The following is a 115,343-nucleotide window of genomic DNA, read 5'->3' on the forward strand; positions in this document are numbered from 1 at the left end:
GCTAATTGGAGGAGATATATTAATGGCAAGACATCGTTTTTCGGGATTTATTTCTTTTATTGTATGTTTTATTCTGACTTTTCCAGGATACAGTTTAAGTGTAAACTCGCTACTTCCAGATGAGCAAAACACAGTAACTGTTTTCCATGAGGCATCGCCAAAAGTAGTTTATGTTCACAGGTTAGCAACTGTAACCAATAAATCTTTAAAAAAAATGCAAATACCCGCTGGTGCAGGTTCTGGTATTATCTGGAATAACGGTGGTTATATAGTAACAAATTATCATGTGATAAAAGGAGCTGATAAGTTAGCAGTTACTTTAGGTAAGCTGACTGTACCTGCAAAAGTGGTTGGTGCTGAACCACGCAAGGATATTGCAGTTTTAAAGATTGAATCGCCACAAGCATTGGCTTTACTAAAGCAGTTTAAGCCCTTTGAAATAGTTCATCTTAGTGATCTCATGGTGGGACAAAAAGCAATTGCAATAGGTAATCCTTTTGGTCTCGATCATAGTTTATCAAAAGGGGTTATTTCTGCATTAGGCAGGAAAGTTCCAGGAATAGGTGGTGTTACCATTCGCAATATGATTCAAACAGATACACCAATCAACCCAGGTAATTCGGGTGGCCCATTATTAAATAGTGCAGGTCAATTAATTGGTATGAACACTATGATTTATTCTAATTCAGGCTCGTCTGCTGGAATTGGTTTTGCTGTTCCTGCTGATGATATTGAGCGTATTGTAACGCAAATTATTAGAAATGGTCGTGTTGTTTTATCTGGGATCGGTATCCAAAGTGTTCCATCTAATATTGCTCATCGATTAGGAATACATAAAGGGATATTAATTGCAGATGTTTTACCAAATACACCTGCAAGCAAAGCGCATTTGCATGGTACTCACAAAGACGCTTGGGGACGTATTGAATTAGGTGATATTATTGTAGCATTGAATGGCCATGCGGTCCGTAACTATGATGTTTTGTATAACATGCTTACTGAAATCAAAGTGGGTGAACAAGTGACTGTATCTATTCAACGTGGTAATAAGCAAATGGATGTAAAAATGAAAACAATTGATATAGCTGGAATTTAGAGTCCTGAGTGCAGTGAGGATGATTCAAGTTTTTCTCACTGCACAAGGACGATATACTCGGGAGAATAAGGATGTTATTGAATAAAGATGATTCACTTTTATTATTGATTGATGTACAAGAAAAATTAACGCCAGCCGTACTTAATTATGTAGCATTGATCGCACGCTGTGAATGGTTACTTAAATTAGCACAAAGACTTGAGATTCCTATTCTGGTTAGCGAACAATATCCACAAGGTCTTGGTTCAACTCTGAAGCAATTCCAACCTTATTTTAATCAACAAGAATGTATCGACAAGGTCTGCTTTTCTTGCATGAGCGAGCCCAAATATATAGAACGTCTAAAAAAATTCCAAAAAAAACAACTCATTCTTATAGGGATTGAAACTCATGTTTGTGTGTTGCAAACTGCATTAGAAATGAAAAAAGAGGGATATGATGTTTTTGTAGTTGTTGATGCAGTAAGTTGTCGTGGTGAACAAAATATGAAATATGGATTAAAAAGAATGAAACAAGAAGGAGTTTATCTAGTCACTTCGGAAATGGTATTTTTTGAATGGCTAAAGAAAGCCGGCACTGCCGAGTTCAAAATGTTAAGTAAAGAATTTTTCTAGGATAATTCATGGAGAGTAGATAGTGAATTTTTTAAATCAAATTGCTTTAATTACTGGTGGCGCTTCAGGTATGGGAAAAGCTTGTGTTCAATACTTACAGCAACGTGGAATGCGTGTTGTTGTTTGGGATAAGCAAGTTGATGAGCAAAGTGCAGCAGATTTATTTATTAGTTGTGATGTGACCTTTGATGAATCTGCCGAAAAAGCAATGCAGCAGACGATAGAGCAATTAGGAGTACCTCGAGTTTGTGTTAATTGTGCTGGAATTGCCCCTGCAAAGCGCATTGTTGGACGAGAGGGACCTATGCCTTTAGCTGCTTTTAAACAAGTAATTGATATAAATCTTATTGGTACTTTTAATGTAATGAGGGTAGCTGCTCATGCGATGAGCAATCTGGAATTGGAGAGTAATTCCCATGAGCGAGGTGTGATTATTAATACTGCTTCGATTGCTGCATTTGAAGGTCAAATTGGTCAGGCTGCTTACAGCGCCTCCAAAGGCGGAGTTGTTGCTATGACTCTTCCCGCAGCTCGCGAGCTAGCTCAGTTTGCGATTCGTGTAAATACTATCGCTCCTGGTTTGATTGCCACGCCGATGCTGTTGAATATGCCTCAAGAGGTGCAAGATAACTTAGTGGCGACAATGACTTTTCCAAAACGCTTTGGAAAGCCTAGTGAATTTGCTGCATTGGTTGCTCATGTTATTGAAAATGAGATGATAAATGGAGAAGTGATACGTCTCGATGGGGCTCTTCGCATGCAGTAGACTTCGTTCCAAACTCTACTGTACACTCCGGTTCTGCGCTTCGGTCCTTCTCGCACTTCCCTCACTACAGCGAGTTTGGAACGAAGTCCAGCGAATATAGTTTTCTCCTTCGGAATAATTGAGCGCGCTATTGCGCGCAAATTACTGTTTAATCAACAGTGGTAGGTTCCTTTAACATTCTCATGGCAATTCTGTCACTATCAATCTGATAATTGCCTAGTGCAATTTCGGCTTTAAAATATAAAACACGAGCCTCATTAATTTCTGACATTTCTTTCAGAGAGTTTTTTATTGCTTCTAATTGTTTAGAAGTTTCATGTATGTTGATAGGTGATAAAGGGGTATCAACTAATTGTTTCATTTCTTGAGGTATTATTTTTAAATGATTGTCCCTATCTATTGTCTTTACAACTGTTGCATCACTGATTTGATTCGACATAATTTATCCTCAAGTACATTCGACTTTTAGGGTTATCGGCACTTTTTAAAAAAACTTTAGTAATTTATATTTTTAATTGCTTTACCTATAGAACTCTTTCTTACTTGCAAAAAATAGTAAAATACTTAGTATGTTTTTTTGATGAAATCAGATGCCAATTTTAGGAGTGTATAAATAGTGATTCGTTTCAGTTTTTATATAGTAACTTTATTAATTTTCCAGATATCAGCCTATGCTGAAAGTCATCACCCTCAGGAATTTTTACAATCAATTAGTGGTACCAAAAACGAAGGCAAACAAATTTATGATCATTTCTGTGTGAATTGTCATGCGATTAAACCTTTAATTCCTATTGGTGCTCCAAGAGTTGGTGATAAAGACGATTGGGAAACACGTTTAAAGCAAGGAATGAGCGTTCTTTTTAAGCATACAAATGAGGGATTAAATGCAATGCCCTCCAGAGGTGGATGTTTTGAATGCTCCGATAAACAACTCATGTTGGCTATCCAATACATGTTACCCAACCAATCTGAAAAATAGCCAGAAAAATCAGTGCAATGAGCACTCGTTGTGGATTCAACTGCCGATTTTAGGATAATCATCAGACCTCTTCGGAAACTCTACTCCAGTGGAGAATTGCTTCGTCGATACGGTGCTCGAATTCTCATGCACTTACATGTACACTCCGGTTCTGCGCTCCGTGTCTCCTCGCATTTCTCTCACTGTAGCGAGTTTTCGAAGAAGTCTTCATATCCCTTTGAGAGGTCATAAAAAATACAGAAAATAAAAAAAAATTACAAAAAAGCCTAAACCTATTTTTAAAACTCCCGATAAAGAATATAAATAAAGAGGGAGAAATAACGTGAAAAAATATCTCGTGTTAGTTCCAGTATGTGCATTAGCAACATCTTGTGCCTCTATGGATCGATCAGTGCCTATTGTGGATGACGCAGGTTATACTCACTATACAATGAGCATGTCGGCTGACCATAAAGGCTCTAATTATTTTCCATTGAAAAGAGAAGCCACAGGAAAAAAAGTTATTATATTTGATCCTAAAGCAACGGCATGGGCTGCTTATGATAAAGAGGGAAACAGGGTAAACACAGGAAGTGCTTCTGGAGGTCAGGATTTTTGTGAAGATGAAGGAAAACCCTGCCATACTGTGACCGGAACCTATAGTATTTACTCTAAAAAAGGCGAGGATTGTACCTCTAGCCTTTATCCTCTTGAAACGCATGGGGGAGCTAGAATGCCCTATTGTATGCATTTTCACGGAGCATATTCCATCCATGCAGCATATGAAGTTCCTAATTACAACGCAAGCCATGGGTGTATTCGCGTTTTACCGAGTGCCGCAAAATGGTTAAATGAGGATTTCGCCGATATTGGAACAACAGTAATTGTAAAGCCTTACTAAAAACCAGGCAGTATCTCCTCTTGCCCTGCAAATGCAGGGCTTTTTTTATTTTATTGATAATAAAACAAACCATCCTACAGGGGATAATTCTATATACTGCTTCGATTCTAGTTTGGCTGTATGCATCTACTGTTTTTTTACACGAACAACTTGCTAATAACCTGATCGACATTTACTATCGTATATTTTAAATCGGATCTGATTAGTTATGATTCTTTGTATTGATGTTGGAAACTCTCATATTTATGGCGGTGTTTTTGATGGTGATGAGATAAAGTTGCGTTTTCGCCACACATCTAAAATAAGTACCTCAGACGAATTAGGTATCTTTTTAAAAAGTGTTTTGCGTGAAAATAATTGTTTACCAGAATCCATTAAACAAATTGGCATTTGTTCCGTTGTTCCTCAAATTGACTATTCTTTGCGTGCAGCGTGTGTTAAGTATTTTTCTATAGAACCCTTTTTATTACAGGCAGGAGTTAAAACGGGATTAAATATTAAGTACCGTAACCCTGTGGAAGTTGGCGCAGATAGAATTGCCAATGCAATTGCAACAACTCACCTTTATCCTAATCAAAATTCGATCGTTATTGATTTTGGTACTGCAACTACTATTTGTGTTATCAGTGCGCAAAAAGCCTATATGGGCGGGGCAATTTTACCAGGAGTTAGGCTCTCAGTAGATGCTTTGTCCAAAAATACTGCAAAATTACCAGCAGTAGAAATAATAAAAATAGAAAACCCAATAGGACGTTCAACTATAGAGAGCATACAATCAGGGGTTTATTATGGTGTTCTTGGTGCTTGCCGTGAGTTGATTCAACGTATGATTCAAGAGGTTTTTGGTGCAGAAAAGACGTTAATCTTAGCTACCGGAGGATTTGCGTCATTATTTGAGAAACAAGGTTTGTATGATCATTTGGTTCCTGATTTAGTGCTGCAAGGAATACGTTTGGCTGCTTTGATGAATAATTGATTCTGGTGAATCATTTTTACTCATATAAGATAATGATTCAGTTGCAACTCAACAAGCCCAGAATTCGCTTTTTCAGACTACATTGTCCATTTTATTTTATGGGTTTCACCGCTTATCAATTGACTGGCAGGTTTATCAATTTTCTTTGAAAGTTGTTGGTGATGAATTAAATCTTTCAAGTTATCTGCGGGGTGTCTACTCAATGCCTCTTTGAGCTTAATATCATAAAGTTCTTTTAATCCAGATAATACTTTTTTATGGGCTTTTGAATCACTTGATTTACCTTTAAATAAACTAAATCCTTCAGGCATAAAATTTTTGGGGGTACGGATAGTATTTTTCTTGATTTCCATATATAAATCATTAAGTTGCCCCATTGCAACTAATGGATTTTTACTTAGTTTTTTATTTAAGAGCTGTTTAAATTCTTCATATTGTTCTAAAATCAACTCAGATTCACATTTTTTAAGAAATTTCGTAGGTTGGACAATATTTGTATGGACGCCATTTTTCATTAAGAGAACAGATAGATGACAAAAATTCTTTGATAAGGCACAATCCAATGTTGTTGCGTTGTTTCCATCTGCCGTTTTTAAATTTACCTTTTCTTTTATAGATAACATAGTTAACTCAATAAATTTTTCTTCTGAAAATGAACTGTAGGAATTGAGTGCCTCATGCAATGGATTTCTGCCGTTAGAATTTCTCTCATGGAGCAAAGCTCTCTTGGTATTTACCAGCTCTTGTATTATCGGTAACTCACATCGCCCCATTGCATGATGCAAAATATTATTCTCAAATTTATCTTTATGGTCGAGACTCGCCCCTCTATCCATTAATATTTTTGTTATATTATAATCTCTGATTGCACTAAAAATAGGAGTTTTATTCGAACCATCTTCACGATTAATGAGAAGTGGATTTTCGTCTGTTATTATTTTTATCAAATTTACCCAATGAGCTGGATTTGAATAAAAAACAAAATGTAATATTGAGCTATTATCATTACTCGTTAAGTTAGAATTAGCATGGTGTTTTAGCAAATATTTAGTTATTTTTTCATTTCCATTTTGGACAGCTAACATTAATGCTGTCTCATTTCTTTCTGTTAATGGAGCATTTATATCGAATCCGGCGTCCAAAAATTTTTTAATAATAGTCCTACTTCCTAGATGAATCGCTACAAAAAAAGCTTCTGGATTTTTTAAAATTTGTTGATTTTTAGCAATGATTTTTTGGAATGTGCCGATATCATTCCGATTCATTATCATTTGCAAAAGTTCATGGCTAATATGTACATCAGGATTCAATAGCTTTTCTACAGTAGTGAAATGCTTATTTTGATAAGCTAAAGTTATTGCAGAAGCGCCTCTGTTATCTAATGTATTTATTTCAATATTGTCGGTATCCGTTAAGGTATCTATGATTCCGTAGCTGCCAAATTCAGCAGCATAATGAAACGCAGTTTTTCCCTGTTTGTCTTTCATGTTCAATATTTGCATGGAGTTCTCTTGAGTCAACAAAGCAGACATTATTTTTCCCATTACTTTCATATTTCCAAATTCCGCAGCGTAATGGAGAACAGTCTTGCCGTCTAAATCCTGAATTGATAAGTCTGCTTTTTGAGCAAGAAGTTCCTCGAGCATAGCACTATTGTGCATCAAAATAGCTAGTTGAATAGGAGTTCTACCGACATAGAGTGGAGGAGCTCCTTGATCGATACATTGATTAATTTTAGATTGATGCATTGATACAAGTGCTTTTATATCATTCGGATCACTAAAATAAGCTGCTCCCCTATGAAGTGGATATTCATTAGATAATGAGGCAGTACAACTTTCTGCCTGCTCGACGACCAAACTTTCTTGTGATGGTAAAAACTCAAGGCTTTGAATCATAGAGAAAGAAGGACTATCAAGCATTTCCTTAAACTTAGTTCCGTTTTCTTTAGTTGAGTTATATCCGTATAATGAGATACCTGTTTCATTATTTTTAATAATTTGCATTGTATTGAAAATTGCTTCTTTTATAATAACTGCTAATTCATTAGTACTATATAAGTCAAAAACATTCGGTTCATAAAAAGTTGCTGGTGGTAAGCCTTGTTGCATTAATAGGATATTCAATAAATTATTTACAAAAGTTCTGCCATTCGCATCTCTAAAAGGATGCAATACCTCATATTGACGAATATGTTTGGCAATAACTTGTAGTTTTTCGTCAACTGTTTTGGCTTGCTTAATTTCGTTATTATAAGATTGAGTAATTGCTTCAAGGAAGAACTCCACATTTTCTCTTACTGCAAGATAGAAGTGACTCGTAACACTATGACCATGGTTACACATATCTGCATAAATGCTTTTAGCGAGCTCGGGAATTTGTTCTTGTTGTAAATCTTCAAAATAGTCTTTATCAAACTTTGGCGCAAACATTCCTCCCTGTCCTGGGCCAAAACTTGCTTTACTTTTCCTAAGAAAAAATAATTGCAAGAACTCCTCAATTCCTTTGATTGATGCACGATTAGCAGGAATTCCAAATGACACCGGTTCAGTGGTTCTAGGTTCACCTGGATTTTTATCCGCTAATTCTTCTACTTTTCGACCGCATTTTTTATGAATGCTCTTTATTAAGTCAACGCTCAGCTCAAAATCTTTATCTGATTCCTCAATTTCTAACGCAGTAGAGCATAAGCTTTCTAAGGCAGCGCTAAGGCTACCAGGCTCTCTCGATTCATAACCTTGCCAACCATTTTCTTTGACCCAAAAACGTCCATCAACAAATAACCGCCATACCTCTTCAGATGGATAGGATTTTAGAAAAAATAGACCAGGTAGCTTAGCCATGATGTACTCCCCCAAGAAAAATATGCTTTTTTTTAAACCCAATTGATTTAATTATAGCTTATAGGAGTAAGGTGAATGGCAGGGTATATGAGAATGAATATGGAACGACATTATCTTAAGAGCAGCATATAGACTTGAAGAAGCATAATTGTGTATTTATGAAACATATTGCGCTCTATTTGTTTTGTTTGGCAATGATTCTTTGTGATATACTATTAATTTGATTCCGAATAAATTAGGTAACTTTGGTGAAAATTGTTTAAGGTAGCTATCATCTTTTAAAGCCGCTTTTTATCATGGAAAATAGTTTTGATTTGAGAGAGTAATAATATGAGAGATAAAGTTATCACAAGTAAAAATTCTATTTTTGCTCCCTCAATTTCTAAAGACAACTCTATAGATTTAGTAACTTTCTTATCAAAAAGATTTTATTCTGTAAATCATAGCCACAACAGTGCAATTATAACCGGTTCGAGCCTTGCTTATGGGGGGGAGGATTTGGAACATGATACTATACTTGATAGCGCTGGGGTTTCAATAACCAAGAATAAGCTTGGCGTTATTAATGGTGCAAGAGTTGCAGTCACTGATGGTTTGGGTGGAGGGGTTGGTGATCAAGAAGAGGATAATAATATTCATAAAGTAGCTTATTCTACTTGTGAAGCATTTTTAGATAGTAAGAAAAATATAGATGCGACACTCAATTTGATTAATCTACCAACTTCTTCTTCCAGAAAGCTTATTAAATTAAGACCAGAAGATGCGCATGCTTCTATGGCTGCTTTTATCTATAACTATGATTCAAACAAAGGCTATTCAGGTGAGTTTGTCAATGTTGGTGATGGGTTAATTATTGTTTTAGATAAACAACTAAAGATGAAACATACAATCTGCGCTCGTCATATTTATCGGGGATTCGGTCAATGGACACCCCCGTCCGTACAAATGCTAGAATCAGCTCCTGATAGAAACAAATTAATTATAAAACAAACATTGGAGCTTGATGAAGGTGATATCATAGTTTCTATGACAGACGGAATATGGGGAGAGTTCGAATCCAATTTGATTTCTCAGACTACAGAACAACGTGATATAGCAATCGATCGCCTTACCTTCGAAGCTCTCTTTGACCAATTAAAGGGTAAGCAAAATCCTTCTACCTTTGAAATAGCTGAGCTTATTACGAGACAAGCAATGTCCAAAAGCTTGGAGCGCAGAAAAATCCTGTTAAAATTAATTGATGACATCGAGCAAGAATGCTTTCCACAAAAAGAGATTAAAACCATCAAGGAGGTATTAGACTACTGTGCTAATCATGGAAGAGTAGAACTAGCGAATACATTAAAATCCATTCTTTTTGAGCAAGGCATGAATGATGGAGTAGTTTATTTTATTGATAAAGTTGATCAAATCCCTCTTGACATAGTGATGCAAGATTTAACCGGTCGTTGTGTTGGCGATTGTTCAACAATTAACGTTACTCGAGTTCCTCATCATTTAGATGAACTCGTACGATGTTTCATAACCAATCCTGAGAATCACCGAACTTTAGCGACATTTCTTAAAGCAGCTATCAAATCGGAGCTTGATTTAAAGGAGACGTTTGAGCGTCTCGCCCTTGAAATGAGACAGATTGAGGTAGAGTCTAACTTTTCTGAAGCAATTTTTGAACCTGTGTTTAAAAAAGAAACGCTTAATAAGGCACAAAAACTCCTAACACATTATTTTCGTATATCGACACATTTGGACAGTGAGCGAAGTTATGAGAAAAGGTTAACTTATGTAACTAGATATTTAACTCAAGAAGCAGTTCTGGAGAAAAATGATATTGACTCATTATTATCAATGTTACATAGCCAGATTAAGCCTAAAATAGCATTCAAAACGTTCTTTCAGAACCAAAACAAATTATATAATAAGTTTCTTACCGAAATTGCAACTGAAATAGATAGTGCTGAACCATGCGGTAAGCAATGCAAATAGGGTAAGCTCAGGTTGATGCAGCTGTCCGTTCGACCATGATTCACCATCCTCCTCTGTACTTTTTACCCTGTTCTATCTCTGCTGAATACTATTCCCTATTGGAGTTGTTTTTAAATAAGTCTTGCAACTGCTTTTTCTATAAATAATCAATAGACTTCTTTCCAAACTCTACTGTAGTGGAGAGTTGCTACGTTGATACGGTGCTCGAATCCTCATGTACTGGCGTGTACACTCCAGTTCTGTGCTCCGTTTCTCCTTGCACTTCCCTCACTACAGCAAGCCTGGAAGAAAGCCTAATATTTATTCATATAGATTTTTTTTAGTCAATTATTTTGTCAGTCATAAATAAATTAGTTAAAAAGTGGATTTTTATCTTGACGCATGGAGAAATGTGTTTCTATAGTGTATAAAAGTGGAGTAGAATAATAAAAAAGTGGAGAATTGTGGGGGAATGAAAACCCTCACATAAACAAAGCCATGTTTCGTGGAATAAATGCCATCACTATCGATACAAAAGGACGCTTAGCTATCCCTACGCGTTACCGATCTGCGTTGGGGGCTGATGAAAAAATTCCTTTAGTGGTGACTATTGATACTGAAGAAACATGCTTGTTGCTGTACACCTCAGCTCAATGGCAGATAATTGAGGATAACTTGCAAAAACTACCTAGCTTTAATGCAGCTGCACGAAGAATACAACGTTTATTGATTGGTCATGCAACTGATGTCGAAGTTGATGCAAATGGACGCGTGTTACTGCCAACAGTTTTGAGAAATTATGCACAGTTGGAAAAAGATGTAGTGATGATAGGCCAAGGAAATAAATTTGAAGTCTGGAATAAAGATATTTGGGAAACTCGGCGTGAGCAATGGTTAGCTGAGGAAAGTTCTGGAACTTCTGGTTTACCTGATGAAATGAAAACGTTTTCTTTGTAATGGAAACAACTATGGCAACACATCAATCCGTATTATTGCATGAATCAATAACAGGCTTAGCCATTAAAAGCAGTGGCATCTATTTTGATGGCACTTTTGGGCGCGGTGGCCACAGTAAGGAGATTTTGCGTCATTTAAATGAAGAAGGGCGTTTGTACGCTATAGATAAAGATTTGGATGCCCTAGCATATGCTAAAGAACATTTTGACCAAGATAAACGGTTTCATATATTTCAAGGCTCTTTCGCAAGAATTCAAGAATTTGCAGATGAAGTGGGTGTATTGGGAATGGTAGATGGGATTTTACTTGATTTAGGGGTTTCTTCACCACAATTAGACAATCCAGAAAGAGGTTTTAGTTTTCTACAGCTAGGTCCATTGGATATGCGTATGGATAGGTCTCAGTCTCTGAGTGCAGCACGTTTTGTTAATGAAGCAGAAGCAGATGAAATGGCTGCTATTTTTAGACTTTATGGGGAAGAACGTTTTGCTGGACGGATAGCCAAAGCCATTGTTGCTGCAAGAACTACTGCTCCTATTTCTACGACTCTGCAGTTAGCAGAAATTGTAAAAGAAGCAAATCCAAAATGGGAAAAGCACAAACATCCTGCAACACGCGTATTTCAAGCAATTCGAATTTACATTAATCAAGAACTCAACGATTTAAAAAGCTGTTTGGAGCAATGTCTTCATGTTTTAGCACCCAAAGGTAGATTGGTAGTGATTAGTTTTCACTCTCTTGAAGATCGAATTGTCAAACAATTTATGAGGAATAAAGAAGTAGGCGCTCAACCACCTCCTGAAGTACCCATACGTTACGAAGAATTAAAAACAAGTTTTAAAAGAATAGGTAAGGCCATAATGCCGCAAGAAAACGAAGTAAGTAAGAACGTCAGGGCTCGAAGTGCAGTACTTAGAATAGGGGAGAAATTAGCATGAACGCTGCAGCGAAAGTAATTAACCAAGAAGGTACTTTATTTAATGGTCAACTGGCAGATATACATATGTCTAAATCATTATACATGCTGATTATATTATTAGTAGCTGTATTGATAAGTGCGTTGGCTGTAGTTTACAGTACCAATTCGTATCGTGTGACTTTAAGTCAAGTGGAGCAACAAGAACAACTCACTCACTATTTGCAGCTGCAATGGGGGCAATTACTTTTGGAACAAGCAAGCTTGGCTACTCCAGCTCGCGTAGAAGAGCTTGCTAGCGATAAATTACAGATGGTGTTACCTACCTCTAAAAATTCTTACTGGTTGCAGGCTCAGCAGTAGAAGTTTTTATTTCAAACGAGTACCATTGCCACAGGTTATAAATGGTAGATATCCATGAAAAAATCAACCCATTTAAATAGACTTATCATTGTATCTGCTTTTTTTTCGTTGCTTTTACTCATTTTGGTATTGCGTATGATTGACTTAACTGTACTTCATCGGCAATTTCTCCAAGGTCAGGGTAATGCACGAAGTTTACGGGTAGTAGATATTCCTGCCCATAGAGGGATGATCATGGATAGGAATGGTACTCCTTTGGCAATTAGCACTCCTGTAGAATCAGTCTGGGTCAACCCTAAGGAATTTGCTCCTGACAAAGAGCAATTTATGTCTTTGGCAGCCTATTTAAATTTTACTCCGCCGCAATTAAGTCGCAAAATAGTAGATGCTGAGAATAAAGAATTAGAATTCGTTTACTTACAAAGACAATTACCTCCTCCTTTGGCAAAGCAAATAAAGGCGCTTAAAATTCCCGGTGTCAATTTTCAAAAAGAATTTAAACGTTATTATCCTGATTCAGACAGTATGTCGCAGTTGATAGGTTTTACAAATGTAGATGATCAGGGGTTAGAGGGAATAGAATTAGCCTATCAGGACTGGCTGAAAGGAGTAGTTGGTAAAAAAAGAGTAATTAAAGATCGTTTAGGTCGAATTATTGATGAGTTAGGAGTTATTAAAGAACCACGTCCTGGACGTGACATGACCTTAAGTATTGACAGAAGATTGCAGTATTTAGCATACAGTGAATTAAGTAAAACTGTTGAAGAGTTTGCTGCAAAATCTGGTTCTGTTGTGGTAGTTGATACTGAAAATGGTGAAATTTTAGCTATGGCTAATGTTCCTTCGTATAATCCTAATTCACGCGGCCGTTATGATAAAGATACTTATCGGAATAGGGCTGTTACGGATACATTTGAACCAGGATCTGTAATTAAGACTTTCAGTATAGCCAGTGCTTTAGAAACAGGATTGTTTACACCTTCAACCATAATTGATACAAATCCTAGTTGGATGGTTGTTCATGGTCATGCGGTACGAGACATTCACAACTATGGTGTTTTGAATGTGACGGGAGTATTGCAACACTCAAGTAATGTTGGTGTAACAAAAATGGTTTTAGCAAGCCCTCCAGAACAATTAATAGGATTATTACAGCGTTGTGGTTTTGGTCAACGCACAGAAAGTACTTACCCTGGAGAAAGTGAAGGTGGAATTGTTAATGCCAAAGATGCAAATCCTTTCGTTTTGGCAACGTTGAGTTTTGGGTATGGTTTATCGGTAACTGCATTACAATTGGCTAAAGCTAACATGATTTTCGCAAATCAAGGAAAATTGATTCCAGTGACCTTACTGCATAATGATCCTCCAACTCCTGGAGTACAAGTAATAAAACCTGAAACAGCACAACAGGTTCTATCCATGATGGAAGTAGTTATGAAAGATGGAACGGGGCGCGCTGCAAAAGTACCCGGGTACCGTGTAGCTGGAAAAACTGGAACGGCTCGTGTGGCCGGAAAAGATGGGTATAAAGATAAAAAATATACTGCAAGTTTTGTGGGTATTGCTCCAGTTTCAAAACCTAAATTTGTTGTAGTTGTTATAATCCATGAACCTTCTCGAAAGGGTTATTATGCTGCTGCGGTTGCAGCTCCTTTATTTACGAAGATCATGTCAGGAGCATTACGATTGTTTAATATACCTACGGATGAGTTGGTGGGGTAAATTGGGTTTCGAACGGAGTTAATTTTAGGAACTAGTTAATGAAACTTTCACAATTATTAGAGCCTTGGATAAAACAAACAATAACTGACTGTATGATTACTGGTCTAGAAAATGACAGCCGTCAGATTCAGCCAGGAAATTTGTTTATAGCTTATGCAGGTTCAGCTGCTGATGGTCGTTTATTTATAGATAGGGCTATTAGCTCTGGGGCAGCTGCAGTCGCTTATGATCCTGCTGATTTCCCTAAAAACTACATATTGCCTCAATTAGTTCCTTGCATTCCTATTCCAGAATTGTCAATACAACTTTCTAATATTGCAAAACAGTTTTATAAAGATCCAGGATCTTTTTTAAATATAACTGGAGTGACCGGGACTAATGGGAAAACAACAATTGCTTATCAATTAGCCCAGGCACATCATTTATTAGGACAAAAGACTGCATATATAGGTACTATTGGTCAAGGTAAGGTAGAGGAATTAAAATTATTGAATAATACAACACCTGACTCTCTATGCTTACAAAAATTATTACATCAGTATAGAAATCAAGGGGTTAGACAAGTATGTATGGAGGTCTCTTCTCATGCATTGGCACAGCATCGCGTCGATGCTCTTGAATTTAAACAGGCTATATTCACTAATCTAACTTTAGATCATTTAGACTATCATCAGAGTATGGACAATTATGCTTCGGCAAAATCTCTATTATTTGCTAGGGAGTCTTTGGAATGTGCCATTATAAATCAAGATGATCCTTATTATAAGGTTATGGCTGCTGCAGTTAAACCACAAGCAAGAAAATTAACTTATGGGATATATCAAGATTGTGATGTCAAAGTTAAAAACTGGTTGATGGATATTTATGGCACGGAAATCGAAGTGTACTCACCTTGGGGGGGGCATCAAATAAAGATAAAATCTTTAGGACAATTTAATATTTACAATAGCTTAGCTATATTTAGTAGTTTGTTAGCTGCTGGTTACGTTCCTGAACACGTGGTTGATGTGATGACCCAATTAAAAGCTGCTCCTGGACGTATGGAAATTGTTGCTCATTCACCTTATGTATTGGTTGATTATGCCCATACGCCCGATGCTTTAGAGAATGCGTTAATGACTCTAAATCAATTAAAAAAAGGGCGTTTATGGGTCGTATTCGGCTGTGGTGGCGATAGGGATAAAACTAAAAGACCAATAATGGGAAAAGTTGCTGATAAGTTGGCTGATCAAATAGTCATTACAAGTGATAACCCACGTACAGAAGATCCTGAAGTAATTATCAATGAGATAATACAAGATGTTCCCATATCCTCTAAAACAATTCGATTAGTAAACCGTGAAGAAGCTATTGCTTATGCTTTAAGTAAAGCAGATGAAAATGACGTTATTTTGATCGCGGGAAAAGGACATGAGTCATATCAGCAGATTGGTACGGTGAAATATCAATTTTCTGATCAAGATGTAATTCGAAGATTAATCCAAAAATAAACTATCAAGTCCCGACTGCAATAGTCGGGGCATTTATATATGAAGTGCTTTTTACATGAATTGTTTGAATCTTATTGGAGAAACTTCAAAATAATCTTTGATAGCAATTGCCAAAATATTCGGGTTATGTGTTTGATAGACGCAAATTACATCACCGGTACGGGTATCAACACGTCCTGAACCACTCATGGTTGATAAAATTTCATTGGTTATTTCTATCGTTTCTCTCTCTGAGCTTGCTTTTACTGGTCCAATAGCGAAGCCCCAACTTGAATCTGTGTTGTAATTGTGAACTGAGTAGCCAACATAATGATTTTTTTGAAAATCGATTCTTGAGGCTTTATTGATTCCTACTTTTTGGATCTCACTGAGATCAGGACATACTACATCTTGGGCAAAAGCAGAACCAGCAAAAATTAAAGTAGCGGTAAAAGAGGCTAACTTTGTTCCTACAGACATTATAAATACTCCTTTATTTTTGTAAAAAACCGATAAGAGAGTATCATTTGATTTGCTAATTTACAATGAACAAATTTAGGCTTAATGACATAAAGCTATGGATCGATTTTTATTTATAGCCCATTAATAATCTAGTTTTTTTATTGCAAATTGAGTCCATGGAATACTGACAAAAATCATGACGATTTTGATGATGCCTGCGTAACTCTATGAATGCAGATTTTTTATCTACAGCTTGTTTTAAGCACGATGTTTCCTCAATTGGGTTATAAATAGTTAAAACTGATTCATGCCATAATTTATTTTTTTCCAAATGAATCGTTTTTATTATTTGGGGATGAAAAAATTGAGGTAGAGGTAAATTCGCAATTTTGTGTAAAGATGCGCTAACCATAGCTATCGCAGCATATTTTGCTTCGACACTGTGGCCTGCTATATGGGGTGTACAAAGTATCGCTTTATCAATAATGTGTTTATCAATTGTTGGCTCATTGAAGTATACATCAGTGCAATAAATCAATGGTTTTTGCTGATTAAGTAGCGCATTCTCATCTACAATTCCTCCTCGTGCAGCGTTAATAATGATGCAGCCAGGTTTTAATTGCATAAGAAAATTTTGATCGATTAAATGTTGACTAGGAAAAGGTTGATTGTCATGCAGTTCTGCGTGAATGCATATAAGATCGGTTTGATACAAGTCTTCTAAAGAGCAACTTTGAAAAGTGGGTTCGTGCATCGCCTTTAGTGGATCATAGCTAAATACTTGGAAATCAGCTGCTTGTAATCGAGCACTGACTTGTGTTCCCACTTTACCTAAGCCTATTACACCTGCTTTATGACCTTGGATAAAATGGTGTTGTTCCAGAAACGCAAGACAAGCAACGACGTAATCTGCAACAGCTCGTGCATTAGAGCCTTTGGCATCTATAATTTGAATCTGTTGAGAGTTTAACCAGGCGTGATCTAGATGATCAGTGCCACTGCTTGCAGTAGCTACATATCTTAAAGAATGATTTTCTAATAACGTTCGATTTACTTTTAGAGTGGATCGACAAAGAAGTACATCCTGTCCAACAAGTAAGTGAGCAAGTTCATCAGGATGATAATAACGGGTTACACTAAAAGGCTTAGGAAAAGCTTGCTCTAATCCTGGAAGCGAAGCATCGGCTAAGATGTTCATATATTAAAAATGGCACTAAGTGAAATTAACCCTAAATTGATCAATGGCGTTAATATGAAACCTAGAGCTCCAGTAAATACCAAAATAAGCAGAATAATAAAACCATAGGGTTCTATTTTTTCATACGCCAGAGCTTGTCGAGGACGTAATAGACTGCTTACTACTCGGCTACCATCTAGTGGGGGAATAGGAAGCAAATTTAAAGCAGCTAAAATCAAGTTAATTAACATCCCAGCTTGAGCTGTGGCATACAGAAAAAGTACAGGCATCGAAGAGCTAGGATTGAGCATTAGTGAAATTTTATAACAACCGGCCCATAAGAAAGCCATAAAAATATTTGCAAAAGGTCCTGCAAGGGTTACTAAAATCATGTCGCGACGGGGGTGACGCAATTGATTCCAGTTTATTGGGACAGGTTTGGCATAACCAATAACAAAATTAAATTGAGTTAGAATACCAACTATCAAAGGAATCATCACCGTACCTATGGGGTCAATATGGCGTATGGGGTTTAAACTTAAGCGGCCAAACATTTTTGCAGTAGTATCTCCGCATCGATAGGCAACAAAAGCATGAGCTGCTTCATGTAAGGTGATAGCAAGTAAAATAGGAATGGCCCAAATACATACTTTTTGAATTAAGGTAAATTCTAACATTAAAAATAACTCACGATAAAAATATTCTGATTCTAACGAATTGTGGCTTGGAATAACAAATAAAAAAGGGAAAATTTTATTTATTCTTTACAATAAAATAAATTGGCCCATGCCAATAAGTCCAAATAAGAACCAATAAGTTGTTTGATTGATCTTGAAGTGATAGAATGCAGCCGATTAATACACCTAGGAGAGAAAATGCCAACGTTAAATCCATTAACACCTGAAATGAACGATGCTTTAGGTAAGATGAGTACTCTGGTACCTCAGTATAATTCACTAGCTGAAAAAAGCAAAAGTGAATCACTACGGGATAATCAAGATGCAATGCAATATGTTGACTCTGTAATAAAAAGATATAAGTCCATTAAAGCAACTTCTCCTACCACTGTTGATTTACAAAGTAAAAAAGAGTCGTTCCTTTCTCTATTGAAGCAACATGTTGCAGAAGTCGGTGTGATGTCATTTTCTAAACCAGGAGATGTAGCATCTCGACTGAATGAAGTTGATTTTTCTGCTGAGTCAATTGATCAAATTACTAAGGGTATGGAGCAAGCCGGATTAAATGACGACGATCTTGCCACGCTTGTCACATCAGTAGTTACTAGTGAAACTTCGTTACTGTCTGGTAGCCATCATCATGGTCATCCTTCAGCATACGGCCATTTTCATGGTCACCGGTAATTAGTTTAACGTCAGTTCGATATAAAGCTTTATAGTCGAACTGTTTTTTTTAAACTAGCTCCCGTATAAACGCTGCGTATCCCTGTTTTCTCTGGGGACAAGCGTTACGGGATAACGTTCGGTTAGCGTCATAAAAGGCATTTATATACCTTTTTATGTCGAACTCACGTTAGTTTATTAGGAGTATCATCATGTTAGTGATGAATGACTGTGCTATTGATCCAGGCGATATTTTGTTTGTGGTTACTAATAGCAAAAAGCCCTTGGCTCTATTCAAGCAAGCAGCACAATCACTAACAACTTCTCGGAGCAAGCACGGACATAGAGAGGTTATTTCTGTTTTTGTTTGCACCGAAAAGAATAAATACGGTGTAATATGTCATAATTTTGAGCGAAAACTTTCTTTATCCCCAGAATCCTTTATTAAAACCTTACAAGAAAAGACGGTAGAAGAGTTATCAGTACTGCTTTTAAATTATTGTACTAAAGAATTTACTGCTACCCGAATCAAGGAGGCACTTGCAGCTGGTCCTCGCTGGATGAAGCGGTTGGCTAAAAACATGAAAGGAACAGAAGATACCGAGGAGCTTATCAAACAATTCCTTTCTGCATCAAAAGAGAACAAAAATCGATTAATACAATTATTAGTTACTTTCTGGCGAGCCTCAGGACAAGCTGAAATTCTTCCCATGGTTAATTCAAGTTTATTACTTTTTAAACATACTGATGGTAAAACAAGACAGCAATTTCTTGATGCGTATTTAGAACAAGTGAAGCTTACCGAAAAACTTCATGCACAAGGAAAAGCACGAACTAGTCTTTGGGTTCTTATCAAATCGTTTTTTAAAGGATCAAACCAAGATAAGAAAGATAGAGAAAAAAATCCCCCTTCAGAGGCTACTTATTGCTCACGTAATCTAATGCAAGTTCTGAATCAAGTAGATCCTAATTTGGTCGATCGCGGTAGACATGTTTTACCAAAAGCTTTGGAGGCCGGTTTTAGAGAGGCAACAAAAAGAAAAATACAGGTAGAAAGCGCGGTTAATCAGCAGCAATTCGATGATTTTGAGAATATGATTGCTGCACAAGAACAATTACTTCCACCATTTACTTTGCAGATCTTACCTGCTTCAGGTCGAAAGCTAATGAGTACTTTGTTAGCGGTAGTTGATGATGAAATTAGACGGATTGAAACCAAATGGTGGGCTAATGAAGCGGACAAGAAAAAAGCATCTGATTTGAAGAAGCTTCTTTTACCTTTCCGTGATCCTAAACTTCAAGCATATCCCGTTAATTTGCAGGTTGATATTGGTTTAGAGCTTATTGCAACATTGCTTCCTACGCTGCAAAGAAAAACGGGGCTTTTAGGAGAATGGTTTCCAGCAACCTCATATTCTCATGTACGTGCATTTGCACGAACTCAAGGTATTTTTGATGGTGATATTCGTGAGGCAATAGAGAAATTAAAAAGTAAACCTTCAATTATAGAAGAAAAGCATACTCAAGAAGAGGAGCTTGAGAACTCTAAAACCTCTTCAAAAAGTCAAATATACATTTTTGCGGATTGGTCATTCTCCAGCTGGTCAACAAGTAAACGCGAGCTTTTACTCGAGCATATGATTGGATTGCTTGCTGCAGGGCATTCTTTATACACTTGGGAGAATAGACAACTGGTTAAAATGAATAAAGAATCTTTGCAAAAAGCCATCAATGGAGAGAATTTTGATGACTTGTTGGCTTCTAAGTTGATGCCAGCAACGAGAACTACACTTTCTCAACAAGCAGAACAGCAAAAATTAGATACAACAAAGGTGCACTTTCTTGACTATAAAGCGTGTCAAAATTTAGTGAATGATCGTGAGTCGCTTGCCATGAAACTCAATAACGTTGCGCCGTTATTTGCAACAAAACTTGATGATTATCATTTGGGACAAGCCAAGCAAGATATCATTGATATAGAGATTGCAAATGTCGAAAATCATGAAATAGAGCGAGTCGAATTACAACAACTAAAAGAGCAGATAGCGGCCCAAAAAAATGTGAAACAAAAAAACTACCAAAGTGGTATTGATACTAAGGCCTTTGTTGCTCAACCTCAATACAGAAAACCTGTATTTAAGCCTGTTGATTTAATTACGTTGACTCCATCAAGTAAGTATTATCGTAATGAAGTATATTCTGATTTAACTGTTAATGAGGCTCCATCCTCGCCATTCCAATATTTCGAATTATTAGGAATGAACGCTACTGAAAATCCAGTTCATTGTAAGTATAAATTTCATTCTAAGGGTATAACAAACACGCTAATAAAAAAAAGGAAAGAAGAGTCAACATTGACATTATTTGAAGGAGAAAAAAATGTTTGCCTAACAAGAGACTGGCAAGCTTTACCTTCGTTAGATCCGAATGAGACTTTAGTCGATGTTGCAATTAAAGGATTAAAAAAAGATGATTTTGAAATTAAATATTCTCAAGAAAATCATCTCTACTATATTCGGTTAACAAAATCCAAAGCAGTTCCTATAGATGCTACGATTAATTTACTGCTGCGTATGCCAAAACATTATCGTTCAAACCCTATATTTAATACGTTAACAAAGAATCCTGAACATCAAGAGATTCATCACTTATTAATGAAATACCTGAAGTTTGGTAAAGACCATGGAAAATTACGCGATTCTATCGGTGTTACGATTCATAATGGTCATGAATATCTTAATGAGGCACGAAAATTGAGTATTGGAAGTTGTCGCTTAAGAGCTATTGCATTTAAAGAAGAAATGAAGCGTGTACATCCTGAGGTTCCTGTTTCTGTGGTTGTTAACTCTGATCATTGTTTTATTGAGATGAAGTTGGACGGATTGTGGCAAAGATATTGCCTTGGTGGATATAGGGATACTCCGAGTTTTATAGAGTCTGTGAAAGAGGATACCTTGACATCGATAAGATCTGATTCTAGAAAAAATCGGTTTTTTACCGAAAAAACAATAAAATCTCAAATTAACGTACCTGTTGAGCAAGCTGCAATGGTCAATTCGATTTAGTCTGAGAAAAAAACTTGATGATGTGATGTATACTAGACATGATTTACTGGATGATTACAATGGATTAAAAATAATAAAGTGATAGGGATATGTCATTAATTAATAAGATATTAGGAAAGCCACTTACTTTAAAAGCAAAGAAGAAACAAGAGCTATCTATTTTAACAGGAATTCCTGCATTAGGACTGGATTCTCTATCTTCTATAGCTTATGGTCCAGAAGCAACACTCACCATTTTGTTGCCAGCAGGAATAATAGGATTACATTATTTTTTTGCTCTTTCGCTATTAGTTGTCCTTGTTCTTATATTTTTGTATTTTTCTTATTTGCAAACAGCAGCGGCTTATCCAGAAAGAGGAGGTGCTTATGTTGTTGCTAGTGATAATTTGGGGAAAAAATATGGTTTGGGTGCTGCAATTTCATTAATGCTGGATTATTTATTGAACGTTACAGTTGGAATATCAGCTGGAGTTGGTGCTCTAGTATCGGCAATTCCATCGTTGCATCCTTATACACTTACATTATGTCTAGCTATCTTACTGATGCTCACGGCAATTAATTTGCGAGGTCTTCGCGAAACAGGAACGCTATTTTTGAGCCCTATAGTTATTTTTATATTATGCATGTTAATTGCAATGATCATTGGAGTAGTGGATGTTTGGATAAATAACGGACATCCCTATCCTGTAAATACTCCCCCAAAAATAAAAACGAGTTCAAATGAAACATTAACGTTTTGGATATTGTTAACTGCTTTGGCTTATGGTTTAACTGCTATGACAGGGGTTGAAGCTGTTAGTAATGCGGTATCTTTATTTCGTAAACCGAGAGTTAAAAATGCACAGTGGACATTAACTATAATTGTTGGTACGCTTACCTTGTTTTTAATATTTATCGGTTATCTTTGTCCTGCTTATCATATTTTAGCTATGGATCAGGAACAACCTGGCTATCAAACTATACTGTCACAAATAGTTGAGGCCACGACGGGAAAAGGTGTTTTTTACTTTATTTCGATTGCTAGTATTTTTTTTGTTTTAGCTTATTCGGCGCAAACCAGTTTTTCAGGTTTTCCGAGAATATGTCGTTTACTTGCTGAAGACAATTATTTACCTTATTTTTTTGCTGAGCGCGGTAGACGCTTAGTTTTCTCAGCCGGAATTATCATTTTGGCAATTTTTTCTGCCGTCATTTTAATTGCGTTTAAAGGAATTACGAATAATCTGATTCCATTATTTGCTGTTGGCTCTTTTAGTGCTTTTCTGTTTTCCCAGACTGGCATGGTAGTATATTGGTTTCGAAATAAAAATCGCCAAATTGGCTATAAATTAATAATAAATGCATTAGGTGCTGTAATCACTGCAGTCGCACTTTTGATTATTATAATTACAAAATTCATGCAAGGTGCCTGGATAATTGTAATGATAGCACCTACATTAGCCTTTTTAATGTACCGTATAAAACGTCATTATGAAAAAATTGCTCTTGAAATTCAAAATCCTATAGCGATTGATCCTCTTTCACTAAAGCATCCTATAGTGATTATTCCAATTCATGGTTTGGATTTGATCGCAGAAAAAGCAATTCAATTTGGGATGTTACTCTCAGATGATATTACAGCTGTTTTTATCGATGCGGGTTATGAGGATGTTGAACGATTGAAGCAACTTTGGCATGAAAAAATTGAGGTACCAGCCAAGAAGGTAGATAAAGAGATTCCCAAGCTTGAAATTATTAAATCGCCCTATCGGCGTATTTATAAACCATTATTAAATTTTGTAAATAAAGTAAGAAAGGAAAGGAAAAATGAACTTATTGCGTTTATTATACCTGAATTAGTAGAACCCAAGTGGTATGAGCATTTATTGCATAATATTCATGCAACAGGGTTACGTGCTTTGCTTTTTTTAGAGAGAGATCCTCGTACTATTGTAATTACAGTACCTTGGTATCTACGTTAATAAAATAAGGATTGATTGATGACACAATTCGAAAAAACAGTCTATTTTATGAAAAAACCTTGGGTTATTTTTCTTTATGCAATTTTTGTTATTATAGCCTATCATTTTGTTGATAGGTCTTTGGCAGCCTATTTTCATCAGTTGGATCTTGGGACTAAGGTGCCTGTATTAGAGATATTCACCGCTTTAGGAAAATCAATTGCTTATATTATTTTATTTTTTATTGCAGGATTATATTTTCGTTACATCCGGATTAATCCCATAAATGAAGCAAGGTCTTGGTATTTGTTGGGTTGTGTTTTTATTGCGAATTTGGTGTGTGTGATTCTGAAAGTTACTTTAAGCCGTGCTCGTCCTGAGTTATTGTTTTCAAGTCATGAGTTTGGGTTTTATTGGTTTAAATTAAGCAGTAATTATTGGTCTTTTCCCTCAGGACACACAACAACGGTTATCAGTTTAGCAACAGGATTAGGAGTGCTTTTTCCGCGTTATTTTTATGGTTTACTAAGTCTTGCATTTTTAATTGCTTTATCAAGAATTTTGTTATGTTTTCATTATTTGAGTGATGTAATGAGTGCCTTTTATATTAGTGTATTAGTAGTTAGCTTTTTTACTGAATATCTTAGAAGGAAAGTTGGTTCAAAAAAATGGGTGGTATTGTTTGGAGTGAAACCACAATCTGAGTTTTAACAGTATCGATCTATAAACTAATGCAAAGGAGTGCTGATGACTATAGAGACTGAATTAAAAACTCTGGTTAGTATATATACCAGTTATGATGAAGAAAAAAAAAGTTATTTGAGTCCTTTGAATAAAGAAATCCTTTTACGTTTAGATGCTGATTTTATTAGATTAATTAATAAGTTACTTCTAAAAGATGGTCCTAATAAGGCAAAGATTCGAAAAAATTATAAAGCACTAACATTATATTTTCATCCCGATCGTGCTCATACATTTAGTCCTGAAACCGCATGGATTGAGCAAAATTTATCCGAAGGTCGTAACGATGGAGCATGTTTTAAAACATTAATGCTTTGCTATGAAAAATTAACTTCACCACAGGATTTTAAACCTATTCAGTTTGATGAGATTACTACGCGCGAAGATTTAAAAAAGTGGTTAGAAATGTTAAAGAATCGCTCGAGAACTTATACTGAGCGTAATTTTTATGCCAGTCTTTTAAGTTTATTAAATGAATCAACAGGCTATTTTGATGAAGTAGGTAAGATAAAACTAAAAGGAATACGCGCTCTAATCTCGTTTCTCCCTATGGTGTTTATCAGCTTTGGAACTTTTGTTTTTGCAGAAGAATTATTTGCTGTTTATGCGCTTTATTTTGCTTTATTAAAAAGCGGACAATTTTTGGAGAGTAGTCAATCCAAGGAGTTACAAAAACTAGGCGAAACATTACAAAAGATTACTGCCGTGACGGCAACAGCAACAACTACCTTATTGGTTCGTTTGATCGAAATGACTTTTTGGGCAACGCGTCAATTTTATGATGCGAGCCTACAAATTGGCTCGGTTCTTTTAACTCCTCTTATTGCCGTATCTTCGACTGCAAAGTATCCCTATGAAGAGCCCAATGAAGCATCAATATGCAAAGAATTGGTTCTTGCAAGTCAAAATCAGAGTAATTCTGAAAATTTTACAACGCCAGAATTAAAAATGATTGCAGCCCCTATTGAATCGTATCTTGGATTATTAGAACAACAATTTTTTAAAAATTGGCGAGCCGGAGGAGCAAAATCTCGGGCGTTGCAAGCATTTTTACTGCGAATGCGTGTTATCGATAAGGATACTGATTTAAAAGTAGAAGATAAAATAAATGCAGCTTCTAATATGTTATTATTAGTGAAACAAAATACAAATGTTTATGTTGAAGGAAGTAATACTGCTTTAGCGGTTGATCGAGCTGAGCGGGTGATCAATTTATTAAAGGGAACTATGGTGAATCAGCTGGCTTTGACGACTATTAATATTTAGAGGTAGGAAACAAAATGCGGATATCTTAGTGCAGAAAGTCGAGTTATTTTGACCAGCATAGTAGATTTATAAACAGACACTACGGTAAATTTTGCTTAAATTGTTACTTCCCCTTGAATTAGATACCGTATCTCTGGCAAGATGCGTTAGTTTTGATTTTCCAGTGAGGAATTATGAAGATTCTCGTGGCAGTGAAGCGTGTAATTGATCCTTATGTAAAAATTAGGGTTAAATCGGATAATACCGGAGTTGAAACACAAAATATTAAAATGGCAATGAATCCATTTGATGAAATTGCTGTTGAAGAAGCATTACGTTTGCGTGAAAAAAATTGGGCAACAGAAATTGTTGCAGTGAGTATAGGTGGAGACAGTTCCCAGGAAACACTTCGCCATGCCTTAGCCTTAGGTGTTGATAGAGCAATTTTGGTACGATCCCAAGATTCTTTTGAAAGCCTAAATATCGCTAAAATATTAAAGAAAATTATCGAAGATGAAAAACCAGATTTGGTATTAATGGGTAAACAAGCTATAGATGATGATAGTAATCAGACTCCACAAATGCTGGCTTCTTTATTAAATTGGCCACAAGCTACTTATGCTTCCAAAGTTGAACCAAGTGGTACTCTTGTTCAGGTAACTCGTGAAATAGATGGAGGATTAGAGACTCTCAGCGTGCGTTTACCTGCTATTGTGAGTACTGATTTGCGTTTGAATGAACCGCGATATGCGAGTCTCCCAAATATCATGAAAGCAAAAAAGAAACCACTGGATATATTGGAATTGGAAAATATAGGATTGTCACTTAAAAAACACATTGAAGTATTAAAAGTTACTGCGCCCGCAACTCGCAGTACGGGTGTAAAAGTTGAATCAGTGACTGAGTTATTAAATAAATTACAGCATGAAGCCAAGGTGCTTTGATAAGGAGAAGTGATGAGCACTTTAGTACTTGTTGAACATGATAATAAAATAGTACATCCATCTACTAGTAATGTTTTAGCCGCAGCATTAGAGTTGGACGATAAACCAACCTTATTAGTAGTAGGGCATGAATGCAAATCGGTAGCAGAGCAGGCCGCATGTCTTGCAGGAACCCACGTTGTTTGGTGTATTGATAAACCTTGCTACGAGCATCCTGTAGCAGAACAAATAAGTGATACAGTGCTTTCATTTGCACATTCATTTGAAAATATATTAGTTGCTGCCAGTACTTACGGTAAAAATATTGCACCACGCATTGCTGCACAATTGGATGTAGCTCAAGTTTCTGATGTGAGTAAGATAATTGATGCCCATACCTTTGAACATCCAATCTATGCAGGTAACGCTATAGAAACAGTACGTGTTTTAGACTCCATCAAAGTTTTGACAATTAGATCAACAGCATTTAACCCAATAACTGTTCACCAAGAGACTTGTCATATTGAGCTCATTGATAAAGAGGTTTTGAGCGAAGGAACTCAATTTGTGAAACATGAATTAAGTAAATCGGAAAGGCCTGATTTAGGTAGTGCTAAAATTGTTGTTTCGGGTGGTCGTGGTTTGCAAAGTGCCGAGAAATTTAAGCTAGTCGAAGAGTTAGCTGATGTTCTTGGAGCCGCTGTGGGAGCATCTCGTGCGGCAGTTGATGCAGGTTTTGTTCCTAATGATTATCAAGTAGGACAAACTGGAAAAATAGTTGCACCTTTGCTCTATGTTGCTGTGGGTATTTCTGGTGCTGTACAGCATTTAGCCGGAATGAAAGATTCCAAAGTGATTGTTGCAATAAATAAAGATGAAGATGCGCCTATTTTCCAAATTGCAGATTATGGTTTGGTTGGCGACTTATTTGAATTGGTACCACAGTTAATCGAACAATTAAAAAATCGTTAGAGGGGAGAAAGTATGTTAGTAGGTGTTCCAAAAGAAATTAAACCCCAAGAAAATCGTGTGGGGCTTGTGCCTTCTAGTATTAGGGAAATTGTACGAGTAGGGAGCTCAGTTATTGTAGAGAAGGGTGCTGGTTTAGGGATTGGTATCTCTGATGATGATTATCGCCATGCGGGAGCTGAAGTTGTTGATACTGCTGATGAAGTATATTCTAGGGCGGAATTAATCGTAAAGGTAAAAGAACCACAGCCAATCGAATGCAAGCGTCTTCGTGAAGGACAAACTTTATTTACTTATTTACATTTAGCCCCAGATCCCCATCAGACACGTATGCTTAAAGAATCTGGTGTTACAGCAATTGCTTATGAAACAGTTACCCAAGATGATGGTGGTTTGCCATTATTAACTCCTATGTCACAAGTTGCAGGTCGCATGTCTATTCAAGCAGGTGCGCATTGTTTGGAAATGGCTCAAGGAGGCAGTGGTGTTTTATTAGGCGGTGTGCCTGGAGTTGCTGCTGCCAATGTAGTGGTTATTGGCGGCGGGGTAGTTGGTACAAATGCAGTACGTATGGCCATGGGTATGGAAGCACGAGTAACCGTACTTGATCGTTCTTTGATGCGTTTAAATGAATTAGACTTTCAATTTGGTTCTAAAATTAACACAGTTTATTCTACTGCAGATGCTATAGAAAAATATGTTGCTCGCGCTGATTTAGTGATCGGAGCAGTTTTGGTTCCTGGAGCAGCAGCACCTAAATTGGTAACTCGAGCTATGCTTCGTTCAATGCGTCCTGGATCAGTTTTAGTGGATGTTGCTATTGATCAAGGTGGATGTTTTGAAACAAGTCGCCCCACGACACATCAAGAACCAACTTATGTTATTGATCATGTTGTTCATTATTGTGTTGCTAATATGCCAGGCGCTGTACCAAGAACTTCTACTTTTGCTTTGAATAATGCAACCTTGCCTTTCGTTTTAAGTATTGTTACTAAAGGTGTGAAGCTAGCGTTACTAAACGACAAACACTTACTCAATGGATTGAATGTTCATCAAGACAAAATTACTTTTGAGGCTGTTGCTCGTGATTTAGGTTATGAGTACACACCTGCAGCTATAGCATTAGCTGGACGATAATCTTAAGTCCACTATCTCATGAACCGTAAGCGTTCACGCCTCATGCAGCGAAAGGCTGCATTTGGCGCAATCTGTGCTCAAATCAAGCTTTTCACCAAGAGTCAAGCAATATCCTCGAACGGATACTCCACTTCTAAGTCAACTTAACAATTTGATAATAAAAAATTAACGATTTATGACCATTATCATCATGATAATTGACAGGTTTTATATTAGATAAAGGTACAATTTTTTGCTTCACTAGGGGATATGAAAAGAAGGAAATTTTGGGGGAGACTAAAATGAGAGTTTTGCCTTTAATTTCTTCCATATTTCCCCAATATTTATACATCAAACTATTTAAACCAAAAACATGCGAACCAATAACTTTATATGGAGTGTTGATTTGCCCTTGTTTGAAGTATTTTTTTTGATAAAAAGCAAGCTCGCTTGCAATATTATAAGTATCCAGGGGTAAGATAATAGGCGTGTTATGAGTTTTATTTTCCAATTGTTGAGCAATGTTATAAACTTCCCGGGTAAAATTATTCCAAGGAATTACTTTTTCAAATAAAAAATGACTCATTTTTTCTGGTTTATCTGATAAAATACAATAAATAATACTACTATAAATAAAAACAATAATGACAGAAGTTATGGCCCAACCTTTACGAAAAGTCACACCGATTATTTGTTGATTATCAGTTATTAAAAGTGCAAACCACGGTATAATCGCTAGGAAGATAGGACCAATCCAATTCACTCTTATTCCATGAAATAAACTAAACAAGGAAAAAAATAAGAGTGGTACAATAACATAAATTTGAAAAAAGTATTTTGTTTTAATTGCTATAAATTTTTTCGAATAGTTTTGTGAAAATAAAATCCATGCACCTAAAATGCCAGTAGGAGTTAAAAACACCAGAACTAAACCAATTAATTCATGAAAAGAAAAAGAATAATAATCATGAAATCGTCGCGAGCTTTGGAATAAAAAGGATGCCCAATCATGAGTAGCATTCCAATAAATAACAGGTATAAAAATAATGAATGCTATGAGCGCACAACAATATGGTTCTTTACGCAAGAACCATTTTCGAGATGCTGGGTCGCCTATTAAATAGATTATTGTCGATAACCCTAACAGTACAATAGTATATTTTGAAAGAAGCCCTAAACCAAGCCACACTCCTGCCCAATACCAACTTTTATCTCTATCTAAAACAAGTGCTTGATAAAGATAATATAGGGTTGCTGACCAACTTAAAATAAGTGGAATATCAGGGGTAATAATTAAAGAGTGTATAAAAAAGAATGGCATTATGGATAGCAATACTACTGCATACAATCCTGCTTCCTTTCGTATTAATGTCGTTAATTTGAAGCTAAAGTAACAGGTTATAATCCAACAAGGAACACTAGCAAAGCGTACTCCCCATTCATTTACACCAAAAATTAAGGTCCCTAATTTAATTAAAACAGCAACCATAGGAGGATGATCAAGAAAACTAAAATCAAGATGGTTCGAATAATTCCAATAATAAGCTTCTTCAACTAATAAGTTAGTTTTGAACATAAAAAAAATTCGCAACAAAAAAAGAAGTAAGATTAAAATTAAAAAGAGATACGAAGATGAAGATCTACTATTGTTCATTAATTTTTAAATCCTTTTCCATTTTTGAGACGACTAAAACAAGCTCTCTTCTACAGGAGGTAGTTGTTGCTGATCATTGCTTGCATTATAAACAGGGGCAAGTTCCTCTTCTGCAGGCACTTCCTTGTTGCGAAAATATTCTATGATACCATTGGGTTGGTTAGGACGAGCCAGTAACCCACTATTGGGATCAATACGAACCGCAACTACATTTTCTGGTTGTTTCATTTCGCTTTCAGGTTTTCCTTTTAAGGCAACTTTCATAAAGTCAATCCATAAGGGAAGAGCAAGTCCTGCAGCATATTCGTGTAACGATTTAGGGTTATCAAAACCAATCCAGGTTGTTACCACAAGATCTGCATTAAAACCAGCGAACCAAGAATCAACCTGATCATTGGTTGTTCCTGTTTTACCCGCTATATCTTGGCGATTAAGCACTCTGGCTGCACGAGCAGTACCATGTTGAATCACATCTTTTAATGCGGTATTCATTAAAAAGGTAATATCTTCGGGCAAGACTCGTGGGGCTAAGGTAGAATGATCTACATTATTATCACAGTTGTTGCAAACAACAGTGGGTTTTGCTTGCAACAAAATCTTTCCATCGGCGTCCGTAATGTGATCGATAAGATAAGGTTCTATTTTATAGCCGCCGTTTGCAAAAACAGCATAAGCAGTGGTTAATTCCATGGGACTAATAGACAAGCTTCCTAATGCGAGTGATAAACCTTTAGGGAGCGTTTTTTTGTTAAACCCAAAACGAGTGAGGAAATCTATAGTGTAATTGATACCTATGTCATCAAGAATGCGTATCGATACTAAATTTTTAGATTGAACCAAAGCCTTTTTTAAGCGTGTTGGACCATTAAATTTTAGGTTTACATTATGAGGACGCCATAAGTTTGGTTGACTTGGATCATCAACAACAATAGGTGCATCATTAATTAGCGTTGCTAGAGTGTAACCACTATTTAATGCCGCAGCATAGACAAAAGGCTTAAAGCTGGAGCCAGGTTGCCTGCTTGATTGAGTTGCCCGGTTAAATTTACTTTTTTGAAAATTGAATCCACCTACTAGAACCTCTATGGCTCCATTTTTGGGGTTAAGTGCTACCATTGCTGATTCTGCCTCAGGAATTTGTGCTAATTCCCAATGCTCTTTTGTTGAATGGACATAAATAATATCTCCAACAGCAACCACTTGCATGGCTTTTACGGGTGCTTTTCCTACCCAGCCATTTTTAAGGGCTGGTCTAGCCCAGGACAAACCTACCCAAGGGATAAGTACAGTTCGTCCATCTTGTAACGTTGCGATAGCTTCTTTTTCGCGTACTTCGGTTACTACTGCTGGGGAAAGATGATTAAGCTCAGGATATTTCTCTAGGTTCTTTTGAATTTCGCGCAGCGAGTTACTGTCTTTTTCACCGATAGTAGCAATAGGTCCTCTATATCCATGGCGATGATCATAAGCAATCAAATTCTTTTCTACTACACTATTTGCTGTATTTTGCAGGTTTCCATCAATAGTAGTATAAACTTTATAACCTTTGGTATAAGCATCTGGGCCGAAATTGTCGTATAAGGATTGGCGAATCATTTCCGCAACATAAGGTGCTTTTACTTCAATAGGAGTACCATGGTACTTAGCCGTAATGGGCTGGTTAATCGCATTTTGATATTGTTCTTCATTGATATAATGTTCTTCCAATAAACGCTCTAACACATGGTCACGGCGTTTTTTAGCCGCCAGGGGATTTGCAACGGGATTTTGTGTTGAAGGTGCTTGTGGAAGGCCTGCAATCATAGCAAGCTCGGCTAAGTTTAACTCCTTGAGTGGTTTACCAAAATAAACCATTGCTGCGGCACCGACACCATAAGCGCGATTTCCTAAATAAATCCTATTGAGATAAAGTTCAAGGATCTTCTCTTTGCTTAATTCTCTGTCGATTTTTATAGCAAGCATAATCTCATTCAGTTTACGTAAAAATGTTTTTTTACGACTTAAAAAGAAGTTACGTGCTACTTGCATGGTAATTGTACTACCACCCTGAGATTTTGTGCCCGTTTTTATCATGCGAACTGCAGCACGGCCAAGGCCCATTACATCGACACCAGGATGTTCAAAAAAGCGTTGATCTTCTGTGGCTATTAAAGCATGAATCAGCATTGGTGGAATTTCATCATAAGTAACTGGGATACGCTTTTTTTCGCCATACTCCTGAATCAGCAAACCCTCTTTACTGAATATTTGTAAGGGCACTTGCAATTGTACCGTTTTCAATGAGTCTACATTAGGAAGTTGACTTTCAAGATAGAGGTATAAAAAACTACCTGCCACTAATAAAAGAAAAAGCAGGCTCATCAGCGCCCATAGACCTTTACGCCAGAAGTATGCCATTTTCATAGAGCTACACATTTATAAATGAAATTTGGCGGGTATTATACAGTGATTCTCTGTAAGATTGCGAGTTTTGTGCAAAAAAGAGGAATTTTATATACTGTTTCATTGAGTTTTTAGAAAAACTCAATGAAACAGATTATTGGGAGTTTGTAAGTCTAAATGAGTACTGATCATTTAATCTCAGTTTGAAGGGTGCGGCGTTGCGGTATCGGATTCTTCTAGAATATCTATTTCAGTAGATGTTTTCGGCTGAAAAAATGTTCCATTTCCCCTTTGTTGCAGAAAGAATGGAGATAAACTGCTGTAGAGTGGATAAGGAGGAAGTACACGTTTTGTTGGCTGAGAGGATTCTGCTTTTTGTTTTTTGAAGTTCTCAAATTCTAATTGGGTACTTTCTAATTCATCTTGAGCTTTCTTCAAATCACGACGTAACTCCTCAATCGTTTTTTCCTGTGCTTGATGAGTTTCTGTTTTTTGTTTTTTTAAACGCTGAAACTCTAATTGAAGTTTATGTGTTTCACTTTGTGATTCACCCAAATTGTAACGCAATTCCTCAATCGTTTTTTCCTGTGCTTGATGAGTTTCTATTTTTTGTTTTTTGAAGCGCTCAAATTCTATTTGGTGTTTCTGTGCTTCTTTTTGGTGTTTTTCTATAGTACGACGTAACTCCTCTTTAGATTTTTCCAAATCACGACGTAATCCTTCAACAGTTATTTCTTGCACTTGATTTTTTTCAGTGAGCTTGAACGTTTGAAGTGTTAATGCAGATTTCTCAGATTCTAAAGTAGATTTTTGTCGCTCTAAGGTAAATTTTTGGTCCTCTAAGTCCAATTTTTGCTGAGTTAGTGTCGATTTTTCATGCTCCAACGCAGATATTTCGAGTTCTAGTGTTCTTTTTTGAGCATCTAATCCAGAGTTTTGCAGCTCTAATGTAGATTTATCACTCTCTAATTCAGATACTTTGAGTTCTAAGGTTGTTTTTTGAGATTTTAACTCTAATTTTTGAGTCTTAAGCTCCGAAACTAATAGAGCATTCTGATATTCCATACATATAGCTGATGCAGCTTCTGCGATGTCTTCATCAGAAGAATCTTTGGATATATTAAATCTGTTTAAGGTTTCGTCAATTAAAAGTTCGCCTGAAGTACAAAAATAACCACCACCCATATAAGCGGTATTAATTAAGCCCTTGATTCCAATAGGTTCGATAGAGGTACAGGTTAGGTCATAGTTTTGAGTTTTTAATTTATTTAATAATTGTCGACAATCAATAAAAAATTGAGTTATTTGTCGTTGAAGTTTTTCTAATTCTTCAGAGGTAAATGGAACTTTTTGATTAAGGTTCGGTTTTAGGAAACTGATTTCATTTAATAAAAAGGTAAGATATTTTTCGCGATCAAGATAACCTGGTGTGCATTCTTTGATTGAACTGGTTAGTTTTTTGTCGAATTTCTCTTCCGGATTTTTTATTATATCAATCGCACATAGACGAGATAGTCTTTTTAGTTTAGTTTTATCCGGTTCAGTAACTAATCGAGTGGTATATGCTTGACTATCGTGATAGCGTACAATGACTGTTGCTAACGAATAAATTAAATCTTCTAATTGAGTCATACGAATCTCCTTGTTATAGCATAAATGTCAAATCCCCTGGCAAGTTGGCCTTTCACTATATTAAATGTTTTGATGAAGCGCAAGTTGGTTATAGAAGTAAAAATAACATTATATATTATGCATGATTACCTAAATTAAAGAATAAAATAGTATAATTTTTTAATAGGTTACGTTAACATCTTCATATATTCTATAAGGAGTGCTTGAATGTATGGACGATTCAAAGGAATAAAGAACATGCTCAAATTATTACATCCTCAGCATCGTTCAATTCTCGGAATAGACATAACATCTACAGCAGTCAAAATATTAGAAATTTCCGGTAAAAATGGTGAACTTATTGTTGAAAGTTATGGACGTGAAATGTTGCCACCCAATGCAATGGATGGAAATGTTATTAAGGATATTGATGCCGTCTCTCAATGTGTTAAAAAAACAGTTGACCGTTTGCATACCCCCTGTAAGCAAGCTGCCTTGGCAGTCCCAGATGCTGCGATAATTAGTAAAGTAATACAAATTAATGAAGGCTTAAATGATGAGGAGATGGAAGAGCTGATTGTTACCGAGGCTGATAAGTATATTCCTTATCCAATTGAGGAAATTAATCTTGATTTCGAAGTTTTAGGGCATTTTCAGAAAAATCCAAATCTACTCGATGTACTTATTGTTGCTTCTCGAGCAGAGAATGTGAATCAACGTGTTGGAATAGCTGCAGCTGCAGGCCTAGATACTGTGGTAGTTGATGTTGAGTCTTATGCAGTGGAGCGAGCTGCGCAACGAATTGCTCGAGATTTACCTGCACTTGGCCAAGATAAAACGATCGCTATTATTGATATTGGTGCCTGTTATACTCATTTATTCGTATTGCATGGTATGAAATTAGTTTATTCTCGAGAAGAAAAATTTGGTGATAAGCAATTAATTGAGTCAACTGCTGAACGCTATAAAATGACTTTAGAAGAAGTTACGGTTGCTAGGGATAAAGGCGAATTGCCATCTGATTATGAAACAGAGGTTTTAGAGCCTTTTAAAGAAAATATCTTATTACAGATTAAGAGAACACTGCAGTTTTTTTATTCTACGAACCAAGAAGGAGAAGTTGATCACATTCTATTGGCTGGAGGATTAGCCAGATTACCCGGATTAGTTGCATTGGTTAAAGACCGATTAGGAAAAACGACTACTATTGCTAATCCACTTTCATATATGACCCCAAGTAAAAAAATAAATTTGGATACTATAAATAATGATGCACCAGCACTTTTGGTGGCTTGCGGTCTGGCATTAAGAAATATAGAGTGACTCCATGACTCAAATTAATCTTCTTCCTTGGCGTGAGCAAAAGCGGGAACAAGAAAAAAAGTTGTTCATGGTTTTATTTTTCATGAGCATCGTGATTTCAGCATTTACTGTGTTTTTAATTAACTCTTATGCTACTAATTTAGTGAGTAATCAAATTGCTCGAAATCAAATGCTTCAAAATGAAATCTCTGCGATGAATAACCAATTAAATGAAATTAAAAGTTTGAAAAAAACTCGAGAAATGTTCATCTCTAGAATGTTTGTAGTTCAGAACTTGCAATCAACACGTACTTTAATGGTTCATTTATTTGATGAATTAATTAATGTAACCCCTTCTGGAATTTATTTAACTCGCATAGAAGGAAAAAATGATGTTCTTTCAGTCACTGGTTATACTGAATCGAATACTAATGTTTCAATCTTAATGAAAAATATAGAGAATAATGACTGGCTTCATTCTCCTGTTTTGACTGAAATTAAGAAGGGAGATAACAAAGAGGAACAGCCTGCCAATAGTGAATTTAAATTAAATTTTATACTTTCGCCTCAATTCCAGCTTGGGGTGATACGATGAATACGGTTAATCTCAGTGAATTAACCCTGGAAAATGTGGGACAATGGCCATTAGTAGTAAAAATTGGTGTGCTTTTAGGTACAAGCGCTCTCATTATTGCACTGGGATATTGGTTAATTATAAAAGATAATTTTATTCAGTTTGATACACTAAAAGAGCAAGAAACCACTTTAAAAGCAGATTTAGAAAGCAAGCAACGTCAATTATATAATTTACCAGCATATCGTGCTCAGTTACAAACTTTAGCTGGACGTTTTGCATCAGTGCTTAAACAGCTCCCGGAAAAAAATGAGATGCCTGGTTTACTCGAAGAAATTTCTAAGACAGGAGTTACATCGGGTTTAAGATTTGAGTTATTTGCCCCTCAGCCTGAGGTAGTACATGATTTTTATATTGAATTACCTATAAAAATTTCAGTAGTAGGGACTTATTTTCAATTGGCAATGTTTATAAGTCGAGTTGCTGAAATGACCCGAATTGTTACCTTACATGATTTCAGTATTGAAGGGGTGTCCTCCAAAGATCAGAAGGTTGTTTCAGAGGATGAATTGGTGATGAACATTACCGCTAAAATATATCGATATCGCGCACGATGATGAACAAAGAGCTTTGTTATATCTGTTTCATATCTTTATTTCTGGTTGCTTGCACCGATGATAATGAAGATTTAAGGAAATATATTGATGAAGTAAAACAGAGGAAAACGCGGCAAATTGAATCGCTTCCTTCATTTGCTCCGTTGCCCTCGTTTAAGTTTCCAGATAATAGCAATAGGCGTAGTCCATTTAAGCCCATGTCACAAAAAAAAGTGGTTGATGTAAATGCGCCTGATAAAAATAGACCGAAGCAACCTTTGGAAGCTTATCCTCTTGATGCATTAAAATTTGTAGGCACTTTGAAGCAAGACAATGAAATATGGGCGTTGATTAAACTACCAAATATGGGAATTACTTCAGTACGAATTGGGGATTATATGGGACAGAATTATGGTCGTATTGTTTTAATAAAGAATGATTCAATGGAATTAATAGAAACAACTCAAAGTTCAGGTAAATGGAAAACACATAGAACTAAAATTAAACTATATACCGGGAAGTAGGAGCTAAAGTGCAAAGAATAGTTGTTTTTTTAATTTTTATAGGAATGAGCTTAGGTATGGCTTTTGCCCAGAACTCACTAATGTCCGTAAAGGTAATTCCTTTACCACAGGAAAAGGTGCGTATCGATTTTGAGTTTGCTCATCCGATGAAACAACAACCATCAAGTTTTGTAACTCAAAATCCAGCTCGTATTGTTATTGATTTTGTAAATGTTAACTTACAATTACCTCCCGAGCAGAGAACAAAGAAAATTAAATTTGGCTCCTTGAATAATTATACTCTTGTAGCAGTCGGCTCTCGTGCCCGTGCTGTCTTAGATTTAAACTACCCTATACCTTATTTAGGCTCCGTCTCAGGTAGAGTTTATACGATTATTTTGAATGGAAAGAGCAATGAATTATTTCAATCCCCAAAAGAAGTTTTGGTAACAAATCGACCTGTCAAAACAAATTACGAAATCACCCACTTTGATTTTCGCGGGGTGGAGCGACAAGGTGGACGTGCAATAGTTGATGTTTCTAGTACCAGTATTCCAGTCGATGTAGAAGAACATGATACAGAGGTTGTTGTTAAATTTTTAAATACTAAGGTGCCGCAGAGCTTAAAAAAACGTTTTGATGTTTCAGATTTTCGCAGTCCGGTAAAATTGATAACCTTTCAACAAATAGGTAAAAATGCGCATATGACTTTATTTGGTGAAAGGTATTTTAGTCACAATATATACCAGGTAAATAAACAATTCATGGTTGATGTGATCCCATTGACTCAGGAAGAAATAGAACAAGCAAAATTGAAAAAAAAGGTATTTTCTGGGAGACGAATTTCCTTAAATTTCCAGAATATTAGCATACGAGCGGTATTGCAATTGCTTGCTGATTTTACGGGGATTAATATTGTTGCAAGCGATAGGGTTCAGGGTAATATTACTTTGAGATTAAATAATATTCCTTGGGATCAAGCTTTAGATATTATTTTAACAACACAAGGTTTGGCAAAGCGTCAAAATGGAAATGTGATGGTGATTGATACTCAAAAGTCGTTTAGCGACATGGAGGAACAACAACTTAAGAGTCAAAATAAAATTCAAAAACTAGAGCCAGTGCGTTCTGAATTAATTCAAATTAATTATGCCAAAGCAACTGACCTCGCCATTTTAATTAAAGACAAGCAAAACTCCCTTTTATCAGACAAGGGTAGAGTTAGTGTGGATACACGGACTAATACTATATGGATTCAAGATACTGGTACTCGGGTAGATGAGGTCAGAAAATTAATTAAGGAATTAGATGTTCCTGTCAAACAGGTGCTTATCGAAGCGCGTATTGTTCAGGTGACTAAAGATTTTGCTCAGGATTTAGGCATTCGCTGGGGTGTGTCTAAGCCACAACATTTAAGCGGTACCTTAGCTGGAGCAAATCCAGCTACTGTTGGGATCGCTTTAGCCCAACTGGGTAATAATATTTTGCTTGATTTAGAGCTTTCTGCTTTAGAAAGTGAAGGACTAGCAGAGTTAATTTCTAGCCCAAAGTTGATTACAGCAAACCAACAACCTGCTGTAATTGAATCAGGTCAGGAAGTTCCATATCAAGAAGCAACTTCTAGTGGTGCAACCGCAGTGGCTTTTAAAAAGGCGGTATTGAGTTTAAATGTAACTCCACAAATTACTCCTGACAACAAAGTTCTCATGGCTTTAAAGATAAATCAAGATGTTGTATTACGTCTCGAAACGTATAATGGTGTTCCAGCAATTGCAACCAAAGAAATTCAAACAAATGTTTTAGTGAGCAATGGACAAACTATTGTACTTGGTGGTATTTATCAACAAGATAAAAGCAAGACGATTGTTCGAGTGCCTTTTTTTGGTCAATTGCCTGTAGTAGGAAACTTATTCAAAAATACACAAATTGGAATTAAAAATGATGAACTACTGATTTTTATTACTCCTAAAATAATAACCAATTCATTATCCATTACAACAATTGAGGGAATAAAACCTGTGCGGTTTGATGAAAAATAGAGTATTCCAACCTCTATTTAGAGATTAAGCGTGAGCTTAGATTTATAATTAACGTGAGTTCGACATAAAAGGCATAAACCTGCCTTTTATGTCGCTAAACGAACGTTATCCCGTAAAGCTTGCCCCCAGTGAAAGCGGGGATGTGTAGCATTTATACGGGATCCAGATCCAAATAAAAACAGTTCGATATAAAAAATTAGTTTCTTTTTTATATCGAACTTACGTTAATTAAAGTAACGTAGGCTTAAGTTTTTTAAGAAGGTGATATAATCATTAAAAATGAGTCTTCTCATTACGAGTCCAACTGCTTTTTTTAGGATAATAATAAATGATTAAACGTAAATGGTTATAAAATATGTTCATTTGTTGTAGAATAACGTTCGAGAATTTTTACTACGAGAGGTACAGTTAGGATTGAGAGTCAATAACCTTCAATTTTTGGTGTGCAATGATGATATCTCCGTATTGATATCGAAGCAGGTTATTTAGAATCCCATCTTTGAATTAATGATATTAAAGTTAAAGAGGTATGTGATAAAAAATGAGCATAGTTAAAGTACGAAATATTTTTCTCATCGGGCCTATGGGTGCTGGCAAAAGCACAATAGGTCGTGCTTTGGCAAAGGAGCTCAAGTTAGAATTTTTTGATTCGGATGAAGTTATTGAGGAACGTGCTGGTGCTGATATATCCTGGATTTTTGATATTGAGGGTGAAGAAGGCTTCAGGCGCCGTGAACAAAAAGTTATTGATGAGTTAACTCAAAAAACCAACATTGTTTTAGCAACTGGCGGTGGTGTTGTAATCACTCCTGAAAACAGAAATGCACTAGCAGGACGTGGAACTGTAATCTATCTTAAAACTTCGCTACAGCAACAGTTTGAAAGAACTAAGCGAGATACTAAGCGTCCTTTACTGCAAACGAATGATCTTGAAGGAAGATTAGAATTACTAAGAGATGAGCGAGAGCCTTTTTACAATGAGTTAGCTGATGTTAGTTTTGAAACTGATAAGTTAACAGTTAAAGCAGTTGCAAATAATATTATAAAATATATTTATGGCGAACTTTGAAGTTTATGATCAGGTTGATGTTTGTTTAACTGAGCATCAATATCCTATTATTATTTGTCGAAATGGTTTGCAAAATTTGAACTTTTTGCAAACCTTGGTGATTTCTTCTCAGGTTTTGATTGTTACAAATCAAACCATTGCCTCGCTTTATTTAAAGCAAATAAAAACTGCTTTTGCTGCAGTTCAATGTGATGTGGTGATTTTAGAAGATGGTGAGCAATATAAGAATCAACAAAGTTTATTTGCTATTTATGATGCATTAATACAAAACAAACATCATAGAGATACTACGATCATCGCTTTAGGTGGAGGCGTAGTTGGTGATATGGCGGGGTTTGCAGCATCAACTTACCAACGAGGAGTTAAGTTTGTACAAATTCCAACCACTTTATTGGCACAAATCGACGCTTCTATTGGTGGAAAAACGGGAATTAATCATCCTTTAGGCAAAAACATGATTGGTAGTTTTTATCAACCCCAAGCAGTAGTTGTTGATTTAGCTACCTTAGCTTCGCTTCCGGAAAGAGAGTTTCGTGCTGGTATTGCTGAAATGATCAAGTATGGGCTACTTGCCGGCGGTGAGTTTTATAAACAGTTGTGTGTTGCATTACACATGGGATTAACCGCTCACAGCCCGCAATTACCCCAATTAGTCGCGACATGCTGTAAAATTAAATCTCAATTTGTTCAAAATGATGAAAAAGAATCAGGTCAACGTGCATTGCTAAATCTTGGTCATACTTTTGCTCATGCATTAGAAGCCTACACCCATTACCAACAATGGCTACATGGTGAAGCAGTTGCAATAGGTATATATTGTGCAGCGGTTTTGTCTTATAAAATGAAGTTGATCAATGAGCAATTGGTAGAGCAAATTGAGCAAATATTGGAATGTGCAGGCTTGCCTCATAAAATTCCAAGCACGATCAACCTGAAAAAACTTATAGATTTAATGCGTTTGGATAAAAAAGTTAAAAATAATCGATTACGCTTTGTATTGATTAAAAATCCTGGTAATTGTTATCTTGAAGCTAGAATCACAGAAGATAGTTTGTATCATGTACTTGTTGCGGCTGTAAGAGGAGAATAAAAAATGACAGAGGGAATGATTCAGTCTGAAGTAAAGGCTGGAAGCCAACCACGAGGATTATTTAAACCTGGATCTTGGCTGGCAAAAATTGACTTTATTAATCATTTGATTCTTTTTAACAACGTACTTGTTACCGTATTATCCGAAAAAGAGGGGGGTAAAACCTCATTTGGCACTTTGCTACAAAATAATCTGGATCAACAAATCAAATTAGCTTCCATAGCGATCAAACCTCCTTATCATAAAGAAAATTTAATAAAGGAAGTTGCGTTTCAATTACAGCTTAGCCACGATGAAAATACAGATATAATCTCAATAGTGAAACAGATTAATGAGCAAAAGTCACATGTATTATTGTTGATTGATGATGCACAGTATTTGCCTGATGATTTAATTCAGGAAGTTTTACTTACGATAAAGAGTCAAGAGGATTATAGTTTTTTTCATGTATGTTTTCTCTCAGATTATTCGATTGTTGCATCATTAAATCATTTAAGCACCGCTTTAGGTGATAATTTAATTCATACTATAGACTTAGGCGCATTAAATGAAAACGAAGCAAGAACTTATGTATTGCAGCGTGCTATGACATCACACTTAATTAGTAAACCACTGAGTGACGCACAATTTAAACAATTTTATCAATTAACAAAAGGAAATCTGGCAAAAATTAACAATGATTTGGAGCCATTTGTACACCAATGCAGTACTCCTAAGAAAAAAGATGTGCTTAAAGCAGTAAAAAAAATAGGGATTGCAGCAAGTACCGTACTTGTTGCCGGTTTTTTAGGGTTTTATTTGTCTCAATCCTTTGATTTTTCATTATCTTCTCACGAGACCGTTGTTGCTCCTGAGCAAAACGAAAAGGTACAAACAATCGTTATGAAGCTACCGGAACTACCTGAAAAATTAGAGAGTTCTATTGCTTCTTGGCAAGATTCTTCTACTCGGCAATTAGTTTATTCTTCCTTACCTAAAAAGGAAGTTTTAGAGGATCCAGAAGATGATATGCCCAGTGATACTAAGGCAATTGTGGATAAGGTTGTTATAATTCCCAAATTATCAGCAAAAAATTTGATCGCAGAAAAACCTAAAATGCCAGTTAGGCATATTCCAGAATCGAAATTGATAAGCGTTTCATCAAAAAAACAAATTAAAGTAGCTACACCTTCAGTTAAAAAATCCAACCATAAATCAGTTACTCATCTTTATACAATTCAATTAACTGCCAGTCATGATAAAAAACACATTGAGCGTTTTCGCAATAGTAATAAATTACTTGCTCAACATTCTAAATTAAGACGCGTTACCAATTCAAAAGGCGTTTGGTATGTGCTCACCTTAGGCGAATATCAAAATAAAGCCCAAGCCCAACAACGTGTCAGCAAGTTACCAACAAGTTTGGCAAAGTTGCATCCTTGGGTTAGACCAGTATCCAGCTTTGGATAAACAATTTATCCTCAACTCCCTTCGCTTGTCGTTTTCCGACTTAATTATTAAATTAATGGATACACCCAATGAGCAAGTAAAATTCGAATTATATAACAAGAGCATAAAAAGAGATGAAGCATGGATGGCTATAGCATTGAGCCATCCTACCATGAGTAATAGGGAACTGATTGAAATAGGAATGTATTTACGCTTGGATTACTCGGATTTACTTGATCTCGCAATCATGTTGGGAGATAGCCCCAAAAATTTAGAACTATTAAAGATACTTTCCGAACAAGAACCCTATTCAAACACGCTCTTTGAAAATTACTCCTTAAGAATACAAAGATCAGCCCTAGCTGGACATATTTAGACCCTTTGCTTTTGTGGAGGGTGATGTTCAATCGAAAACGAAGAGTTGGCTCGTAACTTCACTTCTTGCACAAGTTGCTTTTAGTTGGCAATGTTTGTGAAATTTGTTCTATACGTTCTTCAGCATCGGTATAAATTTTCTTGAAGATATCAAAAAAATTGTCCATAGATAGTTTTTCCAATGAATATGCAGTAACACCTTGTGGGGTAGTCACGCTTTCCCGTAAGTGAGCAAATGAGCGACCGGATTTTTTTGCTAATTCTGCGGCACCAAATACGGATTCTAATGAAATTTTTTCTGCAAGTTCTTCAGGGATTCCTCTACTTATAGCCGCATTTTGCAATGCTTCTAAAAATAGAAAAATATAGGCCGGTGCGCAACCAATAGGTGCTGTAAGCGTGTCTATCATGGATTCCTGATCTACCCAAAATGTATAACCCACATTATTAAAAAGCCTTTCAATTAATAACTTTTGTTCCGGTATGGTAGATGAGTTAGCAAATAAAGCAGAGGTTCCTTTGCAAAATTCACTTGGCGTATTGGTCATTACTCGAGTAATGGCTAGATCTTTATCACCAAGCCAACGAGCAATACTGTCGGTATTTATGACACCTACTAAAGAGATAATCATAGGTTGTTTATTCTGAATTTTTGGAGCAATTTCTTTACAAACCTCCTGCATAAACTGTGGTTTCACTGCAAGAACAATAATCTCTGTATTTTGAACTGCTTGTACATTTGTTTTCGCAGACAAAACACCTAATTCCTTAGCCAGTTGTTCTGATTTATTGGGATTACGATTACTAAGCGTAATCAAATTTGCTGGGTATCCACTTTTAATAAGTCCGCGTACAAACGCACCGCCTAAATGGCCTGTTCCTATAATGGAAATTGATTCTTTTTTGGTCATATTGGTTTATATTTTTATATTGTTTTTGAAAGATACAAGAGGAACCTATTGATGTCAATAAAAACTACTTTGGGTTTACGCTAGCATAAGTTCTAAAATTATGAAACTTAGTAATAATAAACCCAATTTGGTTAAGAATTAGCTTATCCAATTATTTTGTCGAATTAGTTCTTTAGAGCTTTCAACGCCTGGTTGATCAAATGAATTGATGTCCCAGATAACACCTTGTACGAAAACTTTATGTTCATATAAAGAAATTAAAGCGCCTAGAGTCTTTGGTGAGCAATCGGTTAATGAAAGTAGATTTACTGGCATTTGACCAGGAATGTCACTATGAGGATTATCATTTGGATTTCCTCCTTTGGTGAGTACTTCTTTATGAGCATGGCATATTTTATTAATAACATCATCTTCATAGGCTTGAACATTAATCAAATCAGCTGCAACTCGATGAGTTCCTTGACACAAAAGTTGATAATAACTATGTTGTGCTTGATTACCCAAGCCACCCCAGATAATAGGACCAGTTGCGTAATTAACTTTTCGTCCTTGTCGATTGGTGGATTTTCCATTACTTTCCATATCGAGCTGCTGCAGATAAGGAACAAAATGTTGGAGATCTTGGGAGTAGGTCATAACCAATAAGTTATTCGTGTTTAAAAAATTAATATTCCATATACCGAGCAATGCTAACAGCATAGGGAGATTATCCGCAAAATGTGCAGTTCGGAAATGAATATCCATCTGATGAGCACCAGAAATCATTTCAGAAAAATGTTCGAAACCAATGGCAATACAGGAAATCAAATTAATGGCAGAGAAGAATGAATAACGTCCACCTACCCAATCCCATATAGGAAGAATTGTAGAAAAGCCCATTTCTTGTGCTCTGTTTACATTGGCAGTAACGGCGATAAAGTGTTTATCAAAAGGGTGTTGCAGGTTCATCCACTTTAATGCTTGTTGATAATGAGCCAAGGTTTCTGGAGTAGTTAATGATTTTGAGGAAACGATAAACAGTGTGGTTTCTGGATTGAGTTTTGCTGTAATACGCTTAAACGCGTAAGGATCAAGGTCAGAAATAAAATGAAATTGCAATTGATTCGTTACTAAATCACTTAGCGAATGGATGCAAAAGAACGGACCAAGCATTGAACCGCCTATACCGATGTTAATGATATCAGTAATCGGTTTTCCAGAATAACCAAGCCATTCTTTGTTTCTGATTTTAGTTGAAATTTCGTGCATTTGTTTGCGAACACCAATGACTTCGGGAACGATATTCTGTTGATTAACCCATATCGCTTCACCATCTGGAACACGAAGTGCTGTATGTAAAGCAGGTCTATTTTCTGTATTGTTTACCGGTTTTCCACACATTAACGCATCTATGTATTCAGATAAGTGGCATTCATTGGCAAGGTCAAGAAGAGCATCCATAATCATTGGGTTTACTTGTTGTCCGCTGTAATCTAGAGCGACATTTGCAGCAGATTTAGAGCAATTTTTTATTTCAACATTGCCTACATCATCTTTTTTTGCAAGTTTTTCGAGTCTTTTCCAAGCATTTTTTTGTGTAAGTTGTTCCATAACGTTCCTACTTAAACTTAGTTAATGTGAGTCGATATAAAAAATAAAGTGATTTTTATATCGAACTGATTTTATTTAGAACTGGATTATTGTGCTTTAAGCCATTTGGAAAAACTCTCACCCTCTATTGGGTGTGTTTTTCCTAAGTCTACGTTTGCTTTGAGAAATCCCAGTACGCTGCCGCAATCATAGCGCTTTCCCTCATATGGATATGCCAAAACCGTTTCTTTTTGGAGCAGACTGCTAATTGCATCAGTAAGTTGAATTTCTTTATGCTCTTTATTAGGCAAGGCTCTGATCTGATCAAAAATACCAGGTGTAAGAACGTAACGTCCAACAATAGCTGTATTAGAGGAAACTTGATGTGGTTTAGGTTTTTCTACCAGATGATGTATATTTAAAATGTCATTGTTCCATGGAACTCCTTGAATAATTCCATAACACTCCGTTAATTCATTGGGTACATTTTCTACTGCTATAATACTATGGCCATATGTTTCATATAATTGGATTAATTGTTTGATAACAGGTATCTGTCCAGTCATTAAATCATCGGCTAGAATTATTGCAAATGCTTCATTACCTACAATTTTTTCGGCACATAAAATGGCATGTCCTAGGCCAAGAGGTTTTGCTTGGCGAACATAAAAACACTCCATATCGGGAGGTGTAACGGATTGAACTATAGATAAGAGTTCATTTTTATCATGATTCCTTAGTTCATTTTCCAGTTGATAGGCGAGATCAAAATGATCTTCGATTGCTGTTTTGTTATGGCAAGTAACAAAAATCATTTCGCGTATGCCAGCAGCATAGGCTTCTTCAACCGCATATTGAATTAAGGGTTTATTTACTACAGTGAGCATTTCTTTAGGTGCTGCTTTTGTTGCAGGTAAAAATCGTGTACCTAAACCAGCCACAGGAAATACTGCTTTTTTTATAGAAGAACATGTTGAATCCATTGTTAATTCATCCGTTTAATAACAATTGTTTAAGTATGCACGGAAAATCATTTGATTTATATATTTTTTGCAAGACAATTAACACAATAGTTTTTCATAAGGTTGTTTTAGAATGTATTCATTGGATTGGCCACGAGTTTATGGTTTACCGAAGTCCACAGCAGTTTTTAAAAATACGCCAGAAGATTTTCAGGTAAATGAATTTTTTGATAGCTCATTTACTGGGCAGGGAGAACACATTCTCCTTAAAATTGAAAAAAGAGGGTTAACCACAGAGGAAGTTGTTAAATCATTGGCAAAATTACTGCGTAAACCAATAAAGTCGATTGGGTATGCTGGCTTAAAAGACAGGCAGGCACTGACGACACAATGGTTAAGTATTCATGCTCCGGGTGAAATTATTCCGGAGATGGAACAATATGCTGCCCCAGGTTGGCGAGTTTTGGAATGTACTCGTCACCATAAAAAATTAAGACCAGGATTTTTAACCGGCAATCAATTTATTATACGTTTGCGTGAAGTGTCGCATCTAGGGGATTTGCAGCAACGTATTGAGCAAATCCAAGAGTTTGGTGTTCCAAATTATTTTGGTGAACAACGATTTGGTCGTGAAGCAGGAAATTTGTTTAAGGCAGAAGAGATGTTGGTACTCGGTCGTAAAGTTAAGGATCGATTTTTAAATGGCATATATAGTTCTGCTGCACGCTCATGGATTTTTAATTTAATTTTATCGCAACGTGTTGTAGAACGTTGCTGGAATACACCTCTTTCTGGTGATGTGATGCAACTTAGTGGTTCTAACAGTATTTTTGTTATTGATGAGGTGAATGAGGAGGTATTACAACGAATTAAAGATAAAGATATTTCTCCTGCGAGTCCTTTACCTGGAAGAAGCAAACATAAGGTAAAAGATAATGCCTTGGCATTAATCCATAAAATTTATGCCAGTTGGCAACCATGGTTGAATGGCTTGGAGCTCTTTGGCTTGGAGGAGGCTTGGCGGGCGAATATTCTGCATGTGGAACAATTTAAATATACAATTCAGAATAATCGCGTTGAGTTGTCTTTTATTCTCCCTGCTGGTTCTTATGCGACAGCAGTATTGCGCGAGTTAAGTGATTATAAGTAAAGTGCTTCTGTTGACAATTCTACTATCCTGGCCAAAATGATATGATTTTATGCGCTCCGATACTCACATGCTTCGTGTATGCTGCGTTTCGGTACTCTAGAATCACGCCATTTTGGCTCAGCCTAGCGAATTGTCAACAGACTCTATTCGGTGTATTCATTTAATGTCTTGAGGAACTGGCTTCCATAACGATCTAATTTATGTTGTCCAACCCCAGGTACAGTGAGTAATTGCTCTTTATTTTGAGGTTTTATTTCAGTCATTGCATGTAGGGTTGCATCACTAAAGATCATAAAGGGTGGTTTGTTTTCTTCTTCAGCAAGTTTACGTCGTAAAGCACGCAGTATTTCAAATAAAGGACTATTTGTGGGTTGAATAGAGCGTCGTTCTTTGGCTTTCTTTTTATCATGTTTAGGCTCATTATTAGGCAGAGTCAAAAATACTTTTTCCTCTCCTTTAAGTAACGGAATAGCCTTAGGTGTTAATTTCAGCACATTAAAATGATTTATGTCTTGCATGCAATATTCTTTATGAATAAGTTGCCAAGCAAGTTGTTTCCAATAATAGACAGATTTGTCTTTGCCAATGCTGAAGGTGCTCAGTTGTTCATGGCCGTATTGCTTTATTTTATCGGACGTGCTACCCCGTAATACATCTATGGTGTGCGTTAAACCATAATTTTGTTGTAGTCTATAAATGCATGATAAAAATTTTTGCGCATCTTCAGTCGCGTCAGCGGTTATAGGTGGATTATCACATACATCACAATATTCGCATTTTGCCTCAGAGGATTCATCAAAATAACGTAACAAAATTTGACGACGACAATGTGATGCTTCGGCAAAAGCGAGCATATGATTGAGTTTATTGGTTTCGACGTATCGTTGCTCATCAACAGGGTTGGTTACAATCCATGAGCGGAGTCGGGCACTGTCTGCTGCATCATAAAGCAAAAGTGCCTGGGCGGGTAATCCATCACGTCCAGCACGGCCAGTTTCTTGATAATAAGCTTCGATATTTTTAGGTAAATCATAATGTACTACAAATCGGACATTAGGTTTATCAATACCCATTCCAAAAGCGATTGTGGCAACTACAATATCGATGCGATCATATCTAAATAAAGTTTGCACCTCTTTGCGTTCCTCATAAGAAAGTCCTGCGTGATAAGCGCGTGCTTTGAAATCCATTGTTTGTAATTTTTCGACTAGATTTTCTACACCATTACGTGTCCCGCAATAAATAATCCCTGATTGTTGCTCTACTGAATGTAAAAACTGATTTAATTGTTTTAATGCTTGAGTTTTGGGGATTACTTTATAGTGAATGTTAGGACGGTTAAATGAAGCAATGTATTTTTTGGGTGCATAGTTGAGTTTGACTACAATGTCTTGGCGTGTTTGTCTATCAGCAGTTGCAGTTAAAGCAATAATAGGAATATTAGGAAATTGAGTTTTTAAAACACCTAAGGCTGCATATTCAGGACGAAAATCATGACCCCATTGGGAGATACAATGTGCTTCGTCTATTGCAAATAAAGCGATATGGCACTCTTTTAGTCGCTCTAGGAACGCTATATTAATAAGGCGCTCTGGGGCAACATACAGTAAGTCCAATTCACTATGATGTAACTGCATTAATACATTTTTTGCTTCTTTACTGGTTAAAGAAGAATTATAGTACGCTGCGCGGATTCCTTGTAACCGCAGCGCCGTTACTTGATCTTCCATTAATGCAATTAATGGAGAAACAACAATGCCAACCCCTGGCCTTATCAGGGCAGGTATTTGATAGCACAGAGATTTCCCTCCCCCAGTAGGCATTAAAACAAGAACATCATTACCAGCAATGACATCATTGATGATATCCTCCTGAGGTGTTCGAAAGGAGTTAAAACCAAAATACTCTTTGAGTACTGAAAGAGTATTTTGGTTGCGCGTGATGGGGGCTACAAGAGTTTCCATGTGCTTAATTCTTATTTTTCTTCTTACAAGCGCCAAAGAATTGTAATGATTACTTTGCGCAGTATATCATCATGGTTTGGAAATAAAAGTATTCTCTTTTATATAAAAACGAAGTAATTTTTCTGCCCAATCTTTAGCATAATGAACACCAATTCTTGGTTTTTCAACAATAGTGAACATTTGGTGCTCTTCCAATTCAGCAATATAAAAAGTATCGCTAGTGAGATCATGTTGATTCAGTTGTTTATCGATATGCATGGCTTTAGATAATAATCCTGGGCCTTGTGTTTTTCCTTGAATATTTTTAATGGGTTCAAGAGCGCGTAACAATATTGCTGAGCCCGTGCCTTCAGTTTCTGTGACTATATTAGTGCAATAATACATTCCATATATTAAATAAATGTAGGCATAACCTGCAGGTCCAAACATCACTTTTGTTCTTGAGGTAAGGCCCTTGGATGAATGGGATGCTAGATCATGTTGTCCTAAATAAGCCTCGACTTCGACAATTTTTCCTATATATTCTATTCCTTCTCGATCATGGATAAGGTATTTGCCTAGAAGATCTTTGGCTACAGTAATTGTATTGCGCTCATAAAATGATCTGGGTAATTTTCGGAACATATATCTTTCATGGATGATAAAAATTCGCAATAATAGTACATTTGAAACCACTTTTCTAAGGATAGTTTTATGGATTTTGCATTCACAGCCGAACATTCGGCTTTTCGAGAAATGGCGGCTGATTTTGCTCGTGAAAAATTAGCTCCTATGGCAGACAATTGGGATGAGCATGATTATTTTCCCATCGAGGTTTTGCGTGAAGCAGCTGCATTAGGAATGGCGGGAATGATGGCGCGAGAGGATATTGGTGGGGCGCAATTGACACGTTTGGATTCTGCATTGTTGTTTGAGCAATTAGCGACAGGCTGTATTAGTACCAGTGCTTATCTTTCGATTCACAATATGGTCACCTCTCTCGTGGATCGATATGCCCATCCTGACTTACGAACCCAATGGGGATCTAAATTAACATCAATGGAAGTATTAGCGAGTTATTGCTTAACTGAACCTGAATCAGGATCTGATGCTGCTTCTTTGAAAACCAAAGCCATAAAAGATGGAGATTATTACGTTCTTAATGGCTCAAAAGCATTTATTTCAGGTGGCTCGGTGAGTGATGTTTATTTATGTATGGTTCGTACTGGTGATGAATCCCATCACGGAATAAGTTGTTTATTAATTGAAAAAGATACCCCGGGTTTAAGTTTTGGTAAATTAGAAAAGAAAATGGGCTGGCGCAGTCAGCCTACATGTATTGTCTATTTTGAAAATTGTCGTGTTCCAATTACAAATCGGGTCGGTAATGAGGGTATGGGATTCAAAATTGCATTAAATGCGTTAAATGGAGGTCGGATTAATATTGCTTCCTGCTCCTTAGGAGGTGCTCTAGCTTGCTTGCGATTGACTCAGGCATACATGCATGAGCGTAAACAATTTGGAAAGCCACTTTCAGAAATGCAAGCATTACGCTTTTATTTTGCAGATATGCTCACTGATTATGAAGCAGCACGTTTAATGGTTTATCGGGCGGCAAATGCTATGGACAAAAATGATCCCAATGTTCCAATGTATTGCGCTATGGCTAAGCGGTTTGCTACGGATGTTGCGTTTCGTATTAGTGATAAAGCAATGCAAATGCACGGTGGCTATGGTTATTTGCGCGATTATCAAATTGAGCGAATCTTTAGGGATTTAAGAGTTCATCAAATTCTTGAGGGTACTAATGAAATTATGCGGGAAATTGTAGCTAAATCAACTTTAGATGAGGAGCACTTTTTGTGCTAATAAGACAGGAGTAAATTGATGAATTTAATAGAACGAGAATTAGATAATCAGGGAATTTTAATTTTAACTTTAAATAGACCTGAAAAATTGAATGCTTTAAGTAGCGAAGTATTAGATGCCTTAGCTGAGTCCTTTAGTTATGCTCGAACAAATTCAAAGGTTAAAGCATTAATGATTACTGGTAATGGAAAAGCTTTTTGTGCTGGCGCTGACATTAATCGACTTGCTGAATGTACTGCTCAAACTGGATATGAGTTTGCGTGTCGAGGGCAAGAGGTATTTAGACTTTTGGAAACTTTAGGGAAACCTTCATTAGCAGCAATAAATGGGTTTGCATTTGGCGGTGGATGCGAGTTAGCTATTTCCGCAACATTGAGAATCGCTTCAATAAAGGCACAATTCGGTCAACCTGAAGTAAAACTTGGAGTTATTCCAGGTTATGGCGGTACACAGCGTTTAGCGCGCTTAATTGGCAAAGGACGTGCCTTAGACTTATGTTTAACAGGTCGATTTATTAATGCAGAAACTGCATTACAGTGGGGCTTGGTTAACGAAGTTGTTGAGCCTGAGGCTTTGTTAGAAAAGGGAAAAAATATATTACATGGAATTTTAAGTATGGCACCACTAGCGATAACAAGTGTGATGGAAGTGATTGATCATGGTTATGATTTGGCTTTGGCCGATGCATTGCATTTAGAAGCAATCCATTTTGCAAAAGTCTGTGCTTCTCAGGATAAGCAAGAAGGAGTAACTGCATTTTTGGATAAACGAGTAGCGAAGTTTGAAGGAAAATGATTATGACTAATGAAGTACTTTTTACTCAAGAAGGTTCATTAGGAGTAATCACTTTAAATAGGCCTAGTGCACTTAATGCTTTGACATTAACAATGATTCTTAAAATGCAAAGACAATTAAGTCTTTGGAAAGAAGATGAGTCTGTTCATGCTGTAGTTGTGCGTGCAGTGCCTGGGAATGCTTTTTGCGCGGGTGGAGATATACGTTCACTTTATTTTTCTGGGCAGATCAATGATGCAGAGCAAATGCAATTTTTTTGGCATGAGTATCGGTTAAATCATTTTATTCATCATTTTTGTAAGCCTTATATTTCTTTAATTGATGGCATCGTTATGGGGGGTGGGGTTGGAATTTCCATGCATGGAAGTCATCCCATAGCGAGTGAACGATTGGTATTTGCAATGCCTGAAACCAGTATTGGTTTTTTTCCTGATATTGGGGCTAGCTATTTATTAACACGATGTCCTGGACATTTAGGCATTTATTTAGGTTTGACGGGTAATCGATTAGGTGCATTGGAGACGATGAAGGCTGGTTTAGTTAAAAAAATAGTATCTTCAGAACAAATGCCTGTTTTGTTTGATGCATTAATGAACGAAGACTTGTCAAAAGATGCCTTTGAACGTGTTGATCGATGTTTAATGGACTTTGCTATGGTTCCTTCTGCAGAAGAAGTAAATCAACATTTAATTGATATTTGTTTTGCACATCCAACAGTTGAACTAATTCGTGAGTCTTTACAAGATGTTAAAGGGGAATGGGCTGAAGGTGTTGATGCTACTTTAGCGCAGAAATCTCCGTTAAGTTTAAAAGTCACGTTAGCTCAATTGCAGAAAGCCAGGGGATTAAGTTTAGCGCAATGTTTGCAAATGGATTATGACATTGTGAGTCATTTTATGCATGGTAATGATTTTTATGAAGGAGTGAGGGCATTGTTAATTGATAAAGATAAGAAGCCTAAATGGAATCCTGCTCGACTTGATTTAGTAACAGAAAACATAGTCCAAAGTTATTTTGATCGTTCACATGCTGCTTTAGAATGGGTATAACTTATCCTCATTTTAAATGATTTGAATGGTGTTGCGAGTTAAATCCTAACACCATTTATTAGGAAAACGCACCATCCTAATTTATTACTGAGATACATAATCCCAAGTTCTTTTCTTAATATAGATTCTTAGGGTGATATGTTAAATCCTATCTTAGGAAAATAACAATCGTTCTGGTGCGGTTCATTACATTGAAGTTGCTGATATTTTTCTTTTACTTTATCTTTCACCACAGTCCCTGCTTGATATGCTCCTGATGCAAGAACTGTGGTAGCTACTGCACAAGCACCTGTTTGAATTGCTGTTTTGGCAGGTTGAGCGAAAAATCCCATAAAACGTAACATATTTATTCCTTTTAAAAGTTTATAAAAAGTTAATATTTAATCTAAAATATCATCTTTTAAAAAAATAGTACACTATTTAAGCATGGAAAGCCATTATAATAATAAGTGATGCTGTGTCGCTTTCTCATTACGAGGCCAATTGCTTTTTTTAGGTTACATGTTATGCATCTACAGCTTCTTACGGGATAACTTTCGTTTAGCGACATAAAAGACATAGAAATGTCTTTTATGTCGAACTCACGTTATTTTAGCCAATCACTAAGAATATCAATAACTTTTCGTGCTTGTTCCGTACTGGAAATGTTAAATTTGGATTTTAGCCAGTACTGATTATTTCGTTTTTGGTACCGTCGAATGGAGTATTTGACTGGACCATAATCATTTTGGGCATTATCCCACTCCTGATATTTAAACATAATTGTAGTCCATGCCCCTTTACTTAATATTTTTTTATCAAGTTCTTTAGTAGTTTCTGTACCATCTTCACTAAATGTTATGGTGATTTCATCAATGCTTGCGGTCATTTGGAGCTTTACCTCTCTAAATTAAAAAACAATAACATCAAGTACCTTAGAAAAAGCAATTGAGTCCTACAACTCGCCAGCTCAGCTATGGACCCAACTGTTTTTTCTAGGATTATGAATGTTGCTTGCGCTAGAATTTTGAGAGTTTATCTTATTTCTTCCGGACACTAAAGTGATTCTTTCTGCAGTAAAAAGAGAGTTTATTCAAAGAGAGTGTTACATCTAAAAAGCGCAGTTGAATCTAAAAGAATAAAACGGTACTTTTTAGGTTAGAATTTGGACGGATTATTGAATGGAATATAATTTCCCATTCACAAAAGTCATTGTAACAGCAGATTGATATTGCCCAGGTTGATAGATCCAAATCTGTGGTTTTTCTGCTGTTGGTACTATTTCATTAATATAGGTGTTATTAGTCACCGAAGGACTTCCACAAGAATAATATACTTTTTGTACAGAATCACCAGGTTGAATATTAGCTCCACTACAAATAGAGACTGCATTACTACTAGAACCATTTAATTTGATGGATTTAACCTTTTGATTAACCACATCTACTTCAAGTTGAGCGCCACTACCAGCTTGAGGTATATTCCAGACGTTATAATAGGCAGAACCTGATCCTGCAGGTGATGTTCCAGGAACTTGCCAAACTCCAGAATAAGCAGTGCTTGCTCCTGCATTATTATAAATAAGTTGTTGCATTGGAATTTTCTGTAAGACCGGTTGATTTGAATCCTGTTGACTTATGGGTTGGCCACATGCTGCAATAACTTGATCAGGTGTCATTCCTAAATTAACGTAACCATGATTTTGAGGACAATAATAAGACTGTGTGTCAGCAAATAGGTTAGAAGATAAAATAAGTAACCCAAAACCAATGCTACTGTGAAGAGTCAATTTCATAATTTTCCTCACTAATCCTCTGCGTTTAAATAAAGTATAGTTGCTTTTATAACAATCTCCAGGGGAGGCTAGCACTAATAAATAAAGTGATAATTTTTAGTATTATCATAATGATAAAAGGAGAAAAATCGAATCCTGCAATGTCGGAAAAGAATTTTCTGCCAAGTTTTAATAACGGCTCTGTTAATAAACGTAAAAAATCAGCAATCGGTCCTTGCCATCCTGGATTGACAAAGCTCATGATTACTCGTACGAGAATAGCAAAAAATAGAATATCACAAGGTTGAATGATTAAATCTGCAATTACGTAAATGAGTAAATATAGGATAGGAATTATTCCATGTAAGGCAAGTAAGCTGATACAAATTATTTTTAATACTTCAACAAGAATCAAAGTAATCAAAGTAGGGATATCGTATTTTTGTCCTGGTTGGTATTTTTGATGCGTTAGTTGTTGAATTGGATTTACTATTGGATCGGTTATCTTATAAATAAGTTGACTTACTGGATGGAGCACACTGACGCGCAAGTAGCGTAAAGCCATGCGAAGCCATAAGCTGAAAATAAGGAGCGAAAAAACCAACGAAACAAGAAACAGTGCTACTGCGCTAAAACCTGACATATTTTCCCCTTGACTCATGCTAACGAATAGTCGGGTCTATTGGCAATTGGTTTCCACTACTTGCATGTCGCTCTTTATGCGCGACATCTAGCCTTTCCAGAATCTAACATTGGTTCTTAATAGATTCTCACCGTTTGATCCGGCAAAGGCGCGGAACATAGGGAAACAGAATGAATTGTCAACAGACCCTAAACAGATCTTTATTTTTCTGGATTATACCGTGTTGCTTGATTTTTGTCGCTCACCAAAAATTGCTTGACCAACACGTACTATTGTAGCACCTGCTTTGATTGCAGCAATTAAATCATCACTCATTCCCATAGACAAAGTATCCATATTTAAATTCAGTGTTTGATTCAGTTGTTGCATTAGTTGATTGAGACGAATGAATACATCGTATTGGATCTGTGGATCTTTTAGCGGAGGAGGGATAGTCATTAATCCCCTGAGTTTTAGATTAGGTAGTTGACTGATGTCTAAGGCTAGTTCAGCAGCATTTTCTGGGGGTATCCCTGACTTGGATTTTTCATCGATTAAATTAATTTGTAGGCAAACATTGAGCGGATTTAAATTTTGGGGTCGATATTTATTAAGTTGAGAGGCAATTTTAAAACGGTTTATACTATGAACCCAGCTAAAAGAGGTAGCAATTCCTTTGGTTTTATTACCCTGAATTGGACCAATAAAATGCCAATTGAGCGGTAAATTCTTTAATGCAGTTATTTTTTTTTGTGCTTCTTGGAAATAACTTTCTCCAAAGTCTTTGATTCCAAGATGAAAAGCCTCTTGAATTTTATCAATATTTTGTTGTTTACTGACAGCGAGTAATAAAATATTTTCTGGTTTTCGACCACAAGCCAGTGCAGTTTGGGTGATTAATTGTTGTACTCGATTTAGATCTTGATGAAGGCTCATGAGTAATTAAAGTAAATAAGAAAACTCCAACAATAGCAAAAGAAACAACGTTTGCCGAGTGCTGTTTAGTAAGTTAATCTAATGCTAATCATGTGGAATCAGGATGGATTAAGCAATGGATATAGCAGAGTTATTGGCATTTTCAGTCAAAAATAAATCTTCAGACCTACATTTGTCTGCAGGATTACCTCCAATGATTCGCGTGGATGGGGATTTACGCAAGATCAATTTACCTCCTCTAGAACATAAAGAAGTGATAAAAATTATTTATGATGTAATGAATGACCGACAGAGAAAAGAGTTTGAAGAGTTTTTAGAAACTGATTTTTCCTTTGAAATAGCCAACTTGTCTCGCTTCAGAGTGAATGTTTTTAATCAATCGCGAGGTGCCGCGGCAGTTTTTCGTACGATTCCTTCACTGATTTTAGGTATGAACGATTTAGGGCTACCTCCCATTTTCGAAGAAATGGCAAATTACCCGAAAGGGTTGGTGCTGATTACTGGTCCTACCGGATCTGGAAAAAGTACAACTTTGGCTGCTATGATCGATTACATTAATTCAACTCGTTATGAGCATATCTTAACTGTTGAAGATCCCATCGAGTTTGTTCACCCCAGTAAAAAGTGTTTATTGAATCAGCGTGAGGTTCATCGAGATACACTTAGCTTTAATGCAGCTTTGCGTTCCGCACTGCGAGAAGATCCTGATGTTATTTTGGTAGGAGAACTACGTGATTTGGAGACGATTCGTCTGGCAATGACTGCTGCTGAGACAGGTCATTTGGTATTTGGTACGTTGCATACTAATTCTGCGACAAAAACGATTAACCGAATTATTGACGTATTTCCAGCAGAGGAAAAAGCGATGGTTCGTTCGATGTTGTCTGAATCGTTACAAGCGGTAGTCGCGCAGACTTTGTTGAAAAAAAATGGCGGTGGGCGAGTCGCTGCATTAGAAATTATGATTTGTACTGGAGCAATTCGTAACTTAATTCGAGAAGATAAGGTAGCGCAAATGTATTCCTCTATCCAAACAGGCCAAGCCAAGGGGATGCAAACTTTAGATCAACATTTAACAGAATTAGTGAATAGAACTATTATTTCACGTAATATCGCTTATGACGTAGCTCTTGATAAGTCTCTATTTAAACCCAAATGAGTGCTTTATACTTTAGAGTCAGACAAACCTAGAAAAAGCAGTAGGCTCAACTGCTTTTCTAGGATAAAAAATAGTCGTCATTGCTTTGCCAATGCTCGCAACAATGAAATAGGCACACTTCTGAACAATTACCACTTCATTAAGGCTATTTTATGCCTTTTTCTGAATTTCAATTAATTGGGGAATGCCAATTTCAGCTAATGCAAGCATGTTGTTTAACTCGTCTCGATTGAAATGTCTGTCTTCTGCTGTACCTTGGATCTCGATAAAATGTCCTGCTTCATTCATGACGATGTTCATATCAGTTTCAGCAAGCACATCTTCTGCATAATCTAAATCAAGTACCGCTTGACCTCGATAGAGTCCAACAGAAACTGCTGCTATATAATTAAAAGTAGGCATTTTACGTATTTTTTCTCGTTCAACCATCCAACTAATTGCATCTCTCATGGCTACACAGGATCCAGTAATTGCTGCCGTTCTTGTTCCGCCATCAGCCTGAAGTACGTCACAATCCAGGGTAATTGTATTTTCCCCTAAGAGTTTTAAATCAACACAAGCTCTTAACGATCGACCTATTAGACGTTGAATTTCCATGGTTCTACCGCCTTGTTTTCCTTTGCTTGCTTCACGTTCGGTACGGCTATGTGTTGCACGTGGTAACATCCCATATTCAGCAGTAACCCAACCTTGATTTTTTCCTTTAATAAAACGAGGAACTCCTTCAGTTACAGACGCATTACATAACACTTTGGTTTGTCCAAACTCAACAAGGACGGAGCCTTCAGCATGTTTTGTATAATTTCGGGTTAATTGAATAGGGCGTAGTTGATTTGCTTCACGATTACTGGGGCGCATGAGATAATCCTCGCTAAAATCAGTGATTATAACGCGTTACTCTTCGAGTTGCATCTTAAACTTATTGTAATTTCAAGTAGTCTATCTCTGTCCAATTTCTCTAAATTGGGGTATATTCGCGCAAGGTTTATTTATTGGTATCAATATGCTACAAAGTATGACAGCTTTTGCTCGAGTGCAAAAACAGATCGGAGAAGGTCATTTTTGTTGGGAAATTAAGTCAGTTAATCATCGGTATTTGGATGTTTCATTTCGTCTGCCTGAGGCTTTTCGATTCATAGAGCCTCAGTTGCGTCTTATATTGCGCGATAAAATAAATCGTGGAAAATTAGAATGTCAACTCAAATACCAAGACACAAGCTTGAATAATCAGACTATGCTTGTAAATATAGGCATGGTTAATGCATTAGTAGGTTTGGGAGATAAATTATCCGTATCACATCATTTAACCAATGATTTGAGCGTAAGCCAGATTTTATCTTGGCCTGGTGTGGTTCAAGCTAGTGCGCCTGATATGGACTCTTTGGGAGAGCAAGCCCTTGCCTCATTTAAAAATACCATTGAACAATTAATGCAGATGCGAATTACCGAAGGCAATGCGTTAAAAAAGCATGTGGAAGGGCGTCTAAGTGATTTAGGTAGAGAAGTTGAGAAGGCGAGAGCTATAGCATCTTTGCAAGTGGAGCAGAGTAAGAATAAATTGTTAGCGCGTTTGCAGAACCTTCAATTTGAGGTACAAGAATCACGCTTGGAACAAGAGCTCGCTTTAATTTTAACTCGTATTGATGTCAGTGAGGAATTAGACAGACTACAAACTCATCTTGATGAAGTGAACCGGACGTTAAATTGCGATAAAATAGTCGGAAGACGACTTGATTTTTTAATGCAGGAATTAAATAGGGAGGCGAATACGCTCAGCTCAAAATCTGATTCTATAGCTTTAACTCAGATTGCAGTTGAGATGAAAGTCTTGATTGAACAAATGCGTGAGCAAATTCAAAATATTGAGTGAGTATTATTGTGGGTGATTATTCGGGTAATTTGTTTATTGTAGCTGCACCTTCAGGAGGGGGCAAAACAAGTTTAGTAAAAAGATTAGTTGAAACTCTTGAGGACATTGAGGTATCCATTTCACATACGACACGAGCAATGCGACCAGGAGAGCAACATGGGAAAGATTACTTTTTTATTGATGAAAATGAATTTACATCCATGATTAATGATTGCGCTTTTTTAGAGTACGCTCGCGTCTTTAATCATTTATATGGAACTTCAATGTTGCAAATTACCAAACGCCTGCGAGAAGGAATCGATGTGGTTTTGGATATTGATTGGCAAGGAGCGGAGCAAATCAGACGTTCTTTTCCTGATGCGGTGAGTGTTTTTATTGTACCGCCGTCTTTAGAATCGTTGAAACAAAGATTGTTGAATCGACGCCAGGATAAAGAGGAAGTAATTAGCGATCGGATGAAAAAAGCACAGGATGAACTCAGTCATTATCCTGAGTTTGATTATTTAATCGTTAACGATAATTTTGAAAGGGCTGCGATGGAATTGGGTGCAATTGTGCTTGCAAACCGCTTACGTATTGAGCGGCAGATAAATAAACAATCAAAATTGCTTTCTTTCCTGATGTCATCACAGTAAAATAAGAAGTTTTGCTACTGGAGAATGAGAGTTATGGCACGAGTTACAGTTGAAGATTGTTTAGAGCACGTTGCAAATCGATTTGAATTAGTCATGGTAGCTACCAAACGCGCACGACAAATTGCAGTTCGAGGTGATCAACCGATGGTTGAATGGGAAAATGATAAGCCTACGGTAGTGGCTTTGCGTGAAATAGCAGAAGGTTTAATTACTCCAGAAATTTTAGATAAAGAGTAGAGTGCTGTTTACCCTAATGGTACGAAGTTAAGGCCCGTGCCTACGTCCCGTGGCTTGTCCACAGGATCCAGAGAGCCAATTCTAACGCGAGATTTCTGGATCCTGCGGACAAGCAGCGGGACGTTGATATGTGAAGAGTTTACTCAAAAAACGCTAAACTTAGTGCCATTACTGTTTACAATTCTACTCTCTTGGCCAAAATACCTTGTTTTTCTGCATTCAATACTCATATACTTCGTGTATGTTGTGCTGCGATGCTCGAAAATCAAGTCATTTTGACTCAAGGTAGCGAAATTCTAAGAAATCTATTTCTTTGTGCAATGCAGTAAAGGAGGGGATGCCCTATACTGTAAATGAGAGGTGAGGTCATGTTAGATACTAGGGAGTACTGCGTGAGCTACTTTAAGGAGCTCGATGAAGAGCTGAAATGCTACCTTGAGCAGTCGCAAATAGAAAAATGCTACCAGGCCTATTTAGTCGCTGAAAAAGCGCATCAAGGCCAAACGCGTCGTTCAGGCGAGCCTTATATTACGCATCCTGTAGCGGCAGCTTTAATTCTTGCCCGAATGCGTCTCGATTATCAAACGATTATGGCCACTTTGCTCCATGATGTAGTTGAAGATACTGCGGTGAGCAAAGAGGATTTAACTCGCCAATTTGGTGAAGAAGTTACCTCTCTTGTTGATGGCGTAACGAAGCTGACTAAAATCAAATTTGAATCAAAAGCAGAAGCCCAAGCGGAAAATTTCCGTAAGATGGTTTTGGCTATGGTTAAAGATATTCGGGTCATTATTGTGAAGTTAGCTGATCGTTTACACAATATGAGAACTCTTGGTGCGATGCCTTATGCAAAACGCAGACGTATTGCTATAGAGACTCTAGAAATTTATGCTCCTATTGCAAATCGTTTGGGGATGCATTCAATTTATGTAGGACTTGAAGATTTAGGGTTTCAAGCGCTCTATCCTATGCGCTATAGAGCAATTAAATCAGCCGTAGAAAAGTCTCGTGGGAACCGCCGTGAATTAACCCAAACTATAGAAAGAGACTTGCAACTTGCATTGGCCCAGTTAAATATTCCTTATGAACAAGTATTTGGCAGGCAGAAACACTTATACAGTATTTACCGAAAGATGCGTCAAAAGAAAGCCTCATTTACAGAAATTACTGATGTATTTGCATTTCGCGTCATTACTGAAGATATTGATTCCTGTTACCGTATTTTAGGTGCTTTACATTGTACTTATAAACCGGTCCCACAACGATTTAAAGATTATATTGGTATCCCAAAAGCTAATGGATACCAATCCTTACATACGACTTTATTTGGTCCGTTTGGAGTGCCTCTTGAGGTACAAATTCGAACTCGGGATATGGATAAAGTTGCTGATAATGGAGTAGCGGCTCATTGGATTTATAAGTCATCGGGTCTTGAAGTAAATGAGGCTCAGCTGCGGGCAAGAGAATGGGTGCAAAGCTTATTAGAAATGCAGCGTAGTACGGGTAATTCGTTAGAATTTATTGAAAATGTAAAAATTGATTTATTTCCAGATGAAGTATATGTCTTTACTCCTAAAGGACATATTATGGAATTACCTAAAGGAGCTACTCCTGTTGATTTTGCTTATTCAGTTCATTCTGGGGTAGGAAATAGTTGTGTCGCCGCAAAAGTTAATCGAAAATTAGTTCCACTCAGTATTCCGTTATCTAATGGTCAAACGGTAGAGATTATTACTGCGCCAGGTGCTCACCCTAATCCATCCTGGTTAAATTTTGTTGTTACTGGAAAAGCTCGTTCTAATATCCGTCATTTTTTGAAAAGCCAGCAAAATACTGAATCAATTAGTTTAGGAAAACGTTTATTGGAACAATCCTTAAATGAATTATCCAGCGATTATGCTAAAGTCCCCCCTGAGTCGCTACAAGCATTATTAAGTGATTTACACTATAAAACTATGGATGATTTGTTATATGCCATTGGGGTAGGAAATCAAATGGCAATGGTTATTGCCAAAAGATTAATTGTGGCTCAAGACTCTAATGAATTAGATAAAGGAATTAAAGCACGGCCACTGGCTATTAAAGGCACTGAAGGAATGGTTGTTCATTTTGGTGAATGTTGCCAGCCAATTCCTGGTGATAATATTGTTGGAAAATTTCAGCAAGGACGAGGAATTGTTGTGCATAGTAGCGATTGTGCAACCTTAAAAAACTCGTGTACCAATCCAGAACAATTTGTTGCCCTACGTTGGGATGAAAAGGTTGAGGGAGAATATTGGGTTGATATCACTGTTGAGGTTGTCAATGAACGAGGGGTGCTAGCTGCTTTAGCAACTGCAATTTCTGAATCAGGATCAAATATAGGAAATATTAATGTAGATCCCCGTGATGGACGGCATAATGCAGTTACTTTTTCAATTAGTGTGGTGGACAGGACACATTTAGCTCGTGTCATGCGTCGGTTGCGAGCAAATAAAGTGGTCATGCGTCTTTATAGAAAAAAACAAGGAGATAATTAATGCGACCTATAAGTACAAAATTGGCTCCGGAAGCTATTGGAACTTATTCACAGGCGATTCAATGTGGTGATACCGTTTATCTTTCAGGACAAATACCACTTGATCCTGTAACCATGCATTTATGTAGTGATGATATTAAGCTCCAAATTACACAGGTTTTAGAGAATTTATCAGCGGTTTGTGAGGCAGCTGGCGGTAGTTTGGCTCATATAGTGAAATTGAATGTTTATCTGACCAATTTACAGCATTTTCCTTTGATTAATGAAGCGATGAGTCGATATTTTGCCCAACCTTTTCCCGCAAGAGCGGCCATTGGTGTTGCAGCACTACCACGTGGTGCATTGGTTGAGATGGATGGAATTATGGTTTTATCTTCAAAGTAATTCAGTACAAGTAGTCTGGATAAAAAGAACAGCATAATTTAGGCATTTTATGCTTTATTCCATGATTTATCGGAACTAGATTACACATTAAAAAGTTAGAGTTCATTTTATGAGTATTATTTCTCTTCATAGCGTATCCCTTAATATTGCGGGTAATCAATTATTGGATAAAGCGGACTGGCAGATACATTCCCAAGATCGCATTGCGTTAGTAGGGAGAAATGGTGCTGGGAAATCGACTCTTCTTAAATTATTACAGGGTGACTTAATTCCTGATAGCGGTCAAATTAATCGGCTTTCTGGATTACGTGTTGCAGGGTTAACTCAGGAAGTTCCTATTACTGAAGAGGATACGGTTTATCATTTTCTGGTGAAAAGTCTTGGTGAGGTAGGTGAAGTTTTATCCCGGTTTCATCAATTGTCTCAGCAAGGTGATATGGATAAATTAGCGGTATGCCAACAACAAATGGATAATTTGCATGCTTGGGATAAATTGCCGCTAATAGAAACGATGGCAAGTCGTTTAGGCATAATTGCAAATGAACGGATGAGCAATTTATCAGGAGGGATGAAACGTCGTGTATTGCTTGGTGCTGCTCTGATTGCCACTCCTGATCTATTACTTTTGGATGAACCTACAAACCATTTAGATATTGAAGCAATTGAATGGTTAGAATCCTACTTAAAAGAGTTTAAGGGCACGGTTTTATTGGTGACTCATGATAGAGAGTTTTTAGACCAAGTCAGTAATCGTATCGTTGAAATCGATCGCGGAAAATTGTATCAACATGATTGCAACTATGAAACTTATCTAGAACGACGCGAATCTATTCGTCTTAGCGAACAAAAACAAAATGAATTATTTGATAAAAAATTGGCTGATGAAGAGGTATGGATTCGTACGGGAATAAAGGCGCGACGTACACGTAATGAAGGTCGAGTACGTGCTTTAAAAGCAATGCGTGAAGAATATAAAGCTCGTCGTAATCAGTTAGGTCAGGTAAAAGCATTTTCTTTAGATGTAACACGTTCAGGTTCGGTAGTTATAGAAGCAAAACATGTGAATTATACCTTAGGGGATAAGATTATTTTACGTGATTTGTCGTTACTCGTAACTCGTGGTGACAAACTTGGAATTATTGGCCCTAATGGTTGTGGAAAAACAACATTAGTCCGATTATTACTTGGAGAGTTGCAACCTGATTCCGGACAGATAAAACTGGGTACTTCTTTGAGTGTTGCTTACTTTGATCAATTGCGTCGACAATTGCATGAAGATCAAACAGTTATGGCTAATGTTGGCGATGGAGCCGATTATGTAACGATTAATGGCAAACAAAAACATGTTGCGAGCTATTTACGGGAATTTTTATTTTCTCCCGAACGATTTAATCAACCCGTTTCTGTTTTATCAGGTGGAGAAAGAAATCGATTATTATTAGCCAAACTTTTTGCAAAACCCGTAAATTTACTGGTGATGGATGAGCCAACTAACGATTTAGATATTGAAACTTTAGAGCTCCTTGAGGATATGTTGATTCATTATCCTGGAACTTTAATACTAATTAGTCATGATAGAGCATTTATTAATCAAGTCGTTACTAGCGTTCTCGTCTATGAGAAAGCGGGAAAATTTAATGAGTTTGTTGGTGGCTACGATGAATATAAAATGCATAAGAAGCAGCAACGTGATGTCGTGACAAAAGCTCCTGTTATGAAACGGAATACGACTGTAACTAAGTTAAGTTTTAATGAGCAGCGCGAATTAGCGCAATTACCCCAAAAAATTGAACAATTAGAAGAGAAAATAGCTGAGTTACAACTGAAAATGGCAGATCCTAAGTTTTATCAACAAGATGCTCAGATAATTACGAAAATAAATCAAAGTTTAGCAGAAGATGAAGATTTATTAGCACAGCTTTATACACGTTGGGAAACCCTGGAAGCGGTTGAGAAAAGGAACACATAAATGTTAGTAACTTTAGCGTTGCTTGTTCTTTTTGGCTCTATATTAGTCTTCTTTTCAGAAGAATTCATTAAAATGTTTAAGAAACTGTTTGCCATAAAAGGTGCTAAGTTATTCATACCTTTGTTTCTTGCTTCTTGGCTTATCTATACTTTTGACTTTTGGTTTTTATGGGCAGTTTTTTATTTACGTGAAATGTTACTTTACATCTTGATTTTTTTAACAAGCATCATGCCTTTTCAGAAAGGTGCAGAATCAGTTGCACTCGTTATCTTGATCACTGTAGTTTCTGTAGTTCCAGTTCTTATTCTTGATATCCAATCACGAAGGAAGAGTTTTAGAGGGTATAAGTATCCCTATGTTACGAGTTGGGTTATTTGGATTCTATGTGTCGTTTTGTTGATTATTCTTTGATTTTCGGCTCTATTGTTGCGACCAAAGCGGTACTTTTGGGTGGCGCCAATTTGGAGCAGAATGATGCAGATAGAAACAGGAATTACGTGTATTGAAAGCAATTATGGGTGTTTTTTGGGTTCTTTTGGGAACAGCCGCGAAATTTGCGTCTCTAATAAAACAAAAAATTTCTTAATAAATCCTTAAGATTACTTTTTTATACTCCAAGTCTCGAACCATTTAACCTATAAAACTAGTAAGCTCACACAGTAGGAACCAACTGCTTTTTATAGGTTTAAAGCAACAAAAGGAGGCTAAAATGTTCGGTAAAGTTCATCATGAGCCAAAAAATCTTGGAGCACCGATTAATGTTCATTCACATCATCATGCCCATCACGGTCGTTATCATCGACATTATTATAACAGTAGCGGTTGGGGCTTAGGTGCGTTATTAATAAGCTCAATGATTCTTATTCCTATTATTCTTATTGCATTGACACTTAAATTAACTGTAGGTGCTGTTCACTTTGTTGTGACATCCATGGCGACATCTGGTCTTGCAGGAGCAGGGATGGGAGCTGGATTAAGGATGAGTGCTGTAGGAGTAGGTGCTGGTGCTGGTGCAGGAGTGGGTAGTACGCTTACTTTTAGTACTGCTTTGGGTATAGGAGCTTTTCTTGTTTATGGTGCCATTGGGATGCTCTATTTGTATTCTAGCACTAAAGAATGTTACGGCAGTAATAGAAATGTGTTTCATATGATTAAATCACAAGTTGTCAATGAGGATGGTTTGAGTTTTACAGGTGCTGTGAAATCTATAGGCGCAATTCTATGGTCGCCCTTTTTGCTGATTGGGGGATTAGCGGGTATGGGAGCTAAAGCTGCCGTTCAGGCTTATAGATCTCGATTTTCTCATTCAAAGGAAGATGAAGATATAGAATTTGAGGAGATAAAAACATCTCATACTCAAATGAACGATCTTGGTCTAAAGAACACCCTGAATACAGGTTTAGGCCAAAATCCAGTGCAAAAAGTTTCATTATTTTATGATCCATCTACAGAAGAGCTGCCTGATGGATTTGATCATCTACCAACTAATAGGTCACTTAGGTGTAACTAAACGCACGTTAAATAAGAAATTATGAGCATTTTGAAGTGCTGAATCCTTCCTTTAGTGTATAATGACGATAATTTGTTTTCAGGTTGCCCTATGAATAAAGAGGACTTTTATTTTGATTTACCTACAGAGCTTATTGCTCAATATCCTCTAGTAAATCGCAGTGATTCCCGACTTTTGGTTTATGACCGGAATATAGGTGAATATGGTCATTATCAATTTCGAGAAATTGCTGATTTTTTAAAACCTGGCGATTTGCTCGTCATGAATGACTCTAAAGTAATTCCGGCCCGATTATATGGTCATAAACCTACCGGGGGAAAGGTTGAGCTGTTGGTAGAGCGCATTACAGGTGAATTGACTTTTCTCGCTCATATTAAAGCAAGTAAGGCATTGAGAGCGGGTTCCATTATTCATTTGGCACAAAACAAAGAAATTGAAATCCTTGACAGGCAAGATGATTTATTTGTTTGTAAGGCAGATACGGAAGTATTGGAATTACTCAATGGCGTAGGGCATATTCCTCTACCGCCATATATTGCTCGAAATGATGAAACTTTAGATAAAGATCGTTATCAAACAATTTACGCTAAATATGATGGATCAGTTGCAGCACCTACCGCCGGATTACATTTTGATGAGGCTGTATTATCCAGCATACGTTCAAGGGGTATTTCGGTAGCTTATGTAACCTTACATGTTGGAGCGGGAACGTTTAGGCCTGTTCGCTGTGATAATATTAAAGATCATAAAATGCATTCTGAGCATTTTACCCTTAGTGCAGAATTATGTGCTGCTGTCCAAGCGACAAAAGCCGCGGGAAATAGAGTGATTGCCATAGGTACTACTGCTTTGCGTAGCCTTGAAAGTGCTGCACAACAGAATGGAGTTTTAACTCCTTGCAGCAGAGATACAGATATCTTTATTTATCCAGGATATGAATTTAAAATTTGTGATGGTTTGATGACTAATTTTCATTTACCTGAATCTACTTTACTCATGTTGGTGTCAGCTTTTATTGGCCATAAACAAGCAATGAAGCTTTATGAAGAGGCGATTGAGAAAGGATATCGATTTTTTAGTTATGGCGACACCAGTTTGTTGCTGTAATTAGGAGAATAGACATGTTTGCGGTCACTCAAAATTTTATCCCTATTTTAACTTCAGAGGCAGGTTTATGCCTTACTGCGAAAAATTGGCAGGAAGTCAAGATAAGTGCAGCCTCTTATTCTTTGGAACATTTACTGTATAAACCAGGTAAGGATATTTTAAAGAAAATAACAGACATTGGGCATTATTTAGCTTGTCCTGGTTTTATTATATTCAATGCGTTATCGCTTGTAGCCAATAGGGAGGGTTTTTTTGTGCTTAAATCGCCTTATGATGGTTCCAAAATAAAATTTACATTTTTTGATTTACTTGAGTTAATCCAACATTTAAATCCTAAAGCAGTTATTTTACCTAAAAATATCATTAATGATTTCCCTGCGTTTTGGGACCATTGGAATCATTCCATTTTTCCTTTTTTGCATGCGGATGATGTAGAAAAACAAAGTATAAGCCAATTACATGGAGTTTATTTCAATGCTGAGGCCAGTAAGTTGAATTGGGAGCAGTTCGATCAATGGTCTAACGTACCGCGTTATGTCATAGGAAATTTTGAACCCGAATTAATTCAACATTTTCGTGATAAAGGAATTGAGTTTATTGAGACAGATGAGCCTGCAAAAGCTGCGCTACAAGGAAAAGTATATAACCGATCTGGAACTATAGATTTAACGGATTTGAACACACAAATGCAGTTTGAGGCAATTGATGCTGAATGCATTTGCCCTACCTGTAGTCAACAGTTTACCAGAGCTTATTTGCATCATTTATTGCAACATACACCATTATTATGCCAACGATTTTTAATTCAGCATAATGTATTTTATGTGCAGAATACTTAGGGACCTCAAAATTAATTTTGAGATACCTAATGAGACTTTCCGATTATTCTGAAGCATCCAAACTTACAGTAGGTATCGAAAAAACGCATTGACAATCAAAAAACAATTCTATACATTGCGCCACTTTAATAAAATAGAGCAGGGATGTGGATTATGCGCGATAATTTCTTTCGTAGTTTTACTGTAACTGGGGCTGCAATCACCGGCATACCGAGTGCTTCGGTGTCAGGGATAGGTAGTGGCGTGTCTCAATCTGTAGTGGCTGCAAAAAACGCTTCTGCGGTGTTATCAGAAAAAAGTGGCCAGCGTGATTCCATCCTTCGAGCATTGCATGTTTTATTTGAAAATCCCGCAGATTTGGATCACAGTGCTTTAGAAACTTATTTGGACGAACTAAGAGAAGGGCTGATTGCGACCAATGACTCCATAGCATTTATTGTCAGAAACGCATTATTGGGTTTGCTAAGTGGCGTAGGTCATGTGGTACAAATTCCTAGCGATGTTGCATCGGTAGTGAAAGAAACCGGACATGGCTTATCACAGGTAAAAATTCCTACTGATAAAATGCAAGATGCAAGCAAACAAGCATTCAAGTTCGATGCTAAAGGTAAGGGCTCTTCAGTAAGTGTTAACAGTGTATCTCAGGTTATTGGTGACCAAGGCGGTAATATTATAGATGAGGTCGCTAAGGCGATTAATATAGATGGTAATTCCCATGCAGAAACTCATGCGCGTGTCGCAGCTTCTACAGGTGCGGGTGCTAGTGTAGCAACCACAGCGATCCTTCCCACAGCTACAGCATTGTTAATCGATATGATTGGCCAAATTTTTAGAGAAGGGAGCGCCATTGGTCATTTTTATGGCAATGAATCGGCAAGTGAAGATGACGAAAAAAATGTATACCACGCGAGCAGCGGAGTATCTAAGGCAACACAAAACGCTGATAGTCGTGCATCGAAGCAGCAGTTACGTGATCTTGAGGCCGCTCTATCCCATACTGCACCTGCAGCAGATTTAATGTCTGATCAAAACGTTACTAGTCCATTGACCACGGCACTGCTTCGTTTAATTGTTTTATCTTTCTTTGTTGAATCTTCACGTGGCATCAATAAAACAGCCATTGTAACAACAGAAGGGCGCCTCCAAAAAGCACTTACTGAAGCAACAGCTCAAGGTCCTTCTGGTGGAGTAGACCGTATCAACAGCATACACTCTAATCTGAGTTTTCTTTCAAATATTATGCGTCTTTGCGCCGAAAATTTGGGTGGATCCCCAGCAATCATGACAGCAGAGCGTAGTAGTGAGGTAATCTCAAGTCGCTCCATGAGTGTGTTGCTAAGTCATGTGAGTGAGTTAGCTGAAGCATTACGTCAACTTGTTAGTCCGCAACAAGCAGAGGGTCATTCTTTAAAGATAGTCAATAGCTCGGTTGATTTTGCCAATCCAGATATATTGGATCGATCGGAAGCGACTATCAAAGCTGTGCTTGATCGAATGGAACAAGAGAATCAACAACATGTTATTCCTGGCCTTAATCAAGATATGGCCAGCCAACTAAGTTCTGTTGCGCACAGTGCTGTTTCTTCGCTGGTGGCGACGCATAGCCTATTTAGCAATCCAGTGACGCTGGCTACTAAAGCTTCCAAAGAAGCAGTGGCTAAAATAAACGATGAACAAAAAAATGAAGCTTTAATGGACACGCTTCCTGGCATGACGCAAATGCTTAATGTTATCCAAGCATCTACACGAAATTTTATCGCCGAAATTGAAAAAGAGGTGAAGTCGGGGAAATCTGAGAAGCAGGGTTCTTTATTATCAACGCATCAATCAGTGGCCAGCAATACTGCCACTGTATATTGGGCAGCAAGTACTGTAGCTTTATTATGTGATGAAATGCTAAGTATTTGTCGTTCACTAACTTTAATTGATCAAAATCGTTTGCAAGCTATATCACAAAAAGCCAGTCAGGTGCCCAGCAAAGAAGAATCAGCTCAATCTACAGACCAGATTGGTTGGGATAGCCATTTGGGACAAGACTATAGCGCTACTCATGCAATAACTGCACTACGCTTAACTTTATCGCATACAGGCATTGCTTTGATGAGAATCGCATTGGATTTACATCATGCATTGAAAGATAACATGGATACGGTACAACGAGATCTTGCAATGCATACCTTACAGCAAAGCCTACTGACTTCCAGTGCTTATGCGTCACTCTACCTTGCAGAAGGCTTATTATTATCCACCGGTGCTGTTTCCGCATCTCCTGCAAGCTTAAATGGTTCAGTGAACTGGTCTCATAAAAAAGTTCATACTACTGATGCTCATTTACATCCTGCACAAACACACGAGAGTGAAAAGTGTAGCAAAGGAAGTAGTGACTCGTCTCAGTCCGTAGGGTTTAGTACCGACCTTGTGGCAGGAACAGTCACCAATATACTCAAAGTTTTGGCCCAAGGAAGTTTAGTTGGTCTTGATACTCTCTTAAGGCTTATTAAGATATTGGAAATTATCAGTTTGCATCGAGACTCGCATATTGCACTGCGATTGGAAACAAACGATTCCTCCAATCCTAATGGGTTGTTAATCAATACATTAAGTCAGCCTAGCGTCGGTTCTAGTGCAGGAACTAGTGCTATATTAATGAACATTCTTGAAGCGTTTAAAACTTTTGATCAAAGTAGCGATACCCAATCTACTTTACATACGCAAAACAGACTGCAAGATGTGATTGATCAACAGATTGCTGGCCTTGCAGTACTGAAAGATGATGAAGAACAGTCGGATCATAAAAAAGGGTTGAAAGAATTTTATAAAATCATTATTCGTTTATTGGCACCTCATGTTCAGGCGTCAGATCTTGATAGTTTGATTAAGCGACTCGATTTTGGTGGTATTTCTTTATCAAGTTACCACTCAAAATTTGGTGCTTACAGCGAACAGCCTGCATCTGATTTAAGGTTCGTGGCTCAATTCGCAAATGCGGATGATGCTCAAGGCATACTGCGTAAATTTATCGATAAGTCTAAAGATGATCTCTCTTTAATGAAAGCGTTACATGATGCGTTACCGCAAGATCAAAGAAGTCGAAAAGCTCAAATATTGTATGAACATGTTTTCGAAGAGCTATTTCAACATTATAAACAAATCAAAATGAGTGATGTCGCACGGCATAGTTCTACTAAAAGAAAACTTCCTACACGGCAAGAGTTCCAAAGTGATGTAGGTCTGGTGCAGTCCCAGCTAGAAGAGGTTCATCAACCAAGCACTCCGAGGATGTAAACGAGTGAAACTATGTATGACTACCACACGTTTGATATCGGCAATGATCAAGATGATAACATTGCCTTACTAAGGAAACTCAGAACCAAACTGCCACGCGTGATGCGTGAGCAGTTAAACCTGAAGACCCAGGCGCGCGCTTACTTTTTATTAGCGATGTTGAGCGATGATGACTGTGTCCACCGACTTCGTGACCATTTGCGGGAACAATACAAAGCACCCTCTAGTTCTACGACTCCTATAGAACAAGCTTTGTCATTAATCACCCAATTACAAGAAAGTCCATGTAATCACTTAGCTCCGTTCAAGTATCGTTTACCCAGTTTCTTAGGCGAATATCCTATTCACAGTAGGGAAATCAACAGTAAGATTAAACGATTTAACCAGCTTATTGAGGTATATCACGCTGATGAATTTGCTGAAGAGTTAGATGCTTTTGCATTAGATCAAGCCTATCAGGATGTGTTGCTTGCCCTAAAAGAGCATTATATGGGCTGCAATATTAATAGCTTATGGCAATTGCTACAAGCCATGAGCGCCTGGTCAACAACTCCTATAGAAACATTTTTATCAAACTATCCTTATTTGTTATCGTCTGTGGATCACAACGCCAACGCAACTCAGGCGCAATCACTGCCGCTTTCAAAAAAAACGGTTGATCCGATTGGTCAACCTATTTCCGCAAATAAGAAAACAGTGGAGCAACCTTTTTCTTCAACTTTTGATTATCAAATTAATGAAGCTGGACGTATCGCGGATAAAAGCGTTTATTTGTCAATTCATGGCTTTGCTTTAAAACCAGGTGGTCATGCAGATGCATTGGCCAAGAAAATCCCGGATTTTTTGCCTTGGGTACAATGGCAATCCAACATTCGACGTCAATTATCTCAGCTTATCAATCTGCCACTTAACGATGAGTTTTTTGACTGGTTACAAACTGTATTACAACGTTTAGGGGTCGAGTTTATCACCCTAAAAGCATCTTCTTATGAGTGCTATGTTAGTCCATTTCTCAATCACAAGATAATATTAAATTCATTAAATGAAGAAATGGTTCTTCGTATTTTACAAGAACAGTGTGAGCAAGCAGATATAACCATTGAGGCAGCACACTTAACCATAATCAGTCGTTATTTAATTAGATTTTTACAAAGATTTCAATTTAATCGGGGAGAGGCTTTAGGGATTGGTGCGAACTGGGGTGGGGTTGTTAGTGATGCTAACGAAGCTGGAGTAGATGCATTTCGATTTAATGATCCTGAATGGGCTGCTCATTTCAGAAATTTAAGTATCCATAGACAAGGTCCCTCTGAGGCGCATATGAATGCAGCGATTGGCATTAAATATGAGCTGCAGGCACTTCTATCAAGCTTTGAGTACATGACTCAGCTGCAACCCTCTGAATACCCTAATACACTTTACAATGCTTTGGTAGATAATCTCATCACGGGTCTTTTCCCTGAGCCGCCTTATTTTGAAAATTCAGCTTATACCAAGTATCGTCGTCATTATGCAGTGCGATATACTGACGATGGAATGCAACAAATTGATTCTTTTTACCAACTCGATCCACAAGGTACCTATTTTAAAACGAATAAAGGGGACTACAAACAAACGCCCATGTTCCGACAAGCGGGTTCATTGGTGGTAGAATCATTTCCGAGAGATACGGGTTCTAGCGATTGCTCTCAATCGCTCTCCGTAGCAAATCCCTTGTGGCCACTGCAATTGCAGTATGCCCAATGTTCTTCTACAGGAATGCGCGGACACTTGGTTTACAATCCCTTAGGTCCCGATGAATTTATACCCGATGCTTTTTATGGCCAAATAATTCGTGAATCGGATGATATCGTTGTGCCATTTATCGGCGTGATTCCCAAAAATTTTGACAAACATTTTAAGCAAGTGGAGCTTTGTGCTTCATTTGTTATCCGAATGGTACAATCATCGCGTTTAATGACGTATTGCCCTGCATTTAGTGCTTATTATTCTGCGATTGCAACACGATTTTTACCGCCTATCGATAGACCGACTCCACCATTGCCTAGCCAAACTAATATCGAAATAAATCGTAAATGGCAAAAACTGGATAAGGTCTTACACGATCCACAGCGAACAGCAGATGTCTGTCAGAAAGACTTCTTTTCCCTATTTAAAGAGCTTATTTACAGTCTGTATCCCTTAGCTCAGGAAGATGTTGATTTGCATTATTATTTTGCCGAGTTAATAAGCTCACCTGATGCATTTGCTCCTCAAAATCGTGCTACTTGCGATCGTTTGATTCGTGAGCTCACCACACTTAAACCGTTACACAGTGCAATTGATCTACAACGCTATGAACGTATTTTGAATTATCTTCGCGAATTAACTGACTTTTTCTATCCCACTCCTAGTGATGAGACTGCAAAAGCGATAGCACAACAAGCTCGATTACATGTGAAGCCTTTATTGGCGTTGCCTGATGTAAAAGGATATTTTGCAGATCTAAATAAGAGTCCAGCAGCGAATATTTCCCCCAAAGTGTCACCTGGATTAATGTATGATGCTTTAAAATATCAAGCCCCATCTCCAGCGATAAATCGTGATTTTTACAGTCGACGTCATGCAACCAATTTTCATTCTGGCTATCGCGATTTGGAGGGGAATCAAATTGTTAGACCATCAACTCGTGAAATCTGGTTAGATAAAGTAGTTAAAACTGGCGGCGCTTTATTGCCTCTAATTCGTCGCGATAAAACCATCTTTAGTTTGCTTACCCAACCTTTCTCACAGGCTTACATTGCGGGTTATCAAAAGTACCGCACCCAAGAGCACTATAGAGTATTAAAGGCAATTTGTTCTGGCATTGGTGGTTTTGTTTATGGCACTGGTTTGGGTGCAAGCCATGCATTAAGCTCAATACCAAGGACTCTCTACAATGGTTTTTTTGCATCAGTAATACGGCAACAAAAAGCGGATCATAGCTTAGCTATTTCTTCAGCACCGAGTAACGAACCTGGATTGCGTGTTCAAGCGATTATGGATATTCGTGATCATTTACTGCAGTGCATGGCCACAGCGAGTGGTGATAGCTTCTCAAAGGAACAGTTAGTTAATCGGTTACTGACTCATGTAAAAAAGATCCATCCGTCTTTATTGTCAGGGCGAGTCACAAAAGAAATGCGCTATCAACAAATTTTATTAGATGCGTTCCCATTAGGAGCATCTGGATGGCAACAATTATTTGAGCCGGTGATTGATGCTAGGAATAATAAAGTTTTGGAGCGCTTGATCAATAAACATGCTTTGCAAATTGATAATGTATTAATTTATGCGCTTTATGAGTGCTTGACCGCACCGAATTGTGAGCAAAATACTGATGAAATGATTAAAACAATAATTGACAAGCACAAATTGAAAGAGCCACAAGATAAAGCCTTAACTGCCTTTGTTTTTTATTACGCTAATAATCCTGAGGCCAAAAGACAAGATATTGCTCAGTACTGTTTTAATGGCACCGCGCTTGCAAAATTGAAAGAAAAAGAACAAGGCTTACGCAAGATACAAACATGGATGAATAATGCACTTGATAGTCAATGGGGATTAGAAACTTTATTCTCCAGTTTTATGGATCAATATAAAATTCTGTTGAATCAATTCACATTAGCTGACATTGTTTCAGAATTACCTGATAGTATGAGAGAGGTACTCCAGGAGCTCTTATCCCGACCAGGAAATGAGAAACAAATACTCAAAAAATATGAATTGGATGAACCGCAAAAAGAGTTTCTTTTGCAATGTGCTTTCTGTTATCAGTCAATCGCTTCCAAAGAAGTTAGGGATAGCATTATAGAACGAGCTCGTATTTGTGAATCTCAAGATTCGTCATTGAGTACCAAAGCACGTGAACATTTAAAATTAACTCAGTTCGTAGGACGCGAATGGCATCATCACCTTTTACCTATGGATAGTGTGCAGTCCATTATTAATGAGATTAAAAAACAGATTGCAATCACTGATCATCCTGTCATTAATGAACTGTCTCACTTATACGAAGCAGTATTACAAGACTCTAAAAGTATTCAGGCATTTGATGCATTTTATGATGCTGCCATGAAGATACAAAAGGATTATGAGGTAGAGAGTCCTCTGCACGAATGGGTGAATGTGACCATGAATGTATTGGTGAATTTACTTCTGGATGAAATTACATGGACTAATGAGAAGCAATTAATAAATCCTTTAAGTAACTCGCAGGCTATAGTGACATGGTTAAATCATCTCATGAATTATAAGCATGGGGTACGCGCCTTACTTGTTCAGCAAATCGAGCAGGCACAATCCTATGATCAAGCTGCATGGCGTTGCCAACATATTTTACATGTGTTGGAAGAATCACAACCTGATAAAGAATATATTCACGGCACCGGAATGCAAAAATTACTGCGGGTGATTTGCCAAAACAGTAATACAATTACTACAACAGGTGAGCAGAAAGCCAAAGAGGTACCTATTAGCGTGCTTTGTAAATACTCCATCACGATGCAGCATGCTTTAAGTCGCGTTAGGGAGAAAATCCCTGATACTGATTTTGTAAGACCTACTGATGTTACATTGAAAGGCTTTTAGAAATTGAGTTTGTTGGGTCTAAAATGACCCAACTTACATTTTTTCATACTTAAGCAGAAAGAATGACAAAAATTTACATTATTTAAACGTTCGTTTAGCGACATAAATGGCATAGAAATGCCTTTTATGTCGAACTCAGGTTATTTAAATGTGGCCTTGATATCACTAAATCCAGGATTAATGTCGTTCTGATCGAATTTCGTAAAAATTCCTAAAGTGCTAAGAGCAGATTTTTTCTGAATTTCTTGTTCATTTTTAATAATCTCTTCTGCATGATCTTTTACGTAATTCTGTAAATATTGTTTCGATTCGCTTCGAAAATAGAGATATAGATCTGATTTTAATTGTCTAATTGCATTTTTAAGTTTGGAGACTTGCTCTTCATCGATATCTTTTTTTAAATTGTTAAGAATATGTTCAGCATATTGAATTGTTGCTTTATACATAGGAATATTAGTATATGTAAGGTCTATGGTATTTGTTACAGAGTCACAAATTTCGATTGCATTAATTAAATCTTTATGTCTAAATTTCATAGGGTTTTTCTCTTTTTTAAAATGTTAAGGCTTGCATAAATATACTTACTAAGTAAAAGTATTTATATGTTGTTTTTAAAAACAGTGATATTGTAATAGATTAAAATTAAGACATTATTAACAATATTCTAATAGGTAGAGTTAATTTGAAGCAAAACTAAAAGATCTGAGCTGCAATGTGAGAGAAAACCGATGCTAAAAACCAAAATGCCTTTAAAGGAAGATTATCAAAATGATAAATGGATGAATAAACGCTCATGCCATTTCAGACAATCAACTCAAATCCATCCTGTAACATGTCAGTCCCTATCAGGGAACGGCCAAGATTCACCATCCCACGTGACCTCTTATTTCATCCTTTTATCAAGATTCAATACTATCTCCTAAACAGTTGCTTATTGGATTGTGCTTCTTCATCAAGGTGAGCAGAAGCATTTTGTTTTGTTGCTTCACGTTTTTTATTGAGATTGAGAACGGCATCATCGAAGCTGTTTAATAGGGTACGCGCGGAATAAAAACCTTCTAATTTCAGCGGCTTGCGTGTATAAGGATCGGGTTTATTGCTCTTATACAACTCTAATAGCGTACTTAAATTATAATATCTTTCGTCATACATCACAGGAATATCATCGAAGTAGTCTCTCATGATGCAATCCTTAAAACCTTCAAATAGTGGTTCTTCTTCTTGGGTTAAGTTCAGCTTATTGATACGAGCAGCTATTGTTTCAATATTGCTCGTATGGCAGCGATCAATATATTCTTGAGTGAGTGACGTATATTGATCCACTGTATTTTCTGATTGAGAAGGGGGGGCAGGTCTGTCCTGTGACAGTCGGCTCAAAACGCTTGTTGTTGATTCACGGAGCTCGGGTATGGGTTGTCTTGCTAGGCCTAAGTTGTGATGCCTATATCCTTGACTGGACAGAGGTAAAATCATGCCGGCGCAGATGACTCGTGCTGCACTACCTCGATTTTTGATTGATCGAATGACTTCTTCGCTCGGTTGTTGGTTAAAAATTACATCTCCTCTACCGTAGAGCGTTAATTCTAAATCGTCTGCTACGGCACCCTCAAAAGTTAAAGTTCCATTACCTTCTTTGAGAATTTTGCAGTCACGGCCTACGTTACCTATTATTTTTAGACTGCTATTTTCACGAATAGTTAAGTTGACATTTTGTCCTACTGCTCCAGTGATGATTGTAAGCCCACTACCCTCGCGGATGAAATCGGAGTTGTCAGGGATTATTTCTAAAATAATAGAGCCGGGATTTTCGTGGGAGATTGTGGATCGATTAGAGCGCCTAAATCCTAATAATTGTGCCAAAGATATCATGGTAATTCCTTATAAAATCAGGGATTTTAATATACGTAACAAAGAGGAATCAATTTTATCCAGTTATAATATTTGACAGTTTTTTTTATCCACGATAGCATAGCTACCAATAGATGGCGCGGGGTGTCGTAAAGCGGCTGAGAAATACCCGTTGAACTTGATCTGGTTCATACCAGCGTAAGAACGCCTGATGTCTGAAAAGTATTTTTTGACTCTTGAGTGAACAAAGTTTGGGTTTGTTCGTCCAAAGATACGTTTGTTTCAGACTGAAACGTTTCAGTTTTTCTTACCGTAAATATTCCTTGCCATCCTTTAATCTCACTATTGAACACAAGGAGCCAAGGTATGAATGCATTATCTACACGAACAACTTTGCTACTTAATTGGTATGCAAATCCTTATCACGCCCCAATTTTTGTTGCTCATGCTTTAGGGTTCTACCAACAAGAAGGAATAAAGCTTGCCATTCTGGAGCCTAGTGATCCAAGTGATGTCACTGAGATTGTTGGCATGGGGCATGTTGATTTTGGTGTTAAAGCGATGATTCATACTTTAGCCGCACGTGCAAAAGGTTATTCTGTAACTTCTATCGGCACCTTGTTGGATGAACCACCGACTGGTCTGATTGCACTTAAATCCAGTGGCATTAATTCGTTTCAAGATATTGTTGGTAAGCGAGTGGGTTATATTGGTGAGTTTGGCAAAATTATTATTGATAATTTAGCAACTTTAGCTGGCATTGATTCCTCCAGTTATGAAACAGTGCGTATTGGCATGAATGTGACGGATGCGATTTGTCGCGATCTTATTGATGCGGGTATTGGTTTTATTAATTTTCAGCGGGTTGAATTGGAGCATTTACGTGGTGAAACTGTATTCTTACGTTTGGATCAACTTGCTGGATTAGGTTGCTGTTGCTTCTGCTCTATTCAGTTTATTGTACCCGAACGTATGTTAGCTCAACCTGATGTGATGAAAGGCTTTCTTAAAGCTACCCAACGAGGTGCTGCTTTTACTACAGAAAATCCAGATGAAGCTTACGAGCTTTTATGTCGCGCCAAGCCCCCATTAAGAACCCCTATGTATCATACGATTTTTATTCGCAGTTTACCTTTCTTCTCGCGGACATTGTTAAATGTGGAGCGTGATTGGAATAAAGTAAGCCGATTCGGTAAACACTTAAGAATTATTGATGAATCTTTTGATGTTCCTGCTTGCTATACCAATGAGTTATTACCAAAGGTACCTCATTCTGATTTAGAACCTATTGCTTGTTGCGTGAGTGACTAAATTAAATGAAAAATGCTGCTGTTGTCGGTGCTGGAATTCTGGGATGTTTGCTGGCTTTACGTTTGCATCATGAAGGCTGGCAGGTGACTGTATTTGAATCAGAAACCTCGTTCAATAATTGCAGTAATGCTGCAGCAGGTCTTTTAGCTCCTATGTCAGAGCTCGATAAGGCAGAACAAGTGATTTTTGATTTAGGAGTGGAGTCGGTTAAAAAATTATGGAGGTGCATTCTCAATCAATTAAATGAGCCAATTTATTTTCGTCAACAAGGCTCCCTTATTCTACATCATCCACAAGATAAAGCAGAATGGCAAAAATTTAGTGCGCGAATTGTTAATAAATTGAGTAGCACCTGTTATGAGTTACTCAATCATCATGCATTAAAGCAGATTGAACCTGAGTTGAGCCAATTTCAAACCGCCTACTATTTTCCACAAGAAGGGCAGATTGATAATCAGACTTTATTATGGGCATTGAAAGATCATCTTTGCCAATTAGGTGTTTTATGGCGAGGAGGAGTTTTTGTTTCATCAATGTATCCGGGAAGAATAGAAATAGGTCAGCAAAGCTATGCTTTTGATTTTGTTTTTGATTGTCGAGGATTAGGTGCGAAAAAAACGTTTCCTGATTTACGTGGACTGCGCGGAGAGCTTATTTGGTTACATGCACCTGAAGTAAAATTACAGCGCCCTATAAGACTCTTACATCCACGTTATTATATTTATATTGTGCCGCGTCCTCATTCTTATTATCTTCTTGGTGCTAGTGAATTGGAAACAGAGGATTTAAGTCCGATTTCGGTACATACCACTCTTGAATTATTAACTGCTGCTTATTATGTGCATCGAGGTTTTGCTGAGGCACGAATCATTAAAACGGTAACTCATAGTCGTCCCACTTTAACTCATCACCAACCACGCATTAAATATGCAAAACAGTTTATTGCAGTTAATGGACTTTATCGTCATGGATATTTAATCGCTCCGGCATTGGTAGAAGAGGTCTTACGTGGGCTTAAAAGCAATCAAGAAGAAATTTATTATCCAGAGCTTTGGGAGGCTTATTCATGATTATTTACATCAATGATCAACCCTTATCTTTAGACTCATCGTGTACTCTACAGGAGGTGCTCGATCAAAAAAATAATAGTGCAGCACATTTAGCAATTGCTATAAATAATCAATTTATTCCTAGAACCTTGTTTGCTAGCACCACATTACAAGAAGGTGATCGTATTGATTTGATTACGCCGATGCAAGGAGGGTAACCATGTGGACTTTAGCTGATCAAACGATAACGAGTCGCTTGCTTTTAGGAACAGCTGCTTATCCATCACTTGAGGTGATGGCTGGTGCCATTCGTGCTTCCAAAGCAGAGGTAATCACTGTTTCTATGAAGCGCCAAATGCCATGTAACCAAGGAGGTGATTTATTTTGGAAAATTATTCAAGCCTTAGGATGTCATTTACTTCCCAATACTGCCGGCTGTCGTGATGCACAAACCGCAATTACTACTGCTGAAATGGCGCGAGAACTTTTTCAAACTTCGTGGATTAAATTGGAGGTAATTGGAGATGATTACAGTTTACAGCCTGATCCCTTTGAATTGGTACACGCAGCTGCAGAATTAGTAAAACGCGGATTTGAGGTATTCCCCTATTGCACGGATGATTTAGTTTTGTGCCAACGACTCATCGATTGTGGTTGTCGTATTTTGATGCCATGGGCTTCGCCTATCGGTTCTGGAAAAGGTTTATTGAATCCCTATGCATTAGAAACTTTACGTCAACGCTTACCTAATATAACACTTATTGTCGATGCAGGAATTGGGAAACCTTCGCATGCCACACATGTTTTAGAGTTAGGTTTTGATGGAGTTTTGCTCAATAGCGCCGTCGCTTTGGCGATTCATCCGGTGACTATGGCTGAAGCTTTTTCACTTGCGGTTATTGCTGGTCGCAATGCGTTTGAAGCAGGGATTATGCCTGAGCGAATCACAGCACAATCATGTACTCCTTTGATTGATACACCATTTTGGCATCGGGAGTTGCAATAATGCGAATGGTGTGGGCTAATGCTGAACTAGAGGCAGACGTACTCACTTTTCAAGGTTTGGGGATTGAAGTACAACCACCCCAACTTCATGGTGAACGAATGCCTGCAGCACTAAAAATAAATGTTCAAATCGCTTTGGAGGACGTTTATTTTATAAAGCGTCATTCAATTCCTGTCGTTTTAGATGCTGTTTTTTTACTGCAAAAAGTGTACCGAAAGAGCGACTTAATGACATGGTTCTCTTTGGCTGATCTTTTAGTATTGGATACTCATGAAGCAGAAATGATTTTAGGTTATAAAGTTGTTTCTCATCAGTCCATGCAAAAGGCAGCCCATGAATTATTAAGTTTAGGGAGTCAAAGTATCCTTCTATTAGGTGAGCATTTATCTGAAACCTGGGATCATGATTATTGGACTAATGGGACGGCTTCTTTTTGGTTGAGCCAAGCTCGTTTTCCTCATGCAAAGCAACTCGAAATTCGCTCTGTTCTCTCAGCGGCTATTACTGCTTCTTTGGCTCTTGGTTATTCGTTAGCGGATGCACTAGTTATTGCAAAAATGTATATTCACCAGGCAATACGTCGAGCACAAACAAACCTTTATTATGGAGGCTTTCCTGAACATGAAATTGATTTACCCTATCTTGCGTCAATGCCATTATATGAAACACCTCAACCGTTTAAGTGTTGCCATCGCTTGGGTCTCTATCCCATTGTAGATAGTCCAGCTTGGGTAGAGTTATTGTTAAGTTTGGGAGTAAAAACCATTCAATTACGGATTAAAGAAAGAACAGATACTTTAGAAAAAGACATTCAGAGAAGTATTGCTTTGGCTAAAAAACATCATGCCATTTTATACATTAATGATTATTGGGAATTGGCATTAAAATTCAATGCTGATGGAGTGCATTTGGGACAATCCGATTTAGATACTGCAGATATTGATGCAATTAGAAGGAAGGGATTATTACTAGGAGTAAGCACTCATTGTTATTACGAGGTGGCAAGAGCACATGCGATTAGCCCTTCATATATTGCAGTTGGACCAATTTATCCTACAACCAGTAAAGAAATGCCTTTCTCAGCACAAGGCATTGAGCGTTTAAAACGCTGGCGACGTACTTTAAATTATCCTTTGGTCGGAATAGGAGGTATCAATAGTGAACGCATGTCAGATGTGGTTGCTACAGGTGTTCAAGGAATAGCTCTTATTTCCGCAATTACCAAAGCTCAAGATCCACGAAAAGCTACGGAGCAATTGTTGAGTTTTATAAAAATGTAAGTGGTACGTTTAGCGACATAAAAGGCATTTCCATGCCTTTTATGTCGAACTCACGTTATTTATTATTTAAAAGATAATTGCCTCTTTCTGATTGTTTCTTTTCTTCAGGATTTGTTTGAGATGAAGAGCTGGGCGATGAAGGAGAAAAAAATAGCCAATTCCAACCCGCACGAATGTTATCACGAATATAAAATCCCGTTATGCTATGAGAAGAATTGCTTGGTTTTTCATTTTCAATTACATGTGGTTTTTGACCTTTGGTATAGAATGCAACAGGGTTTTCACTATAAATCTCTCCAATATGTGAACCTGCTTTTTCTAAAGAGTGCATAAAGCGGACTGAGTTACGGTACTCTTTCCAACTCATTGGTTGTACAGTATAAATATCTTCTTTATGAATGACAGTATTGGGCTGCAAAGTAAAATATTTATCAGCTGAACGTGCATTTAATATATTGGGAGCAGCGAGTTCTTTCTCCGAGGCTCTGGCATCGGATAACCGTGTTATAGGTAGTCTGAGTCGAACAATGAGAGACATACTGTTATGGCCATGTTGATTGACAATATCCACTGCTTCTTTATAAGTTACACCGACCTGATAAATGCCATTATTTGAGTTAATAATAAACTTTCTGATATTTTCTAAGTTTATTTCTCGTTCTTTTGGATCAAGCGAAAGATGAACTCGAGCATTGCTTAAGCCTGGTACAATTGAAGGAGAAAAAGGTACTGGGATAAAAATGTCAATCTCATCAGTCCGATATTCATTGAGAGCATCGGAGGGTATTACATTGGCTTGTCCATTTTTTTCTGCAGGAAACGAGAATGGAGACTTAGAAAAATTTGAAGACAGCTTTTCATCAAATTCATGAACTCGATTTTGTTGATAAAGTTCAAAATATAATCGAAGCTTTGCTTCGCTATTTATTTTTTCCCAGGCATTTTGGAGCACTTTGAACTCTTCATCAGATTTACCAGGGTTTTTATCAGGATGTGTTGCTAATGCTTGTTTAATATAGGCTTTTTTTACCACTGTAAAATCATCGGTAGGTGCTATTCTCAATATTCCATAAATATCTTGCTGATTTTTCTCGTTTTTCATTTTATGTTTTCCTCGAACGTTATTAAAGAAGCGATTTCTCTAAAAGTCTTGGAATATTCTAGAGAAGAGATCTGAGTGAATTCTTAAGAATGAGTGAGTTTTTATACTAAGGTATTCTTTTTAGGAATGGGGATGCTATAAGCGTATCTTACAAATGCAGTTTTAAAACTTTCTTGGTCGGTATGCTTTTTCCTAATAAAATTCGTTCGATATGGGGGCGTAAGATATCCAGCTCCGTTGATTTAAAATGGCTATTGGGAAAATACGCTTCATTCATCCTTTGTTTGTTCAAAATGATTTTGTCTTGCTGGAATGCTAAATAAATGAAAGGCAAGAAAAGGAATTTTTTTACCCACCGATTCAACCAATGATTTCTGTAAATAATTAATAAGAATACTCGATATTCATTTGTATCATTTACTGGACTCAAGAAAAAAGTAAATCCGGCGGTAAGATGTTGATGGTTGTGATACTCCAGCTCAGCTATAAGTGGGGAGTTAAATCGCCCTATAGAAAATTGGCGATCGTGTTCCAAAAGGGAGCTTACCCATCCGGATTGTTTGTTTTCATTTTCATAACGTATTTCTGCACTAAACTTTTCTACAGTCAAGGTTGCAGTTACCATTTGCCTTTTATCATTATGTCTTAGTAAGCCCGCATGAACAAAATGAGTGTGGGTTGCATCTAAGACATTTTCCAATACATTAAGTAAATCACCTTTTAATTGAAATTGAATGCAATGTGATAAATACTCTTTACCTTGAAGTGTGGTTACTGAATATAAAGGTAAAGTATATTCATCAGGCTCCAAACAAACAAAAACCATGCCTAGATGCACTTGGGTTGCATAAGTAGGGACACAATAATGATGGGTATCAATAGGTTTGTTAAGACCAGGAATTGCGACACAAAGTCCTTGCGCATTAAAACGCCAACCATGATAACAGCATTGGATGCCATCTTCTGTTAATGTGCCTTCTGACAAAGGCACTCCTCGATGTGGGCAGCGGTCTTGCAGTACGATTACTTCTTCTTTTAACTTAAAAAGCACCAAGGGTATATTGCACAATAAAAAACGCTTTGGTCGTGTTTTTATCTCTTTAACCCAAGCTACAGGCAACCACTGGTTCTTTAAATTCATAATTGATACCTTTTCAAAATGGAAATGAACAGGCTATTGAGTAAACCTTGAATTATTCTCCATGCCATACGTCGATAAAGAGGCAAATGTTTGGTGTATACCGCAGAATATTCAATAAAAGGTTGCCCCCCACGCAAGCGTTTAAAACCCGAAGCACCAGAGCTCAAATTGAGGCAAATTCCCTTTTTATCAGTATAATCCAACACTAAGTAGATCAGCATGCGGTATAAGGCACATTGATTAGGAAGATGGGTGTTGTATCCAACCAGAGGTGCTGTGATTACCGTTTCGCTATCAAATATTCCCATAATTCCTTGCAGCACACCCTTTTTATCTCTGAGACCAAAAAAAGTCAGTAATTTGTTTGTATGCCAATAAGCAATTAAATCTTCACTAAATTGAGGATTATGTTGCGAATATTTTTTCAAATACAAGAGATTATACAAATGCACGATGACTGGATAATCCTGTTCCGAAATCTGCTCGTGCGTCACTAGCACGAACTCTCCCTTAGCTAAAGCTCTACGATCGTTTTGCGTGTTGTTGCGTTGTTTGAATAGGCAAAGTTTATTATCAAAAATATAAACCTGACGTGATGCTACACAAAAGAAATCCAACTGACGCAAATGTTCAAGAAGTTCTTTATTTGTATGTTCATTGAGCGAACGACACATAATCGCATGATGTGGGTAACGCACAGATAAGCTCTTTAAAGCCTCTTCTGCACCTTTACCATTCCAATCAGGGTAGGGGTTGGTCGACAAGTAGAAATTATTGATGCATACATTTTGATTAATATGCACCACTCTCAAAAAACCACCCAGAGCTTTCATGAGCCCGCTTAAAATCAATCGTAAAGGATAATTTTTAATTTTAAATAGCTCATCTTGTCCATAAGTGACTAGGGCGTTGTACGGAGAGCAGACGTATGAAGAGTGATATTCCTGATTATTGACGGTCACCGGAAAGATAAATCCGTCGATGTTTAAAGAAAACATTTGTGACTCTACATTGAACATCCATTTTTGCGTTGGTCCTTGGATAAAAGGCGCGCTGTATTTTTGACTTTTTTCGTTAAAGTTCATAAATACCCATTAAATTCAATGTCATCTGTAGAAGCACCGTGAAAACTTTTTCTTTCTTTCACCATACGCAAAATAATATTACCCAAGGTAACCATGCTTTTAAACCCCAACCAAGGGTAAGCCGGATCATCCAACACATCTTTCGCTGCACGATAATCAGCAATAAATTGCTTGGGATTCTCGCGTAAATACGGTAAACCATGCATCATCATTCCAAGTCCAAGCATCAATGCTTGTTCTGTTACTTGGTAATTTTGTTTTTTTCTATCCCAAATCTGTAACCAATTGAGGTAGGGCGCAACTAAATGAAATCCACTTGTTGTTCTTGGATTGCATTCTAAAACAAAGGCTCTCTTCTCGTTCAAAATAAAATCGAAGGCAATTTGTCCGCTAAATTGATATTGCTGACAAAATATCTCAATAAATTTTTGAATAGATTCTGGAGCTGCTGGTTCAAAATAAATTCCAGCAGCGGGGCCAGCAGTATATTTTGGATGGTAGCATGAGTGAATTAATACTTTTCCTTCATGTGCTATAGCATAGGCACAATATTCCTTTCCTCGAATGAAACGTTGTGCCAAATAAGGCACATCTAAAACTAATGCATCAATAACGTCCTGATTGGGTTTCAGGATCACATGCTCCCCAAAACGTGAGAATATGGGTTTTAAAACAATATCTGCATGCGAAGGAATCTGTTTCTTATCTTCTTCAGTACGTAATAACCAACTTTCTGGTGCGTTAAGTCCATAGTGTAATGCAAGTTGATTAAATTCGTGTTTGTTATGTAATGGATTGAGTCTGTGAAAGGGTTCGCAAAACAATTGGGTATGTTTGGATAATTCCTCATGGCCTTGGCTAATAAAGAAAATTTCTTCGCAGGTGGGAATTAACCAATCAATTTGATACTCAATCAATAATCTCTTGATCGCACTTAAAAAAGCATCCAAATTTCGGTTGGGTTTTGGGAAAGTCAGATGTTTTTTAAGCCCAGAGACAAAACGACCCAAGGGAAAATTCATACTGTCCGCACTATAAACTTCATGACCCTCTCGTATCAAAGTACGGATAATATCCATACTTGCTGGAGCACGGGCTCCTGTGACTAATACTCTCATTGCTCCCCATTTCCAATCAGTACTGGAAAAAAACTAAATGTTAATGTTCAAGACCGGTAAATAACTTTGTCCATCTTAGTTATAGTTTAAACTTGTTTCTGTCTTTCTCAAACTTAAAATTGATCCCGTATTTTGTTTTCTGAAATCCCTACTCTTGTTAAACTAGTGTGTGCTTGACATAAAAGGCATAGAAAAGCCTTTTATGTCGCTAAACGAACGTTATCCCATAAAGCTTGTCCCCAGCGAAAGCGGGGATTTGTACCCTTTATACGGGATTCAGTTCCCAATAAAAACAGTTCTATATAAAAATGACGTTTATTTTTTACATAGAACCCGCACTACCCTGTATTAATAGGAACTTAAAATGTCTTTTTTACCTGAGTTAAAACGTTATGCTCAGCAAATCAAGTTAGAGGAAATTGGTCTTTTTGGACAAGAAAAACTGCAAAAAGCAAGAGTATTGTGTGTAGGCGCTGGAGGAATTGGAGTTACGTTACTCACTTATCTTGCGGGTGCAGGGATTGGGACTCTAGGAATTATCGATGATGATTTTATTGAGGAAGGTAATTTGCATCGCCAAATTCTTTATCAAGAAAAGGATATTAGCAAGGCAAAAGCAGCTGTTGCAAAAAATAAATTGCAGGCGTTAAATTCAACTATTAATGTACACTCTTATGTGTTTCGTTTAACCGCAGATAATGCAGAAGAAATTATTGCTCAATACGATCTGGTGGCTGATTGTTCCGATAATTTTTATACGCGTTATCTAGTTCACGATACTTGCTATCGTCTCGAAATACCCTATGTTTACGCTAGTGCTTATCAGTTCCATGGCCATTGTTCTTTATTTCATGGAAGGAATAATCCCTGTTTGCATTGTTTATTTCCAGTCGTTCCTGATACAGGTGCAAATTGTCAGAGTGGTGGTGTTTTAGGTACTCTTCCTGGGTTATTGGGTATTTTGCAAGCAACAGAAATAATTAAATGGATTACCGCCAGTGGAGTTTCTCTACTGAATCGATTACTTAGTATCAATTTTCTAACCATGGACATAAAAAATATACGGCTCACTAAAAATGAAGAATGCCAATTTTGTGTTTATGGCCAGACTTTAGAGGAGCATGTTTTTGGATTGTGTATCGAATCGAATAAGGAGCAGTCTTTCGCAGTCTCAGGCGATAACTTATCCAATTTTTTGCAAGAAAATCCAGAGATATTATTGTTGGATGTCAGAACAACAGAAGAATACAGCCATAAAAATTTAGGTGGAAAATTAATTCCTTTAGCTGAGTTGCCTAGACGTTTGAATGAACTTGATCCTGCAAAGCCCATTCTTATTTATTGCCAGTCAGGTCAAAGAAGTCAACGAGCGGTACTTTTATTAAAAGAAGCTGGGTTTCGCACAATTTATCATTTGGCTCATGGAATCGATTCATTATCTAAATATTGAAAAACTGTTTTAATTTCCACTTTGATTCATTTACCTTAAGAACAATTCGCTATATGATGTCACGCGATTATCAATCGTAGATTAAAGGAGACAGTATGAGTTTTTTTATTAGCGATGCTTTTGCTGCAGCGGGGACTACACCAGCGCCTCAAGCAGATGGAACTTTTTCGCTCATTATGATCGCCGCTATTTTTGTGTTGTTTTATTTTATGCTCATTAGACCTCAAAACAAAAGAGCAAAAGAACATCGTGACTTAGTAAGTAATTTAAAGAAAGGCGATGAAATTATCACTTCAGGAGGCATATTAGCTAAAGTAGTTAGCCTAGATGAGCAATACATCAAAATTAGTCTTGCAGAAGGTGTGGAGATTAACTTACAAAAAGGCGCGGTGAGTGCTGTATTGCCGAAAGGTACTTTAAAATCCCTTTAAAAAGTCATAGGTACACGGAAATGCAAAATAAATATCCTTTATGGAAAAACCTGATGCTGATTGTTATTGCAGTAATTGGGTTAGTTTATGCCATCCCTAATTTGTATACGGAAAATCCTGTAGTACAGATATCATCTGAAACACCAGTAGATTACGATGAATTAAAAAATCAAGTAGAAGATATCTTAAATAAGAATAAGCTACAGTATAAATCTCTGATTGTACAAAGCGAAGGTGTTGAAGTGGTTTTTTCATCTACCGATGCTCAATTATTAGCTCGTGACTCCATTAAAAACGCTTTAGGATCTCAATATACAGTGGCTTTAAATTTGGCACCCTCTACTCCAAATTGGTTGGATGCGATTCATGCTGCGCCAATGAAGCAAGGCCTAGATCTTAGAGGTGGAGTGCACTTTTTATTAGAAGTTGATGTAGAAAGTGTAATTAGTCGCCGCTATGAAGGAATCATGAAAAACATCAGTCAGGAGTTAAGAGAACTTGGCATTCGTTATACAGGTATACGTTTTATACCTGATAAAGGTGTTGATTTACGTTTCCGTGATGCTGAATCTACGGATAATGCTTTTTTAGGTTTAAAAGAAAAATTACCTGATCTCGTTTTTGTAAAAAGTAAAATAAATAATGAAATTATAGCATCAGTCTCACCTACTGAGTTAAACACAATGCGGCAAAATACTATTGAACAAACAATGAGTATTTTACGTAATAGAGTGAATGAACTAGGCGTTGGTGAGGCAGTAGTTCAACAACAAGGTGCAACTCGGGTTGCTGTGGATTTACCAGGGATTCAGGATGCGGCGCGTGCTAAGCAAATTCTTGGAGGTACCGCAACACTGCAATTTTATTTAGTCGATCAAGATAATGATCCACAAATTGCCAAACAAACAGGGATCGTTCCTGTCAATGATAAATTATTGATGATGGATGGATATCCTATTTTATTAAAGAGACAAGTAGTTTTAAGTGGTGATTCAATCACTTCTGCAGTCTCTAGCTATGATCAGCAATCAGCAACTCCAGCAGTACAAATACAACTTGGTGGAGGGGGAGAAAGCTTATTTACTAAAGTTACCCGCGAAAATATTGGTAAGCGCATGGCTATTGTTTATGTTGAAACTAAAAACAACATACAAACGATCAATGGAGTTGAAAAAAGAATTACGCATCGCGAAGAACGTGTTATTAGTGCTCCGGTGATTCAAAATGCTTTGGGCAATAATTTCCAAATTACTGGACTTGCTGATTCTAAAGAAGCGAGCAATTTGGCTTTACTGTTAAGAGCGGGAGCATTACCAGCAGCAATCTATCCTATAGAAGAGCGTACTGTTGGTCCAACGTTAGGAAAAGAAAATATTCGCAGAGGTATGATTTCTCTAGAAGTGGGTATGGGCTTAATTCTAATTTTGATGTTGGTCTATTACCGGTTTTTTGGACTCATTGCTAATATTGCTTTGTTACTCAATCTGGTTTTGCTTTGTGCTTTATTATCAGTAATTGACGCAACTCTTACTCTTCCAGGGATTGCTGGAATTGTATTGACGGTAGGTATGGCTGTAGATGCGAATGTGTTGATTTATGAACGTATTCGTGAAGAATTACGCCATGGTTTGTCGCCACAAGCAGCAATTTATGCTGGATATGAGCGTGCTTTTTCAACCATTCTTGATGCGAATATAACAACCTTAATTGTAGCAATCATTCTCTTTGCAGTAGGGACGGGGCCTGTGCGTGGATTTGCGGTAACTCTTTCATTAGGATTATTAACTTCCATGCTTACAGGCATCACTTATACCCGTGGAATTGTAAATTGGTATTATGGTGGTAGAACTGTAAAGAAACTATCTATAGGTATTTAAAGGCGAGGCTCAGATGGAATTTTTTAATCCAAATTCAAACGTAGACTTTATGGGTGCTCGTCGTTGGACGGCGATGTTCTCTCTATTGATTTTTGTTCTTTCTATTGGTGCTTTGGCTTTCCATGGTTTGAAATGGGGCTTGGATTTTACGGGTGGAACTCAAATTGAAGTTTCATATTCTTCTGCCGCTGATTTACCCTCCATTCGAGAAAACTTAGCGAAAGCAGGGTTTAAAGAAGCACAGGTTGTAAGCTATGGTACGTCTAAAGATGTATTAATTAGTATTGCCCCACGTGAAGACAAAGAACAAGCACGTTTGGTCGATCAAGTTATGACTGCTTTGCCAGGAGCAACCAAGCAACGAGTGGATTTTGTTGGTCCACAAGTAGGGCAGGAATTAGCTACTAAGGGCGCGTTAGCTGTGGTAGTTTCATTATTAGCTACAATGATATATATCGCGATGCGCTTCGAATATAGACTTGCGGTGAGTTCTGCTGTTGCATTAATACATGATCCTGTTTTGATATTGGGGATCTTTGCTTTTTTTGGTGTCGAATTTGATTTAAAGGCATTAGCTGGATTATTAGCTGTAATTGGATATTCATTAAATGATACGATCGTAGTTTTTGATAGGGTGCGTGAAAATTTTGTTAAAATTCGTCGCGCTACTTCTATTGAAATTATGAATATCTCGATTAACCAGACACTATCGCGAACCATTATGACTTCTATGTTGACACTTTTTGTGGTTCTTGCATTGTTTATTTATGGTGGAGAAGCCATACATGGATTTTCTTTAGCATTGATCATTGGTATTATTATTGGTACGTATTCTTCTATCTATGTAGCTGGAGCTTTGGCTGTAGCAATGGGGCTAGATAGAAAAGATTTTATGCCAAGTCAGCGCAAAGAAATTGATAGTCGTCCTTAAATCAAATTTAATACAGATGCAGTTGGATCTTGAGTATATTAACTTTTCTCACAAAGGTTCAACTGTATCAGTGCTCTTTTAGGAATAAGTAATTTTGTATCTGTTCAAGGAAAGGACTGCTTGCCTCTTGACGAAAAACTTTATTTGAGAGCGCAGGGTGCACTACCATTAAGTGATAAATTTCCAATCTAAGCAAGTGGTATTGTGTTAAACCAAGGAGAGCCCTCAATGCAGCCTTTCGGTGCATGAGGCGTGAACGATTTCACTTTTTAAATGAGGGCTAATCCATCAATTTCATCAGGCTCTGTGATTATAGGTTCTTTACTGTCTGATTGCTTTCCTCCTGAATTTTGTTGATTTGGGTTCCATAGCGTTAATTGTTTGTTAAATTCTTCGAGTATTTCAGGAGGAATTTGCATCGGGGTATCTTTTATTTCTTCACCTTCAATATGTACTTCACCTGTTTCTGTAATTTCAAGAGTTTTTTTGGTACATCCTTGAGGTAATTCATTTTCAGGAACAAGTTGGATAGGAATTCCAGCAATGATCGGTGCACCATCAGCAAGGCGTATTCCATCTATGATTGCAAGTTGCGGTGTCTTGCTGTAGTAACGACTAATTAAAGAACATACAGACCAAAGTAGATTATAAGCAAGATCAAAAGGAAGTCCTACTCCCATACCTATTCCTTGACCCAGATATCCGGCTGCTTTACCCATAGCATGGGCAAGACTTATTGTACAAAAAGAAGTGAGAAGCTTAGTTGCAATTACGGGAGCCAAAAGAGCAACCCCAGTAGTTCCCGCTGGGCTGAAAACTAATAAAGTACTGCCAACCAGAGCAGTTAATTGAACACGAGGAGTGATTGCTGTTGTAGAGTTAGTCACTCCTTCTGCCAATACAACGCCAACGGTTGCTCCAACGTAAGAAAATGCCATTCCAAAGAAAGGTTGAGTAATTGAGATAACAGGAAAGCTTGTATATTGATCTTTTTTTTCTTTTTTATGGCACATTTCTTTTAAAAATGTAGAAAACTGTTCCCACTCTTTTTCGGTAAATGGCAAAATTCCTTTTTTTGCTAATGAAATATTAGCTTGTTCAAAAGCACCAGTGGTTTCAATAAGTCGTTTTGCAGTCAAGTAGTATTCTTCTTTATCCTCATCATCTAAGAAATTTTCAGAGGTTATCCCTAAATTATCTTCGATGATTCGGTATAAAACGGAGTTTCTTTTTGAACTGCTAATTTGAGATTGTACATAAAGACAGGCTGCCATCATAAATCGTGACGCAATAATGTAAACATGTCGTTGTATTGGAGTTTTAATTTCATCTTCATTTAATAAATGTACTTTAAAAATCGCATACATCTTTTCTAAAAATGCAATTTGCTTGCTTCTATTCACAACATCAGTTCCACCAAAAAAAACAGGTGTACCTATAATTGAAGGCTTCGCATTGAGATCAACATGCTTTTCAGTTTCATAAGCTTTACGTAGGTTATCAAATTTGGCTAGATTTCCTGGTGCAAGAATAAAGTGCATAATGTCTCCCGTCCTTTTGGTATGCAATGTACGTGTTGTTCCATTAGATATTAATCTTACTTCTAAATTGTATAAATGCAATGTTATTTGATTATTTTTTACTAAATTGTTGTATTAAATTGAAAGTTTTTAGTTTATTTAGAGATTAACTCATTGAAATGATGCTTTTTTTCAAGATTGTGATACTTTTAATTTATTGGCTATAGTATTGTTCATCAAACTAAGTTTTTATAAGGTAAGTGAATTGATAGACAACACGCAACAGGTAAGCTTCATGGAAAGGCTTAAGCATTTGTTTAAGCTTCTTCGCATATCGCATTGGACTAAAGGTGCGTTTGTAATGCTTGGATTTTGTTATACACCTATTCCTGGATATTTTATTCCTGCAGTATTAGCTACCTTGGCTTTTTGCCTTATTTCCAGTGCTGTGTATGTTTATAATGATATTGAAGATCGAACCGAAGATAGTTTACACCCCCATAAACGACATAGACCATTAGCAAGTGAGAAAATTACAGTTTCTGAGGCAATTTTTATGCTGTTTTTGCTTTTACTTGCTGGGCTTACTTTAGGTTGGTTAATTTCCAAAAAATTAGCAATTATTCTTTGTATTTATTTAGTAATAAATATAGCTTATAACCATCTTTTTAAACTTATTCCTGTTATCGATGTGCTTTGTATTGCCGCGGGATTCCTGCTGCGTGTGTTGGCTGGTACTGCAGGTATTGGTTTAGCTATTTCTGTTTGGCTTATTATTGCAGCAACGTTAGTGAGCCTTTTTATTGCCTTAAATAAACGCAGAATGGAAATGCAATTAGGCCTAAAACATACAACACGTAAAGTATTGAAGAAGTATAATCCTTTAATGCTTCATTGGTTAATAATTGCTATAGGTGCTGCTAGCTTTCTTACTTATGTTTTTTATATTATTTACGCAAGAGATCAGTCCTTTTATTTTATGTTGACTGTACCTTTTGCAGCGATCGCATTATGGCGTTTTGCTTGGCTTGCAATGCAAGACCTTGAAAATGACGATCCTGTAATCGTTTTTTTAAGCGATCGGTTATCACGAATTAATCTTTGGTGCTTTATTGTTTTAACTTTTATGGCATTAGCTCAATGAAATCTGAATTACGCTGGTATGATTGTATTTTCATTGTATTATTTTTCTATTTACTGATTTTACAAATACAGGCGATCTGGCCATTTACCATTGATGATATGTATATCTCCTTGCGCTATTCGAGACATTGGGTAGCAGGTAACGGTTTATTGTGGAATGTACAAGCTCCTCCAGTGGAAGGTTATTCAAATTTTCTTTTTGTTGCACTTGGAGCTTTAACACTCCTTTTAAAAGGGAATCCAATTATTGTTTTAAAAATTGCAGGATTAATTGGACTTTATTTTACCTGTTATTTTATCTACTTAATTAGTCGATTTTGGTTTTCTAAACGAAAATCACTCCTCCCTTGTTTGGGTTTATTACTTTACAAAGGGCAAATTATTTGGGCAATTAGTGGTTTGGAAACAGCTGTTTACCAAGCATTTATTTGTGGGACTGTATATTTCTGCTTCAGAGGAATGGGATATCAATTGTTCCCCCATTCTCGTAGCAAATCAGAAAACATTTACTTTATTTTTGCGGGATTATTTCTTGCACTTGCGGGAATGACTCGACCGGAAGCTCCAGCTTTAATGATATTATTTTTTATTTTGCTTTGTTGGGATAGACCTCAAAAAGAAATAAAACATTATTGGCAAGGAGTGTTTCTTTTCTGTGCGGCTCTTGCTCTATTTTATGGACCTTATTTTTTATGGCGTCTCACTTATTTTGGATTTCTTTTTCCTAATTCAGTGTATTGTAAAGGATTATCTAATGTTTTTACGTTGACTTTAGATAGAAATTATTTAAAGTTGATATGGCCATTTGCTCTTCTTGCTCTACCTGCCTGTAGTATGTCTGAAGGAAAGCGACATTATTTTTTATGGTTGCCTAGTGTTTTGTATTTAATAATGTTGGTAAATTCAGATCCAATAGTTGCTTTTGATAATCGTCTTTTTTTACCTGCATTTGCGTTGCTTCTTCCTTTAGCATTGCTAGGGATTAGTACTTTGGTAGACGCTTTTTGGCAAAAAAGAGATTTTGTTTTTAACACACTTTTTTATTTAATCTATTTTACAGTAGTATTCTTTTTTATACCGAAAATGAGTTTGTCAGATTATCGTTATTTTTATCAAAATCCTATTCGAGGAGAGCAGTTACGTATTAAGGTAGTAGATTGGTTAAATAGTCATGTTGCTTTTGGGGCTTCAGTGGTTTTGGCCGATTGTGGACTGATACCTTATTTAAGTCATTTAAATTTTATTGATTCATATTGCTTAAATAATTTAACAATGGCGCATTATCCTGAAAAACTCAGGTATGAACTATTTTGCAACACTATTTTGCATAAAAAACCAGAAGTTATTATTTTGACTTCATTAATTGAACAAAGAAAAGTAATATATACGCCTAGTGATGTTTGTTTAAAGAAATTGTTAAACAAGCAAAATAAGTATACATTAAGTCAAATTTACATGACTAATAATTCTGATTCAATTTATCGTTATGAGATATATACAAACTCTTCTGTTATTTCACCGATTAGTCAATAGTTTTTTTATCAAAGTTTTTCATTATAAAGAGCGATTTTTTGGTGTTATGAATGCAAACTTCATGTACTATCTCTTCATCACAAATGAGTTCAGAAGGATTAGTATATGATCGAAATTGTGAAAATTTTTTTGAAGAGGTTGTATCTAAAATCACCCGTTCTTCTGAATGATATTCTTGCAATTCCTATAGCTTGGTATGCTGCTTATTGGTTACGTTATAATTTGCAACCCTTCCCGGAAATACTTACGTCTACACATTCGTTTATTGCTTTGGTTTTGTTAACAATTATTCAGGTGACTTGCTATTTCTATTTTAAAACATATCGAGGTTTATGGCGTTTTTTTTCATTAAACGATGTAATTAGAATATTGAAAGCATCTTTGACTGCCACGATAATAGTAATTCCTGTTTTGTATCTAACTTCTATTCTTCATGAACTGCCTCGTTCATTATTTCCTTTGTACGATGTTATTTTAACTGCTTTTCTTTGTGGTGGTAGGCTATTGAGACGGATTTATTGGGATCAACAAGCTAGAGGCAGTCAGACGGCCGAAATAAAGCGAGTGCTTATTGTCGGTGCTGGTATGGCTGGTGAGGGTTTAGTCCGAGATTTAAAACGTAGCCATCAGTACAAGCCGATTGGTTTTATTGATGATAACTTATCTAAGAAAGGCTTAGAAGTTCACGGGGTCCCAGTCTTGGGAACTACAAGTCAAATTACCATGCGAGTTCGAGAATATACAATTGATTTGATTTTTATTGCTATTCCTTCAGCAAGTTCTTCAATTATGCGGCGTATCGTAACCTATTGCGAAAATAGTAATGTTCCTTTCAGTACACTCCCAGGCCTCAATGATTTAGCCTCTGGTAGAGTTGAAGTGAATGCCTTAAGGCCGGTAAATATAGAAGACTTATTAGGAAGAGAACAAGTTCATTTGCAATGGGATAAGTTAATCGCCGGAATTTCTGAAAAAAGAGTATTGGTAACTGGCGGAGGAGGATCCATTGGCTCTGAATTATGCAGGCAAATTTTGGCTCTTAAACCCCAAAGTTTGGTAATTGTTGACAATAGTGAATTTAATTTATACCAAATTGAACTTGAGTTGAAACAGAGCTTTCCAGATATTCCTTTAGAACTTAAATTGGTGAGTGTTACTGATGAAGTAGCTATTAATCATCTGTTTTCTGATTACTCTCCTGAAATTGTATTTCATGCTGCTGCTTATAAACATGTTCCTCTTTTGCAAAATCAAATACGTGTTGCTGTTTTGAATAATATTTTAGGAACTCAGATTGTTGCAAAAGCCAGTGTATTTGCTCATACTGAAAAATTTATTTTAATTTCCACTGATAAAGCAGTAAATCCAACTAATATTATGGGAACTACCAAGAGAGTTGCAGAAATTTTTTGTCAGAATTTGAATAGTAGAGTAAAGACTCAATTTATTACAGTTCGTTTTGGTAATGTTTTAGGTTCTGCCGGAAGTGTGGTTCCACTGTTTCAAAAACAATTGCAAAGTGGTGGTCCAATAAAGGTAACTCATCCCGATATGCAACGATATTTTATGACTATACCCGAAGCAAGCCAGTTAATTTTGCAGGCTATGGTTAATGGACAAGGTGGTGAAATTTTTGTGCTTGATATGGGCGAGCCGATTAAAATCAGCTACTTGGCAGAGCAAATGATCCGTTTGGCAGGGAAAGAGCCCGGAAAAGATATCATGATCGAATACACGGGTTTACGTCCAGGAGAAAAATTGTTTGAGGAGCTTTTCCATGAGTCAGAACAATTGGATTCAACCGAACATGAGAAATTATTCAAAGCAAAGTTTCGTGAATTAAATTGGGATGAGCTCATGCAAACAATGAATTTACTCAACAATGCGTGCAAAGAAAACCAAGAGGATGAATTACTTATTTTATTGAAGAGCTTGGTTCCCGAATTACACACAACTGTTCTAAAGACAGTATGTTAATTCCACCTTTTTAAGGTAGAGGTATTTTAACCTAGAAAAAGCAGTTGGGTCTTACTATGCGAGCTTAAAAGTACTTAACCTTCCTGATTTTTTTAAATTTTTTTGTGAAAGTAGTTACCACTACGGTGAACAAAAAAATTTAAAAAATCCAACATCTTCAGCACTTTTAACTCGCTCACTATGGAATCACCGTTTTTTCTAGGTTTAATTTTTAATTAAGAGAAAAGAGGTTTTTGAAATGATAGTTTCTTATGATGATTTTGCAAAAATAGAATTGCGTTCTGGCACAGTTGTTAAAGTTGAAGAATTTCCACGTACAAAGAAACCAGCATATAAGGTATGGGTTGATTTTGGTAAGGATATAGGTATCTTGCAAACTTCTGCACAAGTCACAGTCCATTACACTCCGGAGTCTTTATTGGGACGATCCGTAGTAGGATGTGTCAATTTAGGCGAAAAGAATATTGCAGGTTTTATATCTCAGTTTTTATTAGTTGGATTTTCTGATGAGAATGGAGCTATATGTTTGATTACAACTGATCCAAAAGTACCTAATGGACAAAAGTTACATTAATTGTATGTCCCCCTGAACAGTACAATCAAACTGGGGGAAATAGATCATGAAATTTAACTCGAGTTTTTAAGTGTAAAGCTTTTTTCCTCTTCTTGGATAAATCAAAGATCTTATATATTATTATAGGAATCACAAAGCTAACCATACCAATATAGAAAGCGATTTTATAGGTTGGATCTTTATTGAGTACTAAGAAAAACAACGCAATAAACATGAGTATGATTGCAAGAATCCCGGTATAGGGTGAATATGGGGTTACATAGCGGAGATTTGCTGTTGTATATCCTGCTTGATATAATCTGCTTCTAAAACGAATCTGTGATGTGCATAAAGATATCCATGCAAGTGTACCCGTAAAACCAGATACAAGCAGTAGGGCTATATAGAGCTTTGTTTGTCCAAAAAAGTAACCTACACCCAAAAGGATCCAAATGGTTATTAATGTTGCAATAACCGCATTTCTGGGTACAGAATTTTCATTAAATTTTGCAAAGGTATGCGGTGCCATTCCATCACGGGCTAGGGCATTCAAAGCGCGTACAGTGCCGTAAAATCCAGAATTAGCACAAGATAAAGTTGCACTAAGGGTCACAAAGCTGGTTACTGTTCCGGCCCATTTTAGATTATAGAAATTGAGTGCATCAGCAAATACTGAGTTTGATAAACCTGCTTTTTGCCAAGGAAAAATTAATACCAAGCAAAATACCGGAATAATGTAGATGAAAAGAATTCTTAAAGTGACATTTCTAATAGCATGTGGAATCATTCTTGCCGGATTTTCTGATTCTCCAGCAGCAAGACCAATGATTTCAGATCCTTGATAATTCACTAACAAAAGAACCATGGCTGTTAACAACGGCATAGTTCCATTAGGAAGAAAGCCGCCGTCACCCAAAATATATCTAGTTCCAATTATGCCATTAGACGCTGTACCATGAATTAAGCCAAAGAAAATTAAAATCGATAGAATAACAAAGCCTAATAAAGCTAAAATTTTAATTAAAGCAAGCCAAAACTCAATTTCTCCAAAAGTATCTACTTTTGCAAGGTTAATATAAGTAATAAGTAAACCAAAACAAATGGCCCATACATAGCCATTTACCCCAGTAAACATTTCCATAATTATCCCCCCCGCCACACATTCAGCGGGGATATACGCCACCCAACTAATCCAATAAGACCACCCCACACCACAAGCAACTGATGGAGATATAAAGTCAGCAGTATAAGTAACGAAGGAACCTGAAATGGGAATAGCTACAGCAAGTTCACCCATACAAAGCATGGTTAAGAAAATGATTAAACCGCCTAATATATAAGCTAAAAATACAGAGGGTCCGACCAGGTTTATGACTTCACCTGTGCCTAAAAAGTAGCCTGAACCAATAATCCCCCCCAATGCAATAAGTTGCACATGACGGTCTTTTAATCTGCGGCTATAACCACTGTCTTTAACGGTTCTTTCTGTCTCTACTGTACTATTTTTCACGAGCTGTTTATTTCTCACAGGTTGACATGATTTTGGTGACGCTATGTTATATTCATCTGCAATAATTTAAAACTATTCTTAATTAAAAAAGCAGAAAAATATTTCCTATGTTACATTAAATTCATTTTCTACTGATGTAGAAAATTATTCAGCATACCATTATAAATTATTTTTTATCTATTTGAATATTTTTTTGCTAGTTTGGTGAAAAATATTGTTAACTAAAGTTAGGACATTCATATTTAGTTTTGCAAGAACGAGCAAAAAAAGCCAATTTTATTTTATTTTTCAATAAAACTAATTACTCAACGATTCTATTTCGTTTTAGGTTAGAACAAAACAAATAATGCGTATAAGCTGTTGCATCATCATTTAACTTAAGTATACTTTTTCATAAGCCGCTGTAGCTCAGTTGGTAGAGCAGTTGATTCGTAATCAAGAGGTCGGAGGTTCGACTCCTCTCAGCGGCATGGTAAAATCAATGAGTTACAAATAGAAAGTTAAAAATTGAAAAAATTTGGTACCGTTTTTGGTACCAGTTTTGAAATGTAATTAATAGACATTAATTGATATCAAAATAACATTAGGTATTCTGGTTCTTTCCCAATTAGGAGCAGCTTTAATCATTCGCAGAACACCCTAACACGAACCCTATAATTTTCTAAAACCATAAGTTCGGTTTAAATGAGAACAAAATACAATATAAATGATCATTTTGTGAGTTTATATAGATCATAGTGTAAAAAAACACTCCTTAATATGATTGTCTTGATCAAATAATAAAATTATAATCCAATACTGTTATTCAAGGATATTAATTAGGAGATGTTATGAACGTATATTATTCTAATAGAATTGATACCGACGAAGATAAGGATGAATATATGCCTTGGTAAATAAAGGAGATATAAGTATCTCCTTTTATAGTTTTATATTGATATGAAATTAGTTTTTAACAATGATGTTCTAGCGGTCATTGATGATTTCCTGGAGCAACCATCTTTTGAAAAAATTTGGAATTTTATTCAAACTGAAAAATTCAAGTTTGTTCACTCTTCTAAATGGGTAAATGCTTTTAGTCTCGAGGATGGATCTCCTCTATGGAGCAGCGTTACTATTTCTCATCCTAGGCCGGAAGCTTGCACAACAGAGAAAGTTTACCCTACAAACTCAACCATTGATTTATTTATAAATGAATTAATTGCAAGATCCTCTGATTATTCTCATTTAATTGGTTTCAAGGATAGAGATTGGGATTTTTTCTATGCGAGACCTTATCTATATCCTAGAGGATCAGGACTTTCTTGGCATACTGATGGTAAGTATAAAATTTCAGGAGCCTATGTATATTACTGCCATCCAATTTGGGACATAAATTGGGGAGCTGAATTACTAATAAATCCTACTCCTCAACTTGATTTCGATTATCCTGAAGTGACGTTAATCAATGATAAGAAGAAAAAAGTAGGGTACCATCTAAATAGCGCTGAATTGAATAAATATGCTGATGATGGAGTTGGATATTATATTGTCCCAAAACCCAATAGGTTGGTTATTTTTAAAAATAATATTCTGCACTGCATAAAAAAAGTAGAAAAGGCAGCTGGTAATCATGTAAGAGCATCAATAACGGGTTTTTTTATGAGCAATGAGAAAATACATGAAACGAAAGAGGCGGAAAAAGAACATTCAATCTAACAATTATTTTAATTAGTTTAGCCCCACCAAATTATAGATAACTAATCTGAATATGCTTGGAATTATGAAATGAACTTAGTGCATCAAATCACACCTACACTAGCTCAGGAAAAAGTAAATTTTGTTATCTCAATACCCCATTCTGACGAGGCAGCTTTATCTAATTTTAAACTTAGAGTAGAGGATATTCCTTATAATGAACAACCAAGCCATTATCAATTTAAAAAATGGTCTTCTTGGTGTTCGGCTCATTTCTCTTCCTATTACTACTACATTAAGTATAAAAATGCTCTCTTAAGATGTAAGCAATTTTTGTATGACTTTGGACCTTTATCAACATTAGATCACGCTGCTCTTTACGATCATTGGGTTTGGGAAATGAAACCCCACGTATTGAATCAGGAAAATATTTGTTGGATTGGTTATGACTATTCAAAATCGAAAACATTAAGTTTTTTATCTCATGGAACTAATATTGAACTTCGTCTTCTTGAAGGAAATTTGAGCGATGAAGAGTTCTTGGAACTTTGTAAATTTTTTTCTCCTCTTTCATCATCAAGTGAAATCTTAGAAAAGAGTTTTTTTGAACTATCCTATTGGTCACGTTACCGCAACTGCATAGAAAATGCGTGCATTAATAGAAATGAATATAAACCTCCCTCAAGCATATGGAATTTAAGATGGCCAATGCATAATATCTTTAGAGGCAGCAAGCCGGATTGCTATATCAAGTACTCAAACCAACTTAACTTAGACTTTATTCCAGATAGCCAAATTATTTATGGTAACGAAAATCAAATAGAAGAAATTCAATTTGTCCTGTTTCCGAAGAATGGAAAGAAAAATCAAATGGCATGGTTTCGTGTTTTCAATAAAGCCTCTTTTCCAATAAAGAAGCCAGCCCTCTCTAGATTGCCTAGTATGAATTCATTTAGTGGCTATAGTAATTTTAATTTAACCGTCTTAAGTCCGAAGAGTAGTATGATTGCGAGCAATATATACATTGCAAGTCTTAATAATTGTTATGGACCACATGATGCCCTTTGGTGGGATAATGAAAATGCTTATCTACTGCAACTAAGCGCTAGCGCTAATAACTCTATAGCGTATTTGAAGGGAATTCTTTGTCAACTTATAGAAGACAAATGATCAATAGATTTATGCACTTTTAGTATGGATATATTAAGCTAGCGCCCAAAGCCACTAGGAAGGCTCCAATCCACTGATATTGGGAAATCTTTTCACCAATAAAATAAGCAAATATTTGTGCAAATACCACGGAGGTATTACGAAGAGTAAGGGCTAGTCCAGCTTCAGAATGACGCAATCCGATTAAAAATAGCAAGAAGGACAATGCACTTATAATTCCTCCTAGAGAAGTTATTTTCCAATTGGATTTAATTTGCTCTTTGAATACTTGTTTTTGTTCTTTGTTCATCAAAAGATAAACACAAGGTAAAGCAATCCATAAAGCTGCAGAAAAGAGTGCAGCTGGGTTTGCCCCATATGCTAAAGAACGACCGTAGCATAAATGATAACCAGCAATGCAGATGCCACATAAAACCGGAAATAATAATTGCCTTGATTGATCGGGGTTAAAAGTTTGGCTTGTAAGTATCAATCCAAAAAGAACTGATGATACACCTATGATATTAGATAAATTTATATTTTCACCAAGGAAACATGCCGAAATAAACCATACAATTATCATGGCGCTTCCTCGCATAATAATGTAGGCCTTCCCAAGTGAATACTGACTAAGACAAATAGCTAGTGTGATTATATAACCTCCTTCAAATAAACCAGAGGTTAGTGCCCATAAAAAGGAATCAGATGTTTTAAATAATGGACCTGAGAAAAAAGGAATAAATACAAGCGAGAATATAGTTGCAAAACTCATAATTCCCAATACTTCGTAATAGGGTGTTGAATTGCGTTTGGCAAATGTATTCCATGCTGCATGGAGGATTGCGGATAAAATTATAAATACACCAGAACCCATTTCAGTTCATTTCGAGATAAATAATCGATTATTGTAACATTGGACCAACAGCCTATAACATAAAATTTTTAAAACCTAATAGAAGTTGCAAAGTGATTTTAGAGTTTAAAGTATTAAAAAAGATGCCCCAAAGAGGGGCTTAATAGTTCGCAAAAATATATGCCTGTCCACCAAACTCTACCGAACAATAATCACTAATAAAAAGATCCCGAGCAAAAGCTTCAAAATCAAAATAGCAGATCAAATTATCCGGCATTTGATGGGCATAACAGTCATCAAATAACTGCCTAGAAAAATCAACCTCTGAATCATAACAACCTTGGTAATGATCCTCCAACATGGTTTGTGCATCATCTACCGAATAATCGCAGAGAAGAGCTAAGCCTAGCTCTCCGTGTTCTTTAATAAATGAAGCATACTCCACAATATTACTTATTGACTCATACTCATGGATTTTGATGCTGCCGAATCCTTCATAATCGTGTATGGCATATTCTTCAGCATTGGGTTCAGAGCTGTTATCCAGCATTTCCCAGATTTCTTCCATAATGTCATCTTCGCTTTGTGTGGCATCTATCCAAACACCATGCAGGATGGCACTGTTGTATGAGGCTAAACACGCGACGTAGATTGAAGGGGTGTCCATGGGATTATCTCCTTGTATAAAGGGAGCAATCCCACACGGGAGCTTGCTCCCGTGGTAGGGTATGATTAAAACGGAATTTCTTCTGAATCGGTTTGCAACATTTCACGCATTTGCACCATGTGGTGCTCTGCGGTCTTGTTGCTAGATTCATCAGCAGATTTGAAGTGACTAAGTAGCTGGATATGATTGACGACGACGCTTAAGGTTTGATGTGTCTTACCTTCATTGTCAGTCCATTGATTAGAACGCAGTTTACCTTCAAGGTATACTTGCGAACCTTTCTTTAAATATTCAGCTACTTTGGTAAGTTTTCCAAAAAGCACCAGTTGATGCCATTCCACTCTGGTTTGCCATTCATCATTCTTCTTGAATGATTCATTAGTTGCCAAAGTAGCGGTGACAAAAGATTGTCCGTCTTTCCCAGTGATGTTTTTGGGATCAGCACCAAGATTGCCAATTAATTGAACCTGGTTTAAAGATGCGGTCATTGTATTCTCCTGTTATTGTTAAATGTGAACGGCATAACAGAAAAACATCCGCATAGGCAGATGATTTTCTGTTATGCGGATAAGACTTAATTTGCTTCAATTAACAAGCAATCCGTTGAGTATCAAACTGTTTGACAAATGAAATCAGGGACTCCAGTTTGTGCAAACTTAACTCTGCTTGCTGAATGTCATAGGGATTAATTTGCAGTCGGTGACGACTTAAATCATTGACACAACAATTCAGTTCAAATAGCAAATGTTCAATTTCAAGTTGCGCTGGTTCCTGCTGTTGCATGGTATGCTCCTTAGGTCTAAAGAGGATTAGCCCCAAAGGGACTATGAATCCCAATTGGGTTATGCAAAAAAGATCACCGAAACTTCGGTTGATTTACCTGGTTATTAATGATGATGTGCTCGAAGCACTCCTCGGGCGTAAAGCCGTAAAGACAACTCCTGATAGGGCTTCCCTGCTAAACGCTTTGCCATGGAATTAGGGAACAAGATGGCATATCACAAGACCTGGTGGTTTCGTCAGAATTGCACTGACTCATCAGTTGTGTTGCTTTCAGATTATCAAGCCAGTATTAGAACGCAAGCGTTTTTTACTGTTGATATTAAATGAACGTATTTGAATCAGTCACCTAAATAGATAGGCATATGAATTTGTTCTATAATTGATCAATATAATTATTACCTGTTAGGTGAATTATGTCTGATCATAGAAAAACAAGGTTAGCGTTTTATTTTCTTTGTGAGAAAGAGGCTTGCTCAGAGAGCTTTTCCTTAGATGAGCTGGAGCAGGCTGCTGAGTGGAGTGCATCGACTGTAGATACATATCTGAGTAAGAAATGGAAGCATATAGTTAGCAGGTCTGCGGATGGTCTTTATACCTGTGCTGGTATATGTAAAATGTCTCTAAATGAGTTCGTAAATTTGCAAAAACAAACTGCTTAGCTTGGCATGAAAACAGTTTTTTTAGAGGGATTGAAGTTTTTTATGGCCACCATTTAAGGAAAGCAGTTCCTTCTTAACCGAGGTAACTTTTGGTTATAGATATTCTGGAGTGGCCGAGGTCTCTACTTATAATTTCACGAGCTTCTCTGTCTATGGCTTTTTCTGATTGAGATAAATATTTAGATGTTTTTCCACCTTCAATGGGACATTTGAATGGTTGTTTATCAGGCGATAACTGCCTGGTTAAATCGTGGTATCTTCTTTGAGCATAAGCATGACGCAGACCATGACAATTTTTCAACCCTAACTTTTCTGTCTCAGTTTGATATTGCCTCAGATACTGTTTATAAGTTTTATTTTTGGGGATCAATGAATGGCCAGGAGAGATTTGTTTTATTGTTTTTTCTAGCCATTCTTTTTGTTCCTTGCTTGTAATATCTATGGCTCTTCCAATTCCGCCTTTAGTCCAGCTTGATTTTAATATCAAACGTTCGCCAAACCAAGCTTCGCTTATAACCAATTTCATCGACTCTTCACGACGTAAACCAAAGAGGTATTGAGCCTCAAGAGATAAGCGTATCATTGGATTTTCGCATTTTGAGAAGTCTATATTAGTGATAGCTTTATTGTATGTGGGTACATAATTTCGGTTATCAATTTGATAATAGTCATTGCTAGGTTTGATTATCTCTGGTTTATTAAGCCAGATGGATAATTTCCTGAGTTTAGACATGTAATTTTTGATAGTGGCCGGATTTTTACCCTGTTTTTTCCAGTACTCTACTAACACATGGATGTGCTTTGATTTTAGTCCCTTGATATGAGCTACCATAAAACCTTGCTCATGCAGATCCTTGATGCAACGATTCAATATATGGCGTGTATCAGCTTTACTGGCATGGGAATATACACTTAGTTCTTTGATACATTCGTTGATAGAAAATAGTGCGCTTTTAAGTTTTGATTTACTCATGCAGGTATGTCCATAGTGTGTTGCGAGATTTTATTCCAAGTTCATCCTGTAATATCAAACAGGTTTGATAGTTACCTAATATTGGCAGTAAGTATTGATACATTTGTTTTGCATATAGATAACGCCAGGACTTTTTTACGGGTACGTCAAAAGCCATGAGGGTATGATTCCAGCTAAGTTTGACTTGTTTATAACCAAAAAATTGTACCAAACTTTGTCTATTAGTTAGTTTTTCTAAGTCAGATACGACGTTTTTTTGAATTTCATTTCTGAAAGGGATCGTTCTGTCCACCGAGTTAAAAGTGATTTCTCTCGTGAGCGAAAGTTTATGCTCTTTGATATGGATTCCAGGTTTAATCTGTATTGCTTCACTAAAGGTCAAACCAAACTCTGTTTGTAAGGCCATAATAATGCGTGATGTCATTTCAGAGAACGATTCCCAGAGATTGGGTTGCCATTTTAATCGTTGGGGTTTTAGTATTTTTCGATGCAATTGCAGAGACTTGTTGTCTATATTCTGTATTGGACAATTAATGCTTAGTAAATAATTTCTAATAATTGTCATATAACGCATAATTGTTGCATCTTTAACATGGTTTCTTTTCCAATATCCAACCAGTTTTTGAATATGCTCTGATTTCATGTTTTGCCATGAAGTAGGAACATCTCCAATACGGAATAGATCATCAATCATCTTTTGTATGACGTATGCGCGTTTTTTCTTTTCTTGGTAGCTGCCTCGGTTATCAAGTTGAAAGTACCGGTTTGCAGCTTGTCTTAAGGAATTTTTTCTCATCATCCAATCCGAAAATTCATTTGCCCTGTCTCTGGTTTAGTGTTGGTCGAGCGGCTCACTCAAAGATGAAACCTGGCAAAAGCCATAAAGCTCGAAGTGGGGGGCAAAACAATCGTTATAAGGCAAACGATCTCGCCGATTTACAACAGTTTTTCTGGTTATTTCCTCCTTGTGTTGTTGATTAATAAAAACGACAAAACGATGGGCTTTGTCACAAGTCCATGGTCAAATTGAAATAAATTGACTTAAACTCCCGAGGGAGTTGCCCTGTCGGATGACAGAGATTCCTAGATGATTTTCCCGACTGAACGTCCAGCCACAGAGTTAGGGAATAAAGTGGCTTTGCACAAGACGTTGGATTACGTTTCGCTGGAATCGCGCCAGCTCTTCAGTTGTGCTTCATTAAAAAATATCAAAGTGGTGCTTGCTGTGCAAGGGTTAAAAGAGAACAATTTTGTCCTGACGCCAGTCTGGCGTCAGGACAAAATACAGTAATGTGTTGATTTTACGAAGTAAAATCAAGGGTTGTGTTCTGCGTCACTGCACATAAATTGCAGTGACGCAGAAAAAATGCATTGTCACAGATGATGAATGGACATCCAATGTGCTATATTTTTATATAATTGTCGGGGCTAATGGAGTAGTGATGAAGAAATCGCAATTATCAAGAAACCATATCATCACAGACCCAATTCATGGTGTTATGTCTTTTAGCAAAGACGAGAAGGAATTAATTAAGCAATTTATTGATAAACCGATTTTTCAAAGATTAAAAAGGATTAAGCAACTGGGTTGTGCTGATATGGTTTTTCCCGGAGCAGTTCATACTAGGTTTAGCCATTCTCTTGGGGCTTGTTATATAGGTAAGTTGGTTTGTGACCAATTAGACATAAATAATGGTGATAGAAAAATTATAATGGGGGCTGCTTTACTGCATGATATTGGCCATGGGCCTTTTTCTCACGCTTTTGAGTCCATTTTTAAAGGGTTCGGTGAGGGAAAAATATCACATGATAAACAATGGACTCCTAAGTTTATTGATTCCTTTGAATGTGACTTAAAGGAAGATATTCTTAATGTTTTTATTGATCCTAATCATCATGAGTATTATGACCCATTGATTGCCTCACAGTTAGATGTAGATAGATTAGATTATTTGCTGCGAGACAGTCATTTTTGCGGAGTTCCATACGGCAATATTGACTTGCAATGGATTATATCCTGTATGAAACAACAAGAAATCAATGGTGACACAGTAATTTGTATTACTCCTAAAGGTATCGGAGCAATTGAGCATTATATTTTGTCAAGAAGATTGATGACAAAATACATATACTATCATGGGAAGAAAAACTCATCAGAATATTTAATTTCAACTTTTTTAAAGAATTTAGAAGGTCATTTAGATATAGCAGAATTAGCTCAATCGCCATTATTTTTGTTTATGAAGAATTACTTTGAATACAAGCGAATAATAAATAAAAATACTGACAACAATGAATCTAATAGAAATGATTTTGTTGATAATTCTTTTAATTATTATAAAGAAATCACCGATGATGATATTTGGATAGTTTTGAGAAGATTGTCAAACGAAGATTCAATTGCTGGACGAGTGGCGCACAAGATTTGTAACAGAGAGTTGCCAAACAGTTTTCTAATAAATCCTTCCCGAAGATTTGATGCAAAAAAAATAATTGAACGATATAAAGATCAAGAAGATGAAGATAATAAATGGCGTATATATTTTGATGAATTAAATTTTGAATCTTATGGCAGTAAAAAGATACCTATTTATGTTTCTGATCACAATACGGTTACAGATCTATATCACAGCTCAAATATGCTTAATCAGATTTCAGACAAGCCTGAGCCAACATATTATGTATATATAGATGCAAAACATCCAAAAGAAGAAGAGTTATTGTGCGAGCTCAGTTCCTATCATTGCCTTGTTTCCCCTTATTTTAAATCAGGCTAGAAAGTAATTTTAGAACCTACTCCAGTTTTGCATCTATTTTGTAATAATAGTTTTTTTATTTTCCTTGCTTGTTATATTTTGGTTGGAATTTCGATATTTGTTTGGCTTCACTTTTGCGAGCTTCTTGTATCGATGAAAATTGCTTTATTTTAACCTGAGCTCCAGGAATAGTGCCAATATGTTCGGCAATCCTGCCTGTTACCCTGCCTCTTTTAGCTGTGCCTATATAATTTTTATTGCCACCTGCTGTTTGAATTTCATATACGACAGGCTTGTTATTTGGTAATTGGTTGATTAAATTAGAGCTATATTTTGTTGTTTTCATGTTACACTCCGTTGCTAAATCATGAGATCTCATATTGACAAAAATGATCAAAAAATGCAACAAGTTATGTATAAAAAATTGATTAATAATGAGGGTAGGTTCATATGGCATTTGCTTGCAAAGAGATGGGGGATTTTGATGTTAAATACTGTGTATTATTGGGCAATGGAATTCTAATTTTAAACAGTTCGCCTCCATTAATTAGAATAAATGCCTGTCCTTTTGGCAAAGAAATAATATCATCTACCCCAATCATTGGTACAGAAGAAGTTTGAACCCGATCCTCATTAGTCGTATTAAAATAAACCCCATCGTCCCCATGAGGTGTATCGTTAACCATAGAAACCTGCGTATGTCCAACAACACCAACTTGAGGTAGCACTTTAACCAGTAAATTGGCTGTTTCTTCATTTTTAATACGAAGCATAATCAGGGTATTAAAATTTCCTTCGGATACTTCTGCTTTAGCCCTGGAGCCGAGTGCAACTTCCATATCCTGAATAGTCTGAGCATAAGCGGTGACTTGAAACCCAGCACCACCTGCTTTATTGAGAATCTTCACAAAAGAGTCCTGGATAATCTCTGACAACTCATCACAATGCAGATTTAAAGTATATCGTGCGTTGGGTTCTTTATAGATTTTACCAGCTGTAGACACCAGATCAGACAAAAAGGCTTTTCCTACTGCTTGGGCAATATTGGGATTGGTTAGGCTATCTAAGCCGATATAAAGAACTTTCTTATTTTTAATTACATCCATCAATTCAATTTCACCTGGTTGAGCTTTTGACGATAGGATTTTTGAGGCATTACTTTTATTGATTTCAGACAGTACAGGACCGACACTGGCGGTGATTTTGTCGTAATAGTGTTTATCCATAATGGCTGCATCGTAGAGGTCGATTAGTATTTGATCGTGCAGAGCTTCAGCATTGTTGTTTTTGATCGTTTTATTGATGTGGTCTTTGACATATTGAATGACTGCTTGGTGGCGTTCCATAGGGGATTTTGTCTTATTATTTTTGCCTATTTTACTATCATGCTCATCGATGATTTCATCTATCTCTTGATGGTAATTTGGGTAGTGGTTAGGAAGAATCTTATCAGCATAGGACATTAATAATTGTTCTAGTCGGCTGATATAGAAGGCTATTGTTTGGTAGGTAAGGGGTTGATTCATTTCTTCTAGGCATATAGCCACGATATTGACGTATTTCCAGGCGAAGGCTGCGAACTGTTTTCCTTCTCCCTCTGCGGAGATTGCATCGGTGATACGTGTTGCAACCTCACTGATTTGGTCGAAATTTTTTAAGGGGTTGTATTGTGCAGATTGTTCTGGAAAGCCTAAGTGTACGATTTTGAAGTCTTCTGTTCGGCCTGATACTTTACAGGCTGCCATCATGTCTCTAACCAGGTCTTGATCGCCTTTTGGATCTACAACGATAACCGCATCCCCATTTCGGATGTCTTGGTTAATTAGAATACTGGCCAACCGTGTTTTTCCTACTCTGGTTGTACCGACTACGAAGGTATGACCGACACGTACATCTTGAGGGATGTATACAGGTTTATCTTCTTCGCCTACACCATGCAAGAATGGACTACCGCCAACAGGTGGATCAGGTCGAAAAGGGTTTAGTTTAGAATTTGTATTTAACCATTTGGCTAGCTTTGTATGTTCATGATTTTGGCAGAATCTTCTGGCAAGTTGGTAGCAAGAGCTTCGTTGCATGAACTTTTCATTTTTGACCTGTTTAATTTGATGCAGCTTTTGAGTGTGGCTTGGTCGCCAGCGAAAGCCTTTGCCCAAGAACAACCAGTTTTTGGATAAAGGTATTTCTGTGGTGGATAGGGCATAAGTGGGCATGGCTAATAATCTTCGGTGATAGCGTTTTACTTTAATTGCTTGCCAGGCTCTATAAATTCCAGGGATTAACAATGCGAGCGCAGCGTATAATCCCATAGTTTGTGTTAGTAAAAACAAATGCGGTTGAGTATATGCCAGCAAGGCTAGAGACAAACAGGTAATGGCTGACCAGGCTTCTGTTGGTTCTCTTAATAGGTTATTAATGGGGTAATTGCTCATAGTTTGCCTCCAATCATCAAAATATCAATAAATACAAAAATACCCAGCAGATACCACCGAGTTTTTAAAGCGGTGTTCAGCTGCTCTGTGGTTATTTGGTGTTGATTCTGTAGGCGTAAAATTAGCCTTGGCCATAATAAGACAAGGGATAAATAGAGTACTCCATGCAGACCAAGAAATAATGGTTGAATGGTAGTGAAGGTGCTTTGCCAGCGAGTCAGTAGATTGCTATTAATGAACCAGGGCGCAATTGCTAATAAGGCAATGATTGGTAAAACGGTTTGAATTAATACTATAATGGATGAACGGATATAATGTTTAATCATAGGGATAGCTCCAAATGAGAAAGGTATTTCGGTTGTTGGCAGTTGTTCTTGATGCCATTGTTGGAGTGGCAGAGGATAAACCTGCCAAATGCTACATGTCTGTTTATGAGGCTCAAGATAAGCTTGATAATGGCTTGATCACTATTCGTGAATACAATGAAGCCTTTGAACGTAAAGATGTGCTTTAACATATTCATTGAATTCCTTTTGAAATAATTTTTACTCCTGTCTTGGCTACCTGCATACCGGATTGCGCCATGCTTTCGCTTTGCCTATCTGCACCATTGACCAAATCCATAAGACCCGCCCCAGCGTCACCGCCAAAATGACTTGATAATCTCAACAATAAAACAGGTGCAACAAAGTAAAACATCACAGCCATATTCTTCATGGCAGAAATCGCATCGTTTTCACCTAATGGATCAAGCACAGAGCGTTCTAGAAATCCTACTAAATGCCAGAGGTACTGAAGAAAAATAGCCATGATAAATAAGGCGCATAAACTGCCTAATGCTCTGGTGCTGTAGCAGCTTAAAGACAAAACCATTGGAGTGAGAATGATTAAAAAGAATATGAAAAACGCCTGCATGACGGGCAATGTTTGCATGATTGCTTCTCTTTTTAATGGGGTGGATGTCCATGATTTTGTCCATTGTCCGACATTGACCAGGCTATGGGTAATGGCAGATGCGACCTTTCCATTGTTATTATCCATGAGGTTTTGCACAGAACTGGTCTGCATGTCTTTGCTTTCTTGCAAGAGCATTTTCGCAATAAAATCTTCTGCGCTGATGTCTGCTTTCCAGGCTTTTGGGTGTTTCACTTTATATTGGCGAACCCTATCAAGCATGGCGTAGTAATTTAAGTGTTTATTAAAAACACTGGCCTGATTAGAGACTTCAACCAGGTCAGTTTTGATTTTGTTCCACCATTGCTGACAGCTGGGATAACCATCTTCTGGCAATCGTTCGGGTGGGATATCGCCACGATTAGCTGCCTTTTCAAGATTACGATTAGGGGCTTGATGAAAGGTAAATCCTGGCACGGGTTGGCGAGCATGAAGTTTGCTGTAATACATTTTTTGCAGGATTTTAGAACCCATCCAGTTTAAGTCATCTTCACCGCCATAGCGTTTGAGCATAGGGTCTAATTCACTGGCTTCATGCTTTTCACTATTGAATTGAGTTCTGGCTTCAATAAAACATTGTCTATGAAAATCCAATGCCTGCTTGCGAACGCTCTGGGGGAGATAGGTTGATACCAAATCTCCTTGAATGGATTGCAAACTATCTGTGCAACCCGTCACCTTCATAAGGCTATAGGTAAAGCTCGATATAAAATTCTGGATGATGGCAAAGCCTATAGGAATTTTGACCTGGTTAGTCAGTAGATCTGCAAAGGCTTCATCATAAGTTGTGCCGCTGTCGCCAATGACCGCAGTCGTTGGGTTTTTCAGTCCGCATAAGGGTTTAAATTGTAGGGCTTTGGTTTCCAACGGTACACAAGGATAGACAAATAAGCTGCATATCAGGAAAGTTATTGCCAATTCATAAAGAAAATTATTTAAAGCATGTTCAACCGCATAGAACGCGCCAGCTGGATTGAGCACATTTTTAAGAAAGCGATAACCAATGGCCAAAAAGCCAAGATACAACAGCCCTGTTTGCCACAGGGCGTTGAATAGAACCTCATACTGTTGCCAGCCTAGATAGGTGGTATAGAGAGATAAAGGATTAAAGACAATCATGATTAAGCTCCTTTATTTTCTTTAACGTAGATTGCGCCGTTTTTAACAGCAGGCTGTTCGTGATCCTGGCCTGGCATATTTTGGCTTTGGGCTTGATGGCGAATGTCCATGATGGTTCCCAAAGTCTCAGTCATCATTTTTTTGCGGACATCGTTTTCAAAGGACAAAGAATGAATGTCATCGTCTAGTTTTTTCAGGGCAAACAAGACCATATTCATAGCAGGTTTTAAATTCTGTACTTCTTGCACTTGTAATCCTGCTTGTAAGATGCGGCGCATCATTAAGGCTTTATCCAGCATATTTTGAACAGCGATTTCTTCTGCCAGTTTTGAGATAGTAAGCATTTGTTCTTCACGGGGCAGGTGCTGAATAGTAGTAATGACTTCATCAGTAATCAGTAAATTGGAGGCACTGACTTTACTCAGATTTTCTTCAGTAAGCGTCCAAGTACCATTGACTAAATTCCATAAGGCCTTGGCAATGTTCTGGCTACAGGTATTGGCGTTCGCGCAGCTTTGCAATAAAGCTGATAAACCAATCCCTGCTTTAGCATCATGGCTTTGTTTGTTTTCACTGCTGCTGACCTGGATATCGCCAAGAACCTTAACTGCCCAATTAGCAGCATCGGTAGG

103 protein-coding genes, 1 tRNA gene and 1 riboswitch (1 of these 105 cut by a window edge) are annotated in these 115,343 nt (G+C 37.0%); of the genes, 66 read left to right on the plus strand and 38 right to left on the minus strand.

Going from position 1 to position 115,343, the window contains the following annotated elements; all coding sequences use genetic code 11:
* Positions 1 to 22 precede the first annotated feature (22 nt).
* The 3 genes from Lgra_RS14675 (at position 23) to Lgra_RS14685 (ending at position 2,476) form a co-directional block, all read left to right on the plus strand.
* Positions 23 to 1,096: a S1C family serine protease gene (locus Lgra_RS14675; RefSeq protein ID WP_058500008.1), complete on the plus strand. Its 1,074-nt coding sequence runs from the start codon at positions 23 to 25 to the stop codon at positions 1,094 to 1,096.
* A gap of 71 nt (positions 1,097 to 1,167) precedes the next feature.
* Positions 1,168 to 1,710 carry a hydrolase gene (locus Lgra_RS14680; RefSeq protein ID WP_058500009.1) on the plus strand — a complete coding sequence of 181 codons (543 nt, stop codon included), beginning with the start codon at positions 1,168 to 1,170 and terminating at the stop codon, positions 1,708 to 1,710.
* A 22-nt stretch (positions 1,711 to 1,732) separates the two neighbouring features.
* Positions 1,733 to 2,476, plus strand: coding sequence for an SDR family NAD(P)-dependent oxidoreductase (locus tag Lgra_RS14685; RefSeq protein WP_058500010.1), 744 nt, complete (start codon positions 1,733 to 1,735; stop codon positions 2,474 to 2,476).
* A 148-nt stretch (positions 2,477 to 2,624) separates the two neighbouring features.
* On the opposite strand, the gene flgM is transcribed toward Lgra_RS14685, so the two are convergent.
* Positions 2,625 to 2,915 carry a flagellar biosynthesis anti-sigma factor FlgM gene (gene flgM / locus Lgra_RS14690; RefSeq protein WP_058500011.1) on the minus strand — a complete coding sequence of 97 codons (291 nt, stop codon included), beginning with the start codon at positions 2,913 to 2,915 and terminating at the stop codon, positions 2,625 to 2,627.
* Positions 2,916 to 3,089: 174 nt separating this feature from the next.
* Here flgM and Lgra_RS14695 point away from each other — a divergent pair, with 174 nt between their 5' ends.
* The 3 genes from Lgra_RS14695 (at position 3,090) to Lgra_RS14705 (ending at position 5,311) form a co-directional block, all read left to right on the plus strand.
* Complete coding sequence (locus tag Lgra_RS14695; protein WP_058500012.1) at positions 3,090 to 3,455, plus strand: c-type cytochrome; 366 nt, start codon at positions 3,090 to 3,092, stop codon at positions 3,453 to 3,455.
* A 322-nt stretch (positions 3,456 to 3,777) separates the two neighbouring features.
* Positions 3,778 to 4,335, plus strand: coding sequence for a L,D-transpeptidase (locus tag Lgra_RS14700; RefSeq protein WP_058500013.1), 558 nt, complete (start codon positions 3,778 to 3,780; stop codon positions 4,333 to 4,335).
* Between the two features lie 208 nt (positions 4,336 to 4,543).
* Positions 4,544 to 5,311: a type III pantothenate kinase gene (locus tag Lgra_RS14705; protein WP_058500014.1), complete on the plus strand. Its 768-nt coding sequence runs from the start codon at positions 4,544 to 4,546 to the stop codon at positions 5,309 to 5,311.
* 77 nt (positions 5,312 to 5,388) lie between these two features.
* On the opposite strand, the gene ankX is transcribed toward Lgra_RS14705, so the two are convergent.
* Entirely contained in the window at positions 5,389 to 8,154 is a 2,766-nt protein-coding gene (gene ankX, locus Lgra_RS14710) for a Dot/Icm T4SS effector AnkN/AnkX/LegA8 (RefSeq protein ID WP_058500015.1), read from the minus strand.
* Between the two features lie 330 nt (positions 8,155 to 8,484).
* Here ankX and Lgra_RS14715 point away from each other — a divergent pair, with 330 nt between their 5' ends.
* The 6 genes from Lgra_RS14715 to Lgra_RS14740 all read left to right on the plus strand — a co-directional run bounded on the left by Lgra_RS14715 (position 8,485) and on the right by Lgra_RS14740 (position 15,564).
* Complete coding sequence (locus tag Lgra_RS14715; RefSeq protein ID WP_058500016.1) at positions 8,485 to 10,137, plus strand: PP2C family serine/threonine-protein phosphatase; 1,653 nt, start codon at positions 8,485 to 8,487, stop codon at positions 10,135 to 10,137.
* Positions 10,138 to 10,614: 477 nt separating this feature from the next.
* The gene (mraZ, locus tag Lgra_RS14720) at positions 10,615 to 11,073 is read left to right on the plus strand and encodes a division/cell wall cluster transcriptional repressor MraZ (RefSeq protein ID WP_058500017.1); all 459 of its coding nucleotides are present in this window, start codon (positions 10,615 to 10,617) and stop codon (positions 11,071 to 11,073) included.
* Between the two features lie 11 nt (positions 11,074 to 11,084).
* Complete coding sequence (rsmH, locus tag Lgra_RS14725; protein WP_058500018.1) at positions 11,085 to 12,011, plus strand: 16S rRNA (cytosine(1402)-N(4))-methyltransferase RsmH; 927 nt, start codon at positions 11,085 to 11,087, stop codon at positions 12,009 to 12,011.
* A complete protein-coding gene (gene ftsL / locus Lgra_RS14730) occupies positions 12,008 to 12,352 on the plus strand; it encodes a cell division protein FtsL (protein WP_058500019.1) in 345 nt (114 codons plus the stop codon). The genes rsmH and ftsL overlap by 4 nt, the downstream gene beginning before the upstream one ends.
* 54 nt (positions 12,353 to 12,406) lie before the next feature.
* Complete coding sequence (locus tag Lgra_RS14735; protein WP_058500020.1) at positions 12,407 to 14,074, plus strand: peptidoglycan D,D-transpeptidase FtsI family protein; 1,668 nt, start codon at positions 12,407 to 12,409, stop codon at positions 14,072 to 14,074.
* Positions 14,075 to 14,112: 38 nt separating this feature from the next.
* The gene (locus tag Lgra_RS14740; RefSeq protein WP_058500021.1) at positions 14,113 to 15,564 is read left to right on the plus strand and encodes a UDP-N-acetylmuramoyl-L-alanyl-D-glutamate--2,6-diaminopimelate ligase; all 1,452 of its coding nucleotides are present in this window, start codon (positions 14,113 to 14,115) and stop codon (positions 15,562 to 15,564) included.
* 51 nt (positions 15,565 to 15,615) lie between these two features.
* Here Lgra_RS14740 and Lgra_RS14745 read toward each other — a convergent pair whose 3' ends face one another.
* The 3 genes from Lgra_RS14745 to Lgra_RS14755 all read right to left on the minus strand — a co-directional run bounded on the left by Lgra_RS14745 (position 15,616) and on the right by Lgra_RS14755 (position 17,859).
* The gene (locus Lgra_RS14745; RefSeq protein ID WP_058500022.1) at positions 15,616 to 16,023 is read right to left on the minus strand and encodes a DUF4949 domain-containing protein; all 408 of its coding nucleotides are present in this window, start codon (positions 16,021 to 16,023) and stop codon (positions 15,616 to 15,618) included.
* A gap of 109 nt (positions 16,024 to 16,132) precedes the next feature.
* The gene (locus Lgra_RS14750) at positions 16,133 to 17,203 is read right to left on the minus strand and encodes a 4-phosphoerythronate dehydrogenase (protein WP_058500023.1); all 1,071 of its coding nucleotides are present in this window, start codon (positions 17,201 to 17,203) and stop codon (positions 16,133 to 16,135) included.
* The gene (locus Lgra_RS14755) at positions 17,200 to 17,859 is read right to left on the minus strand and encodes a site-2 protease family protein (RefSeq protein WP_058500024.1); all 660 of its coding nucleotides are present in this window, start codon (positions 17,857 to 17,859) and stop codon (positions 17,200 to 17,202) included. Before Lgra_RS14755 ends, Lgra_RS14750 begins: the two co-directional genes overlap by 4 nt.
* Before the next feature lie 198 nt (positions 17,860 to 18,057).
* On the opposite strand from Lgra_RS14755, the gene Lgra_RS14760 reads away from it, so the two are divergent.
* From Lgra_RS14760 to ald, 8 genes are all read left to right on the plus strand, one after another.
* A complete protein-coding gene (locus Lgra_RS14760; RefSeq protein WP_058500025.1) occupies positions 18,058 to 18,543 on the plus strand; it encodes a hypothetical protein in 486 nt (161 codons plus the stop codon).
* Positions 18,544 to 18,734: 191 nt separating this feature from the next.
* Positions 18,735 to 21,587 (plus strand): hypothetical protein, encoded by a 2,853-nt coding sequence (locus tag Lgra_RS14765; RefSeq protein ID WP_058500026.1) that lies wholly within the window; start codon positions 18,735 to 18,737, stop codon positions 21,585 to 21,587.
* Positions 21,588 to 21,676: 89 nt separating this feature from the next.
* On the plus strand, positions 21,677 to 23,548 hold the full coding sequence (locus Lgra_RS14770; protein ID WP_058500027.1) for an APC family permease: 1,872 nt from the start codon (positions 21,677 to 21,679) through the stop codon (positions 23,546 to 23,548).
* An 18-nt stretch (positions 23,549 to 23,566) separates the two neighbouring features.
* A complete protein-coding gene (locus Lgra_RS14775; RefSeq protein WP_058500028.1) occupies positions 23,567 to 24,238 on the plus strand; it encodes a phosphatase PAP2 family protein in 672 nt (223 codons plus the stop codon).
* A gap of 36 nt (positions 24,239 to 24,274) precedes the next feature.
* Entirely contained in the window at positions 24,275 to 25,534 is a 1,260-nt protein-coding gene (locus tag Lgra_RS14780; RefSeq protein ID WP_058500029.1) for a hypothetical protein, read from the plus strand.
* 173 nt (positions 25,535 to 25,707) lie between these two features.
* A complete protein-coding gene (locus Lgra_RS14785) occupies positions 25,708 to 26,457 on the plus strand; it encodes an electron transfer flavoprotein subunit beta/FixA family protein (RefSeq protein WP_058500030.1) in 750 nt (249 codons plus the stop codon).
* A 12-nt stretch (positions 26,458 to 26,469) separates the two neighbouring features.
* Entirely contained in the window at positions 26,470 to 27,408 is a 939-nt protein-coding gene (locus Lgra_RS14790) for an electron transfer flavoprotein subunit alpha/FixB family protein (RefSeq protein ID WP_058500031.1), read from the plus strand.
* A gap of 12 nt (positions 27,409 to 27,420) precedes the next feature.
* On the plus strand, positions 27,421 to 28,542 hold the full coding sequence (gene ald, locus Lgra_RS14795; protein ID WP_058500032.1) for an alanine dehydrogenase: 1,122 nt from the start codon (positions 27,421 to 27,423) through the stop codon (positions 28,540 to 28,542).
* A 133-nt stretch (positions 28,543 to 28,675) separates the two neighbouring features.
* Here ald and Lgra_RS14800 read toward each other — a convergent pair whose 3' ends face one another.
* The 3 genes from Lgra_RS14800 to Lgra_RS14810 form a co-directional block, all read right to left on the minus strand.
* A complete protein-coding gene (locus tag Lgra_RS14800; RefSeq protein WP_058500033.1) occupies positions 28,676 to 30,175 on the minus strand; it encodes a glycosyltransferase family 39 protein in 1,500 nt (499 codons plus the stop codon).
* Positions 30,176 to 30,208: 33 nt separating this feature from the next.
* A complete protein-coding gene (locus Lgra_RS14805; protein WP_058500034.1) occupies positions 30,209 to 32,578 on the minus strand; it encodes a penicillin-binding protein 1A in 2,370 nt (789 codons plus the stop codon).
* A gap of 177 nt (positions 32,579 to 32,755) precedes the next feature.
* Entirely contained in the window at positions 32,756 to 34,189 is a 1,434-nt protein-coding gene (locus Lgra_RS14810) for a coiled-coil domain-containing protein (RefSeq protein ID WP_058500035.1), read from the minus strand.
* A 237-nt stretch (positions 34,190 to 34,426) separates the two neighbouring features.
* Between Lgra_RS14810 and pilM the strand changes: the two genes are divergently transcribed.
* The 9 genes from pilM (at position 34,427) to Lgra_RS14855 (ending at position 43,145) form a co-directional block, all read left to right on the plus strand.
* Complete coding sequence (pilM, locus tag Lgra_RS14815) at positions 34,427 to 35,491, plus strand: type IV pilus assembly protein PilM (protein ID WP_058500339.1); 1,065 nt, start codon at positions 34,427 to 34,429, stop codon at positions 35,489 to 35,491.
* A 4-nt stretch (positions 35,492 to 35,495) separates the two neighbouring features.
* Positions 35,496 to 36,065 carry a PilN domain-containing protein gene (locus Lgra_RS14820; protein WP_058500036.1) on the plus strand — a complete coding sequence of 190 codons (570 nt, stop codon included), beginning with the start codon at positions 35,496 to 35,498 and terminating at the stop codon, positions 36,063 to 36,065.
* On the plus strand, positions 36,062 to 36,661 hold the full coding sequence (locus tag Lgra_RS14825; protein ID WP_058500037.1) for a type IV pilus inner membrane component PilO: 600 nt from the start codon (positions 36,062 to 36,064) through the stop codon (positions 36,659 to 36,661). Before Lgra_RS14820 ends, Lgra_RS14825 begins: the two co-directional genes overlap by 4 nt.
* Entirely contained in the window at positions 36,658 to 37,164 is a 507-nt protein-coding gene (locus Lgra_RS14830) for a pilus assembly protein PilP (RefSeq protein ID WP_058500038.1), read from the plus strand. The genes Lgra_RS14825 and Lgra_RS14830 overlap by 4 nt, the downstream gene beginning before the upstream one ends.
* Positions 37,165 to 37,172: 8 nt before the next feature.
* Entirely contained in the window at positions 37,173 to 39,182 is a 2,010-nt protein-coding gene (locus tag Lgra_RS14835; protein WP_058500039.1) for a type IV pilus secretin PilQ, read from the plus strand.
* 541 nt (positions 39,183 to 39,723) lie between these two features.
* On the plus strand, positions 39,724 to 40,251 hold the full coding sequence (gene aroK / locus Lgra_RS14840; RefSeq protein ID WP_058500040.1) for a shikimate kinase AroK: 528 nt from the start codon (positions 39,724 to 39,726) through the stop codon (positions 40,249 to 40,251).
* Positions 40,238 to 41,341 (plus strand): 3-dehydroquinate synthase, encoded by a 1,104-nt coding sequence (aroB, locus tag Lgra_RS14845; protein ID WP_058500041.1) that lies wholly within the window; start codon positions 40,238 to 40,240, stop codon positions 41,339 to 41,341. The genes aroK and aroB overlap by 14 nt, the downstream gene beginning before the upstream one ends.
* Before the next feature lie 3 nt (positions 41,342 to 41,344).
* Positions 41,345 to 42,790, plus strand: coding sequence for an ATP-binding protein (locus tag Lgra_RS14850; RefSeq protein ID WP_058500042.1), 1,446 nt, complete (start codon positions 41,345 to 41,347; stop codon positions 42,788 to 42,790).
* Positions 42,783 to 43,145: a hypothetical protein gene (locus Lgra_RS14855; RefSeq protein ID WP_058500043.1), complete on the plus strand. Its 363-nt coding sequence runs from the start codon at positions 42,783 to 42,785 to the stop codon at positions 43,143 to 43,145. The genes Lgra_RS14850 and Lgra_RS14855 overlap by 8 nt, the downstream gene beginning before the upstream one ends.
* A 58-nt stretch (positions 43,146 to 43,203) precedes the next feature.
* On the opposite strand, the gene proC is transcribed toward Lgra_RS14855, so the two are convergent.
* The 3 genes from proC to galU all read right to left on the minus strand — a co-directional run bounded on the left by proC (position 43,204) and on the right by galU (position 46,607).
* Positions 43,204 to 44,055: a pyrroline-5-carboxylate reductase gene (gene proC, locus Lgra_RS14860; protein WP_058500044.1), complete on the minus strand. Its 852-nt coding sequence runs from the start codon at positions 44,053 to 44,055 to the stop codon at positions 43,204 to 43,206.
* Positions 44,056 to 44,193: 138 nt separating this feature from the next.
* A complete protein-coding gene (gene pgi / locus Lgra_RS14865; RefSeq protein ID WP_058500045.1) occupies positions 44,194 to 45,645 on the minus strand; it encodes a glucose-6-phosphate isomerase in 1,452 nt (483 codons plus the stop codon).
* A gap of 86 nt (positions 45,646 to 45,731) precedes the next feature.
* Positions 45,732 to 46,607 (minus strand): UTP--glucose-1-phosphate uridylyltransferase GalU, encoded by an 876-nt coding sequence (gene galU / locus Lgra_RS14870; RefSeq protein WP_058500046.1) that lies wholly within the window; start codon positions 46,605 to 46,607, stop codon positions 45,732 to 45,734.
* Between the two features lie 112 nt (positions 46,608 to 46,719).
* On the opposite strand from galU, the gene truD reads away from it, so the two are divergent.
* The gene (gene truD / locus Lgra_RS14875) at positions 46,720 to 47,736 is read left to right on the plus strand and encodes a tRNA pseudouridine(13) synthase TruD (protein ID WP_058500047.1); all 1,017 of its coding nucleotides are present in this window, start codon (positions 46,720 to 46,722) and stop codon (positions 47,734 to 47,736) included.
* A gap of 143 nt (positions 47,737 to 47,879) precedes the next feature.
* On the opposite strand, the gene recQ is transcribed toward truD, so the two are convergent.
* Together recQ and Lgra_RS14885 are read right to left on the minus strand one after the other, a co-directional pair.
* A complete protein-coding gene (recQ, locus tag Lgra_RS14880; RefSeq protein WP_058500048.1) occupies positions 47,880 to 49,700 on the minus strand; it encodes a DNA helicase RecQ in 1,821 nt (606 codons plus the stop codon).
* Positions 49,701 to 49,769: 69 nt separating this feature from the next.
* Positions 49,770 to 50,324 (minus strand): DNA-3-methyladenine glycosylase, encoded by a 555-nt coding sequence (locus Lgra_RS14885; RefSeq protein ID WP_058500049.1) that lies wholly within the window; start codon positions 50,322 to 50,324, stop codon positions 49,770 to 49,772.
* 69 nt (positions 50,325 to 50,393) lie between these two features.
* On the opposite strand from Lgra_RS14885, the gene Lgra_RS14890 reads away from it, so the two are divergent.
* Genes Lgra_RS14890 through Lgra_RS14900 form a run of 3 tightly spaced genes read left to right on the plus strand, consistent with a single transcriptional unit; the run spans position 50,394 to position 53,392 of the window.
* Positions 50,394 to 51,548: an acyl-CoA dehydrogenase family protein gene (locus tag Lgra_RS14890; RefSeq protein WP_058500050.1), complete on the plus strand. Its 1,155-nt coding sequence runs from the start codon at positions 50,394 to 50,396 to the stop codon at positions 51,546 to 51,548.
* Positions 51,549 to 51,566: 18 nt separating this feature from the next.
* Entirely contained in the window at positions 51,567 to 52,343 is a 777-nt protein-coding gene (locus tag Lgra_RS14895; RefSeq protein ID WP_058500051.1) for an enoyl-CoA hydratase/isomerase family protein, read from the plus strand.
* Positions 52,344 to 52,345: 2 nt separating this feature from the next.
* A complete protein-coding gene (locus Lgra_RS14900; RefSeq protein WP_058500052.1) occupies positions 52,346 to 53,392 on the plus strand; it encodes an enoyl-CoA hydratase/isomerase family protein in 1,047 nt (348 codons plus the stop codon).
* Between the two features lie 128 nt (positions 53,393 to 53,520).
* On the opposite strand, the gene Lgra_RS14905 is transcribed toward Lgra_RS14900, so the two are convergent.
* From Lgra_RS14905 to Lgra_RS14925, 5 genes are all read right to left on the minus strand, one after another.
* Positions 53,521 to 53,736 (minus strand): hypothetical protein, encoded by a 216-nt coding sequence (locus Lgra_RS14905; protein ID WP_058500053.1) that lies wholly within the window; start codon positions 53,734 to 53,736, stop codon positions 53,521 to 53,523.
* Positions 53,737 to 53,978: 242 nt separating this feature from the next.
* A complete protein-coding gene (locus tag Lgra_RS14910; protein ID WP_058500054.1) occupies positions 53,979 to 54,260 on the minus strand; it encodes a hypothetical protein in 282 nt (93 codons plus the stop codon).
* Positions 54,261 to 54,545: 285 nt separating this feature from the next.
* Positions 54,546 to 55,166, minus strand: coding sequence for a DUF2845 domain-containing protein (locus Lgra_RS14915; protein ID WP_058500055.1), 621 nt, complete (start codon positions 55,164 to 55,166; stop codon positions 54,546 to 54,548).
* 46 nt (positions 55,167 to 55,212) lie between these two features.
* Entirely contained in the window at positions 55,213 to 55,788 is a 576-nt protein-coding gene (locus tag Lgra_RS14920) for a YggT family protein (RefSeq protein WP_058500056.1), read from the minus strand.
* 213 nt (positions 55,789 to 56,001) lie between these two features.
* Entirely contained in the window at positions 56,002 to 56,703 is a 702-nt protein-coding gene (locus Lgra_RS14925) for a YggS family pyridoxal phosphate-dependent enzyme (RefSeq protein ID WP_058500057.1), read from the minus strand.
* Positions 56,704 to 56,818: 115 nt separating this feature from the next.
* Here Lgra_RS14925 and Lgra_RS14930 point away from each other — a divergent pair, with 115 nt between their 5' ends.
* Complete coding sequence (locus Lgra_RS14930; protein ID WP_058500058.1) at positions 56,819 to 57,862, plus strand: type IV pilus twitching motility protein PilT; 1,044 nt, start codon at positions 56,819 to 56,821, stop codon at positions 57,860 to 57,862.
* 150 nt (positions 57,863 to 58,012) lie between these two features.
* Here the strand turns inward: Lgra_RS14930 and rph are convergent, their stop codons facing one another.
* Positions 58,013 to 58,720 carry a ribonuclease PH gene (rph, locus tag Lgra_RS14935; RefSeq protein ID WP_058500059.1) on the minus strand — a complete coding sequence of 236 codons (708 nt, stop codon included), beginning with the start codon at positions 58,718 to 58,720 and terminating at the stop codon, positions 58,013 to 58,015.
* A 145-nt stretch (positions 58,721 to 58,865) separates the two neighbouring features.
* Here rph and Lgra_RS14940 point away from each other — a divergent pair, with 145 nt between their 5' ends.
* The 12 genes from Lgra_RS14940 to Lgra_RS15000 all read left to right on the plus strand — a co-directional run bounded on the left by Lgra_RS14940 (position 58,866) and on the right by Lgra_RS15000 (position 76,824).
* Positions 58,866 to 59,732 carry a YicC/YloC family endoribonuclease gene (locus Lgra_RS14940; RefSeq protein WP_058500060.1) on the plus strand — a complete coding sequence of 289 codons (867 nt, stop codon included), beginning with the start codon at positions 58,866 to 58,868 and terminating at the stop codon, positions 59,730 to 59,732.
* A 5-nt stretch (positions 59,733 to 59,737) separates the two neighbouring features.
* The gene (gene gmk, locus Lgra_RS14945; RefSeq protein WP_115385478.1) at positions 59,738 to 60,367 is read left to right on the plus strand and encodes a guanylate kinase; all 630 of its coding nucleotides are present in this window, start codon (positions 59,738 to 59,740) and stop codon (positions 60,365 to 60,367) included.
* A gap of 33 nt (positions 60,368 to 60,400) precedes the next feature.
* Entirely contained in the window at positions 60,401 to 60,604 is a 204-nt protein-coding gene (rpoZ, locus tag Lgra_RS14950; RefSeq protein WP_003632439.1) for a DNA-directed RNA polymerase subunit omega, read from the plus strand.
* A 392-nt stretch (positions 60,605 to 60,996) separates the two neighbouring features.
* Positions 60,997 to 63,123: a bifunctional GTP diphosphokinase/guanosine-3',5'-bis pyrophosphate 3'-pyrophosphohydrolase gene (gene spoT, locus Lgra_RS14955; RefSeq protein WP_058500340.1), complete on the plus strand. Its 2,127-nt coding sequence runs from the start codon at positions 60,997 to 60,999 to the stop codon at positions 63,121 to 63,123.
* The gene (locus tag Lgra_RS14960; protein ID WP_058500062.1) at positions 63,123 to 63,506 is read left to right on the plus strand and encodes a RidA family protein; all 384 of its coding nucleotides are present in this window, start codon (positions 63,123 to 63,125) and stop codon (positions 63,504 to 63,506) included. The genes spoT and Lgra_RS14960 overlap by 1 nt, the downstream gene beginning before the upstream one ends.
* Positions 63,507 to 63,615: 109 nt before the next feature.
* Entirely contained in the window at positions 63,616 to 65,475 is a 1,860-nt protein-coding gene (locus Lgra_RS14965) for an ATP-binding cassette domain-containing protein (protein ID WP_058500063.1), read from the plus strand.
* Positions 65,476 to 65,886, plus strand: a complete 411-nt coding sequence (locus tag Lgra_RS14970; protein ID WP_058500064.1) for a hypothetical protein — start codon at positions 65,476 to 65,478, stop codon at positions 65,884 to 65,886. It abuts the gene before it with no gap.
* A 298-nt stretch (positions 65,887 to 66,184) separates the two neighbouring features.
* Complete coding sequence (locus Lgra_RS14975; RefSeq protein ID WP_058500065.1) at positions 66,185 to 66,985, plus strand: hypothetical protein; 801 nt, start codon at positions 66,185 to 66,187, stop codon at positions 66,983 to 66,985.
* A 90-nt stretch (positions 66,986 to 67,075) separates the two neighbouring features.
* A complete protein-coding gene (queA, locus tag Lgra_RS14980) occupies positions 67,076 to 68,092 on the plus strand; it encodes a tRNA preQ1(34) S-adenosylmethionine ribosyltransferase-isomerase QueA (RefSeq protein WP_058500066.1) in 1,017 nt (338 codons plus the stop codon).
* Between the two features lie 14 nt (positions 68,093 to 68,106).
* The gene (locus Lgra_RS14985; protein ID WP_058500067.1) at positions 68,107 to 68,931 is read left to right on the plus strand and encodes a tRNA-guanine transglycosylase; all 825 of its coding nucleotides are present in this window, start codon (positions 68,107 to 68,109) and stop codon (positions 68,929 to 68,931) included.
* Positions 68,932 to 69,084: 153 nt separating this feature from the next.
* On the plus strand, positions 69,085 to 72,216 hold the full coding sequence (locus Lgra_RS18365; RefSeq protein ID WP_238584464.1) for a hypothetical protein: 3,132 nt from the start codon (positions 69,085 to 69,087) through the stop codon (positions 72,214 to 72,216).
* Positions 72,217 to 72,228: 12 nt separating this feature from the next.
* Positions 72,229 to 76,824, plus strand: a complete 4,596-nt coding sequence (locus tag Lgra_RS15000; protein ID WP_238584465.1) for a hypothetical protein — start codon at positions 72,229 to 72,231, stop codon at positions 76,822 to 76,824.
* A gap of 140 nt (positions 76,825 to 76,964) precedes the next feature.
* Here the strand turns inward: Lgra_RS15000 and Lgra_RS15005 are convergent, their stop codons facing one another.
* Together Lgra_RS15005 and Lgra_RS18370 are read right to left on the minus strand one after the other, a co-directional pair.
* The gene (locus tag Lgra_RS15005) at positions 76,965 to 77,360 is read right to left on the minus strand and encodes a hypothetical protein (RefSeq protein ID WP_058500068.1); all 396 of its coding nucleotides are present in this window, start codon (positions 77,358 to 77,360) and stop codon (positions 76,965 to 76,967) included.
* Between the two features lie 376 nt (positions 77,361 to 77,736).
* The gene (locus Lgra_RS18370) at positions 77,737 to 78,693 is read right to left on the minus strand and encodes an RING finger protein (RefSeq protein ID WP_238584466.1); all 957 of its coding nucleotides are present in this window, start codon (positions 78,691 to 78,693) and stop codon (positions 77,737 to 77,739) included.
* 109 nt (positions 78,694 to 78,802) lie between these two features.
* Positions 78,803 to 78,894, plus strand: a riboswitch (TPP riboswitch).
* A 144-nt stretch (positions 78,895 to 79,038) separates the two neighbouring features.
* On the opposite strand from Lgra_RS18370, the gene Lgra_RS15020 reads away from it, so the two are divergent.
* Genes Lgra_RS15020 through thiE form a run of 5 tightly spaced genes read left to right on the plus strand, consistent with a single transcriptional unit; the run spans position 79,039 to position 83,318 of the window.
* Positions 79,039 to 79,983, plus strand: a complete 945-nt coding sequence (locus tag Lgra_RS15020) for an ABC transporter substrate-binding protein (RefSeq protein ID WP_058500070.1) — start codon at positions 79,039 to 79,041, stop codon at positions 79,981 to 79,983.
* Positions 79,984 to 79,988: 5 nt separating this feature from the next.
* The gene (locus Lgra_RS15025; protein WP_058500071.1) at positions 79,989 to 81,053 is read left to right on the plus strand and encodes an FAD-dependent oxidoreductase; all 1,065 of its coding nucleotides are present in this window, start codon (positions 79,989 to 79,991) and stop codon (positions 81,051 to 81,053) included.
* Positions 81,050 to 81,250, plus strand: a complete 201-nt coding sequence (thiS, locus tag Lgra_RS15030; RefSeq protein WP_058500072.1) for a sulfur carrier protein ThiS — start codon at positions 81,050 to 81,052, stop codon at positions 81,248 to 81,250. Before Lgra_RS15025 ends, thiS begins: the two co-directional genes overlap by 4 nt.
* Positions 81,251 to 81,252: 2 nt before the next feature.
* A complete protein-coding gene (locus Lgra_RS15035; protein ID WP_058500073.1) occupies positions 81,253 to 82,038 on the plus strand; it encodes a thiazole synthase in 786 nt (261 codons plus the stop codon).
* Positions 82,038 to 83,318 carry a thiamine phosphate synthase gene (gene thiE / locus Lgra_RS15040; RefSeq protein WP_058500074.1) on the plus strand — a complete coding sequence of 427 codons (1,281 nt, stop codon included), beginning with the start codon at positions 82,038 to 82,040 and terminating at the stop codon, positions 83,316 to 83,318. Before Lgra_RS15035 ends, thiE begins: the two co-directional genes overlap by 1 nt.
* 55 nt (positions 83,319 to 83,373) lie before the next feature.
* Here thiE and Lgra_RS15045 read toward each other — a convergent pair whose 3' ends face one another.
* From Lgra_RS15045 to Lgra_RS15060, 4 genes are all read right to left on the minus strand, one after another.
* Positions 83,374 to 84,420 (minus strand): DnaJ domain-containing protein, encoded by a 1,047-nt coding sequence (locus tag Lgra_RS15045; protein WP_058500075.1) that lies wholly within the window; start codon positions 84,418 to 84,420, stop codon positions 83,374 to 83,376.
* Positions 84,421 to 84,568: 148 nt separating this feature from the next.
* Positions 84,569 to 85,561: a Rieske 2Fe-2S domain-containing protein gene (locus tag Lgra_RS15050; protein ID WP_058500076.1), complete on the minus strand. Its 993-nt coding sequence runs from the start codon at positions 85,559 to 85,561 to the stop codon at positions 84,569 to 84,571.
* Positions 85,558 to 86,646 (minus strand): hypothetical protein, encoded by a 1,089-nt coding sequence (locus Lgra_RS15055; protein ID WP_058500077.1) that lies wholly within the window; start codon positions 86,644 to 86,646, stop codon positions 85,558 to 85,560. Before Lgra_RS15055 ends, Lgra_RS15050 begins: the two co-directional genes overlap by 4 nt.
* On the minus strand, positions 86,643 to 87,764 hold the full coding sequence (locus Lgra_RS15060) for an ATP-grasp domain-containing protein (RefSeq protein ID WP_058500078.1): 1,122 nt from the start codon (positions 87,762 to 87,764) through the stop codon (positions 86,643 to 86,645). Before Lgra_RS15060 ends, Lgra_RS15055 begins: the two co-directional genes overlap by 4 nt.
* Positions 87,765 to 88,128: 364 nt before the next feature.
* Here Lgra_RS15060 and Lgra_RS15065 point away from each other — a divergent pair, with 364 nt between their 5' ends.
* From Lgra_RS15065 to secF, 4 genes are all read left to right on the plus strand, one after another.
* On the plus strand, positions 88,129 to 89,214 hold the full coding sequence (locus tag Lgra_RS15065) for a HesA/MoeB/ThiF family protein (RefSeq protein ID WP_058500079.1): 1,086 nt from the start codon (positions 88,129 to 88,131) through the stop codon (positions 89,212 to 89,214).
* 95 nt (positions 89,215 to 89,309) lie between these two features.
* Positions 89,310 to 89,645: a preprotein translocase subunit YajC gene (yajC, locus tag Lgra_RS15070; RefSeq protein WP_058500080.1), complete on the plus strand. Its 336-nt coding sequence runs from the start codon at positions 89,310 to 89,312 to the stop codon at positions 89,643 to 89,645.
* A 20-nt stretch (positions 89,646 to 89,665) separates the two neighbouring features.
* The gene (gene secD / locus Lgra_RS15075) at positions 89,666 to 91,522 is read left to right on the plus strand and encodes a protein translocase subunit SecD (protein ID WP_058500081.1); all 1,857 of its coding nucleotides are present in this window, start codon (positions 89,666 to 89,668) and stop codon (positions 91,520 to 91,522) included.
* Positions 91,523 to 91,535: 13 nt separating this feature from the next.
* Positions 91,536 to 92,453 carry a protein translocase subunit SecF gene (gene secF, locus Lgra_RS15080; protein WP_058500082.1) on the plus strand — a complete coding sequence of 306 codons (918 nt, stop codon included), beginning with the start codon at positions 91,536 to 91,538 and terminating at the stop codon, positions 92,451 to 92,453.
* A gap of 269 nt (positions 92,454 to 92,722) precedes the next feature.
* Here secF and Lgra_RS15085 read toward each other — a convergent pair whose 3' ends face one another.
* Positions 92,723 to 93,994 carry a hypothetical protein gene (locus Lgra_RS15085; RefSeq protein ID WP_058500083.1) on the minus strand — a complete coding sequence of 424 codons (1,272 nt, stop codon included), beginning with the start codon at positions 93,992 to 93,994 and terminating at the stop codon, positions 92,723 to 92,725.
* A gap of 274 nt (positions 93,995 to 94,268) precedes the next feature.
* Between Lgra_RS15085 and Lgra_RS15090 the strand changes: the two genes are divergently transcribed.
* The 4 genes from Lgra_RS15090 to Lgra_RS15105 all read left to right on the plus strand — a co-directional run bounded on the left by Lgra_RS15090 (position 94,269) and on the right by Lgra_RS15105 (position 99,200).
* A complete protein-coding gene (locus Lgra_RS15090) occupies positions 94,269 to 95,117 on the plus strand; it encodes a decaprenyl-phosphate phosphoribosyltransferase (RefSeq protein WP_058500084.1) in 849 nt (282 codons plus the stop codon).
* A complete protein-coding gene (locus tag Lgra_RS15095; RefSeq protein WP_058500085.1) occupies positions 95,114 to 96,649 on the plus strand; it encodes a protein LphB in 1,536 nt (511 codons plus the stop codon). Before Lgra_RS15090 ends, Lgra_RS15095 begins: the two co-directional genes overlap by 4 nt.
* 105 nt (positions 96,650 to 96,754) lie before the next feature.
* A complete protein-coding gene (locus tag Lgra_RS15100; protein WP_058500086.1) occupies positions 96,755 to 98,626 on the plus strand; it encodes a polysaccharide biosynthesis protein in 1,872 nt (623 codons plus the stop codon).
* Positions 98,627 to 98,864: 238 nt separating this feature from the next.
* On the plus strand, positions 98,865 to 99,200 hold the full coding sequence (locus tag Lgra_RS15105; RefSeq protein WP_058500087.1) for a tRNA-binding protein: 336 nt from the start codon (positions 98,865 to 98,867) through the stop codon (positions 99,198 to 99,200).
* A gap of 25 nt (positions 99,201 to 99,225) precedes the next feature.
* Here Lgra_RS15105 and Lgra_RS15110 read toward each other — a convergent pair whose 3' ends face one another.
* Positions 99,226 to 100,689 carry an amino acid permease gene (locus Lgra_RS15110; RefSeq protein WP_172468387.1) on the minus strand — a complete coding sequence of 488 codons (1,464 nt, stop codon included), beginning with the start codon at positions 100,687 to 100,689 and terminating at the stop codon, positions 99,226 to 99,228.
* Between the two features lie 397 nt (positions 100,690 to 101,086).
* Between Lgra_RS15110 and Lgra_RS15115 the strand changes: the two genes are divergently transcribed.
* From Lgra_RS15115 to Lgra_RS15125, 3 genes are all read left to right on the plus strand, one after another.
* Positions 101,087 to 101,159: transfer RNA gene (locus tag Lgra_RS15115), tRNA-Thr, on the plus strand.
* Positions 101,160 to 101,628: 469 nt separating this feature from the next.
* Positions 101,629 to 102,387, plus strand: a complete 759-nt coding sequence (locus Lgra_RS15120; RefSeq protein WP_013101289.1) for a 2OG-Fe(II) oxygenase — start codon at positions 101,629 to 101,631, stop codon at positions 102,385 to 102,387.
* 69 nt (positions 102,388 to 102,456) lie between these two features.
* The gene (locus Lgra_RS15125) at positions 102,457 to 103,536 is read left to right on the plus strand and encodes a hypothetical protein (protein WP_016356810.1); all 1,080 of its coding nucleotides are present in this window, start codon (positions 102,457 to 102,459) and stop codon (positions 103,534 to 103,536) included.
* Positions 103,537 to 103,555: 19 nt separating this feature from the next.
* Here the strand turns inward: Lgra_RS15125 and Lgra_RS15130 are convergent, their stop codons facing one another.
* From Lgra_RS15130 to Lgra_RS15145, 4 genes are all read right to left on the minus strand, one after another.
* Positions 103,556 to 104,389, minus strand: coding sequence for an EamA family transporter (locus Lgra_RS15130; RefSeq protein WP_016356811.1), 834 nt, complete (start codon positions 104,387 to 104,389; stop codon positions 103,556 to 103,558).
* A gap of 139 nt (positions 104,390 to 104,528) precedes the next feature.
* The gene (locus Lgra_RS15135) at positions 104,529 to 105,035 is read right to left on the minus strand and encodes an antirestriction protein ArdA (RefSeq protein ID WP_016356812.1); all 507 of its coding nucleotides are present in this window, start codon (positions 105,033 to 105,035) and stop codon (positions 104,529 to 104,531) included.
* 65 nt (positions 105,036 to 105,100) lie between these two features.
* Entirely contained in the window at positions 105,101 to 105,523 is a 423-nt protein-coding gene (locus tag Lgra_RS15140; RefSeq protein ID WP_016356813.1) for a single-stranded DNA-binding protein, read from the minus strand.
* Positions 105,524 to 105,623: 100 nt separating this feature from the next.
* Positions 105,624 to 105,818 carry a hypothetical protein gene (locus Lgra_RS15145; protein WP_011946067.1) on the minus strand — a complete coding sequence of 65 codons (195 nt, stop codon included), beginning with the start codon at positions 105,816 to 105,818 and terminating at the stop codon, positions 105,624 to 105,626.
* Positions 105,819 to 106,231: 413 nt separating this feature from the next.
* Here Lgra_RS15145 and Lgra_RS15150 point away from each other — a divergent pair, with 413 nt between their 5' ends.
* Entirely contained in the window at positions 106,232 to 106,477 is a 246-nt protein-coding gene (locus tag Lgra_RS15150; RefSeq protein ID WP_032828807.1) for a hypothetical protein, read from the plus strand.
* A gap of 73 nt (positions 106,478 to 106,550) precedes the next feature.
* Here the strand turns inward: Lgra_RS15150 and Lgra_RS15155 are convergent, their stop codons facing one another.
* Both Lgra_RS15155 and Lgra_RS15160 read right to left on the minus strand, forming a co-directional pair.
* Positions 106,551 to 107,450, minus strand: coding sequence for a phage integrase N-terminal domain-containing protein (locus Lgra_RS15155; RefSeq protein ID WP_016356814.1), 900 nt, complete (start codon positions 107,448 to 107,450; stop codon positions 106,551 to 106,553).
* On the minus strand, positions 107,443 to 108,246 hold the full coding sequence (locus Lgra_RS15160; protein WP_027219609.1) for a phage integrase N-terminal domain-containing protein: 804 nt from the start codon (positions 108,244 to 108,246) through the stop codon (positions 107,443 to 107,445). The genes Lgra_RS15155 and Lgra_RS15160 overlap by 8 nt, the downstream gene beginning before the upstream one ends.
* Positions 108,247 to 108,537: 291 nt before the next feature.
* On the opposite strand from Lgra_RS15160, the gene Lgra_RS15165 reads away from it, so the two are divergent.
* Both Lgra_RS15165 and Lgra_RS15170 read left to right on the plus strand, forming a co-directional pair.
* Complete coding sequence (locus Lgra_RS15165; protein ID WP_027219608.1) at positions 108,538 to 108,741, plus strand: hypothetical protein; 204 nt, start codon at positions 108,538 to 108,540, stop codon at positions 108,739 to 108,741.
* Positions 108,742 to 108,892: 151 nt separating this feature from the next.
* Complete coding sequence (locus tag Lgra_RS15170; protein WP_016356816.1) at positions 108,893 to 110,227, plus strand: HD domain-containing protein; 1,335 nt, start codon at positions 108,893 to 108,895, stop codon at positions 110,225 to 110,227.
* A gap of 55 nt (positions 110,228 to 110,282) precedes the next feature.
* Here Lgra_RS15170 and Lgra_RS15175 read toward each other — a convergent pair whose 3' ends face one another.
* The 3 genes from Lgra_RS15175 to Lgra_RS15185 all read right to left on the minus strand — a co-directional run bounded on the left by Lgra_RS15175 (position 110,283) and on the right by Lgra_RS15185 (position 112,964).
* Positions 110,283 to 110,552 carry a hypothetical protein gene (locus Lgra_RS15175; RefSeq protein ID WP_027219607.1) on the minus strand — a complete coding sequence of 90 codons (270 nt, stop codon included), beginning with the start codon at positions 110,550 to 110,552 and terminating at the stop codon, positions 110,283 to 110,285.
* A gap of 100 nt (positions 110,553 to 110,652) precedes the next feature.
* Complete coding sequence (traD, locus tag Lgra_RS15180; RefSeq protein WP_027219606.1) at positions 110,653 to 112,638, minus strand: type IV conjugative transfer system coupling protein TraD; 1,986 nt, start codon at positions 112,636 to 112,638, stop codon at positions 110,653 to 110,655.
* A complete protein-coding gene (locus tag Lgra_RS15185) occupies positions 112,635 to 112,964 on the minus strand; it encodes a hypothetical protein (protein WP_027219605.1) in 330 nt (109 codons plus the stop codon). Before Lgra_RS15185 ends, traD begins: the two co-directional genes overlap by 4 nt.
* Positions 112,965 to 112,978: 14 nt before the next feature.
* Between Lgra_RS15185 and Lgra_RS18020 the strand changes: the two genes are divergently transcribed.
* Positions 112,979 to 113,152 (plus strand): hypothetical protein, encoded by a 174-nt coding sequence (locus tag Lgra_RS18020; protein ID WP_010946719.1) that lies wholly within the window; start codon positions 112,979 to 112,981, stop codon positions 113,150 to 113,152.
* Positions 113,153 to 113,157: 5 nt separating this feature from the next.
* On the opposite strand, the gene Lgra_RS15190 is transcribed toward Lgra_RS18020, so the two are convergent.
* Both Lgra_RS15190 and Lgra_RS15195 read right to left on the minus strand, forming a co-directional pair.
* Positions 113,158 to 114,711 carry a conjugal transfer protein TraG N-terminal domain-containing protein gene (locus Lgra_RS15190; protein WP_027219604.1) on the minus strand — a complete coding sequence of 518 codons (1,554 nt, stop codon included), beginning with the start codon at positions 114,709 to 114,711 and terminating at the stop codon, positions 113,158 to 113,160.
* Positions 114,712 to 114,713: 2 nt separating this feature from the next.
* Positions 114,714 to 115,343, minus strand: the end of a protein-coding gene (locus Lgra_RS15195) for an integrating conjugative element protein (RefSeq protein WP_027219603.1). Its footprint extends 738 nt past the window's final position; 630 of the gene's 1,368 nt are visible here — the last part of the coding sequence; its start codon lies beyond the right edge, outside the window; it ends in the stop codon at positions 114,714 to 114,716.

The sequence above is a fragment of the Legionella gratiana genome (assembly GCF_001467695.1).
GTDB classification, from domain to species: domain Bacteria; phylum Pseudomonadota; class Gammaproteobacteria; order Legionellales; family Legionellaceae; genus Legionella; species Legionella gratiana.

Excerpts from the sequence above, each read along its gene's own strand:
- Lgra_RS14675 (WP_058500008.1), top strand. The coding sequence starts at position 23 with ATGGCAAGACATCGTTTTTCGGGATTTATTTCTTTTATTGTATGTTTT.
- Lgra_RS14680 (WP_058500009.1), top strand. The coding sequence starts at position 1,168 with ATGTTATTGAATAAAGATGATTCACTTTTATTATTGATTGATGTACAA.
- flgM (WP_058500011.1), bottom strand. The coding sequence starts at position 2,915 with ATGTCGAATCAAATCAGTGATGCAACAGTTGTAAAGACAATAGATAGG.
- Lgra_RS14705 (WP_058500014.1), top strand. The coding sequence starts at position 4,544 with ATGATTCTTTGTATTGATGTTGGAAACTCTCATATTTATGGCGGTGTT.
- ankX (WP_058500015.1), bottom strand. The coding sequence starts at position 8,154 with ATGGCTAAGCTACCTGGTCTATTTTTTCTAAAATCCTATCCATCTGAA.
- Lgra_RS14715 (WP_058500016.1), top strand. The coding sequence starts at position 8,485 with ATGAGAGATAAAGTTATCACAAGTAAAAATTCTATTTTTGCTCCCTCA.
- mraZ (WP_058500017.1), top strand. The coding sequence starts at position 10,615 with ATGTTTCGTGGAATAAATGCCATCACTATCGATACAAAAGGACGCTTA.
- rsmH (WP_058500018.1), top strand. The coding sequence starts at position 11,085 with ATGGCAACACATCAATCCGTATTATTGCATGAATCAATAACAGGCTTA.
- ftsL (WP_058500019.1), top strand. The coding sequence starts at position 12,008 with ATGAACGCTGCAGCGAAAGTAATTAACCAAGAAGGTACTTTATTTAAT.
- Lgra_RS14735 (WP_058500020.1), top strand. The coding sequence starts at position 12,407 with ATGAAAAAATCAACCCATTTAAATAGACTTATCATTGTATCTGCTTTT.
- Lgra_RS14740 (WP_058500021.1), top strand. The coding sequence starts at position 14,113 with ATGAAACTTTCACAATTATTAGAGCCTTGGATAAAACAAACAATAACT.
- Lgra_RS14745 (WP_058500022.1), bottom strand. The coding sequence starts at position 16,023 with ATGTCTGTAGGAACAAAGTTAGCCTCTTTTACCGCTACTTTAATTTTT.
- Lgra_RS14750 (WP_058500023.1), bottom strand. The coding sequence starts at position 17,203 with ATGAACATCTTAGCCGATGCTTCGCTTCCAGGATTAGAGCAAGCTTTT.
- Lgra_RS14755 (WP_058500024.1), bottom strand. The coding sequence starts at position 17,859 with ATGTTAGAATTTACCTTAATTCAAAAAGTATGTATTTGGGCCATTCCT.
- Lgra_RS14760 (WP_058500025.1), top strand. The coding sequence starts at position 18,058 with ATGCCAACGTTAAATCCATTAACACCTGAAATGAACGATGCTTTAGGT.
- Lgra_RS14765 (WP_058500026.1), top strand. The coding sequence starts at position 18,735 with ATGTTAGTGATGAATGACTGTGCTATTGATCCAGGCGATATTTTGTTT.
- Lgra_RS14770 (WP_058500027.1), top strand. The coding sequence starts at position 21,677 with ATGTCATTAATTAATAAGATATTAGGAAAGCCACTTACTTTAAAAGCA.
- Lgra_RS14775 (WP_058500028.1), top strand. The coding sequence starts at position 23,567 with ATGACACAATTCGAAAAAACAGTCTATTTTATGAAAAAACCTTGGGTT.
- Lgra_RS14780 (WP_058500029.1), top strand. The coding sequence starts at position 24,275 with ATGACTATAGAGACTGAATTAAAAACTCTGGTTAGTATATATACCAGT.
- Lgra_RS14785 (WP_058500030.1), top strand. The coding sequence starts at position 25,708 with ATGAAGATTCTCGTGGCAGTGAAGCGTGTAATTGATCCTTATGTAAAA.
- Lgra_RS14790 (WP_058500031.1), top strand. The coding sequence starts at position 26,470 with ATGAGCACTTTAGTACTTGTTGAACATGATAATAAAATAGTACATCCA.
- ald (WP_058500032.1), top strand. The coding sequence starts at position 27,421 with ATGTTAGTAGGTGTTCCAAAAGAAATTAAACCCCAAGAAAATCGTGTG.
- Lgra_RS14800 (WP_058500033.1), bottom strand. The coding sequence starts at position 30,175 with ATGAACAATAGTAGATCTTCATCTTCGTATCTCTTTTTAATTTTAATC.
- Lgra_RS14805 (WP_058500034.1), bottom strand. The coding sequence starts at position 32,578 with ATGAAAATGGCATACTTCTGGCGTAAAGGTCTATGGGCGCTGATGAGC.
- Lgra_RS14810 (WP_058500035.1), bottom strand. The coding sequence starts at position 34,189 with ATGACTCAATTAGAAGATTTAATTTATTCGTTAGCAACAGTCATTGTA.
- pilM (WP_058500339.1), top strand. The coding sequence starts at position 34,427 with ATGCTCAAATTATTACATCCTCAGCATCGTTCAATTCTCGGAATAGAC.
- Lgra_RS14820 (WP_058500036.1), top strand. The coding sequence starts at position 35,496 with ATGACTCAAATTAATCTTCTTCCTTGGCGTGAGCAAAAGCGGGAACAA.
- Lgra_RS14825 (WP_058500037.1), top strand. The coding sequence starts at position 36,062 with ATGAATACGGTTAATCTCAGTGAATTAACCCTGGAAAATGTGGGACAA.
- Lgra_RS14830 (WP_058500038.1), top strand. The coding sequence starts at position 36,658 with ATGATGAACAAAGAGCTTTGTTATATCTGTTTCATATCTTTATTTCTG.
- aroK (WP_058500040.1), top strand. The coding sequence starts at position 39,724 with ATGAGCATAGTTAAAGTACGAAATATTTTTCTCATCGGGCCTATGGGT.
- aroB (WP_058500041.1), top strand. The coding sequence starts at position 40,238 with ATGGCGAACTTTGAAGTTTATGATCAGGTTGATGTTTGTTTAACTGAG.
- Lgra_RS14850 (WP_058500042.1), top strand. The coding sequence starts at position 41,345 with ATGACAGAGGGAATGATTCAGTCTGAAGTAAAGGCTGGAAGCCAACCA.
- proC (WP_058500044.1), bottom strand. The coding sequence starts at position 44,055 with ATGACCAAAAAAGAATCAATTTCCATTATAGGAACAGGCCATTTAGGC.
- pgi (WP_058500045.1), bottom strand. The coding sequence starts at position 45,645 with ATGGAACAACTTACACAAAAAAATGCTTGGAAAAGACTCGAAAAACTT.
- galU (WP_058500046.1), bottom strand. The coding sequence starts at position 46,607 with ATGGATTCAACATGTTCTTCTATAAAAAAAGCAGTATTTCCTGTGGCT.
- truD (WP_058500047.1), top strand. The coding sequence starts at position 46,720 with ATGTATTCATTGGATTGGCCACGAGTTTATGGTTTACCGAAGTCCACA.
- recQ (WP_058500048.1), bottom strand. The coding sequence starts at position 49,700 with ATGGAAACTCTTGTAGCCCCCATCACGCGCAACCAAAATACTCTTTCA.
- Lgra_RS14885 (WP_058500049.1), bottom strand. The coding sequence starts at position 50,324 with ATGTTCCGAAAATTACCCAGATCATTTTATGAGCGCAATACAATTACT.
- Lgra_RS14890 (WP_058500050.1), top strand. The coding sequence starts at position 50,394 with ATGGATTTTGCATTCACAGCCGAACATTCGGCTTTTCGAGAAATGGCG.
- Lgra_RS14895 (WP_058500051.1), top strand. The coding sequence starts at position 51,567 with ATGAATTTAATAGAACGAGAATTAGATAATCAGGGAATTTTAATTTTA.
- Lgra_RS14900 (WP_058500052.1), top strand. The coding sequence starts at position 52,346 with ATGACTAATGAAGTACTTTTTACTCAAGAAGGTTCATTAGGAGTAATC.
- Lgra_RS14905 (WP_058500053.1), bottom strand. The coding sequence starts at position 53,736 with ATGTTACGTTTTATGGGATTTTTCGCTCAACCTGCCAAAACAGCAATT.
- Lgra_RS14910 (WP_058500054.1), bottom strand. The coding sequence starts at position 54,260 with ATGACCGCAAGCATTGATGAAATCACCATAACATTTAGTGAAGATGGT.
- Lgra_RS14915 (WP_058500055.1), bottom strand. The coding sequence starts at position 55,166 with ATGAAATTGACTCTTCACAGTAGCATTGGTTTTGGGTTACTTATTTTA.
- Lgra_RS14920 (WP_058500056.1), bottom strand. The coding sequence starts at position 55,788 with ATGTCAGGTTTTAGCGCAGTAGCACTGTTTCTTGTTTCGTTGGTTTTT.
- Lgra_RS14925 (WP_058500057.1), bottom strand. The coding sequence starts at position 56,703 with ATGAGCCTTCATCAAGATCTAAATCGAGTACAACAATTAATCACCCAA.
- Lgra_RS14930 (WP_058500058.1), top strand. The coding sequence starts at position 56,819 with ATGGATATAGCAGAGTTATTGGCATTTTCAGTCAAAAATAAATCTTCA.
- rph (WP_058500059.1), bottom strand. The coding sequence starts at position 58,720 with ATGCGCCCCAGTAATCGTGAAGCAAATCAACTACGCCCTATTCAATTA.
- Lgra_RS14940 (WP_058500060.1), top strand. The coding sequence starts at position 58,866 with ATGCTACAAAGTATGACAGCTTTTGCTCGAGTGCAAAAACAGATCGGA.
- rpoZ (WP_003632439.1), top strand. The coding sequence starts at position 60,401 with ATGGCACGAGTTACAGTTGAAGATTGTTTAGAGCACGTTGCAAATCGA.
- Lgra_RS14960 (WP_058500062.1), top strand. The coding sequence starts at position 63,123 with ATGCGACCTATAAGTACAAAATTGGCTCCGGAAGCTATTGGAACTTAT.
- Lgra_RS14965 (WP_058500063.1), top strand. The coding sequence starts at position 63,616 with ATGAGTATTATTTCTCTTCATAGCGTATCCCTTAATATTGCGGGTAAT.
- Lgra_RS14970 (WP_058500064.1), top strand. The coding sequence starts at position 65,476 with ATGTTAGTAACTTTAGCGTTGCTTGTTCTTTTTGGCTCTATATTAGTC.
- Lgra_RS14975 (WP_058500065.1), top strand. The coding sequence starts at position 66,185 with ATGTTCGGTAAAGTTCATCATGAGCCAAAAAATCTTGGAGCACCGATT.
- queA (WP_058500066.1), top strand. The coding sequence starts at position 67,076 with ATGAATAAAGAGGACTTTTATTTTGATTTACCTACAGAGCTTATTGCT.
- Lgra_RS14985 (WP_058500067.1), top strand. The coding sequence starts at position 68,107 with ATGTTTGCGGTCACTCAAAATTTTATCCCTATTTTAACTTCAGAGGCA.
- Lgra_RS18365 (WP_238584464.1), top strand. The coding sequence starts at position 69,085 with ATGCGCGATAATTTCTTTCGTAGTTTTACTGTAACTGGGGCTGCAATC.
- Lgra_RS15000 (WP_238584465.1), top strand. The coding sequence starts at position 72,229 with ATGTATGACTACCACACGTTTGATATCGGCAATGATCAAGATGATAAC.
- Lgra_RS15005 (WP_058500068.1), bottom strand. The coding sequence starts at position 77,360 with ATGAAATTTAGACATAAAGATTTAATTAATGCAATCGAAATTTGTGAC.
- Lgra_RS18370 (WP_238584466.1), bottom strand. The coding sequence starts at position 78,693 with ATGATATCTTTGGCACAATTATTAGGATTTAGGCGCTCTAATCGATCC.
- Lgra_RS15020 (WP_058500070.1), top strand. The coding sequence starts at position 79,039 with ATGAATGCATTATCTACACGAACAACTTTGCTACTTAATTGGTATGCA.
- Lgra_RS15025 (WP_058500071.1), top strand. The coding sequence starts at position 79,989 with ATGAAAAATGCTGCTGTTGTCGGTGCTGGAATTCTGGGATGTTTGCTG.
- thiS (WP_058500072.1), top strand. The coding sequence starts at position 81,050 with ATGATTATTTACATCAATGATCAACCCTTATCTTTAGACTCATCGTGT.
- Lgra_RS15035 (WP_058500073.1), top strand. The coding sequence starts at position 81,253 with ATGTGGACTTTAGCTGATCAAACGATAACGAGTCGCTTGCTTTTAGGA.
- thiE (WP_058500074.1), top strand. The coding sequence starts at position 82,038 with ATGCGAATGGTGTGGGCTAATGCTGAACTAGAGGCAGACGTACTCACT.
- Lgra_RS15045 (WP_058500075.1), bottom strand. The coding sequence starts at position 84,420 with ATGAAAAACGAGAAAAATCAGCAAGATATTTATGGAATATTGAGAATA.
- Lgra_RS15050 (WP_058500076.1), bottom strand. The coding sequence starts at position 85,561 with ATGAATTTAAAGAACCAGTGGTTGCCTGTAGCTTGGGTTAAAGAGATA.
- Lgra_RS15055 (WP_058500077.1), bottom strand. The coding sequence starts at position 86,646 with ATGAACTTTAACGAAAAAAGTCAAAAATACAGCGCGCCTTTTATCCAA.
- Lgra_RS15060 (WP_058500078.1), bottom strand. The coding sequence starts at position 87,764 with ATGAGAGTATTAGTCACAGGAGCCCGTGCTCCAGCAAGTATGGATATT.
- Lgra_RS15065 (WP_058500079.1), top strand. The coding sequence starts at position 88,129 with ATGTCTTTTTTACCTGAGTTAAAACGTTATGCTCAGCAAATCAAGTTA.
- yajC (WP_058500080.1), top strand. The coding sequence starts at position 89,310 with ATGAGTTTTTTTATTAGCGATGCTTTTGCTGCAGCGGGGACTACACCA.
- secD (WP_058500081.1), top strand. The coding sequence starts at position 89,666 with ATGCAAAATAAATATCCTTTATGGAAAAACCTGATGCTGATTGTTATT.
- secF (WP_058500082.1), top strand. The coding sequence starts at position 91,536 with ATGGAATTTTTTAATCCAAATTCAAACGTAGACTTTATGGGTGCTCGT.
- Lgra_RS15085 (WP_058500083.1), bottom strand. The coding sequence starts at position 93,994 with ATGCACTTTATTCTTGCACCAGGAAATCTAGCCAAATTTGATAACCTA.
- Lgra_RS15090 (WP_058500084.1), top strand. The coding sequence starts at position 94,269 with ATGGAAAGGCTTAAGCATTTGTTTAAGCTTCTTCGCATATCGCATTGG.
- Lgra_RS15095 (WP_058500085.1), top strand. The coding sequence starts at position 95,114 with ATGAAATCTGAATTACGCTGGTATGATTGTATTTTCATTGTATTATTT.
- Lgra_RS15100 (WP_058500086.1), top strand. The coding sequence starts at position 96,755 with ATGATCGAAATTGTGAAAATTTTTTTGAAGAGGTTGTATCTAAAATCA.
- Lgra_RS15105 (WP_058500087.1), top strand. The coding sequence starts at position 98,865 with ATGATAGTTTCTTATGATGATTTTGCAAAAATAGAATTGCGTTCTGGC.
- Lgra_RS15120 (WP_013101289.1), top strand. The coding sequence starts at position 101,629 with ATGAAATTAGTTTTTAACAATGATGTTCTAGCGGTCATTGATGATTTC.
- Lgra_RS15125 (WP_016356810.1), top strand. The coding sequence starts at position 102,457 with ATGAACTTAGTGCATCAAATCACACCTACACTAGCTCAGGAAAAAGTA.
- Lgra_RS15130 (WP_016356811.1), bottom strand. The coding sequence starts at position 104,389 with ATGGGTTCTGGTGTATTTATAATTTTATCCGCAATCCTCCATGCAGCA.
- Lgra_RS15135 (WP_016356812.1), bottom strand. The coding sequence starts at position 105,035 with ATGGACACCCCTTCAATCTACGTCGCGTGTTTAGCCTCATACAACAGT.
- Lgra_RS15140 (WP_016356813.1), bottom strand. The coding sequence starts at position 105,523 with ATGACCGCATCTTTAAACCAGGTTCAATTAATTGGCAATCTTGGTGCT.
- Lgra_RS15145 (WP_011946067.1), bottom strand. The coding sequence starts at position 105,818 with ATGCAACAGCAGGAACCAGCGCAACTTGAAATTGAACATTTGCTATTT.
- Lgra_RS15150 (WP_032828807.1), top strand. The coding sequence starts at position 106,232 with ATGTCTGATCATAGAAAAACAAGGTTAGCGTTTTATTTTCTTTGTGAG.
- Lgra_RS15155 (WP_016356814.1), bottom strand. The coding sequence starts at position 107,450 with ATGAGTAAATCAAAACTTAAAAGCGCACTATTTTCTATCAACGAATGT.
- Lgra_RS15160 (WP_027219609.1), bottom strand. The coding sequence starts at position 108,246 with ATGAGAAAAAATTCCTTAAGACAAGCTGCAAACCGGTACTTTCAACTT.
- Lgra_RS15165 (WP_027219608.1), top strand. The coding sequence starts at position 108,538 with ATGATTTTCCCGACTGAACGTCCAGCCACAGAGTTAGGGAATAAAGTG.
- Lgra_RS15170 (WP_016356816.1), top strand. The coding sequence starts at position 108,893 with ATGAAGAAATCGCAATTATCAAGAAACCATATCATCACAGACCCAATT.
- Lgra_RS15175 (WP_027219607.1), bottom strand. The coding sequence starts at position 110,552 with ATGAAAACAACAAAATATAGCTCTAATTTAATCAACCAATTACCAAAT.
- traD (WP_027219606.1), bottom strand. The coding sequence starts at position 112,638 with ATGAGCAATTACCCCATTAATAACCTATTAAGAGAACCAACAGAAGCC.
- Lgra_RS15185 (WP_027219605.1), bottom strand. The coding sequence starts at position 112,964 with ATGATTAAACATTATATCCGTTCATCCATTATAGTATTAATTCAAACC.
- Lgra_RS18020 (WP_010946719.1), top strand. The coding sequence starts at position 112,979 with ATGAGAAAGGTATTTCGGTTGTTGGCAGTTGTTCTTGATGCCATTGTT.
- Lgra_RS15190 (WP_027219604.1), bottom strand. The coding sequence starts at position 114,711 with ATGATTGTCTTTAATCCTTTATCTCTCTATACCACCTATCTAGGCTGG.